Origin of the sequence: Wukongibacter baidiensis (assembly GCF_050888315.1) — a bacterium.
Taxonomy (GTDB): domain Bacteria; phylum Bacillota; class Clostridia; order Peptostreptococcales; family Caminicellaceae; genus Wukongibacter; species Wukongibacter baidiensis.
Window position 1 is genome coordinate 2,479,867 of sequence record NZ_CP138202.1, and the last position, 115,343, is coordinate 2,595,209.

Annotated in this window: 108 protein-coding genes (1 of these 108 running past the window's edge); 26 read left to right on the forward strand and 82 right to left on the reverse strand. The window is 33.8% G+C overall.

The genetic code is table 11. The annotated features are described in order from the left end of the window. Nucleotides 1-218: 218 nt before the first annotated feature. The 3 genes from R9X47_RS11220 to R9X47_RS11230 all read right to left on the reverse strand — a co-directional run bounded on the left by R9X47_RS11220 (nt 219) and on the right by R9X47_RS11230 (nt 3,743). Complete coding sequence (locus R9X47_RS11220; RefSeq protein WP_432666908.1) at nt 219-1,913, reverse strand: glycosyl hydrolase family 18 protein; 1,695 nt, start codon at nt 1,911-1,913, stop codon at nt 219-221. Nucleotides 1,914-2,683: 770 nt separating this feature from the next. Next, a complete protein-coding gene (locus tag R9X47_RS11225; RefSeq protein WP_432666909.1) occupies nt 2,684-3,007 on the reverse strand; it encodes a metal-sensitive transcriptional regulator in 324 nt (107 codons plus the stop codon). Between the two features lie 61 nt (nt 3,008-3,068). Next, a complete protein-coding gene (locus R9X47_RS11230; RefSeq protein ID WP_432666910.1) occupies nt 3,069-3,743 on the reverse strand; it encodes a hypothetical protein in 675 nt (224 codons plus the stop codon). A 328-nt stretch (nt 3,744-4,071) separates the two neighbouring features. On the opposite strand from R9X47_RS11230, the gene R9X47_RS11235 reads away from it, so the two are divergent. Beyond that, the gene (locus tag R9X47_RS11235; protein ID WP_432666911.1) at nt 4,072-5,049 is read left to right on the forward strand and encodes an esterase/lipase family protein; all 978 of its coding nucleotides are present in this window, start codon (nt 4,072-4,074) and stop codon (nt 5,047-5,049) included. Nucleotides 5,050-5,185: 136 nt separating this feature from the next. On the opposite strand, the gene R9X47_RS11240 is transcribed toward R9X47_RS11235, so the two are convergent. The 3 genes from R9X47_RS11240 to R9X47_RS11250 form a co-directional block, all read right to left on the reverse strand. Further along, nucleotides 5,186-6,265 (reverse strand): peptidoglycan-binding domain-containing protein, encoded by a 1,080-nt coding sequence (locus R9X47_RS11240; RefSeq protein ID WP_432666912.1) that lies wholly within the window; start codon nt 6,263-6,265, stop codon nt 5,186-5,188. 255 nt (nt 6,266-6,520) lie between these two features. Further along, a complete protein-coding gene (locus R9X47_RS11245; protein WP_432666913.1) occupies nt 6,521-6,793 on the reverse strand; it encodes a metal-sensing transcriptional repressor in 273 nt (90 codons plus the stop codon). Between the two features lie 21 nt (nt 6,794-6,814). Then, the gene (locus R9X47_RS11250) at nt 6,815-8,194 is read right to left on the reverse strand and encodes an MATE family efflux transporter (protein WP_432666914.1); all 1,380 of its coding nucleotides are present in this window, start codon (nt 8,192-8,194) and stop codon (nt 6,815-6,817) included. 268 nt (nt 8,195-8,462) lie between these two features. On the opposite strand from R9X47_RS11250, the gene R9X47_RS11255 reads away from it, so the two are divergent. Then, nucleotides 8,463-10,373 carry a BMP family ABC transporter substrate-binding protein gene (locus tag R9X47_RS11255; RefSeq protein ID WP_432666915.1) on the forward strand — a complete coding sequence of 637 codons (1,911 nt, stop codon included), beginning with the start codon at nt 8,463-8,465 and terminating at the stop codon, nt 10,371-10,373. A 160-nt stretch (nt 10,374-10,533) separates the two neighbouring features. Here R9X47_RS11255 and R9X47_RS11260 read toward each other — a convergent pair whose 3' ends face one another. From R9X47_RS11260 to asrA, 15 genes are all read right to left on the reverse strand, one after another. Continuing rightward, nucleotides 10,534-11,121, reverse strand: a complete 588-nt coding sequence (locus R9X47_RS11260) for a metallophosphoesterase family protein (RefSeq protein WP_432666916.1) — start codon at nt 11,119-11,121, stop codon at nt 10,534-10,536. Between the two features lie 106 nt (nt 11,122-11,227). Further along, nucleotides 11,228-13,099: a PTS fructose transporter subunit IIABC gene (locus tag R9X47_RS11265; protein ID WP_432666917.1), complete on the reverse strand. Its 1,872-nt coding sequence runs from the start codon at nt 13,097-13,099 to the stop codon at nt 11,228-11,230. A gap of 184 nt (nt 13,100-13,283) precedes the next feature. Continuing rightward, nucleotides 13,284-14,051: a L,D-transpeptidase family protein gene (locus tag R9X47_RS11270; RefSeq protein WP_432666918.1), complete on the reverse strand. Its 768-nt coding sequence runs from the start codon at nt 14,049-14,051 to the stop codon at nt 13,284-13,286. Between the two features lie 282 nt (nt 14,052-14,333). Continuing rightward, the gene (locus R9X47_RS11275; RefSeq protein ID WP_432666919.1) at nt 14,334-14,513 is read right to left on the reverse strand and encodes a hypothetical protein; all 180 of its coding nucleotides are present in this window, start codon (nt 14,511-14,513) and stop codon (nt 14,334-14,336) included. 62 nt (nt 14,514-14,575) lie between these two features. Further along, on the reverse strand, nt 14,576-15,025 hold the full coding sequence (locus tag R9X47_RS11280; RefSeq protein ID WP_432666920.1) for a hypothetical protein: 450 nt from the start codon (nt 15,023-15,025) through the stop codon (nt 14,576-14,578). Nucleotides 15,026-15,574: 549 nt separating this feature from the next. Then, entirely contained in the window at nt 15,575-16,207 is a 633-nt protein-coding gene (locus R9X47_RS11285) for a corrinoid protein (protein ID WP_432666921.1), read from the reverse strand. A 63-nt stretch (nt 16,208-16,270) separates the two neighbouring features. After that, nucleotides 16,271-17,563 (reverse strand): hypothetical protein, encoded by a 1,293-nt coding sequence (locus R9X47_RS11290; RefSeq protein WP_432666922.1) that lies wholly within the window; start codon nt 17,561-17,563, stop codon nt 16,271-16,273. Between the two features lie 89 nt (nt 17,564-17,652). Beyond that, the gene (locus tag R9X47_RS11295) at nt 17,653-18,675 is read right to left on the reverse strand and encodes a LacI family DNA-binding transcriptional regulator (RefSeq protein WP_432666923.1); all 1,023 of its coding nucleotides are present in this window, start codon (nt 18,673-18,675) and stop codon (nt 17,653-17,655) included. A gap of 104 nt (nt 18,676-18,779) precedes the next feature. Further along, a complete protein-coding gene (locus R9X47_RS11300) occupies nt 18,780-19,742 on the reverse strand; it encodes a sugar ABC transporter substrate-binding protein (protein ID WP_432666924.1) in 963 nt (320 codons plus the stop codon). A 409-nt stretch (nt 19,743-20,151) separates the two neighbouring features. Continuing rightward, nucleotides 20,152-21,276, reverse strand: coding sequence for a Ger(x)C family spore germination protein (locus R9X47_RS11305; protein ID WP_432666925.1), 1,125 nt, complete (start codon nt 21,274-21,276; stop codon nt 20,152-20,154). Further along, a complete protein-coding gene (locus tag R9X47_RS11310; protein ID WP_432666926.1) occupies nt 21,273-22,346 on the reverse strand; it encodes a GerAB/ArcD/ProY family transporter in 1,074 nt (357 codons plus the stop codon). Before R9X47_RS11310 ends, R9X47_RS11305 begins: the two co-directional genes overlap by 4 nt. Nucleotides 22,347-22,350: 4 nt before the next feature. Further along, the gene (locus R9X47_RS11315) at nt 22,351-23,814 is read right to left on the reverse strand and encodes a spore germination protein (protein ID WP_432666927.1); all 1,464 of its coding nucleotides are present in this window, start codon (nt 23,812-23,814) and stop codon (nt 22,351-22,353) included. A gap of 215 nt (nt 23,815-24,029) precedes the next feature. Beyond that, on the reverse strand, nt 24,030-25,034 hold the full coding sequence (gene asrC / locus R9X47_RS11320) for a sulfite reductase subunit C (protein ID WP_432666928.1): 1,005 nt from the start codon (nt 25,032-25,034) through the stop codon (nt 24,030-24,032). Between the two features lie 12 nt (nt 25,035-25,046). After that, nucleotides 25,047-25,838, reverse strand: a complete 792-nt coding sequence (gene asrB / locus R9X47_RS11325; RefSeq protein ID WP_432666929.1) for an anaerobic sulfite reductase subunit AsrB — start codon at nt 25,836-25,838, stop codon at nt 25,047-25,049. Further along, on the reverse strand, nt 25,831-26,853 hold the full coding sequence (gene asrA / locus R9X47_RS11330) for an anaerobic sulfite reductase subunit AsrA (protein WP_432666931.1): 1,023 nt from the start codon (nt 26,851-26,853) through the stop codon (nt 25,831-25,833). The genes asrB and asrA overlap by 8 nt, the downstream gene beginning before the upstream one ends. Nucleotides 26,854-27,055: 202 nt before the next feature. Between asrA and R9X47_RS11335 the strand changes: the two genes are divergently transcribed. After that, nucleotides 27,056-27,256, forward strand: a complete 201-nt coding sequence (locus tag R9X47_RS11335; RefSeq protein WP_432666932.1) for a hypothetical protein — start codon at nt 27,056-27,058, stop codon at nt 27,254-27,256. Between the two features lie 362 nt (nt 27,257-27,618). Here R9X47_RS11335 and R9X47_RS11340 read toward each other — a convergent pair whose 3' ends face one another. After that, nucleotides 27,619-28,509, reverse strand: a complete 891-nt coding sequence (locus R9X47_RS11340; protein WP_432666933.1) for an MBL fold metallo-hydrolase — start codon at nt 28,507-28,509, stop codon at nt 27,619-27,621. Between the two features lie 254 nt (nt 28,510-28,763). Between R9X47_RS11340 and R9X47_RS11345 the strand changes: the two genes are divergently transcribed. Next, on the forward strand, nt 28,764-29,867 hold the full coding sequence (locus R9X47_RS11345) for an aminopeptidase (RefSeq protein ID WP_432666934.1): 1,104 nt from the start codon (nt 28,764-28,766) through the stop codon (nt 29,865-29,867). A gap of 283 nt (nt 29,868-30,150) precedes the next feature. On the opposite strand, the gene R9X47_RS11350 is transcribed toward R9X47_RS11345, so the two are convergent. The 6 genes from R9X47_RS11350 to R9X47_RS11375 form a co-directional block, all read right to left on the reverse strand. After that, a complete protein-coding gene (locus tag R9X47_RS11350; protein ID WP_432666935.1) occupies nt 30,151-31,005 on the reverse strand; it encodes an alpha/beta fold hydrolase in 855 nt (284 codons plus the stop codon). 283 nt (nt 31,006-31,288) lie between these two features. Next, a complete protein-coding gene (locus R9X47_RS11355; protein WP_432666936.1) occupies nt 31,289-32,155 on the reverse strand; it encodes a nitroreductase family protein in 867 nt (288 codons plus the stop codon). Nucleotides 32,156-32,266: 111 nt separating this feature from the next. Next, complete coding sequence (locus R9X47_RS11360) at nt 32,267-33,070, reverse strand: EFR1 family ferrodoxin (RefSeq protein WP_432666937.1); 804 nt, start codon at nt 33,068-33,070, stop codon at nt 32,267-32,269. Between the two features lie 23 nt (nt 33,071-33,093). Further along, on the reverse strand, nt 33,094-34,023 hold the full coding sequence (locus R9X47_RS11365) for an alpha/beta fold hydrolase (protein WP_432666938.1): 930 nt from the start codon (nt 34,021-34,023) through the stop codon (nt 33,094-33,096). A gap of 468 nt (nt 34,024-34,491) precedes the next feature. Continuing rightward, entirely contained in the window at nt 34,492-35,334 is an 843-nt protein-coding gene (locus R9X47_RS11370) for an MBL fold metallo-hydrolase (RefSeq protein WP_432666939.1), read from the reverse strand. A 27-nt stretch (nt 35,335-35,361) separates the two neighbouring features. Next, on the reverse strand, nt 35,362-35,814 hold the full coding sequence (locus R9X47_RS11375; RefSeq protein ID WP_432666940.1) for a hypothetical protein: 453 nt from the start codon (nt 35,812-35,814) through the stop codon (nt 35,362-35,364). A gap of 80 nt (nt 35,815-35,894) precedes the next feature. Here R9X47_RS11375 and R9X47_RS11380 point away from each other — a divergent pair, with 80 nt between their 5' ends. Further along, nucleotides 35,895-36,083: a hypothetical protein gene (locus tag R9X47_RS11380; RefSeq protein WP_432666941.1), complete on the forward strand. Its 189-nt coding sequence runs from the start codon at nt 35,895-35,897 to the stop codon at nt 36,081-36,083. A gap of 35 nt (nt 36,084-36,118) precedes the next feature. On the opposite strand, the gene R9X47_RS11385 is transcribed toward R9X47_RS11380, so the two are convergent. From R9X47_RS11385 to R9X47_RS11405, 5 genes are all read right to left on the reverse strand, one after another. Further along, entirely contained in the window at nt 36,119-36,478 is a 360-nt protein-coding gene (locus tag R9X47_RS11385; RefSeq protein ID WP_432666942.1) for a hypothetical protein, read from the reverse strand. Nucleotides 36,479-36,686: 208 nt separating this feature from the next. Continuing rightward, a complete protein-coding gene (locus tag R9X47_RS11390; RefSeq protein WP_432666943.1) occupies nt 36,687-37,502 on the reverse strand; it encodes a GNAT family N-acetyltransferase in 816 nt (271 codons plus the stop codon). A gap of 106 nt (nt 37,503-37,608) precedes the next feature. Next, complete coding sequence (locus R9X47_RS11395) at nt 37,609-38,910, reverse strand: hypothetical protein (protein ID WP_432666944.1); 1,302 nt, start codon at nt 38,908-38,910, stop codon at nt 37,609-37,611. A gap of 37 nt (nt 38,911-38,947) precedes the next feature. Further along, nucleotides 38,948-39,535: a GNAT family N-acetyltransferase gene (locus R9X47_RS11400; RefSeq protein WP_432666945.1), complete on the reverse strand. Its 588-nt coding sequence runs from the start codon at nt 39,533-39,535 to the stop codon at nt 38,948-38,950. 414 nt (nt 39,536-39,949) lie between these two features. Continuing rightward, entirely contained in the window at nt 39,950-41,038 is a 1,089-nt protein-coding gene (locus R9X47_RS11405; protein ID WP_432666946.1) for a GerAB/ArcD/ProY family transporter, read from the reverse strand. A 211-nt stretch (nt 41,039-41,249) separates the two neighbouring features. Between R9X47_RS11405 and R9X47_RS11410 the strand changes: the two genes are divergently transcribed. Both R9X47_RS11410 and R9X47_RS11415 read left to right on the forward strand, forming a co-directional pair. Further along, the gene (locus tag R9X47_RS11410) at nt 41,250-41,846 is read left to right on the forward strand and encodes a hypothetical protein (protein WP_432666947.1); all 597 of its coding nucleotides are present in this window, start codon (nt 41,250-41,252) and stop codon (nt 41,844-41,846) included. 537 nt (nt 41,847-42,383) lie between these two features. Then, nucleotides 42,384-43,763: an alanine/glycine:cation symporter family protein gene (locus R9X47_RS11415; RefSeq protein WP_432666948.1), complete on the forward strand. Its 1,380-nt coding sequence runs from the start codon at nt 42,384-42,386 to the stop codon at nt 43,761-43,763. A gap of 101 nt (nt 43,764-43,864) precedes the next feature. Here R9X47_RS11415 and R9X47_RS11420 read toward each other — a convergent pair whose 3' ends face one another. Beyond that, nucleotides 43,865-44,659: a hypothetical protein gene (locus tag R9X47_RS11420; RefSeq protein WP_432666949.1), complete on the reverse strand. Its 795-nt coding sequence runs from the start codon at nt 44,657-44,659 to the stop codon at nt 43,865-43,867. Nucleotides 44,660-44,943: 284 nt separating this feature from the next. On the opposite strand from R9X47_RS11420, the gene R9X47_RS11425 reads away from it, so the two are divergent. Continuing rightward, the gene (locus R9X47_RS11425; protein WP_432666950.1) at nt 44,944-46,041 is read left to right on the forward strand and encodes a 4Fe-4S binding protein; all 1,098 of its coding nucleotides are present in this window, start codon (nt 44,944-44,946) and stop codon (nt 46,039-46,041) included. 81 nt (nt 46,042-46,122) lie between these two features. On the opposite strand, the gene R9X47_RS11430 is transcribed toward R9X47_RS11425, so the two are convergent. The 3 genes from R9X47_RS11430 to R9X47_RS11440 all read right to left on the reverse strand — a co-directional run bounded on the left by R9X47_RS11430 (nt 46,123) and on the right by R9X47_RS11440 (nt 51,072). Continuing rightward, nucleotides 46,123-48,381 carry a xanthine dehydrogenase family protein molybdopterin-binding subunit gene (locus R9X47_RS11430; RefSeq protein WP_432666951.1) on the reverse strand — a complete coding sequence of 753 codons (2,259 nt, stop codon included), beginning with the start codon at nt 48,379-48,381 and terminating at the stop codon, nt 46,123-46,125. 73 nt (nt 48,382-48,454) lie between these two features. Beyond that, the gene (locus R9X47_RS11435) at nt 48,455-50,026 is read right to left on the reverse strand and encodes an HAL/PAL/TAL family ammonia-lyase (protein ID WP_432666952.1); all 1,572 of its coding nucleotides are present in this window, start codon (nt 50,024-50,026) and stop codon (nt 48,455-48,457) included. Between the two features lie 41 nt (nt 50,027-50,067). Then, nucleotides 50,068-51,072: a proline racemase family protein gene (locus tag R9X47_RS11440; protein ID WP_432666953.1), complete on the reverse strand. Its 1,005-nt coding sequence runs from the start codon at nt 51,070-51,072 to the stop codon at nt 50,068-50,070. Between the two features lie 325 nt (nt 51,073-51,397). Between R9X47_RS11440 and R9X47_RS11445 the strand changes: the two genes are divergently transcribed. Next, nucleotides 51,398-53,104 carry a sigma-54 interaction domain-containing protein gene (locus R9X47_RS11445; RefSeq protein ID WP_432666954.1) on the forward strand — a complete coding sequence of 569 codons (1,707 nt, stop codon included), beginning with the start codon at nt 51,398-51,400 and terminating at the stop codon, nt 53,102-53,104. 181 nt (nt 53,105-53,285) lie between these two features. On the opposite strand, the gene R9X47_RS11450 is transcribed toward R9X47_RS11445, so the two are convergent. Both R9X47_RS11450 and R9X47_RS11455 read right to left on the reverse strand, forming a co-directional pair. After that, nucleotides 53,286-53,780: a prolyl-tRNA synthetase associated domain-containing protein gene (locus tag R9X47_RS11450; protein WP_432666955.1), complete on the reverse strand. Its 495-nt coding sequence runs from the start codon at nt 53,778-53,780 to the stop codon at nt 53,286-53,288. A 306-nt stretch (nt 53,781-54,086) separates the two neighbouring features. Then, nucleotides 54,087-54,542, reverse strand: coding sequence for an SRPBCC domain-containing protein (locus tag R9X47_RS11455; RefSeq protein ID WP_432666956.1), 456 nt, complete (start codon nt 54,540-54,542; stop codon nt 54,087-54,089). Nucleotides 54,543-54,685: 143 nt separating this feature from the next. Here R9X47_RS11455 and R9X47_RS11460 point away from each other — a divergent pair, with 143 nt between their 5' ends. Then, a complete protein-coding gene (locus R9X47_RS11460; protein ID WP_432666957.1) occupies nt 54,686-55,462 on the forward strand; it encodes a DUF6597 domain-containing transcriptional factor in 777 nt (258 codons plus the stop codon). Between the two features lie 69 nt (nt 55,463-55,531). Here the strand turns inward: R9X47_RS11460 and R9X47_RS11465 are convergent, their stop codons facing one another. Beyond that, the gene (locus R9X47_RS11465) at nt 55,532-56,029 is read right to left on the reverse strand and encodes a Csac_0668 family 2Fe-2S cluster-binding (seleno)protein (RefSeq protein ID WP_432666958.1); all 498 of its coding nucleotides are present in this window, start codon (nt 56,027-56,029) and stop codon (nt 55,532-55,534) included. A gap of 272 nt (nt 56,030-56,301) precedes the next feature. Between R9X47_RS11465 and R9X47_RS11470 the strand changes: the two genes are divergently transcribed. Together R9X47_RS11470 and R9X47_RS11475 are read left to right on the forward strand one after the other, a co-directional pair. Beyond that, nucleotides 56,302-56,745: a MarR family winged helix-turn-helix transcriptional regulator gene (locus R9X47_RS11470; protein ID WP_432666959.1), complete on the forward strand. Its 444-nt coding sequence runs from the start codon at nt 56,302-56,304 to the stop codon at nt 56,743-56,745. A 20-nt stretch (nt 56,746-56,765) separates the two neighbouring features. Continuing rightward, a complete protein-coding gene (locus R9X47_RS11475; RefSeq protein ID WP_432666960.1) occupies nt 56,766-57,263 on the forward strand; it encodes an arsinothricin resistance N-acetyltransferase ArsN1 family A in 498 nt (165 codons plus the stop codon). 81 nt (nt 57,264-57,344) lie between these two features. On the opposite strand, the gene R9X47_RS11480 is transcribed toward R9X47_RS11475, so the two are convergent. The 4 genes from R9X47_RS11480 to R9X47_RS11495 form a co-directional block, all read right to left on the reverse strand. Beyond that, the gene (locus R9X47_RS11480; protein WP_432666961.1) at nt 57,345-57,689 is read right to left on the reverse strand and encodes a hypothetical protein; all 345 of its coding nucleotides are present in this window, start codon (nt 57,687-57,689) and stop codon (nt 57,345-57,347) included. After that, entirely contained in the window at nt 57,686-58,957 is a 1,272-nt protein-coding gene (locus R9X47_RS11485) for a DUF1576 domain-containing protein (RefSeq protein ID WP_432666962.1), read from the reverse strand. The genes R9X47_RS11480 and R9X47_RS11485 overlap by 4 nt, the downstream gene beginning before the upstream one ends. Before the next feature lie 439 nt (nt 58,958-59,396). Further along, nucleotides 59,397-59,912 (reverse strand): DUF4489 domain-containing protein, encoded by a 516-nt coding sequence (locus R9X47_RS11490; RefSeq protein WP_432666963.1) that lies wholly within the window; start codon nt 59,910-59,912, stop codon nt 59,397-59,399. 315 nt (nt 59,913-60,227) lie between these two features. Further along, the gene (locus R9X47_RS11495) at nt 60,228-60,740 is read right to left on the reverse strand and encodes a DUF4489 domain-containing protein (RefSeq protein ID WP_432666964.1); all 513 of its coding nucleotides are present in this window, start codon (nt 60,738-60,740) and stop codon (nt 60,228-60,230) included. 307 nt (nt 60,741-61,047) lie between these two features. Between R9X47_RS11495 and R9X47_RS11500 the strand changes: the two genes are divergently transcribed. Both R9X47_RS11500 and R9X47_RS11505 read left to right on the forward strand, forming a co-directional pair. Further along, a complete protein-coding gene (locus tag R9X47_RS11500) occupies nt 61,048-61,608 on the forward strand; it encodes a DUF3841 domain-containing protein (RefSeq protein ID WP_432666965.1) in 561 nt (186 codons plus the stop codon). After that, nucleotides 61,584-62,171, forward strand: a complete 588-nt coding sequence (locus tag R9X47_RS11505) for a DUF3841 domain-containing protein (RefSeq protein ID WP_432666966.1) — start codon at nt 61,584-61,586, stop codon at nt 62,169-62,171. The genes R9X47_RS11500 and R9X47_RS11505 overlap by 25 nt, the downstream gene beginning before the upstream one ends. Nucleotides 62,172-62,450: 279 nt before the next feature. Here the strand turns inward: R9X47_RS11505 and nadR are convergent, their stop codons facing one another. From nadR to R9X47_RS11585, 16 genes are all read right to left on the reverse strand, one after another. Further along, a complete protein-coding gene (nadR, locus tag R9X47_RS11510) occupies nt 62,451-63,485 on the reverse strand; it encodes a multifunctional transcriptional regulator/nicotinamide-nucleotide adenylyltransferase/ribosylnicotinamide kinase NadR (RefSeq protein WP_432666967.1) in 1,035 nt (344 codons plus the stop codon). A gap of 261 nt (nt 63,486-63,746) precedes the next feature. Continuing rightward, entirely contained in the window at nt 63,747-64,157 is a 411-nt protein-coding gene (locus R9X47_RS11515; protein WP_432666968.1) for a DUF2000 family protein, read from the reverse strand. 16 nt (nt 64,158-64,173) lie between these two features. Further along, complete coding sequence (locus R9X47_RS11520; protein WP_432666969.1) at nt 64,174-65,004, reverse strand: AraC family transcriptional regulator; 831 nt, start codon at nt 65,002-65,004, stop codon at nt 64,174-64,176. 259 nt (nt 65,005-65,263) lie between these two features. Then, nucleotides 65,264-66,412 carry an N-acetylglucosamine-6-phosphate deacetylase gene (gene nagA, locus R9X47_RS11525; RefSeq protein ID WP_432666970.1) on the reverse strand — a complete coding sequence of 383 codons (1,149 nt, stop codon included), beginning with the start codon at nt 66,410-66,412 and terminating at the stop codon, nt 65,264-65,266. A 30-nt stretch (nt 66,413-66,442) separates the two neighbouring features. Then, nucleotides 66,443-67,102 carry an HAD family hydrolase gene (locus R9X47_RS11530; RefSeq protein ID WP_432666971.1) on the reverse strand — a complete coding sequence of 220 codons (660 nt, stop codon included), beginning with the start codon at nt 67,100-67,102 and terminating at the stop codon, nt 66,443-66,445. 16 nt (nt 67,103-67,118) lie between these two features. Beyond that, nucleotides 67,119-68,246, reverse strand: a complete 1,128-nt coding sequence (locus R9X47_RS11535) for a Gfo/Idh/MocA family protein (protein ID WP_432666972.1) — start codon at nt 68,244-68,246, stop codon at nt 67,119-67,121. A gap of 24 nt (nt 68,247-68,270) precedes the next feature. Beyond that, entirely contained in the window at nt 68,271-69,005 is a 735-nt protein-coding gene (locus R9X47_RS11540; protein ID WP_432666973.1) for a GntR family transcriptional regulator, read from the reverse strand. Nucleotides 69,006-69,090: 85 nt separating this feature from the next. Then, nucleotides 69,091-69,831 carry a sugar isomerase domain-containing protein gene (locus R9X47_RS11545; RefSeq protein WP_432666974.1) on the reverse strand — a complete coding sequence of 247 codons (741 nt, stop codon included), beginning with the start codon at nt 69,829-69,831 and terminating at the stop codon, nt 69,091-69,093. Nucleotides 69,832-69,861: 30 nt separating this feature from the next. After that, nucleotides 69,862-71,124, reverse strand: coding sequence for a neutral/alkaline non-lysosomal ceramidase N-terminal domain-containing protein (locus R9X47_RS11550; protein ID WP_432666975.1), 1,263 nt, complete (start codon nt 71,122-71,124; stop codon nt 69,862-69,864). Nucleotides 71,125-71,193: 69 nt separating this feature from the next. After that, nucleotides 71,194-71,679 (reverse strand): PTS system mannose/fructose/N-acetylgalactosamine-transporter subunit IIB, encoded by a 486-nt coding sequence (locus R9X47_RS11555; RefSeq protein ID WP_432666976.1) that lies wholly within the window; start codon nt 71,677-71,679, stop codon nt 71,194-71,196. Further along, nucleotides 71,679-72,077, reverse strand: a complete 399-nt coding sequence (locus tag R9X47_RS11560; protein WP_432666977.1) for a PTS sugar transporter subunit IIA — start codon at nt 72,075-72,077, stop codon at nt 71,679-71,681. The genes R9X47_RS11555 and R9X47_RS11560 overlap by 1 nt, the downstream gene beginning before the upstream one ends. A gap of 109 nt (nt 72,078-72,186) precedes the next feature. Continuing rightward, a complete protein-coding gene (locus R9X47_RS11565) occupies nt 72,187-73,014 on the reverse strand; it encodes a PTS system mannose/fructose/sorbose family transporter subunit IID (protein WP_432666978.1) in 828 nt (275 codons plus the stop codon). Continuing rightward, nucleotides 73,007-73,759, reverse strand: coding sequence for a PTS mannose/fructose/sorbose/N-acetylgalactosamine transporter subunit IIC (locus tag R9X47_RS11570; RefSeq protein ID WP_432666979.1), 753 nt, complete (start codon nt 73,757-73,759; stop codon nt 73,007-73,009). The genes R9X47_RS11565 and R9X47_RS11570 overlap by 8 nt, the downstream gene beginning before the upstream one ends. A 398-nt stretch (nt 73,760-74,157) precedes the next feature. Beyond that, nucleotides 74,158-74,772, reverse strand: coding sequence for a class I SAM-dependent methyltransferase (locus R9X47_RS11575; RefSeq protein WP_432666980.1), 615 nt, complete (start codon nt 74,770-74,772; stop codon nt 74,158-74,160). Nucleotides 74,773-74,937: 165 nt separating this feature from the next. Continuing rightward, complete coding sequence (locus tag R9X47_RS11580) at nt 74,938-75,696, reverse strand: hypothetical protein (RefSeq protein ID WP_432666981.1); 759 nt, start codon at nt 75,694-75,696, stop codon at nt 74,938-74,940. A gap of 128 nt (nt 75,697-75,824) precedes the next feature. Beyond that, entirely contained in the window at nt 75,825-76,379 is a 555-nt protein-coding gene (locus R9X47_RS11585; protein WP_432666982.1) for a rubrerythrin family protein, read from the reverse strand. A gap of 178 nt (nt 76,380-76,557) precedes the next feature. On the opposite strand from R9X47_RS11585, the gene R9X47_RS11590 reads away from it, so the two are divergent. The 5 genes from R9X47_RS11590 to R9X47_RS11610 all read left to right on the forward strand — a co-directional run bounded on the left by R9X47_RS11590 (nt 76,558) and on the right by R9X47_RS11610 (nt 80,698). Continuing rightward, nucleotides 76,558-76,914: a PadR family transcriptional regulator gene (locus R9X47_RS11590; protein ID WP_432666983.1), complete on the forward strand. Its 357-nt coding sequence runs from the start codon at nt 76,558-76,560 to the stop codon at nt 76,912-76,914. Nucleotides 76,915-76,956: 42 nt separating this feature from the next. Then, nucleotides 76,957-77,841: a radical SAM protein gene (locus tag R9X47_RS11595; protein ID WP_432666985.1), complete on the forward strand. Its 885-nt coding sequence runs from the start codon at nt 76,957-76,959 to the stop codon at nt 77,839-77,841. Nucleotides 77,842-78,100: 259 nt separating this feature from the next. Continuing rightward, the gene (locus tag R9X47_RS11600) at nt 78,101-78,877 is read left to right on the forward strand and encodes an ABC transporter permease (protein ID WP_432666986.1); all 777 of its coding nucleotides are present in this window, start codon (nt 78,101-78,103) and stop codon (nt 78,875-78,877) included. Nucleotide 78,878: 1 nt separating this feature from the next. Continuing rightward, entirely contained in the window at nt 78,879-79,655 is a 777-nt protein-coding gene (locus R9X47_RS11605; protein WP_432666987.1) for an ABC transporter permease, read from the forward strand. Between the two features lie 83 nt (nt 79,656-79,738). Continuing rightward, a complete protein-coding gene (locus R9X47_RS11610; RefSeq protein WP_432666988.1) occupies nt 79,739-80,698 on the forward strand; it encodes an ABC transporter ATP-binding protein in 960 nt (319 codons plus the stop codon). A gap of 102 nt (nt 80,699-80,800) precedes the next feature. Here the strand turns inward: R9X47_RS11610 and R9X47_RS11615 are convergent, their stop codons facing one another. The 10 genes from R9X47_RS11615 to R9X47_RS11660 form a co-directional block, all read right to left on the reverse strand. Beyond that, nucleotides 80,801-82,198: an ATP-binding protein gene (locus R9X47_RS11615; RefSeq protein ID WP_432666989.1), complete on the reverse strand. Its 1,398-nt coding sequence runs from the start codon at nt 82,196-82,198 to the stop codon at nt 80,801-80,803. Nucleotides 82,199-82,415: 217 nt separating this feature from the next. After that, the gene (locus R9X47_RS11620; protein ID WP_432666990.1) at nt 82,416-83,789 is read right to left on the reverse strand and encodes a methyl-accepting chemotaxis protein; all 1,374 of its coding nucleotides are present in this window, start codon (nt 83,787-83,789) and stop codon (nt 82,416-82,418) included. Nucleotides 83,790-84,140: 351 nt separating this feature from the next. Continuing rightward, nucleotides 84,141-84,692 carry a nitroreductase family protein gene (locus R9X47_RS11625; RefSeq protein ID WP_432666991.1) on the reverse strand — a complete coding sequence of 184 codons (552 nt, stop codon included), beginning with the start codon at nt 84,690-84,692 and terminating at the stop codon, nt 84,141-84,143. Between the two features lie 192 nt (nt 84,693-84,884). Continuing rightward, complete coding sequence (locus tag R9X47_RS11630) at nt 84,885-85,661, reverse strand: class II aldolase/adducin family protein (protein WP_432666992.1); 777 nt, start codon at nt 85,659-85,661, stop codon at nt 84,885-84,887. 24 nt (nt 85,662-85,685) lie between these two features. Further along, nucleotides 85,686-86,471 carry a DeoR/GlpR family DNA-binding transcription regulator gene (locus R9X47_RS11635; RefSeq protein WP_432666993.1) on the reverse strand — a complete coding sequence of 262 codons (786 nt, stop codon included), beginning with the start codon at nt 86,469-86,471 and terminating at the stop codon, nt 85,686-85,688. 70 nt (nt 86,472-86,541) lie between these two features. After that, the gene (gene mtnA, locus R9X47_RS11640; protein ID WP_432666994.1) at nt 86,542-87,588 is read right to left on the reverse strand and encodes an S-methyl-5-thioribose-1-phosphate isomerase; all 1,047 of its coding nucleotides are present in this window, start codon (nt 87,586-87,588) and stop codon (nt 86,542-86,544) included. Then, nucleotides 87,585-88,808 (reverse strand): S-methyl-5-thioribose kinase, encoded by a 1,224-nt coding sequence (gene mtnK, locus R9X47_RS11645; protein WP_432666995.1) that lies wholly within the window; start codon nt 88,806-88,808, stop codon nt 87,585-87,587. The genes mtnA and mtnK overlap by 4 nt, the downstream gene beginning before the upstream one ends. A gap of 29 nt (nt 88,809-88,837) precedes the next feature. Beyond that, entirely contained in the window at nt 88,838-89,833 is a 996-nt protein-coding gene (locus R9X47_RS11650) for an ABC transporter permease (protein ID WP_432666996.1), read from the reverse strand. Beyond that, nucleotides 89,808-91,349 (reverse strand): sugar ABC transporter ATP-binding protein, encoded by a 1,542-nt coding sequence (locus tag R9X47_RS11655; protein WP_432666998.1) that lies wholly within the window; start codon nt 91,347-91,349, stop codon nt 89,808-89,810. The genes R9X47_RS11650 and R9X47_RS11655 overlap by 26 nt, the downstream gene beginning before the upstream one ends. Before the next feature lie 210 nt (nt 91,350-91,559). Next, nucleotides 91,560-92,714: a sugar ABC transporter substrate-binding protein gene (locus R9X47_RS11660; protein ID WP_432666999.1), complete on the reverse strand. Its 1,155-nt coding sequence runs from the start codon at nt 92,712-92,714 to the stop codon at nt 91,560-91,562. A gap of 328 nt (nt 92,715-93,042) precedes the next feature. On the opposite strand from R9X47_RS11660, the gene R9X47_RS11665 reads away from it, so the two are divergent. The 3 genes from R9X47_RS11665 to R9X47_RS11675 all read left to right on the forward strand — a co-directional run bounded on the left by R9X47_RS11665 (nt 93,043) and on the right by R9X47_RS11675 (nt 95,739). Next, nucleotides 93,043-93,549 (forward strand): hypothetical protein, encoded by a 507-nt coding sequence (locus R9X47_RS11665; protein WP_432667001.1) that lies wholly within the window; start codon nt 93,043-93,045, stop codon nt 93,547-93,549. Between the two features lie 130 nt (nt 93,550-93,679). Then, a complete protein-coding gene (locus R9X47_RS11670; protein ID WP_432667002.1) occupies nt 93,680-94,909 on the forward strand; it encodes a Tm-1-like ATP-binding domain-containing protein in 1,230 nt (409 codons plus the stop codon). 2 nt (nt 94,910-94,911) lie between these two features. Further along, on the forward strand, nt 94,912-95,739 hold the full coding sequence (locus tag R9X47_RS11675) for a phosphoenolpyruvate hydrolase family protein (protein ID WP_432667003.1): 828 nt from the start codon (nt 94,912-94,914) through the stop codon (nt 95,737-95,739). A 129-nt stretch (nt 95,740-95,868) separates the two neighbouring features. Here the strand turns inward: R9X47_RS11675 and R9X47_RS11680 are convergent, their stop codons facing one another. The 5 genes from R9X47_RS11680 to R9X47_RS11700 all read right to left on the reverse strand — a co-directional run bounded on the left by R9X47_RS11680 (nt 95,869) and on the right by R9X47_RS11700 (nt 102,124). Further along, nucleotides 95,869-96,999 (reverse strand): iron-containing alcohol dehydrogenase family protein, encoded by a 1,131-nt coding sequence (locus R9X47_RS11680; protein ID WP_432667004.1) that lies wholly within the window; start codon nt 96,997-96,999, stop codon nt 95,869-95,871. A gap of 327 nt (nt 97,000-97,326) precedes the next feature. Continuing rightward, the gene (locus tag R9X47_RS11685) at nt 97,327-98,331 is read right to left on the reverse strand and encodes a phosphotransferase enzyme family protein (protein WP_432667005.1); all 1,005 of its coding nucleotides are present in this window, start codon (nt 98,329-98,331) and stop codon (nt 97,327-97,329) included. Between the two features lie 184 nt (nt 98,332-98,515). Then, nucleotides 98,516-99,829: an aromatic amino acid lyase gene (locus tag R9X47_RS11690; RefSeq protein ID WP_432667006.1), complete on the reverse strand. Its 1,314-nt coding sequence runs from the start codon at nt 99,827-99,829 to the stop codon at nt 98,516-98,518. Between the two features lie 15 nt (nt 99,830-99,844). Beyond that, a complete protein-coding gene (locus R9X47_RS11695; protein WP_432667008.1) occupies nt 99,845-101,311 on the reverse strand; it encodes an aromatic amino acid ammonia-lyase in 1,467 nt (488 codons plus the stop codon). A 27-nt stretch (nt 101,312-101,338) separates the two neighbouring features. Continuing rightward, nucleotides 101,339-102,124 (reverse strand): aspartate/glutamate racemase family protein, encoded by a 786-nt coding sequence (locus R9X47_RS11700; protein WP_432667009.1) that lies wholly within the window; start codon nt 102,122-102,124, stop codon nt 101,339-101,341. 411 nt (nt 102,125-102,535) lie between these two features. On the opposite strand from R9X47_RS11700, the gene R9X47_RS11705 reads away from it, so the two are divergent. Further along, nucleotides 102,536-104,251: a sigma-54 interaction domain-containing protein gene (locus R9X47_RS11705; RefSeq protein ID WP_432667011.1), complete on the forward strand. Its 1,716-nt coding sequence runs from the start codon at nt 102,536-102,538 to the stop codon at nt 104,249-104,251. A gap of 107 nt (nt 104,252-104,358) precedes the next feature. Here R9X47_RS11705 and R9X47_RS11710 read toward each other — a convergent pair whose 3' ends face one another. From R9X47_RS11710 to R9X47_RS11720, 3 genes are all read right to left on the reverse strand, one after another. After that, entirely contained in the window at nt 104,359-105,990 is a 1,632-nt protein-coding gene (locus tag R9X47_RS11710; RefSeq protein ID WP_432667012.1) for a YegS/Rv2252/BmrU family lipid kinase, read from the reverse strand. Nucleotides 105,991-106,012: 22 nt separating this feature from the next. Then, nucleotides 106,013-107,002 carry an MBL fold metallo-hydrolase gene (locus R9X47_RS11715; RefSeq protein ID WP_432667623.1) on the reverse strand — a complete coding sequence of 330 codons (990 nt, stop codon included), beginning with the start codon at nt 107,000-107,002 and terminating at the stop codon, nt 106,013-106,015. Between the two features lie 104 nt (nt 107,003-107,106). Continuing rightward, the gene (locus R9X47_RS11720) at nt 107,107-107,889 is read right to left on the reverse strand and encodes a nitroreductase family protein (RefSeq protein WP_432667013.1); all 783 of its coding nucleotides are present in this window, start codon (nt 107,887-107,889) and stop codon (nt 107,107-107,109) included. A gap of 577 nt (nt 107,890-108,466) precedes the next feature. On the opposite strand from R9X47_RS11720, the gene R9X47_RS11725 reads away from it, so the two are divergent. Continuing rightward, complete coding sequence (locus tag R9X47_RS11725; RefSeq protein ID WP_432667014.1) at nt 108,467-108,829, forward strand: hypothetical protein; 363 nt, start codon at nt 108,467-108,469, stop codon at nt 108,827-108,829. 310 nt (nt 108,830-109,139) lie between these two features. On the opposite strand, the gene R9X47_RS11730 is transcribed toward R9X47_RS11725, so the two are convergent. After that, complete coding sequence (locus R9X47_RS11730) at nt 109,140-110,276, reverse strand: acyl-CoA dehydrogenase family protein (protein WP_432667016.1); 1,137 nt, start codon at nt 110,274-110,276, stop codon at nt 109,140-109,142. Between the two features lie 461 nt (nt 110,277-110,737). Here R9X47_RS11730 and R9X47_RS11735 point away from each other — a divergent pair, with 461 nt between their 5' ends. Continuing rightward, nucleotides 110,738-111,667: a helix-turn-helix transcriptional regulator gene (locus R9X47_RS11735; RefSeq protein ID WP_432667017.1), complete on the forward strand. Its 930-nt coding sequence runs from the start codon at nt 110,738-110,740 to the stop codon at nt 111,665-111,667. 91 nt (nt 111,668-111,758) lie between these two features. Next, nucleotides 111,759-112,703 carry an alpha/beta fold hydrolase gene (locus tag R9X47_RS11740; RefSeq protein WP_432667018.1) on the forward strand — a complete coding sequence of 315 codons (945 nt, stop codon included), beginning with the start codon at nt 111,759-111,761 and terminating at the stop codon, nt 112,701-112,703. A gap of 232 nt (nt 112,704-112,935) precedes the next feature. Here R9X47_RS11740 and R9X47_RS11745 read toward each other — a convergent pair whose 3' ends face one another. The 3 genes in view from R9X47_RS11745 to R9X47_RS11755 are tightly spaced (at most 13 nt apart) and all read right to left on the reverse strand, a layout consistent with a single transcriptional unit that may run on beyond the window. Further along, nucleotides 112,936-113,754, reverse strand: a complete 819-nt coding sequence (locus tag R9X47_RS11745; protein WP_432667019.1) for a pentapeptide repeat-containing protein — start codon at nt 113,752-113,754, stop codon at nt 112,936-112,938. A 13-nt stretch (nt 113,755-113,767) separates the two neighbouring features. Next, entirely contained in the window at nt 113,768-115,126 is a 1,359-nt protein-coding gene (locus tag R9X47_RS11750) for a vWA domain-containing protein (protein ID WP_432667021.1), read from the reverse strand. A gap of 13 nt (nt 115,127-115,139) precedes the next feature. Further along, nucleotides 115,140-115,343 carry the 3' portion of an AAA family ATPase gene (locus R9X47_RS11755; protein WP_432667022.1) on the reverse strand. 966 nt of this gene lie beyond the right edge of the window, so 204 of the gene's 1,170 nt are visible here — the last part of the coding sequence; its start codon lies beyond the right edge, outside the window; it ends in the stop codon at nt 115,140-115,142.

The following is a 115,343-nucleotide window of genomic DNA, read 5'->3' on the forward strand; positions in this document are numbered from 1 at the left end:
AAGTCATACTCATACAGTACGTCGAGAATTTGATGGATGTCTTAGAATTAAAAGGACGCAGCAGAATTTTAAATTTTCTATGACTAATCCGGGATTACAGTCCTTTTTCATATTTTATATTATTTTCATACTATTTTAAAGGGTTTTTTAGCTGTGGATTTCATAATCCAAAAGAACCCTTATCCACAATGTTTGCAGAAAGAGTTCTCTTACAGTTCCTATTTCTCATTTATACTGTTGTTTATTGTGTTCCATATTTCCTCGGTCTCAAAACCTCTTCTCCAGGCGGCTACTCCTGCAAGATTGAATTTTTTTACTAAGTCGGTCTTTAGCTTTATAGATTTTGCATCTTCATACCATATTTTCTTAACCTTGTTATTTTCCACATATGATATATAATATTGTCCTGCTTTTTCATCCCATACCTTAGTTATATCGTCTCTTTGAAGTATTTTTTCAGCTGTTCTCATAGATATTGCCTTTGATTTTACAGTTACCTTATCAGGATCTGTCTTTGAAGGGGTTTCTGTCCAAATCCTAGTGTAGAAAGGCACCCCAAGCAAAAGCTTTTCTGCTGGAACCTCTTCCAATATTCTCTCAATACCTCTTTCAACCCATCCAATAGAAGCAACTGAACCACTTTTAGGACTCGAAGCCCAATGTTCATCATAGGTCATAACAGCCATATAGTCTACTACTTCACCTAGAGCCTTTCTATCTAAAAATTTTGACCAATTATCACTCCCACCTATTACAGTTACATCAATAGACACAACTAATCCATTTTCATGGAAGATTGGAGCCAGCTCCCTTACAAACAGCACAAGTAGTTCCTTATTTTTTAAGTATACATTCTCAAAATCTATATTTATTCCATCCATATTATTTTCTTTTATAAGCCTTAATAAATCATTTATAGTTTTCTCCCTTGCCACGGAATTGTTTAAAAATTTGTCCGTCAGTTTAGGATCAAAGGAGTTTGTAAATAATGCCCATACCTTATAGCCTCTTTCTTTCGCCCAATTAATATAGCTCTTGCTAACATTGCTTCTTATGTTACCTGAGGGACTTGAAAGTTCTATCCATGTGGGAGATATTACATTCAATCCATCCATTTCTTTTATCTTTTTAGTATCTGGGTTTCTTGAATATACAGCTTCCCAAGTAAGTAATATCTTCTCTTTCTCAGGCTCCCAAATAGAACTACTTATTTCTTTTTCAATCCCTTCAACTACTTTGAAATTTTTAACTCTACTTTTCTTGATAAAGGCCTCTGAACCATAATTGGTGAAAACTCTTACCCATCCATTGTCTTCTCCAACTACTTTTATATTATCGCCTCTGTCTAGTACCCCTACGACTTCTGACCACATACTCTTATCTTTTTTCAATACAACCTTACTATAGACTGCGTCACCTACTATTTCACTATCATATAGGCTTCTGATAATTATCCTATCATTTTCTTCTAAGGCTACGATTTCAATATTTAAATAGTCTTTAATTTGAGTGATAGGTATCAGTGGTTTACCTTCGTTTATAATCATTGGCTTAATATAATCTACTTCATTACTATTTACCTTAACCTTTGAAGTTTTTCCATAAAATCTTATAACCTCATCAAGAGTGGTTATTATAGCAATCTTATCCTCTGGATCGAAATATGCCTTTGTATTAAGCTTCTCCGATAGTATGTCTAGGGAAATATAGATCGTATTTTCTTCATCAATAATAAAAGCATTGTCTTCAATACTGTATTCAATAAATGAATTTGGTTTTTTTAGTATTAACCTTTGGCCTACATTCACACTTAAAACAGGTTCAGTAGATAGCTCTGATGTATATACAATAAACATGAATGTAATTAAACTGATTATTATAAATACTATTATAGATCTGTTATTCTTTTTCAAATATTATCCCCCTTATTCTAGAACTTAAATACTATACACTATGCCAACAAAAGCCTAAATATATCTCCTCTTTTATTTTAATACCAAAGGGAACCTTCCATCAATATTAAAATTTTTCCAAAATTCGACATAAGAAAGGCTACCCTAAAATATCAGAGTAGCCTTCTATCCAATAAACCTAAAATATTTTGGTGGAATCACCTCTTAATTGATTTCATATATATGTAACTCTTTTAAAACCACAAGCTTTTTTCAAATAATATCCTCTTAGTTCTTGTCTTACAGTTCCTTAAACTTTAAGCCTTTGGCGGAATCATCTCCTTATCTGTTCTGTCTACACAATTCCTTAAACTTTTAAGTCTTTGGTGGAATCATCTCCTTATTCGTTCTGTCTGCACAATTCCTTAAACTTTTAAGTCTTTGGTGGAATCATCTCCTTATTCGTTCTGTCTGCACAATTCCTTAAACTTTAAGCCTTTGGTGGAATCATCTCCTTATTCGTTCTGTCTGCACAATTCCTTAAACTTTAAGCCTTTGGTGGAATCATCTCCTTATTCGTTCTGTCTGTACAATTCCTTTAACTTTTAAGCCTTTGGTGGAATCATCTCCTTATTTCTTCTGTCTGTACAATTCCTTTAACTTAAGTTTTTGGTGGAACCATCTCCTTTGTAAGTTATATTATATATATACCGTCCAAATTTTTTTATAAACATTTTTTTTACTTTTTTTAAAAAAAATATTTTTCTGACAATTATTTAATTTTTTCAAGCTTATTTGGTAAATCGGAGTACAAAATCAACCAATTCATCGTAATCCATGTCATCAAGCGTATCCTTTAAATTCGTAAATTGACTACACTTGGTGCACTCGTCGCTTTGATTATTTATGCTCTGTTCAATGGAGTTCGATAACAACTGCTTAATCTTGTCTTCAACAACAATTCCACATGCTTTTTTCATAGCAGCTTGAATTGCCATCATCTGAACTAGTATATCAGCTTCGTTCTTACCCTCTTCAATCATCTTGGTAACACCGCTAACGTGTCCATTAATTCTTTTAAGTCTGTTGATTAACTTCTTTTTCTCTGATATCATTCCTTCACCTCTTTATATACTTTCCCGCCACCCCCTTGTCCCTTATGCTATGTATAAATTTCTAACAAGATAGACAGGCCTTAATACACATTCCGCACCGTTTACCGCCTAATACGGTCTTTTGATAGTAACTGCATCGTTGTTTTTCAATAGTATAACCAATTTCAGGGGAGAACTCACCTTCCCACTTGCCTAGTGCCTTTGCTGGACATACGGAAATACATTTTCTACAATAGTCACAGGGATTATCAGATAGTAATTCGTCATATACATCAAAGGATGCTTCAGTTATGACAGTAGCTAATCTAACCGATGATTTATACTTTGGGGTTACCAGCAGTTCATTAAGTCCAAATTTTCCTAACCCACAGGCAACAGCAGCATGTTTATGGGAAATATCTGCTTTTATAGTAACAGCATTTGCTAAATCAGGTGTAAAACCTATGCTCTCGTATCCTTTGTCTTCTAGGTAGCGAGTAACCTGTTGTGCTAAACGATATAGATGGGTATTTCCATAAGTAAATTCTACCATATATTCATCTCTAGTTTTAGGTAATCTCCTTATAGCTCCATTATTTAATTTAAAGGCTAGAGAAATTACACTTTTACAACTTTCAAGATAGTCATGGGGTCTATGCCTTTGCGGTGCCAACTCAAATCTCGATTCTGGCGCAATTCCTACAAGATCAGCTCCAATAGATTTAGCAAATTCCTTCAAATCTGTACTTTTTAACATCCATTTCCCTCTCTCTCTAATATGCCCCTAGGGGCATTTTATTTATATATCATTATATATTAAAGTTTATATAAAATCCATACTAATTAATAGTTATTTTCCTTAGTATTTACAACATTGTTATGTTCATTGCAATAGATCCAAATCCTAGACCATGCAATTATCCCCCCAAGGGTATATTGGTCTTGCAAATTTATTTGATAAATTTTCAGAAAATCATTTTATACAAGCGACTTTATTATATCTACTGCATAGTATGGAATAGATGATATACAACGTTATTTTTTAATAGTAAATAGTTTTTATCTATTACAGAAGGAGGTTATTGATGTTGTTTGATAATCACTACTCATATATAGAAAACGATGTTCCAGTTATCTTCATACCTGGTTTATTTGGGTCCATGAGTAACGAGATCATACCGGGAACTGGGAATTGGAGTTTCGGTATGGCAAAGCTTGTCTATGACCCATTCATAGAAATACTGCTTAAAATGGGATATAGACTAAACAATGATTTGTTTATATCCTTTTACGATTGGAGAAAAAGCTGTGAATATTCAGCTAGAAAATATCTTTTAGAAACAATAGATCGTGTAAAAGAGAAAACGAGATCAGACAAGGTTAATCTTATATGTCATAGTATGGGTGGTCTTGTTGCTAGGGCCTATATTCAAAGTGACTTTTATGATTATGATGTTGATAAGATGGTTATCATCGCTACCCCAAACGCAGGATCACCTACGAGCTATAGCTACTGGGAGGGCGGAGAACTCCCTGCCAGCCAAAGTCTAGGGTTAAATTTTGTTAGGCTCTATATGGATGAATACATGTGGATATCTGGAGAGATTTATGGAGATAACAAGATGGAAGATATCCATGCTAATTTTGAAGCTCTATATGATATACTTCCTTCTTCTCAATATGGTGATTATTTGTTTTACAAGGAATTCGATGGAGCCATGGCCTTCGAACCATATAGTAGCATGGAATGTAAAAATGAATTTTTAGATGAGTTAAATAAGAATATGAATATAATAGAGAAAAGAGATGTAAATGTTACAATTATAGCTGGAATCGGAGAAAAGACTATGAACTTTTTACATGTAGTACCTTCGGAATCTGAGGATATGTGGGCCGATGGAAGAGTTGTAGGCTTTACTCAATCTATAGACGGCGATGGTAATGCTATGGTAAACAGTGTTTTTTCTCTAAAAGGAGAGAAATATATTTTACAAGGAAGCCATGTAGACATACTTTATAAGTGTGAAGATATATTGAAGAAGGTATTGTTATCAGAAGGATAATGTTAATAATAAAAATTCGAAGACATCATATCCCCTTGTTTTGATCAGGTTTTTCTCCAAAATGATTATAAAATCAAAGGATGTAGTTATATAAATACCTACACCCTTTTTTTATTCTCCTAAATCAATTATTTTTCTATTTCCCCGCAGCCTTCTTCACTGCCGCTTGATGCTTCGGATCTTGCTTATTATTTTTATGTAACAAACTGTTTTTGAAATGTAAGCAAATTACACCTTCCATAGCGTTACCCTTTACAGTATCAAAGTTATAGCCCTTTCCAAAGCCTCCACTTCTATTACTAATATACTTACCTTCTGGATACTTTTCTCTACCTGCATGGGGCATTGCATTCATTGATCCTGCAATAGTTCTATTACCTACTTTTACTAACACAGGTCTCCTTTCCCAGCTAAATTCGCCACCCCATATCTTCTTTATTATTTCCGTATCTTTAGATGAAGCTGCCTCAACATCTGCGTGATTAGTTCCATATGTTACTTTGATCTTGAACTTTGATCCTGTTTCAACATCTTGCACTTCTACAACCGCTCCTACTTTTATAAGCTTATTCTTTACTTGTTTCCACCAGTCCAAGTACTCTCCAAATGCACCTCTTCTTGTACCTCTACTGACAGCTTCTGTCACAGTAAAGTCAATGAGTCCTAGACTTTTCATTTTATTTAAAGTACCTATCCCTACAACACCATCGGGATTAATTTCATATTTCTTTTGAAATGCCTTAACAGCATTCTCTGTAATAGGACCAAAATATGTAGTAAATTCCTTTTCCTCATATACACCATCAATACTCAAGGCTCTCTGAATTTTTTCTACATTCTCATGATGCATCCCTTTTTTGTATTGACCTCCATCAAAGTTAATAACTATGCTTGTCCCATTATTTGCAGCAAACAGCCCAAGCTCTTCCATTTTTTCTACTGTCTTTTCACCGATTACTCCGTCGGATGGCAAGTCATATTTTTTCTGAAAGCTGATAACAGCAGCTTCAGTTATGTCACCAAAATATGTAGTAAATTCTTCATGGGTATATACTCCATCTTTCTTTAGGGCCTGTTGAATTATTTTTACATCTTCATTTTCCATGCCTTTTTTATATACATTGTTATCTATATTATTAGTTTGACCAAATACAACTCCGTTTGATATCAAGGCTAAGGACAGTCCTAATGTAAGAGCCCACTTTTTATAGATCATTTTATTTCCCCTTTTCATAATTCTTTTAGCGAACTTATTAACAGGTATATCTTTTCGACATAAAATATCCCCCTTGCAGGGATATTTATATTATACATATTTATCTATATCAATTCAATAAATCCAGAAGATAAGTTAAGTAGTAAAATATGGTAAGAATATTTCTTGGGTTTTGTCTGGTTTCTTTTCAAGAAAAAAAGTAAGAAGAAAATCTTCCTACTCTTTTTAATTATATTTCTATTTATAAGACTTTTTCTATTTCACAAACTTATTTATTGCATCATGAAGCTTTTCTATGGCGTCTTTATCATTGTTTTCAACGGCTTCAAGAACACAGTGATTAACATGGTCTTCAAGAATCAACTTACCCACATTATTGAGGGCTGACTTTACGGCTGCTATTTGTATTAAAATCTCAGTACACTCTTTTCCTTCTTCGCACATTCTTTTCACCGCATTGGCATGACCAACTATCCTTGCCATCCTATTAATGATCTGTTTTCTTTGTGGGTGGTTATGTTCAGACATATAAAAAACTCCTTTACAAATCTATGTTTCAATTTTTATTTCCTTCCATTTACCCTTCATAAATCTACTCATCAGTATTATTCCCCTGATAAATATATCAAAGGCATAAGCAATCCATACTCCTACCAATCCCATATTTAACACTATACCTAGGAAGTATACTCCTAAAACCCTAACGCCCCATATACCAATCAATGTAGAATACATAGGGAATTTTGTATCTCCAGCCCCCTGTAGAGCTGAGGTTATTACAAAGGTTATACATAGGAATGGCTGAAACAATGCTATAATCCTTAAAACCTTTACAACTAAGATAGATACTTCTACATCCTTTGTAAAAATACCTGCTAAAGCTGGAGCAAATATATAGAAAATACCACCTACAACTACCATAAAGATAGTAGATAAGAAGTTTGATATCAATCCATAGCTTTTAGCTTCCTCTGGCTTTTCAGCCCCTAGGTTTTGCCCCACCAATGTAGATGCAGCTATTGCAAATCCAACTCCCGGTAAATAAGAGAAGCTCTCTATAGTACCTGCTATGCTGTGAGCAGCATAGGCCTCTGTTCCGATCTTTATTATCATACCGCTATATACTAGTTGTCCAGTTCTCATTATAAGCTTCTCAATGGCAGCAGGTAATCCAATCTTTGTTATAGATTTTATTGCCTTTTTATCTATTTTCCACTTATCCTTTATTTTAACCGATACCTTAGATTTTTTATCATTAAGTTTTATAAGTAATATAACCACTCCAACAATTCGAGATATTGTAGTTGCTAGCGCTGCTCCAATTATTCCAAAACCACTAAAATTAAATACACCAAATATCAATACATAATCCAGTACAGCATTTATTGCATTCGCGGCTAAACCTACCTTCATAGGTGTTTTTGTATCTCCACTTCCGCGCAAGGAACTTGATAGAACCATCATCACACATAGAAATACCGATGGAACTGCTACTATTAAAAAGTATGGAAGTGCATATTCTATAACCCTCTCTTCTGCCCCAAGAAGTAGAAACAACCTTCTAGAGAACAGTAGGTTTATAATTCCAGAGATTAATCCTATCCCCAGGGATAATATTATTGACTGTTTGACTGAATGATTTGCCGATTCAGTATCTCCTGCTCCAATGTTTCTAGCTACTATTGCCGTTGTGCCTACTCCGATGGCAATAAAGAAAGCAATATATATGTTCATAATTAAGTTTGTTATTCCCACACCTGCTATAGCTTCCGTTCCGAGTCTACTGACAAAATAAGCGTCTACTACTCCAATAAGCACCTGCAGCATATTTTCTACCATTGCTGGTAGTGCCAATGCTAGGACTATCTTAATTTTATTGTTATCAACCCAGAACGGCTTTGATATAGTACTTACTTTTTCTGATTCCATGTCTTCACCCCCGATATGAACATCCCCCACAGGGGGATATTTATATTATACTCCCGTTTTATCTATATTGCAATCAAAAAAAGAGTAGGACAACCCAGAAATTGGATTATTCTACTCTTCAAATCTTATTTTCTTCTCAAATGTAAACTATTCTTCACTTAATAGAAAGCACATATTTTTTTTGATATAATATATTAACTGTAGAGAGCTCTTAGAAAAGCTCAATTTATATATCTAAATACTCAAATACATTTTGGAGAGGAGTATTATGAATAATCCAATAGCTATCGATCATTATAATAAGGCCTTAAAGCGTGGGAAAAAGGACTATTCCAATAGCCTCCACAAAGGAGACGTATCTTTATTGCCTTCCTTAGAGGGTCTTCTCAAAAAAACCGATATAATATCAACAATCAATTTGGGCGTTCTTGAGATACCTTTAAGAAAGGTTAAGGGAACCTACACACATTCTAGAAGCACTTCCTTTTCTAGAAATTTCATGCCCCTTGACAATAATAATAAAGAGTTCAGAGATAAATGGATTGCTTTATGTGATGCTCATTTGAACGAGGGTTTAAGAGATCCCGTGAAGGTTTACGAGTTTATGAACTTTTTTTATGTTATTGAAGGCAACAAAAGAATAAGCATTTTAAAATACTTCGATGCACATTCATATCAAGCTGAAGTCATTCGTTTACTGCCTAAAAAGGATAAGTCTGATATAAACAATTTAATTTATTATGAGTTTCTTAAATTTAATAAAGAAACAAATTTATATAATATTTGGTTTTCACAATTAAAGGGCTTTAAGGTACTACTGACTCTTTTAAAGGATTATAACCCTAATCTTATTATGTCCAATAATAAATATGAGCATTTCGAAACCTATGTATACAATACCTTTAGGAATATATATTATGAGCTAGGAGGAAATAAGCTTCCAATTACTACGGGAGATGCATTTATAGAATACGCATGTATTTATGGGATTCCAGATAAACTAGATAGTCAAAAGCTGAAACAACAGCTAAAGCAGGTTATTAAGGAACTCGACGGTATGCTCAAAAATGTTAAGCCGGATATTCAAACTTCACCAACTCAGACAAATCAAAGAAATGTATTGTCTACTATAACAAACAGAATCATTCCACAGAAAAAGTTAAAGGTAGGATTTATATATAGCCGTGACCAAGACTCCTCCGGTTGGACCTATTCCCATGAGCTGGGAAGAAAATACATTGAAGAGATTTTTGATGGTCAGATTCAAACGTCCTATATAGATAATGTACCTGAGGATGCCTCTGCCTATGATAGTATTAAAATCCTAGCTGAGCAAGGTTATGATGTAATATTTACTACCAGTGAAATCTATGCAAATGCTACACTTAGGTGTGCTTTAGAATATCCAAATATCAGATTTTTTAATTGCTCTGAGAACCGCCCATACATGCATCTATCTAACTATTTTGGAAGAACCTACGAACCTAGATTTTTGATCGGCTTAATAGCCGGTTCACTTACAAAGTCTAATATTATTGGTTACACTGCTACCCATCCAACACCCGAGGTAATAAGCTGTATTAACGCCTTTGCCCTTGGATGTAAAATGGTTAACCCCTATTCAAAGGTAAAAGTTGCATGGACACATGAATGGAATAACCCTGAGAAAACAACATTAATAAGCGAAAAGCTTGTTGATGCAAGTGCAGATATCGTATCGAATAAGAACTTAATTGTACCAAGGGGTGTAACAAAAAAGTATGGTACTTATTCAATGTTATGCACAATAGATCCGGAAACAAAGCTTCCTTCAAAATATCTTGCGGCACCAATATGGAAATGGGGTATCTTCTATGAAAAGATATTGAATAGTATAATTAACGATAGCCTTAAAACTATTGTTGATATTTTCAATGGCAGTTCTAAGCTTATTAATTTCTGGTGGGGTATGGATACTGGAGTCCTTGATATATATTATTCTAAAAAATTCATTCCATTGGAAACTCAAAAGCTTATAGAGATCATGAAAAAGACGATTATCAGCAAGGAGTTTCATCCCTTTGCAGGTCCAGTATATGATAACAAAGGGCATGAGCGAATAAAAGAAGAATTAACTCCTACAAGCGATATGATATTTAATATGGATTGGTTTGTTGATAATGTTGAAGTTATTGAGTAAGTACAAAGACATCAGGCAACCCTTTATTGTTTAAAGTTTCATATTTCAAATTACACTTTAAGTGATTTTTTAACACAAGAAAGGGGCTATCTCATAAAGGTCTCTTATGAGTTCAGCCCCGGGGTGTTTCAGGATGAATGAATTTCTGAGACACCCATTTTTAGTATTCCAATATATAATACCCATATCCATTTATGATAGTAGTTCCATTGTGTTTTATAACTCTTTCCTGTCTGCCATAACTCAAATGCTGATGTCCGTGAAAATGGTATTTGGGTGAAAATTTTTCCAATAGTTTCCGAAATGAATTAAAGCCTTGATGACAGTAATCATCACCATCTCCCAATCCTAGTGCTGGCGCATGAGAGACTAATATATCGAAACCCTTGTTAAAATATATCTGTGGTCTAAGCTTTAAGATTCTTAAGTTCATTTTCCTTTCAGTATGTTGAAATATCCCATCACTATATCTTATACTACCACCTAGTCCTAGAATTCTTATGCCTTTATATTTAACAATTTTACCATCTATGCAATCACAACCCTCGGGTGGCCTTTCTAAATATATATCATCGTGATTCCCATGAACATAATAAAGCGGAGCCCTTATCATTGTCACTAAAAAAGACAAGTACTGAGGCTTCATGTCACCACATGAGATTATCAGATCAATATCTTCAAATTTGTCTGGTTGGAAGTAATCCCAAATGAACTTTGATTCTGCGTCGGATACAAGTAAAATTTTCATTTTATTGGCCTTCCTTATTCCTTCGTTTTATAATCATAACTTATATTTTATGATTATACCACATTTATCAACATCTAACAGCAAACTACTAGCAGTTAACCAACGGCTAACCACTAGTAGTTTTTTTAAGAAGTCCTAGTATAGATGCAGTTATAAATGAACCTGTTAATATAGCAGTTACATACAGTAGAGGATTACCTTCAACTATTGGTATTATGAAGATACCTCCAAGTGGCGTAGGCATACCTATATCAAATACCATTGTCAGTGCTCCAGCTATGGCTGATCCAATAATTATAGAGGGTATTACCCTTTTTGGGTCCTTCGCCGCAAATGGTATAGCTCCCTCTGTAATGAAGGATGCTCCCATGATATAACAAGACCTTCCAGCCTTTCTCTCACCTTCTGTAAACCTATTTCTAAACAAGGTTGTTGCCATAGCAATCCCTAGGGTAGGGACCATTCCTCCTGCCATTACTGCTGCATGGGGTCCTAGGTTACCGGCTTCAATCATTGCTATCCCAAATGTAAAGGCTGTTTTATTTATAGGTCCGCCCATATCTACAGCCATCATTCCACCTAATACCAGCCCTAATATAATTTTGTGTATGGTTTCCATGGCACTTAACCAAGTTTGTAGGCTTAAGTTCAATCGTCCTATAGGTTCTACAATAACGAACAGCATTATTCCCGTTGTTATAAAAACCCCCAGCACAGGATAAATTAGAGAGGGTTTCATTGCCTCAAGGGATGATGGAAGCTTCGAAAATAGTCTCTTGATCAGCAGAATAATATATCCTCCTAAGAAACCGGCAACTAGACCTCCTAGAAATCCGGCTCCACTATTTGCCGCAATAAGCCCTCCAACAGCAGCTGGGGCAAAGCCTGGTCTATCTGCGATACTCATACCTATAAATCCGGCTAGTATTGGTACCATAAGAGTAAAAGCACTGACTCCGCTCTTCTCTATTAGAAACTTAATGAATTGTTGTAGCGATGGATTATCTAAAACAAATCCGTTCTTCTCTAAAATAAGTGCGATTGATATTAGTACCCCTCCACTTACTGCAAAGGGCATAGTATTCGAGACACCACTCATGAGATGCTTGTATAGTCCTAGGCTTTTTCTGTTATCTATACCTGTCTTGTTATACCCTCTTTCAGTATGATTATATACCGATGCCTCTCCACTCACTGCTCTATTTATCAGCTTTTCAGCTTCCTTTATTCCAAGGGCTACTGGCACCTGAATTACTTTTTTCCCATCAAATCTAGCCATCTCAATTTGCTTGTCGGCAGCTACTATTATGACAGAAGCCTTTTTTATGTCTTCCTCTGTCAGCCTATTTTTAATTCCAGCAGACCCATTGGTTTCTACCTTTATCTCTACACCCATTTCCTTCCCCTTCTCTTCAAGAGCATCGGCTGCCATATAGGTATGGGCTATGCCCGTTGGACAGGCTGTTACAGCTAGCACCATGTTACTCAAAGCATTTGCTTTGTTTCTTTGTTTTTCTAGGATAAGTTCTTCCTCTACCTCTAGTAGATTCAGTAATTCATCTTTACTTTCTAAAGTCATGAGTCTTTTTCTTATATCTTCTTTTCTAAGAATCCTCGATAGTCTCGATAATGTTTCTAAATGGTCATCATTGTCCCCTTCTTTAGAAGCTATCATAAAGAAGATATGGGCTGGTTGTCCATCTAGTGAATTATAGTCTATTCCTTCTTTAGAGTAACCGAAGACCAATGCCGGAGTGTTAACTACGGATGTCCTAGCATGGGGTATGGCTATTCCTTTACCTATTCCCGTAGTAGATTGTCCTTCCCTTTCTAGGATAGCCTTTCTAAATTCCTCTCTACTATTTAGTTTTCCCTTGCTATTCAATTTATCTACTAATTCTTCTATTACTTCCAATTTTGTGGAAGCCTTTAATTTAAGGATTATTAAATCTCTATCTAGTAATTCAATTATCTTCATGCTATCCCCCTCATGCTTCCCTTTGCCTTTTTTAAAAGACCTTGCAAAATAGCTGAGCTAATACTATTTTGCAAGGTCTTTTTTTAATTTTATCAACTTTATATCTCCATAATACTAATTCAATTTTAACACAGAACTGGATAGTTTTGTTTGGTAGATTTTCATAATTAGAAATACTTTGTACTTACTCAAATAATTCAATTCCCAGAGCTTTATAAAATTGATAATCTAAATCATGGGTCATCGTTAACCCTTTATCCTTTCTAAATTTTATTACATAACTCTTCATCCCATCCCCATATATCCCATCTACGTATAGGGGATAATATCCTTGAAGCTTCATTCTTTTTTGAATCTCATAAACGTCAGAGCCCCTATCACCGGGCGAAAGAATTCTAAAACCATTGCCAAAGGGTCCAAAGGTTCCACCCCAAATGGTCACCGGAGTACCGTGCTTTACAATCTTATATAGTTCTTCAACATCGTTATTTCTCATGCGAATGCATCCATGGGAGGATGCCCAGCCTATTGAGTGAGGCTTATTAGTACCATGAATCCCGTATTTGCCCCAGGGAACATTCAGCCCCATCCACCTAGTCCCAAATCCCTTTCCCCATTTTCCCTTACTTATAACTCGCCAGTTTCCTATTGGCGAGGGTGTGCTTTCTTTTCCACTGGCTATTGCATATCTCTTTATTACTTGATTACCATCTTGATCAAAAACTTCAAGGCTTTTTGAATTTATATTTATAAATATAGCTAGGTTTGTGTAGTTAGGATTCTCCTTCATTTTCTTTTCTTCCCATAGGCTATATTCTTTTATCTCTCTATTTTTAAATGCCTTTGTAAGATAATCTGTAAGCTCCATATCTTTAAAGATTAACTTTCCCACTCCCATCAGGATGGTTATAAACATAACACATATGATTATCCATAAAAACGACCTCTTCAATCTAAGTCCCCCCTACATTTCTATGTATATGTAGGGAAGGTATAATCATATGACAGTGGGACAATAACTATGATTGATTATTTTGTTGCTTATTTTCCGAATCACTAATTTACTATCCTAATCATATCTTTTAGTTAATTAGTAAAGCTCTTGACTCCTCACTCACCTTTCTTAGTAAAGTATGCTATAATTAATATACTTTTAACTAGGAGGTGTTTTTTATACATATGCTCTCACTTGTACTTTTAGGTTTTTTAGGATTATTAATAATAGGTTTAATATTTATCTTTTTAAACAAAGATTAGCCTTTCTATTACCATAGACAACAATTAGTCTATGGCATTTTCTTATTATTAAGTCAAGTAACATTGGCAATGACTTAACACCTGTTTTCTCACTTCTCTGTTTGATATTAATTATTACTTTTTCATCAGTTTCGAATCGCCCCATCAGTATATACAAAAAGAGCCCTCAGGCTCTCTTCATTATAGTATGTATTAGATATTTGATATTTAAAGAAACTCTTAATGCGAGTAGTTAGGCATTAAAACCACTTTATAAGGTTCAGTAGTTTGAGTACCAGAAATATGCTCTACATGTATGTAGTAATATTCACCTGCTCTAACATCAAGATCCCTAATTCTATCCATTTCACCGGTTAACACAGCTATCTCATTTCCATTTTTATCATGCAAGAAAACATCAATGTCTACATCGTCCTGCTGCATTAATAAAACATCTAATTCACCGGAATAATTAGCTCTCACTCTAAACCAATCATCATTATCATCTTGGCTAACTACTCCACATAGATATGCATATTCATTTTCGTCAACATAGGCCTTGTTAGCAGTACTCATAGTATTATTTGATTCATAATCAAAATAAACATCTACTGCAGCAAAAGCTACAATCCCCTGTGAGAATATCATCCCTGCTACACAAAGACCAGCTAAAAATTTTTTTAATTTCATTTTTACAACCTCCTTAGTTATTTTTAATAAATTCCCAATACCCATTTATTATCTTATCATACATTAATTGTAATATTTGTCGAAATCAGACATAAATTCTTAAAATTTTATTAACTTTATTAGTTAACTTAAAAAATACAAGATTAAACTCGCTTTAGACTTTTTAATTATAAAGTTTAAAACGATCCTAATCTTATAATAGAAAGCTATTTTTTTGTATTTTCCAGATGTAGATAGAAGCGCTACTGCATCTATTACCTTTATAATTCATCCTCAACACTACTGCCATGTATGATACATAACTAAAAAATCATTAATGGAATTGCACTTTGAATAGAAGTTTCCTTCATATGAAAACTTAAGCATTTCAAAACATATGTTTTATTTTAAAACACATTCTATATTATTAGTAATAAAAAAAAGTGTTTCAATGGAAAACATCGAAACACTATAATAAGTCGGGGGACTTATTATCTTAAATAACTCTTATATATATTATGATAGAGAAAAGATTTAAGTTTATCATTTATTTAGACTTATAATACTTTTTTAGGCTATTAATATCTCCTTGGCAGTTTCTGCTGCAGTAGATGCATCAGCTGTATATATATTGGCTCCTATTTGCTTTGCAAATTTATCATTTACTGGGGCCCCGCCAACCATAACTACATATTTATCTCTAATACACCTTTTTTCAAGTTCGTTTATAACAGTTCTCATGTAAGCCATAGTAGTTGTCAAAAGGGCTGACATACAGATTATATCCGCTTGTACTTCTTCGGCTTTTTTAATAAATTGTTCAGCAGAGGCATTAGTGCCAATATCATATATCTCAAGTCCGGCTCCTTTCATCATCATTGCAACAAGGTTTTTACCTATATCGTGTAAATCACCCTGCACAGTTCCAATAACAACTTTCCCTAATGCTTTATTTCCTGCTTTAATTAATGAAGGTTCTAGAACATTCATTCCTGCGTTCATTGCTCTAGCTGCAATTAAAACTTCCGGAACAAAAATTTCATTATCCTTAAACTTTTTACCTATTACTTCCATGGCTGAAAGTAAGCCTTCCTCTAATATTGTTTTAGCTTCAACACCTTCCCCTAGTGCTTTTTTTACTAATTCCTGAACTTTTATAGCTGCACCTTTTTGTAGAGCTGTACAAATTTGATTTAATTCCAAGATAAGTTCACCCTCTAACTTATAATAACTTGTAATTTTAAATTAACTAAATTTATATAATTTTTATACCCTTCCTATCTCTTCTCTGGCGATTTGTACCCATCTAGTCAAGTTGTCAGGATTATTACCCAAGGTATGATTATCTTTCATGATTATTTCAACACAGTTGTTTTTTGTTTTATTAAGTGCATCTCTAATTTCATTTCTTACTATATCCTCATTAAGTTTACTCAAAGCAAGTGGAGATGGAGAAGGCTTTAGTGAGTAAATATATTCTCCTTTTAATTTTTCTGACATAATTTCTTTGTTAGCCCAGGGCGATACAGATACTCTTCTTAAATTCGATACTGTTTTTACAATATCAAATCTTTGATCCATAGGCTCACAGCAACCATAGCATGACAGGGCAAATCTTTCCATCATCTTCTTCTGATAGGGAAAGATAAATTCTTCAAACATATCAGGAGCAACTCCTACTGTTATCTGACTTTCAGCAAGCCCCCACATATTACGGGTACATACATTTCCATTAAAGTCCTTACCTGGTAGCTCATCTGAAAACCCTACTCCACCAGAGCCAACATAGGTACTATCATTATTTAGGCTAAATAGATTATTCTTTTCTAAAAAATCTAATTTTTCTAAGGTTCCTTTCATTAACAATTCCATAAGTTCATGGACTTTTTCAGGATAATCATAGAAATCAAACATCAATTTCTCCATGCCCCTAAGGAATGCAAATTCATCAGTAAGTCCAACGGACCAAAACCATATGGTCCTTAGCCTCACATCCAGTATTTCATCAAAAACTTCATGTGCTATATCTAGCACTTTATCTGTAGTTTCATAGTCAATATTTATCTGTGGCTTTACAATAGTATTTATCTTGTCATAATCCTCTAGCAGTGTGTCAATGTGATATGCTCCACCATCGTCTCTATATGAGTCTCCACCTATACTAGAATCACCTACGCCCCAGGATCTTTTCTCATATACATGTGGTACGTCAAAATAATGCTCTACTACATAGTCATCATTCATTTCATTTCCCCAGAAAATCTGTTTTCTAAGATGATATTCCCAATGTCTAGCAATACTATTTTGACATTTTATGTCTTCTTCTCTTATTATCTCATTCCAACCATTTTCAGGATCACATAATATTAATGGCCTCGTTCTTTTTAGCTTGTTATGGTTTGTCCATAGTCTTTTTCTTTCTTCCATTATGGGTCTACTAGCTATTTCCGTTACTTCCTTTGCAAGTTCTTTTAAAATTTGCTTATCTTTATCACTAAAATTTATATCAGTATAATCTGCTTTTGTAAAATCAACTCTAATATTTGATTGTTTAAACATATTGATTCCTCCAGTATAAAGATATTCCAAACAACGTGCCCGAGCTCTTAAAAATCCAAAATAGAAACTAAAGAAAATTATTTAGATTTCTATATATTTTCTTTAGTTTTTATTTCAAGTTTTACATAAATGTTTTCATTTGATGGTTCCTGATGTTTTAGGAAATAATTAAACAGCACCTTAATTGGTAAATAACCTTGCATAAAAGGATCTTGAGTTATTGTAAAGTCTATAGTTCTGTCTTTAATAAGATCTACTGTTTCTGGAATCATATCAAAGCATATAAATTTTATATCTTTTCTGTTTAATTCCTTTATTGCCTTACCAACCCCACCTACACCTGTACCTGTAATATAAATTGCATTTAAGCTTGGCTGCCTCTTTATGAGGTCAAGGGTTTTTTTATAAGAACATTTATTGCCATCAATATTTTCGATTATATCAGTTACTTTTATTTGAGAATATTCTGCTTCAATCACTTCTTTAAAGCCTATTATTCTTTCTTGCAACGCTTTAATTTTTGTAAGCCCTGTAAGAATCGCTACTTCTCCACCACTTGGCAATAACTTTCCTAAGAGATCTCCAGCAACTCTTCCGCTCTTCTTTAGATTTTGTCCTATGAAACAAAGTTTTTCTATATCAGGTATATTAGTATTAGAGACAACTATTTTAATGCCTTTGCTAGAAAGTCTATTTAGTTCTGTTTTTATTACCTCTTCACAAAGTGGTGATATGACAAGGGCAAATATATTATGTTCATCCAATTCCTTTATGCACCTTAATTGTTCTTGAACATTAATAGAATTCATAAAGCGAGTTTCTACTGTTATCCCAAAGTCTTTAAATTCATTAAAGCCCTTTTGAACTCCTTCGTATACCTCATGAAAAAAAGGATCCTCTTTATCTAAAATAATAACACCAATTTTCAAAGGATTTTTCTGATAAGCCAATGCTTTACCAGCTAGGTTTGGCTTATACCCCATCTCTTCTGCCATTCTTTTTACCTTATCTCTCACGGCCTGACTTACTCCAGGTCTATTATTTAAGACTTTATCAACCGTACCTCTTGAAACATTCGCCGCTTGTGCTATTGCTTTAATTGTTACTCTCATTTCTATCTCCCCACGTACTCAAACTCAATACAACTTCATAATACCTCATTACTATTTGTATTGCAATAGTGAGTTTTTAAAACCTAAGCCAAGCAGCAAATATATTATTTTTTATATTGTGCAATATTTTCTGGTGTTACTAATCTATAGGGGATCATAGTTTCTTTTTCTACTGATTCGCCTTTAGCAGCTTTATATGCCACTTCAACTCCTCCACGACCTTGTCCTACTGCATCCTGGAAGACAGTAACTGCCAGATCTCCTGCTTCCATTGCTGCTAATGCATCAGGTGTAGCATCAATGCCTCCAACTAAAACGTCTTCTCTGCCTGCATCTTTAAGAGCCTGTATAGCACCTAATGCCATATCGTCATTATTTGCAGCAATGGCTTTTAACTCATCACCAAATTTGTTTAACCAGTCTTCGGTTTTCGTCATTCCTTCATTTCTTTGCCATAAACCAGTTTGCTTATCTACTATTTCAATATCTGGATACTTAGAGACTATTTCTTCAACACCTTCCGTTCTATTTATAGCAGCCTCATTATCTAATTTGCCCATTAATACTGCAATTTTACCTTTACCTTCTAAGGCTTCCGCTAAGAATTCCATCTGTAGTCTACCAGAAACTATTGATTCTGAACCTACGAAATACGTTCCTTCTGGTAATTCAGCAGGATTTCTATTAACATATACTAACTTGATACCTGCTTCTGTTGCAGTTCTAGTTAGTGGATCAGTTGCACTTGTATCAACTGGATTAACTATAATAGCATCTTTTTGTTGAACAACAAAGTTTTCTACTTGGTCCATTTGTTTTGCCATATCTTCTTTTGCATCAACAAATTCTATATCTATATCACCGTTCTTTTCAGCAAACTCTTTCATCCCATCCATCATATATGTTAAAAAAGTGTCGTCAAAATTTGCTATTGATACACCAATCTTCACTTTACTGTCTGTTTCAGTGTTATCTGCTTGCTTAGTACTTTGACCTCCACAACCTGCCAATACTAGTAAAGTTAGTGAAATTAAAATTGCTAATGTTTTCTTAATAAAATTATCCATTTAATTACCCCCTTGTAATTTCTAATATTCATTACATTAAATAAACTTTTTGAATTTTGTATGCACCTCCTTGCTCAATAAACTCCGTGTTAAAACATCAAATTTTCAGTTATGTAACCAATTTCCGTGCACGGGCTCTTGTTTAATAAAAAAAAATTTCATCTTGCTCTCTAAATCAATGGACTCATTTTTATATTTAACGTGCTCGAGCTCTTAGATTGATTATATACATAATTTTCTAAAAAATCAATATTTTTTTGATTTTTTTCTTTTTGCTTTATAAGTAATCAATAATAGATTTAATTTCCTTTATGTAGAAGCAAGCTGTTATTTTCAACCTTTCATCTTCCTCATCCTCAACACCGAAAAACTAATAGTTACTGTTAAGGTGTTGATATCTCTATTACCTTTATAATTCATCCTCAACACTACTGCCATGTATTTTTCCTGTTGATTTTATTTTCACCTTCACATGTACCTGAATATCAGCATTTGAAAAGTGTTCCTGACTATCATATCCGCTATCTCTTCCATACTTTGCAATAGCATATTTACCAAGATCCAAACAATCTACACCATACTCTTCTTGAACTTTTTTAACTACCTTATTTAAATCTTTTTGTAGTTTTTCTTCAAACAATTTTTCTACTTTTGAAAGCTGTTCTTTAGTAAACTCCTTATCATTTAGTGTATCAATTCTCAAATCGGCTAGTATAGTTACTAAAATATCATATTTTAGCTTATCACCCTTATTTGAAACCTTAACTTTAACCTTATTTTCACCCTCTAAATCTAAATATTCTAGTGGTTCGTCCGATTGGATAGATAGGTAGCCTTTGCCATCTGAATCTCTTAAAATGTTTATTAGTTTGGCTTCTTTCATAGGGATTCTTCTAATCATCTTATCATCCTTAAATACAGCTGTGCCGGTTAGTTGAGGTCTCTCATTAATTATTTCGATATATGGCAGATATACTTCTCTTCCCTGTTGATGATACATGACTAAAAAATCATTAATAGAATTGCACTTTGAATAGAAGTTTCCTTCATATGAAAACTTAAGCATTTCAAATAATTGCTCTGAAATAGTATCAGTCTCAGCTTTAAGTGAGAATAGATCTTCAGATTTACCCTTACAAATTGCAATGGCAGCATTAATATTGACCTCTGGTGTTCTAAGTAGGTCCTCAATAATATCTTTAGTTCCAAATTCAGCTCTTTCCTCACTAATAATGAAGACTATCTCTGTTCCAAAGGTAAAAGTTTTGCTTTGTTTACTTCTACGATTTTCAACGATTAAAGATATACTGGCTCCTTCACCGGCCAACATAACTGAACCAGTTTCATCTTTTTTCTTAATTAATAGAAACTCAGCTGGATCAACTAGCTTTATCTCATCACCTTTTTCTATATCGTATCCAAAGCCAGTTGCTATACTCAGTTCTTCTATTGGATGTTTACCGTGACAGCCAGGTAGAAATATTGCAGTATATATAATAATCATCACAACTATTATATTTTTAAAAGGCTTCATTTATTTTCACCTCTAAATTTCACTAAAACTAATATTGTTGTAATTAGTCCCCATGTAAAGGAGAAGATTACAAATACAGGTATTACCTTACTTAAAAAAATTTCTTTATTCTGCTCAGGTATGATAAGAAAAGCATAAATCAAAGCTATAGGTAAAAATACAAAATTAGCTTTTTCATAATCTATTTTTACAAGCTTAGATAAAAGCAAGCTAGTTATAAAGCTTTCTGTTAATAAGGTTCTTAAAATTATTACACTCCATATGAATAGAAATACTGCTGTAAGGTTAGATATTATTGGAATAGGTATTGCTTGTACAATATATGCTAGTGGATATTTAAGCTTTGAAGTTAATTCCCAGCCTAGAAAATATATTGTTATAAAAGCAATCAATGTATATATACCTACTGTTATCGTCGATGCAACCATGCCTGCTTTTGTTGTATTTTTTTTGTTAGAAATACTACTAATAATAAAATAGCTTATTTCACAGCCTGCAAAGGAAAATGAGCTTGCTGTAGTGGCTTTTATTATTTCATTGTATGATGAAAAAACCGGTTGAATATTGACAATCGATCCCTTTGTTATAAAAAAGAAAGGGATAAATATTAGTGGAAGAGTTAAATAGAAATAAAATTCGCATAATCTCCCCACCATGTAAATTCCGCCCATAGATATTAAAGGGATTAACACTAAAATCGGTAATATAATGTATATAGGATATAAGAAGCTTGTAATTGTTTCCCTTAAAACATTAGTAAATCCTGCTAAAATAGCAGCAAAGGATGTTAAAAAATAAAGAAAGAAGATAATTGTAAATATATAGGATAATGTTTTACCATAGATTTTATTATTGATTTCCCAAAAATTTGCATGATTTGTTTTATTATCTATTATAGAAGCTGTTAAAACTATAAAAACTGGATATAGTCCACCTATAAGTGTTGATATCCAGCCCTGTTGGTGAGCTATTCTACAAACATCAGATGGTAGAGATAAAATTCCTATTCCTATCATAGAAGCTATAACTATAAACATATACTGATTTTGAGTTATCTTATCTTTTCTCATTTTTCTATTTTCTACTATCCTCCTTATTAAAGCTTTTAGGAATTCTATTTATCTCTTTTAATGGATATCTTACTAAACTATCTTTTATATCCTTATACCTCATTGGTGCAAAGGGCGAGAAGTAAGGTATTCCTAAACTCTCTAGGTTCATCAGATAAGCAGTTATTGAAAATAATCCTATGACAACTCCTAAAAAACCAAGTATCTGGGCAAGTATTAGTACATAGAACCGTAAAAGTCTAATGGAGAGAGTCATTTCATAGTTAGGTATAAGAAATGTAGCAATTACTGTTACAGCCACTACTATTAAAGTTGTTGGACTTACAATCCCTGCTTGTATAGCAGCTTCTCCAAGTATAATACCACCAACTATACCTAATGTTTGACCTACAATTGAAGGAAGACGCAGACCTCCCTCTCTTAAAAATTCTATTATCATTTCCATTAAAAGAATTTCAAAAAAAGGTGGAAGGGGAATACCTCTTCTGGACATAATAATGATTTTGATTAAATCTAAGGGGATAAGTTCAGAATTATAATTTAAAAGTACTAGATATATCGGAGATATTGTGACTACTATAATCATCGCTATAAATCTCAACATTCTATCAAAATTCGCTAAAATGATTCTATTAGAATAATCTTCAAATCCTTGAAAAAACTCTGTAAAAACAACAGGTAGTATTGCGGCATAAGAGCATCCGTTTATGAATATAGCCGCTTTTCCCTGAAGAATATCTGATACAACTTTATCAGGCTTTTCTGTAGTTTTAGATTGTGGAAAAACGCTAAAAGAATGTTTTTCTATAAACTGCATCAAAGAACCTGTATCTGGTATATAAGAGGTTTTTATAGTTTGCAGTTTACTTTTTAGCTTATTTAAAACATTAACATCAATAGCATCCTTCATATATATAAGGGCTGCTTCACAATTATTCTCTTCTCCGAATACATATTTTTCAATTCTAAGATTATTGTTTTTAAGTTTCTCTTGTATTAAACCAATGTTAGAAGATAATATCTCTACAAAGGCACTTTTTTCTCCCCTTATGGTTTCCTCAATTTTCGCATCAGCACTTTTTTTAAAGTTGCTTCCCGAAGTATTACAAATTATAGCGGTGTCTTCATTTTCTATCAATATTATGCTTTTGCCAGCTTTTAAAGCCTCAGATATAAGATTTACATCGGATGAAATTTGGGTATCGCTTATAGTTATATACCTTTGTGATATATAGGGCACTGGCAATGATAGAGTATTTATATCGCAATCTATTTTAAATAAAAGAGGATATATTATACGATCTTCAATATCCTCTTTTTTAGAGATTCCACCTATGTAGAGAATAATACACTTTACATTACCTTTAAGTATTAATTCCCTAGTTTTAAAATTAAAATTTGCTGGTGCATTTGAAGAAATCAAATTTATATTCTTATCTAAATCTTTAGTTAAAGCTATAATATCCATCTTATAACCTCTCAAGTTTTTCAATACACTAATTCGCTATTAGTTTTAGCTTTAACTTGAAATATATACTTATTTTGTCACATCGCTATCAAGCATGTATAGGCAATCTCATGTCTTCTATTTTATTTTTCAGTAAACAAAAATAGAAGAGCATTTTGCTTATGCATACTCTTCTATTATTGATAAGTAGTTTTATTTTTTCTATTCTAATTTATTTAATTATATCCTCTTGAAAACATTGTGTTTCTCTCATACATATAACCACCAAAATCCATATATCTGGCTACCTTCACCTTTGTGTCTAGAGTAATGTCTCTAAGTACTTCTTCTCTAAATACACCATATCCTGTTCTATCAACTATATAACCAACATGTTCTTTAGGTAATGTCCTATCAATATATTTCTCAATATAATGTTCATAAGCATTATTGATTACCTTAATTATGGTTTCTTCATCAACCCATTCTAAAAAGGCTCTTGCTATCCTAGGGTTTTTCTTCCCCGTTCTTCCCATTATAACTAATCTATAGTATTTTTCTCTACTTCTAGTTAAGGCTCCTGTAGGACACTTTAGTATACATTCACCACATCCAATGCATCTGTCAGCGTCCCTTTTAACACTGTAATTTTCAAAATTCAAAGCGTTAGTAACTCTTTTCTTGCAATTTTTAATACATGCTCCACAGCTTATGCATCTTTCCTGGACATATTGAGGTTCTGTCATGCCTATAATTCCAAAGTCTTGCATATGTGCCTTAATACAATCATTAGGACACCCCGTTACGGCTATTTTCACATGATAATCATTAGGGTATATTTCCTTTTCAATTCTCTTTGCTAAGTCTGTCGTATCAAAGTTAGCAAATTGACATACTCTATTTCCAATACAGGCTGATACATTCCTAGTTCCAGCCGCACAGTATCCACTTTCCAAGTCTGACATATCAACACCTATGGCAAGTTCTAGCCCTTCTAAAATTGGTACAATCTTCTTATTCACTTCAGGTATTTTATCAAAATCTATGTCGGGAACTTCAAACCCTTGTCTAGCTGTAATATGAACTGTTCCATTCCCATATTCTTCTGCAATATTTTTAATAATATCAAAATGTTTTACTTCTAAATGTCCACCTGGAACTCTTATTCTTAAGGCAGTTTTTCCCCTAGTTTTTGTTATTCTATATGCATTCTTTTTAACTTGTTTAGTATTGATAGACATACTATCACCCCATTAGTCTATTAAGTTCTTAGCCTTTGTATAATTAAATACCGGTCCTTCTAAGCATACATATGTATCATCAATTTTACAGTGACCACACTTTCCTATACCGCAACTCATCTTTCTTTCAAAGGACACCCATATCTTATTTTCTGGCACTTCTCTATTCATAAGTTCAATATTAGAAAATTTCATCATCATTGGTGGTCCTACTACTATTGCTTCTATTTTGTCTTTATCTAAAATTTCTAATTTTTTTATATACTCTGTAACTAGTCCTGTGTTCCCTTTCCAATCTTCATTACCCTTATCTACCGTTAAAGTTACATCTATTTTACCTTTCCACCTTTCAAGATCATCCTTAAATAGAATATCTTTAGGGGATTTAAATCCTACAATCAATTTAAAGCTTTTAAGTTCATGAATATTATCATAAAAATAATTAATAATACTTCTCACTGGAGCAAGTCCTGTTCCACCTGCAACTATTATTAAATTCTTTCCCACATAATTATCTAGCGAAAATCCATTTCCATAGGGTCCCCTTGCATATAGATAATCTCCTATGGCCAAATCAAATACTTCGCCTGTTAGTTTTCCAACCTTTCTTATGGTTAAATCTATATATCCATCCCCAAAATCACTTATGGATATGGGAGCTTCCCCAATACCAGCTAATGATACTTCTAAAAACTGCCCGTTTTGAGGTTTCATGTCACTTTTAAACCTGTACGTATAATCTATGTCTGTTTCTTTAACTATATCTATTATCGGAAGTCTAAAGGATACATATGGGTTATTCATTTTTAGAGCCTCCTTCTACTATGTCATATAATTTGTTTATACACTTTGACAAGGAAATATATTGTGGACAAACATCATCACATCTTCCGCAGCCTACAGTCATGTTGCATCCAAATCTTTTATGAAAATCACTTACCTTATGTAGGGTTTTAAATCTCATTCTTGCTCCATTTTTTTGTCTGAAACTGTGACCGCCTGCCATATCAGTGAATCCATCCACATGGCATCCTGTCCATGCTCTTCTTCTTTCCCCAACCTTTTTATTACTATCGTAGAATACATCCTGCATTGTAAAGCAACTACATGTAATACATGATGTATTACATCTTCCACAAGCAATACACCTTTCGTCGTATTCTTTCCAAACTTCATGTTCAAATATATCGACAGTTAGTTTTTCTGGATCTGGCACATTAACTTCAATTTTGTTTTTCTCTACAAAATCTGGTTTAAAATCAACCTCTGCACCTATATTACTAAAAACTTCTTCTAAATCTGTATCTTTAATATCTAAATATATTTCACCCTCTTTTACCCTCATACCTACTGAATAGTTATCTGTTTTATTTGCCTTCATTGCAACACAGAAACATGTGTCAAATCCTTCCGCACACTCAATCATAAAAAACTTCACTTTATCCCTAAGCTTCTTATAATATATATCTTCATAAGTACCATTGTGAAGAAAAATAGTATCAAGTCTTTCTATTCCATTTATATCACATGGTCTTAGAAGGATGATTATACCTTTATCATCAACCTTTGGTTCTTTAACCTCATCATCTCCAAAATAAAATAAAGTTTGTCTAATCGGAAAAACAATCTCCTTAGGAGAATAATAGGATTTCAAATCAAAAACCACATCTTCAATTTTATTAATTTCACCATATCCTACTACATCTGTTCCTGAAAACCGTCCCTTTCCATTCATATTAATCGGAGCATAAACTTTATAGTTACTAGATAATTCATTTAAGGCATTATTAAATTCTTTACAATCCATTTTTAAACCCATCTTATCTCTCCTATAACAATAAATGATCATTGACATACTGGATTTTAATACCATTTTATTATGCCCATAATTTTACTTATTATATGCAGGATGTTAATTGGCATTTCTTACATAAGTAAGGTAAATACAATTAATTGTGTATTAAATACTACGTACAGACCTCCTGTTAGGTGAATAGTATAAAGCAGGAGGAGGTAAAGTAATGGGCGATCAAGTTGTTAGTATTAAAGCAAAAGAAGATCAATTAGATTTAGGTGATGGTCTTATATTAAAAACATTAACTGGTTTTATAAATATCAGAAAGGAACTTGAGGTTGACGGCCGCAAAATTTCAATATCAAGCGTTCTGCCCTTTGTCTCAACAAACGTTACTAAGGACTCATCTAAGCAATCAGATGATTAATATACTGTGCTTTGGCTACTAACTACTTAAGTAGCCATTTTTCACGTCTTAAGGTATATATTTGATTAATGAAATTGTATAATTCTAACTTGGCACAGTTGCATATGCGAATATCATCCTTAATTTGGTTATTTAAAATAGAGCATACTTTGGTAGTATAGCTCTAGGGCATTTAAGACTATATGTAGTAGTAAGGTTTTGAGGATTGTAATTATGCAATTTGCTCAATTAAATAAAAAATTCCTACTAACGAAGGAAATACTTATAGTATCTTATCTTCATCAGTAGAAATTACTGATACCCTATAGGTATCATTAAAAGTCTGAATCTACTTCATTATTACTAATCAGCAATTCCTATATTCATTTTACATATTTAAGGAATCCATCCTCCATAATTAACTTAATCATTCCTATATCAGTTAAGTATTCAACATAGGATCTTAACATTTTTTCTGTTACGAAATATTTGTATCTGCTTTTTACACTAATACCCCATTTTTCTATAACAGTCTTCATAATTTCTTCCATTGTCATAGCGACATCTATGACATCATACACTTTCGCTGCTCTATTTTTATAGAAATCTATATTATCAGCTATAAGTTTTGTAATATCATCATACATGCCTTTGTGAGCCACTACATATTTACTGCATTTTAAATCATAAAGCTTTTCTTTACTTTTTAAGTCTTCTCTGAGTATAAAAGCATAGGGTAGTTTTGATCCCTTCATAACTCCATAGCTTATAAGAGCATCTCCTACATATCCTACATCATCGGGTGTGATTATACATATATGAGCAGGGCTATGACCTGGTGTATGAAGAATTTTAAATTCTATACTACACACATTTATGCTATCTTGGTTTTCCCAAATCATAATATCGGCTTCGCAAACCATATGTCCAAAATGCTCTGTTACATATGATAATGTCTGGCTACTGTAATAAACCTTGAGATTAGCCGGAGAACTGCAAATAAGCGCCTCATAGGCTGGCATAGCAATAATACAGTTATATTTCTTCTTAAAATATGCAATATTTCCGATATGATCTATATGAGCATGACTACATACTACACCAACTACCTTGAAGTTGTTTTTTTCCAGAAGCTCATTTATTCCTTCTCTCTCTCCTCCTGCCCATCCTGAGTCCAACATGATAATTTCTTCTTCATTAATTTTATAAAAAGGGATATATGTCATTCCAGTATCAATACAAAATGTATTTCCCTTTACTTTCCTTATTTCCATATACTTCCTCCATTTTTCTAACTTCTATTAGATTATTAATAACACAAATTTCCCAAATAAAGTTATGGAGAAAGACAAACAATGTTTCTAATCACGTAGTTTCTTCCATTTATCTTTGTGGATTTTTTATGCTATTTATGATAATAATTAAGATTATATCATACCACTATAAATGTTCTAAAAATGCAATGCTAAATAAAAAGCTATGGTATTATATAACTATGACAAAACATATGCATCTAAAGGAGGCACCTATGGATTCGAGAATACAAAATTTAGCTAATACGATTGTTAATTATTCGTGTAATATACAATCAGGAGCTACTGTAACAATAGATGTTATTGGTGACAGCCCTAGGCCATTAGTAAAAGCTCTAATTAAAGAAATATATAAAGTAGGAGCAATTCCACACGTTATAGAAAAAGATGTCAGTATTATCAGAGAGCAACTTATTGGGCTAACAGAAGAAACTGCAAAAAACTGGGCAAAACATGCTTTAAATAGACTTAAAGATACTGATGTTTATATAATGATTAAATCTCTTAATAATCAATCAGAATTAAGTGATGTGCCTCAAGATAAGATGATTTTGTATGGTGAACATTATACAAAAATAGTAAATGAATATATTCTCAATCACACTAGATGGATTTCTTTGAGATATCCGAATAATGCAATGGCACAACTAGCCAATATGAGCCTTGAATCATTTGAAAACTATTACTTTACTGTTTGCAATCAAGATTATTCTAAGTTATCAAATGCAATGGACTATCTAGTGAAGTTAATGGATGAAACTGATAATGTACGAATATGTGGTAATGGAACAGATGTATCCTTTTCTATAAAAGATATTCCTGTACATAAATGTGCTGGCTTAATTAACTTACCAGATGGAGAAGTTTATACTGCTCCTGTACGTGACTCTATAAATGGAGTAGTGCAATTCAACATTCCATCAATTTATCAGGGAACTTATTATGAACAAGTTAAATTAGAATTTAAAGATGGAAAGATTATCAAAGCCACATCTAATAATATAGAGCAAATGAACTCAATATTAAATACAGATGAAGGCTCAAGATATATTGGAGAATTTGCTCTAGGTGTAAATCCTTATATTGTGAAACCAATGAAAGATATCTTATTTGACGAAAAAATTGGTGGTAGCTTCCACTTAACACCAGGGTTTGCATATGAAAATGCTTTCAATGGAAATCGTTCAGCTATTCACTGGGACTTGGTTTGTATTCAAACTGAAGAATATGGAGGCGGGGAAATATATTTTGATAATGTACTAATTCGTAAAAATGGTTTATTTATACCTAGTGAATTGCATGCTTTAAATATGAAGTAATAATAGTTGTTCTTTTCTTATTACTATTCTTTAGTCTAACTATAGTATTCCAAATAAGCATATAATAACATTAAACTATCTAAATCGTTCAAGACTCGCTTTAGATAGTTTAATGCTGTCTTTTTAATAACTACAAAAGAAGGATATACACCTCATACCAGTTTGGCTGATATATAGTCCAGAAGTAATTAGAAAATCTCTACAGCTGGCTAGTACTAAATATGCCTTAAACGCAAATTAGAAATTAACCATTACAAATAACTGGTAGAAACCCAGTTATTTATTATAGTACTTTAAATACATCATCCATTTTGCTATAAACTAGGAAATGGCCTTCATCTGGATAGAAATGAGTTATAGCACTAGGTAATTTTTCAGACATGTATTTACACTGATTCCCTATACTTCTGTCTTTTCCACCCCAAAAAACATGAACTTCTTTTTGAATGTCATCTAAAGGTATTTTCCAGTTGGCTGTATTTATAATGTCATAAGACATTGTGTTGTGCTTAATAGTAGATTTTTGTCTACATCCATCAGCATAAGCTTCAGCAAGTTTTAGATAAAAGTCGTCTTTTTCTAGAGCTTCTAAATCAGGACCCGTTAACTTTTTCTTACCAAGCATTATAAAATTCACTGGATTTTTTTGAATCATTCTAATTATAAAGTGATTCTGAAAAAATATAATTCGTGGTCTTTTTTGAGCAGTCTTATATAGTTGTTTATTTGCATTCATATCTCCTATAGATTCCTCTACGAACGGACCAACGCTACTAATCAATGCAATATTTTTTAATTTATGAGGTATCTTTTGAGCGCAAATCAAAGTGTAAGGACCGCCGCCTGATACACCTGCAATGGAAACCTCATCAATATCAAGTTGATCTAAGAGTTCTAGAATATCAAGTGGAAAATTTTCAAGAGCTCCATTAAAATTAAAATCTGAATGACCATAACCAGGTCTATCCATAGCTATAATTCTAAATAGATCATTATGAAGCACTCCAGGTACATCTTTCCACATTAATTTTGAAAATGGTGTTCCATGTACTAATAATAGTGGCCTTCCATTTGGATTACCATACTCTTTATATGCCATTTTTCTTCCATCTTTTAATTTAATAACATTATAATCCATAAATTCCTCCCCATATAATAAAGCCATAGTATAAAGGCTATGTTGATTGATTTAATTTTGATTTAAAAGTACAGCCATAGAAATAACAACTGACAGTCCAAACCATAAACTACGTTTCTGCAGAGCTACTCCCAAAGCAGTAAATGAAATTGGTATAAAAAGTGTTAGCAAAATTTTAACTCTTCCCCACTCTCCACTTAAATATATTACTCTATTTATAACTGTATTTTTCTGGTTCTTTATGCTTCTCCATTAATATTTTTCTTATCCATAATTTAAAGCCCTATTTAGACTCACAACTAATAATATACTCCGTATTTTCACTAAGAGGTGGTATCCTAGGATCTTCAATTCTCCAATTGCATTTTATAGCTAGCTCTTTACATGCAAGCTCAAAATGACACATAGCTATACCAATATCTATTCTTTGCATATCAAAACCTATTTTATTTCCACCATAATTAGGTGTGCGTTCAAGATAAAAGTGACAAACGTCTTTATTATCTGAAAGCACAATCCTCCAAGGCTGCTTATTAGAAGCAGATGGCCCTAATCTCACCATTTCAATAGGAGTTTTAAACTTGTCAGCATCCTCCTCCATTAGCTTTTTTTCGAAGCTAGCGTTATAAAAAAGATCATCCCAAGACTTCTTATTATCAGCCTTTATCATCATACGAAGAGTCTTATCAAATAACCTTTTTTTATCTTTTGTATAACCTATTGGTGTTATACAAGGTATTATTTCGTCATCCTTTAAATCTATCTGTTTCTCGAAGGAATTTCTATTAAAGCTTCCACCAAGCCAACATGTGCCTATATTTAATTCTGTCAAGAAAAGGATAAGCTTTTCAAATACATATCCAAATTCAACAAGTGTCTCATTGCTATTTTCCACCATTCCAACTATATATGCCTTTGGATTCTTTATAAACCCATATGTCCCAAGCTTAATACCCTTATCAGACATATTTTTACTCACTTGTACAACTTCAAACTTCATTCTTCTTCCCAAGGGACCTAATAAATTCTCTTCAATACTTAAATACTGATTTATCTTTTCATAATCATCCTTTGTAATAGGTTTATTATCATAGGTTCTAATTGACTTTCTTTTTTTTATGGTCTCAATTATTGATTTTTCAAAATACATTATAACCCCCCTCATCTTTTTAAACCCCTAAGTATATGCTCCATTTTTTTCACAACTGACTCCTTTGCCATATCCTCTCCGCATTCATTCTAATACTATATGATGTGCACATCAGTATTTATTAGGACCTTTGTACTGCCTATATGGTTTATCTTTCCTTGGATTCATAATTCTTATTGCATATGTTGGACAATTATTAATGCATCTTAAACAAACGGTACAGTTGCCATGTGTTTCTACTGCATCACCATTCCCTGGCAGAGCTAAATTCTTAGTAGGACATAGCCTCACGCATTTCCCACACTTTATGCATGCATCCTTATTAATTTTGATGTCATACTTGTGCATCATCCCTTTATTAGATTTCCTTTGAAAACTACCTACGATTGTATTCAATATATCTGAGCCTTCTAGCTTCTTAATTCCTTGTTCAATATTTTCTACAATACGATTTAGCTTAGCATCTGCTTTCACTTTTATTTTACGAATTTTGTCCTCAGAAGGTATCTGAAATCCTGGTATTGGAGTGTCAAAATTACATGCCATATGGACGTTATATCCCCAAGCAAGTTCTAGATTCATCTTATCACAGTACTTTTTTACCATCAGAGCACCATCTCCACTGTAAATAGCTACTGATGTTATACAAAATGAATGCTTCCTTTTACTCATTTTGAACTTAGAAAGCTCCTCAATATATTTTTCGAATATCTCCGGCATATCTGAACCATATATAGGATAAAAAAATCCTATAAGATCTGCTTCTTCAAATAATTTCACCACTTCACTAACAGTATAATCTTCAATCGAAATCATTTTAGCATGATGTTTCTTTGCAGTTAATTTTTCTTGAAACTGTTTGGCAACCCACTTTGTGTTTCCAGTTCCACTAAAATATATACCTACGATTTTCATATTTTCCTCATTTCTAAATAAATTTATATATGTTCATCAATGAATCCTGATACTCTTTCCCTAATCTGGTCAAAGTGTTTTAGTTTAAGGTGTCCTCCACTAGGTAGTGAGAGTAAGACTGCTCCAGGAATTTTATTGGCAACATTTTCTGCATGGTCAAAGGGAACGTTTGTGTCATTAATAGCATGAATTACAAGTGTAGGAACTGTTATTTTTTCTAAATGATAATTGCTTTTCCATATATCAGCATCAGCCCACTCATACACATCTTGAAATAATCCTTTTTTTCTAAGTGAAATGGGGTGCATGCTCTTAAATAATTTTTCTAAGTATTGTTTTTCATAATCAGATAATCCTTTTTGAATTTCTTTTGTCACGCCAATCTTCTCTAAAGCTAAAGATCTGAAATAGCTTGTCACTATCCAATAAATAAAATCATTTTTATATATTGAAAGTGGTCTTTTAGGTAAATACATACTTACACCAGATGTACTTACTAGTGTAGAACACTTTTGGGGATACTTCTGAGCAAATTGGATAGCAGATGGAGCCCCACCAGATGTTCCAATAATCGCTACACGAGGTATATCTAACGCTTCTAGAAGATGTGCATAGGCATCAGCTTGGGTTACTGCTGAACTATCTGTAGCAAGAGGTGTTCTTAGATGTCCAAATCTTGATACACTTATAATTTTATACTTTCTATGTAAATGAGAATAAGCAGTAATCATTCCTTGGTCGAATCCCCCTGCACCTCCATGACTGATCAAGACAGGGTATCCGTCTCCGATAATTTTATATTCAATTTGTCCTGATTTTGTTTGAATTAATTTGCTTTCTCCTTTCAATTCTCTTAGAGATATTCTGATTTCTTTCTTATACCGTAAAAATAATCTAAAAAATATAATTGCTACAATTAGAATTAGCGTTAAAAATATGTAAAACTCATTCATCTCTTATTCTCCTTTCATATCATTTAATGGGTTCTAATACTATTTAATATTAAGTTCTAGTTGATTAATACCATCTTGTGGCGTTTCGAAATGATGGACAACACTTTGGAAGTAATCAAGTCGATTACTAATTGATTATAATCGTGGATGGCATTAGTTTAAACAAAACAATTCCTTTTTATAACAAATGCAGCCTTTACAACTATTTTAGGATGGAATTATCATGAAGAAATATGTATGGAATATCTCTTTGAGATAAAATGTATAAAGCCGTGCAGATATATATTTATTTATATGGAATAGATTAGGATTTAAACCGAAAACAAATCTCCTCTCTGGTAATAATCCAAACAATAATTAGAACCGGAAAAGGAGATTTTTTATTGGTACTTTTCAAAAGGACACCTTGAAAATGCTATCTAGTTTTTCAGTTATGTCTTCAATACTTAGATACTTTTAATTCCTCAGCTAAATATCAATCACCATTCCATCATATGCAAATTGAACATTATCATATTTGTCTTCAAGCTTAGTATAATCATCATAGGATTTACCCCAATCTTCTTCTAAATGTGTCACTATAACTCTTTTTATATTGAATTTTTTCTTTAAATCCATTACTTCTTCCATGCTAAATAAATCTTCTCGTAAAGGGTTATCTTCACTTAATATATAGCCATCTTTCAATGTCTCTCCCACAAAGGTATTCCCAATTATTAATACATCTGCATCCGTAAATATATCTTCATTTGGAAATGGTTTTACATCGCAAGGTGCATAAATCAGCTTCTTGTCTTTACTCTCAAATACAAAAATTGTTGACCTCTCTATTTTAATGAAAGAAATCTCAACTTCATCTATTTTTTGATACTTTTCGGCTTGACGTCTTCTAATTAAATTTCGTGAATTCTCGTAATAGTCCAAGAAGCTTCCATAAATTGATTTAATTGCATTCAGATCCTCCATGACATGTGGCATTGCCACCACATCTATGGGATTGCTGCACTCTCTTCCTTCTGAGACATCAAACCAGTTCAATCTCAAATGTTCAAATACTCTAAAACCCAATGTATGATCTGGATCTAAGTGGCTAAACAAAACTGTATCTATTTTCTGTATGCTGCTATTATTTATTGCGTGCACAATATCTTCTGGAGTATCTATTAATAAATTTATATCATGCAAAAATATAGAGCATCCATATCTTGAATATGGTCTTCCCTTTTCTCTTGCTTCTTGGCAAATCTCACAATTACATAAGGGCTTTGGAAGTGCTACGCAGCCACCACTCCCTATTATTTCAAACTTCATATTAGGTCCTCCTAAAATAGTAACAACTTATTTCTTATCTTTCACTTTAACTATTGAGCCATTCATAGGATTGACTATAAAGGTCTCTCTTTCTTTATTTCTTGTTGTTATAAAGTAATAATAATTATCAAATTCAAGTGGAGTAATACCTTTATCAGAGCTAACTCTTATTCTTTTCACTGGTTCATCGACAATTGTATTGTCAGGATACTCATTTATAATTAAATTTTTAGCCTCATTATAGGTATAGTATGGCAATGCTATGTAGAACAATAGAATAAATAATATATTTACTAGTACTAACTTTGAAATATAACGTTTCTTATTTTCATTCTGTTTAATAAAATTAGACTGTAATATTATTACTGTATATAGTGCAATTATTACCGGTCTGTATACCCCTCCATATACACCATATATAATACTTATCATTATTATATATAAAATAATACCAATTCCGTATTTATAGAAATATTTCATATTTATTCTCCCTGTTGTTCTTACTTTTAGGCCATGATATTATATACTGTATTAACTACTAAAAATCGGAGTGATATAATATGAGGCCATTACTTTTAGCATTTTTGTTCTCTCTTTTATTCTTTTTTCTATCTCTGGCATTTGCTTTTAATGAAACTATGATGCTTCTTCTAATAGGAGTAAGTGTAATTATGTGTGCAGGATGGATTGTTTCAACTATTAATATTTACTGTAACAAAAATCAAAATTCCAACGAAAAGGATGGGTAATTGTAAACGATAAGTATAGCCATTGAAAGTTCTAGCTATTCATCCTTATCTGAAAGCTGAAACACTGCTCCTTCTTTTGCCAAACTCCCAATATGTGTCCCACTTTCAAAAACTAATTTTTCTCCATCAATCTTAAACTTGTATTCTTCACTATCATTCACTCTTAATATTAATTCACCATCTTGAATACTATAGCTACCTCTTGGACGATAGCTAGTTACAATATGCCTATTAAACTCAAATTGGTTATTTTCCTTCAAGATAACCCATGCCAAGCCATTTTCCACCTCAACATACTTACCCACCTTCAGTTCATTGGCATTTTTCTTATTTGAACAACCAAAAGAAAGAATGAGAGATGTAATCATAATCATCATTAATAATCTTTTTTTCATGTTATCCTCCCTTAGGAATGTAATAGATTTTTCGTAATTTATATATATTAACTATGCAAATTTTATAAAATTCCTCTATATATTATTTGGGCTATTTTGTTGATTGCATAAAATTATAATTTTCAAAGCAATTTATGATAGTGCTTTGCTTAAATGCTCATGGCATTTCAGTTCATAAGCAGGAATTTTAAAATGATAACATGGATAATTAAATACTAAATCGATAGCATATATATTCCTTTGATTTAACAAATCCTAACTTTTCTGCTAGTGCTCTTGATGAAAGATTTTTTTCCATGCAATCCCACCATGGCAGTTTCCCTTCCGCCAATACATCTGATATACATCTAAGGGCTAAATTATATCCAACTCCTTGTTTCCGATATTCTTCGTCTGTTTCTATTCCTATTGTTTTAATATTTGATGTAATAAAGGCACTATAACAAACTCCAATTATTTTCTTTCTATGGGCAGCATAGTAACAGTTTCCTTTATCACCTAATTGGTCTACACTACCCCAAAACTCATTTAAGACATTTTCATAATACTTCCAGTTAGTGTATTTGTGATGATTAGCCTCTTTATGGCTTAATGAATATATACTATACTTAAATTCATTTGCCTCTTCTTTTATCTTAATGCTATTATCCCAACGATATATAAACTGTTTCCAACTTCTTAAATCATTATCACCAAAAATACTCTCTATAGTATTCTCCCAACTCTGAGTCGTTCCGGACACTTCAAAATATTCTATATCCATATCTTTTAGAAACCTAGCTATGTAGGCATTCATAAACCTATTAATTTTCTGTAAAAATAACTTGCTTTCATTATCCCCAACGAAATAGAATCCTCTCATCCCTTGATTCCATACTAATGCTGTTTTCGGCTTATCAATATCATCAACAAAAATCACACCTGGATTATTGCCTTCTATTATTGATATAACTTCTGGGTATTTAATACCTTCATTGAGTAGATTAGAAATTTTATAATAATCGCTTTGCAGTATTTTTTCCATTCCCAAGACCCCTTTTCTATGGAAAATTTCATAATAAAAAATTTACTTAATATATATTCATATATTATTCTGGCTAAGATCAGATATCTAATTTTTTTAAAAAGAACTATTCTTTAACCCTTTTATAAATGCCAGAATACTTCACATGCATACCTGCCCATGGCGATATCCCATGTTTATCGCCAATTTCTTCGATTTCAATTGTTTCATTATCTAATATACGAAAAATTAACTTATAATCTTTATATTCTTCATAAGTATAATCTTCAACTTCTTTATCGTCGGCTAACTTGTAAACTGCCTGTTTTTTTATCGGGCTAAAAATTGCTCTGCCTCCAATACCTCCATCGTGATAAATATCATACTCTTTCCCATCATAATCTGTATAACTGCTTATCCAACAAGCATCGAGGGAGTATTTAAATCCAGTTTCATCATAGGTTTCAATATATAAGTCTCCCTTTGACCCTTTTAATTCATTCCCACCTTTATGCCATTTACCATTCCATATAGAGTGCACTTTATTCTGTGCGCCTTTTAATTCTTTCCCTATATTTTGATTAATATGGTCTATTATGTCTTGAATTGTATGTATATTGACATTTTCATTAATTTCTCCCGTTAGCTTTTTATTAGTTATAAAATTTTTATTCTCCTCTTGAAAGTATACATCACAAATCGAGAATGGAACCTCTCCATCTACTCCATTTAAATAATCAGATATTATTATTATTTCTTTGTCATTGTCATTATCTAAATCTTTGAAGGCTACTGCCTTCACTTTATCAAATATCCACCCCATCTGGTCACCATAATGCTTCGGTAAATAGGATACAATATTATTTTTATGGTCAATCAAATAAAACCTAGATGTATTTTTGCCATTCATTTCAACGACACAGGATGTAAATTTCACTTCGCCCCAATTATTAAAATTTGTCCAGAAGGACTGTGATTCGTCAATTTTAATACCTTGGTTTTGTAAATCATCTAAATTAGATAGCATATAACGTTCTAAAGTATTGTTAAAATCTAATTCTTCAAAGCTAAACAAACGCTCTGTATTTACATCAACAAATAGTGGTAATACAGAATTGTTTTCAAATACGACTTCAACATAGTAATATTTTGTTCCATTAATTACTACATCGTTTTTAGAAAAAGCATCCACACTAACCCCGTCTATTCCTACTAATATCTTATTTACCAATTCACTTGCTCTGTTATTACTACCATCAATTACCCTATCATCTTCATTTGATTTATCTTCAGCTTCTACTTTATTTTTGCTCTCTTCTTCAATAACATCTTTCAATACAGTTGATTCTGTTGAGTCTTTTATCATTGAACAAGAAGCAGTAAATAAAATTAATATTGTTATGAATATAAAAATCTTTATTATTCTCATGTGATCCCCCTGACCAACCTATATATTGCTGTATTCCTTATTTGCTAGTTGCAATACTTTTCTCTTTTAGTTCAAACTCTTCTTTGGTTATACCAAATAAAATTTCATCATGATATTTTCCATTACTGTAAATCATTTGACGTCGCCTACCTTCGTTAACACAGCCTAACTTCTTCATCATTTTGGCTGACGCTATATTGCCTTCAAGAACATGACCATAATACTTGTTAAGTCTACGTTCAAAAAAAGCATAACGTAGTACAATCCTCATTGCTGATGTACCATAGCCTTTCCCACGATGGTCACGATCTATCTGCATTCCAATGCTAAATGTCCCGTTTTTTTCATCAATAGAATTTAGATTTATTGCTCCAACATTTTCACCATCATTGTTTTCAATTGTGAACATTAATCTCCCCTTACCAGGTGTAAAGTCTATAAAGTTCTCAACAAACCCTCTTGCCTCTTTCTCAGTTGGAGGTAATTCAACTTCACAGTTAAGAAGACGACGTGCTGATGTGTCAAAACGATTATAGTAATATGCTTCCCAGTCATTATCTTGTATGGACCGTAAACGAACAAGTTCATCTTGCCAAAAATAATTTTCATAATTAATATCTCTCATCAATGCCCCTCCTATTTATCTTCATATATTCACTACATCTTCAAAAGTTATCTTACATTCTAAGTATAGTTTATACCCCTTGGAAAAAATATGCCTAAAATAAATAATGTTAGTTTTTTACATACCTTAACAAAATCTAATGAAAAACTAAATCAATAGTTTGGAACTGTTGATACTTTGATTTAATTGATTTTTTTAATGATCCCAAAGCCTTTTCAGCTACATCTGAGCCTATCGGAAACATTAATCATGCAAATTTTATAAAATTCCTCTAACTATTATTGGTAATATTTAGCTAATTATATTAAAGCATAATTTCTTACAAAAGAAAATCCCTATGACTTATCAATCTTCATAGGAATATCTAGTCAAACCATTATTAATATGTCATGTATCAGAATTGTTGATATTTCATTACACTTTATTTAATCGTTTCTTTTTGAACTCAGCGGTAATCCATATAATAATTGGTATAATCACATGAAATGGAAAAACATAATATATCCATACTTCATTACTCCATTCAAAGTAATACATTATACTATCAAATGATAAATAGGACTGATTGATTACTAGCAGAGAGATAGGAAATACTATAAATCGATAATCTGGACATTTAAATATCTTTTCAATTCCTTTGCAGATAGCTATTAAATATATACTTATTTTTACAAAGCCTCCTAAAATGAATAGAATGGCTGGAATTACCTCCATCCTGTTTAGAACCCTAGAAAAACCTAATCTCGTAGCTAAAGCATAGGTAGGAAAATTTAATCTTGTTATTTCATTTACTCCTAGAACTAAAACGTTAGTTAAGGACGTTATAAACAAGACCATTCCTCCTATCAACAAACCTAAACTATAGACTTTATAGTAATCTTTTTTTCTTCTAAAGCTAGAGAAAATCATAGTTAATGGAAGAACCTGAGCAAATGGAAACGAAAAACTTCCAAAGGCTCCCTTAAAAATTGGTTTTATAGCATTATAAAACACAGGACGAATATTATTTATATCCATCCTAGAACTTAATAGCAATGCAATAATAAGTATAAGAGCGATAGGTAATATAAAAAAAAGTTGTGCCCATCTACCTAAAGTCTCAATTCCTTCTTTTGCTCCCCAAATACATAGAATACCAAGGCATATCATTGGTATAATTAAAGGAGTATTATACAAAGAAACCGTACTAATAAAGTTACCATAATTTCTTAAAATAGCAGCTCCAGTATCTATAAGAAACAAAACATATATTACTTCTATTCCCTTTCCAATAAATTTTCCAAAACAAATTTCAATAACATCATACAAGTTTTTATCGGGAAATATATAATGAATTCTAGCGTATATAAGAATTACAGGAAATGCCATAAATATTGATAAAAGAACAGCCAACCATACATCTCTTTTAGCTTCGAGTCCCATTACGTATATTGAAGAAGAACCTATTATAAACGTAACTATAAGCGCTATACCTTGTTTATTAGAAACAACTTCTTTTTTCACTACTTTACTCCTTCTAATTACTGTAGATTTTAAATAGATTATTATTTTAATATTTAAATTAAATAGTTTATCATTTATTTTACTCAAACTAATTACAATTTATTAGTAGACTTTTGTTAAACTATTCTAATTAAAATAGTTAATTCTTCTACTTTTTTTGCCGAAAAGATATATAACAGAAATTTTATTTATAAATGGGGGATAATCAAGTATGTTTAATTTTTTAAAGAAGTTTAAAAAAGAAAAGGAAGTTGATCCAGAGGTTCTAAGACTTTCAAATCATATTGATACAATTATTACTCAGAATGATATTTATAGGCTCATTGAAGAAGCAAAACGAAATAATTGCACATACTTAGAGTTTGCATTATTTCTAAAAAAAGATGTATCCGATAAGCCAGCTTATACTTACTCTAAGCTGCAAACTACACATCTCGAAAGACACAAAATGTTTTTGAATTATGGCGATGATACGGATGATTCTAATATCACTGACCAAGAAACCTACTTATGCGCGTATACAACTATTAATGTATCGCCTAAAATATTTGAACAACGTTCGGAATGGCCTTCTCAAACTAATTTGTGGAAATCAATTTCCAAGATAATTAATGAAAGATATAAAAATACAGATCTCTTCTTAGAAATGGACTGGGATCTCGATGATGAGTTTGATAATATTGATTATTTATCTAAAGCTTTGGAAATAAAAGATTTGAGATCGACTTTTAACTGTCGTAACAACGGATTATTTTACATTCCTTGTGTATCTATAATTCTTGAAGCTAATGAAAACAATCAATGGTAACAAGAAGTAAAAAAGTCTTTTATAAAGATTCTCAAGGTTGACTTTTTTGAAATACATTACGGAAATTATATTTGTCCACAATTTCAAGAGGTTTATAATTTCCTATGTATTATAAAAAAGTTAACTGTACACATCAGAAACTTTCTCTATAAGACATAGAGCACGATTATAAATTGCAACTTTCATAGTAATTTATAATCATGCTCTTTTTAAATTCTCCTTCCAACACCTATGTCCCTTATTTGTTTTCTGTCATTATTAATCACAACATATATTTCACAAGCAAACATTGATATTTAAATAACAAAATATTAATGATTTGTAACATGTATTTGCTACTTATAAGTTCCCCCCATAGCAATCCACAAGCAAATATCAGGTTTTCACCGACACAACATTGAATTCAAAATAATAAAAACAAGAAATTCGTTAAAATATATTGATAAAAAAATAACAACGTGTTATTATTATCTAGTGTTAATATTTAGCAATTAAATATTAACGCAGAAATATAAAAATCGACTGGAGGGTATAGACATGGAAAAAGTTTTAGCACTATTCAAAGCAATTGATTCATTTGTATGGGGTCCACCATTATTGATTTTATTAGTGGGCACAGGAATATTTTTAACAGTTAGACTAGGATTACTTCAAGTTATAAGATTACCTCTAGCAATCAAATATTTATTTTCGAAGGATGAAGACAGTACTGGAGAAGGTGATGTATCAAGTTTTGCAGCTTTGTGTACTGCTTTGGCGGCTACAATTGGGACAGGAAATATAGTTGGAGTGGCAACGGCTATCAAGCTTGGAGGTCCCGGAGCTTTATTCTGGATGTGGCTTGCGGCATTCTTTGGCATGGCTACTAAATATGCAGAAGGATTATTAGCAGTTAAGTATAGGGTTATAGATGAGAATGGTGAAATGTCAGGTGGACCGATGTATTATATCGAAAAGGGTCTAGGTAATATATGGCTGGCAAAGGCCTTTGCTATATTTGGTATAGGCGTTGCATACTTTGGAATAGGAACATTTCCGCAGGTAAATGCAATTACAAATGCAGCAAAAATCACCTTAAATATCCCTGTTATGGTTAGCTCGATTATCTTAACAATATTAGTAGCATTGGTTACACTTAGAGGAATAAAAAGTATCTCTAGAGTAGCTGAGCTGGCAGTTCCTTTTATGGCTGGTTTCTATATACTAGGATCTTTAATGATACTTTTATATAATGTAAATGTGCTTCCTCAGGCCATTTCTTTAGTTATCAAAAGTGCCTTCACACCAACTGCTGCATCAGGAGGATTTCTTGGTGCAAGTGTTATGTTAGCAATTAGAAGCGGTGTTTCAAGGGGAGTATTTTCTAATGAATCTGGACTTGGAAGTGCACCGATAGCTGCTGCAGCTGCTAGAACAAAGTCTTGTGTAAGACAAGGCTTAGTTTCAATGACTGGTACTTTTTTCGATACAATAATAGTTTGTACAATGACAGGATTAGTTCTTATATTAACTGGTACATGGAATTCAAGCTTAGAAGGTGCCGCTATGACAAATGCAGCCTTTAATTCAGGGTTACCAATACCTTATGTAGGGCAGCTTATCGTTACAATTGGCCTTATGTTCTTTGCCTTTACAACTATTTTAGGATGGAACTATTATGGTGAAAGATGCACAGAGTATCTATTTGGAGTAAAGGGTATAAAACCTTATAGATATATATTTATTGGAATTGTAGCTTTAGGAGCTTTCAATCTTAAATTAGATCTTATATGGATTGTAGCTGATATAGTAAATGGATTAATGGCTATTCCAAACCTTATCGCCATTATTGGATTGAGTGGCATCATAGTATATGAAACTAGAGAGTACTTTGACGAACTTAAGAGCGGAAGAAAACACAATAAAAAAACTGCCTAATATCTAATACGGCAGTGTAGTAAGGGGATGCGTCACAAGAAATCTTTATGACACATCCCCTATTATTAAGATCGTTTATCGTAGAAAAATCTAACTAAGACTTAGGGCTTCCATAATTCCCCTGTTTTTTTATTCTTATATTTTATTTTCACGTTAGGTAATTTTTCAAACACTTCAATATTGTTAACTTCGCTTTGAAATACTTCTATTTCCTCTAAGGATTTTAAATTCTCAATCTTATGGATATCATCTATTGTTGCATTTGAAATTTCTAATTTTTTAAGGTTTATTAGATTCTCTATTCCATCCAAACTGTCTATATTATCATGATTCAGTTTTAATTCCTCAATTGAATCTAAATCTTTGATAATCGATAAATCCTTTAAGTCTACGTTCTGTAATTCTAAAACTCTAAGCTCAGGGAATTGATCGCCCTTAAAATGCATGTTAGATGTATAGTTAATTACATGTATATCTAGTTCCGTTAATGCGGGAAATTCTTCTACTTCTAAAAATTTATCTAAATCTACGTGAAAAATATCAAGACTGTCTAGCTTTGTGAGAGAAGCTAACATCTCAAAATTCTTTATTTTTTTAGCATTGTAGATATATAAACTTGATAAATTACTTAAGTTTTCTATTCCTTCTAAGCTCATCACATCTTCACTGCGTTTTACAAATAAAATTGTTACCTCCTCCAGATTTGATTTCGTTATTTTTCCTTTATATCCCTTTTCTTTGAGCTTTCGTTTAATATTTTTTTCAAGTACTTTATCCTTTATTAATCTATTTTTTGCTTCATGGAAATTAAAAAATAACACTAATGGAATTATTATGGCTATTAATAGGAAAATTAATTTTTGCTTATTGTATCCTCCCTTGCTTTTCTGACTCATTAGATGCCTCCCCCTCATGATGATGTAATCTTTCTTATGATGCAACATATTAATTATACTCCTTATTATATATAGTGCAAAGATATATAAAGATATATATGGTAATTATGTAATTTGCTCATGTGATTAAATATTAATAAAATTTATAATCTTATAATAATCCCTAATGTACATAACAATGTTTAATACACACCAAGTTATTATACCCTTTTGTCGAATAATGCTGTATCATAAAATATAGGATATTGATAATATTCTAACAAACATTAAGTAGGGGGAGTAAAATGTCTAAAAACAAAGTGAATGTCACAAAATTTCTTAGTCTAATTGCACTTCTATGGATTGCATCTGGACATTTCTATCCTATAAAGGTTCCTATAGGGGGAAAAATAGTGGCAATTAATGCCTTTTCTGAATTTTATATGATACCGATATTTGGTATTTGGAGAATTCGTCAAGAAAAAGATAAGTTTCAAAAAAAGCGTTTAAAATGGATGCTGGCTTTATTTGGAATCTACTGGATTGCACTTCCTGTTCTCTTTAGAAAAATTCCGGTAGTTGATGGCTCTACTACATCCTTAACAAGTGCATATCATACCATAGGCTCTATTGCATTCTTTTTATTTTTCATAGCTGTTCTTCTATTTGGAAAAAGAGCCGATTGCGGTTGGAACTGTACCTGCGTTTTTACTAGAGAAACTGTTGGCTTTGCCTTTAGAGATAAAACAAAGAAAGGTAAGTTTTGGTGGCAGCTTCGTCATTTAAAATGGATTATGCTTATTTTGGTATGGTCATTTCTAGTTTATCTAATTATAAATCCGCAGAATGCTAACGCTACTTTTAAAAAGCCTTTATATAAGTTTATTCTCGATATTTATTATGGGACAATCCTACTTATTCCATTAATAGGCCATAGAAATATCTGTCGTTATGCCTGTCCTTGGTCAGCTACTTGGGCTGTACTTAATAAGGTTGGTCCATATAAAATTGTAGCTGATGCTAGTAAATGTATAGACTGTGGTATTTGCGAAAGAGAATGTGATATGGGAATCCCTATACAAAGCATGATACATGAAACGGGTATGATTGATACGGGAGAATGTATGGGATGTGAGCGATGTGTGCGTAAATGTCCTAAAAATGTTTTAACAATTGTAGATTTTAGAGATAAAGTACCTGGTTTCAATATGAGCTATCATCAAAGAGGTATTAGAGTAATATTAGGATTAACCCTAGCTGTTATTCCTTTTGCTTTAAAAAATGCAATTGGATTATCTATAGGAATCGTTGCCTTGTATTTATTTTTATCCGGATTATTTGGACATTCTCTTTTTCCTTATGTCTTTAAGAAAAAGAATTCGTACAAGAAAAAATCAGCATAATAAGTTCAAGTTAAAAAGCATTACAGGGGCTGTCTCATGAAGTAATCTTATGAGTACAATCCCTGTAATATTTCTTGCATTTTAATGATTTTTTAATGCTTCTATTATCTTCTCCGGTGTAAGTGGTAGATCAGACAGATTTGTACCTAAAGCATTATTAACTGCATTGACAACAGCAGCAGCTACAGGAACCGTTGCAATTTCTCCTACACTTTTTGCTCCAAAGGGACCATCATCTCCGCCATCTTCTACCAATAGAACCTTAACATCGGGCATATCTGGTGCATTAATTACATGATATTTTGCGAAACTGTCGTTGATTACTTTTCCATTGTCATCTATTTTAATTTCCTCACATAGTGCATATCCTATACCCAATTGTACTGCTCCCTGAACTTGCCCCTCAACCATTCCACGGTTTATAGCCTTTCCTATATCCTGCACTGCCAGATAATCAGTTACCCTTGCTAATCCCGTTAGTGTATCTACTTCGACCTCTGCAAAATGAGCTCCATAGACTCCTGGATTTGATTTAGATCTATGGGTTTCGGTGGCAATAATATCAGTCTCATGCTTAAATTTAGTAGTAGTTGCAATCTCTCGATAGCTTAACTTACTCTTTTCCTTACCTCTTATCCGCACTTCTCCATTTCCTATCTCTAAATGCTCTTTAGGCCTTTGAAAAATCATCTCTGCTCCTAATAATATCTTTTCTTTTACACTTTCAGCTACCTTTTTGGCACATGCACCGGCTACATACGTTACTCTGCTACCATAGGAACCAAAATCATATGGGGTAGAGTCTGTATCTCCTTCTGAAACGGATATCAAATCCGGAGCTATATCTAAAACTTCTGCAACTATTAGCTTCATAGATGTTACTGTTCCACATCCTACATCGTGTAAACAAGAAATCAAGTTGAAACTACCATCTTCATTCATTTTTAAAGTCATCGAAGTGAAATCAGGAAAGCCGCCGCCATACATACCATTTTTATGGGCTCCGCAGGCTACTCCAATGCCTCTTATATATCGCCTGTTAGTCTTCTTAGCATCTCCCCTGTTCTTCCAATCGAAATGCTCTGCTCCCTTTTCAAGACATTCTATTGCCCTACAGTTTCCAAGTGAAAGATTCGTACTGGTATCGACATCATAGGGATGTACTAGATTTCTTAACCTCAATTCTACAGGATCAATTTTTAACTTCCTTGCAACTTGATCCATATGAATTTCCATAGGAGTGATCATTTCTGGTGACCCCCATCCCCTCATACCTCCTGCCACCGGGGTATTTGTATATACTGCTTTAATTTTATGTTTGTAACGTGATATTCTATACAGTCTAGGTATCTTTTTTAACATTGCATGGATTTGATCGAGGGAGCTGCCAGCATAGGCTCCTGCATCAAGAGTATTATCTACATGACACTCAAGTAACTGCCCGTTTTCACTAAAGCTTGTTCTTATTTTGGTTTCATTAGCAGGTCTTGTCATCGTAGCTATTATACTTTCTTTTCTATCGAATTGTAGTTTTACAGCGCGCTTTGTTTCTTTAGCCATAAATGCTACAAGGGGTTCTAAAATAAATTCTTGTTTAGCTCCAAAGGAGCCACCCATAGGTGGTTTTATTACTCGTACATTATTATATTTTAATTCAAGTAAGTCAGCTACAACAGTTCTAACACCATAGACGCCTTGAGTTGGTGTCCAGATAGTAAGCTTTCCCGTATTATCGAAATCTGCTATATATGCGTGGGTCTCCATGGCAACGTGATGCATCTTTTGTGTTTTAATATAACTCTTAACTTCAATCTTTTCTTCTTCAAACTCCTCATTACTATTTCCAACCTCTAAGTCACACTCACCGACTAAATTACCCCTAGTATGAATATTTGCAGCATCTTCTTTTAAGCTTTCCTTAGTGTTTATCATAATAGGTAATTCTTCATATTCAACCTCTATTAGGTCAATTGCTTTATTTGCAATTTCCAAACTCTCTGCTACAACCGCCGCTACACGATCTCCTACAAATCTGACTTTATCCGTAAGTATAAGTTCGTCTTCGGGGCAGCATCCTTGTTTTGATATAGTCCTATAACGATTGAATGGCTTCCCCGGTGAGTTTAGATGAGTGAATACTTTTACAACACCATCCAGCTCTTCTGCTCTACTTGTATCGATTTTTTTTACTATACCATGGGCAATTGGGCTAAAGAGCAGTTTAGCATGTAGCATATTTGCTCGTTTCATGTCGCCTGCATATATTACCTCGCCTCTAACCTTTTTGTCTGCATCATGTATGGGAAAGCTCTTACCTATATATTTAAATTTATCAACCATTATCCTCACATCCTTGTTTAATCCGGGTTTAATATCCAAAACAACCGATTATAAAAACCTATTCTCTACATGGCTAAAAATCAAGTTCTCCAATCATATCCTTAACTACTTTTAATATCTTTCCTTCACGAACAAGCTCATATATATACTCCATATCAGGATGAAAATGTCTATCCTCGTCTACGGGTTCTACTTTTTCCCTTATTAGATCATATACTGCCTGTGTAACTGTTGAAGATTTAAGAGGTTTTAGGAAATCTAATGCTTGAGCCGCCACCATAAGTTCTATAGCTATTATATATTGAAGTTTCCTTGCTACTTCATATGCTTTTTTAGATGCAAAGTATGCCAAGCTCACTGGATCTTCTTGATTAGCACAGGTTGATATACTATCTATTGTAGAAGGGTGGGATAATACTTTAATCTCTCCTACTAGGCCTGCTGCCGTATATTGAGGTATCATATATCCATTATTCAATCCAGGATTTTTCACTAGAAATGCCGGAAAGTCATTAAGATGTCTATTCACCATTCTGTCAATCCTTCTTTCCGACAATTTTGCAAGTGTAGCCATGGCGATACAAGCACAATCGGCGTGGGAACCTACGTATGATCCATCAAAGTTTCCACCCATCAGACCTACTCCATCATCGCCTTCAGGATATATTATTGGATTATCACTAACAGAATTCATCTCATCGTATATAGATCTTAAACCTTCACGGAGAATCCTCTTTGCTGCTCCGTGCATTTGTGGAGTACATCTTAATACATAGGCATCTTGAACCTTACTATCTATATATTTTTCCGATATTTCACTATCTTTTAATATCTTTAAAATATTTTCTGCAGTCCTTTTCTGTTCAATATGTTTCTTCATACTGTGAAGTCTTTTATCACAGGCTTTAACTGTGGCCTTTAGGGCTTCATATGTAAGGGCTCCAGTAATATCGATGGCTTTAGCTGCATTTACAGCATCATAGATAGCTAGTATCGATAGTCCTGTTGCCGACGTTGTTCCATTTAATAGGCTAAGACCCTCCTTACACTTTAAGCTTATAGCTTCTAGTCCAGCTCTTCTAAGGGCTTCATCTCCGCTAACTAATTCATCTTGGTACCAAGCTTTACCTTCCCCCATTAATACCAGTGTTATCTGACCTTCTACTCCCAAGTACCCTACCGATCCTTCACCTGGCGCATAGGGTGTAACACCATTATTAAGTAAGTTTCTAATCAATTCTATTGTCTCTAGGGATATACCCGAATAGCCTTTGCCTGTATTAAGGAGCATCATTAATTGTATAGCTCTTACAAGTTCTTTTTCCAATGGTCTTCCAACAGAGCAAGCATGGGAACGAACAATATTTTTTTGAAGTGTTTCTGCATCCTCTGGTGATATCACATATCTTACATTTTCTCCAAAGCCTGTTGTAACCCCATATATTCTTCTATTCTCTTCTAAAAATTTTTCTACTAGTTTTCTAGACTTAATAACTCTTTCACAGTATTCGTTGGAAAATTCCAAAGGTGCGCCATATCTTGCAACGGCAACAAATTCTTCAATTGTAATTTCACTTTTCCCCAGTATAACCTTTTCAATATTCTTAGGGTCATTTGTTAATATCGTGCTTTCATTAAATATCATCTAATCCACTCTCCTAGCTCTCTTTATTTGTTTTATATTCATTAAACTAAGAATCCATATTTCAATGGGTCCTTTTCATCTATGACAAAGTTATTGAATCCCGTTATAAATGTTTCACCGGTAAGCCTTGGAATGACAGCGACTAAATCACCAACCTTTTCTTCCTTAATGAGCTCACCTTTAAAAATCGTACCTATTGCGCTTTCATGAACAAATTCCTCATTTAGTTTGAGCTTACCCTTGGCATATAGTCTGGCCATTCTAGCACATGTTCCCGTACCACATGGCGATCGATCTGCTTGTGTGTCTCCAAATACAACAAAATTTTTATAGTTCTCATTAGGTTTTTCAGGTGTTTTACAAAACATTAAATCATTCAAGAATGTAATTTCTTTTTTGGATGGATGCTCTACCTTTATGGACTCATTAGCAGATTTAAGAATTATCATTCCTAATTCAGCCATAGTTCTCATATTTTCTGGAGCTATTTCTAGTCCTAATGGTTCAACATCTACGAATATAAAGAAATTGCCTCCATAACCTATATCAACAGAAATTTCTCCTAGGCCTGGAACTGTAATTTCAACATCTGTCCTATAAAGAAATGATGGAATATTTTCAAAGCTTACACTTGTAGCTTCACCATCCTCTACTGTAACGTAGGCCTTAATCAGTCCAGATGGTGTATCCATTACTACTGTTGTAACAGGTTCTTTTTTTATTACCATCCCCGTTTCTACCATTGCTTTTCCAACTGCTAGGGCACCAGCACCGCACATTGGAGCATATCCCCTAGTATCGATGTAAAACAGTCCAATATGAGCCTCTTTTGTTGTAGGTTCAGTTAAAACAGCTCCCACCATTTCTCGGTGGCCTCTAGGTTCACACATCGTAGCACTTCTCAGATAGTCATAATTTTTTTCCATATACTCCATCTTTTCAAACATGTTATCTCCATGCAGAGTAGGAATTCCACCGGTAATGATTCTAATTGGCTCTCCTGCAGCATGTGTATCAATTATGTTGATTGAATTTGCTAAATTCATACCTTTCCCCTCCTAACTCCTTTAATCATTCCCATGCTATATAAAAGCAATCTTCATACCAAGTTTTTTAATTTGCTCATTCCAAGGCTTAAAACTATTGGAAATACTAATATTTTTATACTATATGTTTCATAGAGATCTTTGAGCCTCTAGATTTTAATTAAGCTAACCTCCTTTGCTTATGTGTTTCTTCCTTTAAATATGCAAAAAAATTTTTCACTAGTCATCGAGGAATCAATTGTATATAGTAAAATGAAAAGTGAAAAAAATCTTTTCACGAAAAAAAAATTTTCACTTTTATAAGCTAAAGCCGGAGGTGTTTTATTTGTCATTTCCTATAGAGTTAATGGACATGCTCTTTGATAATATGAAGCAAGGAATCATTGTCCTGAATGAAAATTTCAAGGTACTATTTTTGAATAGGTTTGTAGATCACGTCCTAGATGTAAAGGTTTATGATGATTTGAATGACACTGCTCCTCAGTTTAATCCTGATTCAAACTCACAAAAGATATCCTATGGTGATAGAATTCTTAATATAGAGTGGAAAAAAGAAACACTGAAGCAAAGCAAAGTATACTTAGGATTTATATCTGACATTACAGATCATGAGCATGAAAAGATCAGGCTATCTTCTCTAGAGGCAATAGTTGATAACATTAGTGAAGGTATAGTTTGTGCTGATACGGATGGTAAAATATTTATCTATAATAAGGCCAGTGAAAATTTAGAAGGACTTTCTCGGAAGGATGTTCTTGGCAGGAAAAATACTGATGTTTACCGCATAACTGATGAAACAAGTGAATTTGTTAAGGTTTTGCAGACTGGAAAACCGCTATTAGGGGTTTATGGTAACTTCCTGACACATAAGGGCAATTATGTTGATATTAGCTGTGACTATTTTCCGATATTTCACAATAAAGGAATTGTTGGCGTTTATGCCTTAACTAGAAGTACAGCAAAAATGCAGGAATTGTTAAATAGGACTATAGAAATACAAGAACAGCTTAAGAGTAATATCACTAAGATTTTGAATCCTAATTGCAAATATAATTTTAAGGATATTATTGGAACTAATAAATTATTTAAACAGGCAGTTGAGGAAGCAAAAAAGGCAGCCAAAAGCGATAGTAGTGTATTGGTTGTAGGAGAGACCGGAACAGGAAAGGAACTCTTTGTCCAAAGTATTCATGAAGAAAGTTTTCGAAGAAATGAACCTTTTGTACCTATAAATTGTGCTGCTATACCTAATGCTTTATTGGAAAGCCTTTTGTTTGGTACTGTAAAGGGGGCGTTTACTGGTGCAGTAGATAGTCCAGGGCTTTTCCAACAGGCTGCAAAGGGTACTCTTTTTCTAGATGAACTGAACTCTATGAGTTTAAACCTTCAAGCAAAGTTGCTGCGAGTATTAGAAGAAAAAAAGCTACGTAAAATCGGAGGAAAGGTTGAAATCCCTATTAACTGTCGTATCATTAGCGCGACTAATCAAGACCCCTTGGAGTGCATTAAACAGAATACACTAAGAAAAGATCTATTTTATCGCCTCGCCACTATTACTGTTGCTATTCCCACATTAAGGAATAGAAAAGAAGATATAGAACCTTTAATAAATCATTTCATAAAAAAATATAATCAAAAATACAATACTTATGTAACTTCAATTTCACCTAATCTGATTGAAACTTTTATAAAATATGATTGGCCTGGGAACGTTAGAGAGCTAGAACATTTAATTGAAAGTGCTATAGTTATGGCAGAAAATGAAAAAATAATAAGCCTCGAGCATCTTCCATCATACTTTTATAAGCAATTTCTCAATGCTAAAAATCCGTTTCCTGCTTCACTATACCAAAAATCAGGTTCACTCTCTGAGGTTCTTCAATATGCTGAAGAGCAAACCATTCTACAGGCTCTATCGGCTTATAGTGGTAACGTCACCAAGGCTGCTGACTCTCTAGGTATAGCTAGGCAAAACCTACATTATCGAATACGTAAATTAGGTATAAATACTGATAGTTTGAAAAAGAGATAGGATTTATTAGATTTTATTGGGATATCCTCATAAGGGAGTCTTATGAGTACAGCCCCGGGGGTGTTTCAGAATGAATGAAGTTCAAGGTTTTGAAATTTCAGCGGTTTGGCTAGTACTAATGTACGTGCCAAGTCGATGAAATTTCAAATAACGCAGAAATTCACCATTCTGAGACCCTCCCTTAAATATCAACATAGGAAACTTCATTACCAGAACATTTTAGAAATTTCTCAAAATCCTTATAGGTTATAGTAAGAGTTACCGTATTTATATTTGGGTGAAAGCTAATATTTTCTGATTTAGCTAGGTCTCTATCTATTAGTACCTCTACGTTTTTTTCATGATTATTCACTAATCCAAAGGGGCTTACTGAGCCGGGCTCAAGTCCTAAATATTTATATAATCTTTCCTTTGAAGCAAAGCTCAGGCTTGTGCTACCTATTTGCTTTGATAACTCTTTTAAGTCCACTTTTTTTTCATCTTCTAGAACAACAAGATAGTTTTTGTTTCCCCTTCTATTTCTAATAAAAAGGTTTTTACACCCTTGTCCAGTTACATGCTTAGCTAATTTTTTAGCTTCTTCAACGGTATAGACTGGAGGATGTTCATGTTTTTCATATTCTATTTCTAACTTTTCTAAGACATCATAGACTTTTTGTTCAGTTTCTATAGACATTCGAATCCACTTCCTTTGCTTAGATTGTAATTAATCGGTTTATATTATATTTTTACCATTATGCTTTATCTTATATAATGATCTATCTGATGATTTTATCAAATTATATATATAGCTAATGATAAATACCTTGACTTGAGATATATACATTCTATATTTATATCCGGATTCCTTTTTTACTTTTTATTTAATAGGGGAAATTTTTTAAGAGGTGATAAGACGTCGTTAGAGTTTTGAAAAGAAAATAAAGAAAAAATCCTATAAGAATATAGGATTATATGGCTAGTCAAAAACTGCATATTAGTCTCACTCATGTAGACCAATATTAAGTGGTTCTCCCGTTTCTGCTAGTGTCTTAATATTTGAAAGCATAAGCCACCAGTTCTGCTTTGTATTTTCATATGATGGATCTTTTTCATCCCACTCATCATGGGTAACTGTTAATTTTATAAAATCGCCTAAATCCTCAAGTTCATAGGTAATGGTGGAAGTAAATTTCTCCACCCCTTCTCTGTATACCGCTCCAACGCTTGAGGTATGAGATAGCTTCTTATTAATTATAGTCTCCTTTATCAGCCCTTGGATATGGAGTGTATTCTCACCATCTCTCCCTGGACCTATATACTCAATAGGCTCTCCCTTTTTAAAGGTTGATTTCACCTTTGCTCCGTAAAATATCTTTGAACTACCTTCTGGAGTCGTTAAGATTGACCATATACTATCTAGGGTCGACGCAATATAAAAGTGGTATTCTAATTTCATGTTTGTCCCCTCCTCTACTATTGATATCTCCATTATATCGATATACAATGGAGGTGTATTGTAGAAACGCGACAGCATAAAAATTGTTGTTACTACAATAATAAGTTAAGATAGATTATTATCTAGGAAGGCAGGGGAACTTTATGAAGCCAAAGTACTTGAATGCTATATTGAAAATAAATGAATTAAATAAGAATACAAGCTTCAATGTATTTACTCCTAGTGATGATTTAAGATCTATCATTGATTTATTTTGGTCTGTAAAGTGGAACCTTCCAAATGGTACTGAGTTCAAACAACAGATAATACCCAATCCCCATATTAATATAGTTAACTATGGTGACGGTACTTTTGTTGAGGGAGTTGTTAAAAAGCTATTTGAATACAATCTACGGGGAAATGGTGAAATCCTAGGTATTAAATTTAGGATAGGTACATTTAATAATTTTACAAATGAGAAGATGAGTACTTTTACCAATAGAAAAATTGGAATAGGAAAAGTACTTAATTCTAAACCTTGGAGTAAGTTAAACAATATTAATAATACTCAGTCAAAGATCGAGCATATTGAAGATATTCTTAGAGGCTACCCGCGTCAAGTAGATGATAAAAGAATTCTGGCCGAAGAAATCGTTAATTTTATTCGTGTAAACAATTACGTTTCATCGGTTGGAATAGTCGCAGACAACTTCGCTATAAGTGTTAGAAGTATACAAAGAATCTTTGATAAATATTTAGGAGTAAATCCTAAATGGGTTATTAGAATGTTTAGGTTACAAGAACTAAAAAAGGAAATCGAATCAAACAATCATCTTGATTGGGCTGATCTTGCTGCAAAGCTAGAATATTCAGATCAATCCCATATGATCAATGACTTTAAATCTATTTTAAATATTACACCAGAAGAATATAATAAGTAAAAACTCAAGGGCATGGAACCCTCTCGTTTTGGTCAGATTTTTCTTCGAAAAATGACCTCAATGAAGCACTTACTCAGTACCTCCTAACATCTCATTTATCCCCTTGTTAATAGCTTCCTGTATAACTTTTTCACAGCACTTTCCCGAGGGGTTCTTTATTTCACACTGGCCGTTTTTCATAGCTCCAGTTAGCCTAATTATATCCTTCATATTTCTAGCACCTTTATTTATAACTGCATCAATTATTTGGTTTTCTGTTACTTCATTACAATAACATAGATATTTAGGGTCTGCATCTTTTTTAAACCCTACTGGTACCTTAATTTCATTTTTCATAATAATTGTGTTTTCATTCTCTGAAAAATATACAACATCACAGTTGGGGTTTTTACATAAAAAATAATCAGCCTCTTCTATTTCCTTTTCTTTTTTCTCGTTTATTAAATTCTTAACTGTTATATATTTTATTTCAGTACCTAAACTACCACAACTGAAACAGGCTGTATTCCCTTCTATACTAGAAGTATTTAAGTCATTATTTCAACAGGATTTATTAATTATTTTCATGCTTCATACCTCCTAAAGAATTTACTATAGGGATTCAAGTAGAGACTTTAATTTATACTATTTGAAACCTATATAGATAAACAACATTAATATTTAAAATAAATTTCAAAGAAAATAATGAATGCTTTTATATTTTTTAGTTGAAATTTATTAAACCTTAAAGTTATTTATCTTTATTAATTTTAGTTTATCATTAAATTTAGTATACATAGTTGTATTTTTTAGTTGTTAAATACAACTGTTTGATGTTACAATAATTATGAGGTGATATTTTGATTAGATATACAAATGTTAATACATTAAGAGAACTTATAAGAATTCTAGTAAGAAATCTAGGTATTTTAGAGAAGGATGGTGCATCCTGTTGTGGAATTACTATAGCTCAGTGCCATGCCCTTGTAGAAATCGGTAGGGCTTGTAAAATAACACTTAACGATTTAGCTTCTATATTAACCCTCGACAAAAGTACAACGAGTAGAACTATAAATAATCTTGTAAACCAAGGTCTTGTTGAAAGAGAGACCGATGAAAGTGACAGAAGATACGTAAAAATACAATTAACGGAACAGGGAAATGAAGTATTTGTCACCATAGAAAAAAATATGGACCAATATTATTCAAATATTTTCAAATCTTTACCTAAAGATAAGGAGAGCCAAGTGTTAGAGAGTTTAAATCTCCTTCTTGATGCTATCAATAAAAATAAATGTTCTTAAAATGAGGGGGGTGGATTTTAATGAGTTATTCAACAAGATTGGCTACAATTGAAGATATACCTTCAATAACAACTATCTACAACCAGGGGATCGAAGATAGAATTGCTACCCTAGAAACTAGACTCCGCACTACAGAAGATATGAATCAGTGGTTGATAAATAGAAGTGAAAAACATAAAGTAATAGTTATCACCGATGAATTGAGTACTGTTTTAGGTTGGGCATCTCTAAACGCTTTCAATTCTAGATGCTCCTATAGTGGAGTAGTTGATATTTCTATCTATATTAAAAGAAGTATGAGAGGCAAGGGTTTAGGTAAGATACTTCTTAATAATCTAGTTGAGGTTGCAAAAGAGCAAGGATTTCATAAGCTCGTCCTGAGTACATTTGACTCCAATCAATTGGGCCAAAGACTTTATGCTTCTGTAGAGTTCAGAAAAGTAGGTACCTACATAAAACAGGGAATTTTAGATAACAAATGGATTGATATAACAATTATGGAAAAATTGCTTTTATAAAACTTAAGGTAGGATTGATCACATCCTACCTAATTTTATTAATAATTTAATTACATCTAGATATAATCTTTATATGCTTAATTACTTATTCCTATACAATACTACTTCTATGGTATCTTCGCTAATGTCAATCTCAGCTTTATCGGTCATCATTCCCACTAAGGTAAGCTCAGTGTCAACGTCGCAGTCACCCGCTAATTCCCAATAGTACTCTTCCATTTCTTCTTGTTTATCACATTTTAAGTATTTTACTAGCTTTTCTATTTTTTCATTGTCCTTAATAGTGTAATTACAATTTAAAGAAATTTTGTAGTGATCACTTTTTTCCTGTAATTTAATATTAATATCCGTTGCACCCATAGTAAAAAAGTAGGTAATTAGTTCATCCACTATCTTTGATATTCTTTTTTTGTTATGCTTCATCATATTTCATCCTTTCTAAAGGCTTCAATTATAGGGACTAAAATAGCAGCAACTATACCAGCCGCAAACCCATTATTGTATAGATTCAACCCACCATGTAAGACTCCGACATTAAGGACTACCGATGAATGTATGAAGGCTGCAATTACTCCGTACTGCCATCCAAATTCACCTGCTATTGGTGCTAATGCTGTTCCGAACAAAGCTGCTAGTAATATAGCTGGATCATTAATACTCCATATTTTTGTTAGTGCTCCTAGAAATACGCCTAGAAATATAGGAAGTATGTTCTTAGGATGTTTCCCGAATCCTCCAAATCCTGCAACAGTCAGTATTCCTCCAATTGTTGGTCCATTTAGATCTCCTCTTACAAGTAATATATAGCTTGTTGCTATTATACCATTAATTCCAACATTAATTAAAGTCGGTGGAAAACCTTCTAATATAACAAAATCGGCTACAAGTCTTCCAGGATACTTCATTATATTCCTGAAATCCTTAAATGATCTATCATTTAAACAAAAACCAACGCAAATCATAGCTAAAAATATTGTGTACAGATATATGCTTAGTATTTTATTATTCCCCGTTGTCCAAATAAATCTCGGGTTTGGTAAGAAACCATAGGATTTAAAAATTGATACAAATACAGTTCCTATCATCCCGCAGGCAAAACCAATATTGTATAGGTTAAAACCTTGATGTACTCTTAGCAAATAGGAAGATAAAGGTGGAAGTATAAATCCAATGCTTAATCCTACTAAAATTCCTAATGACACCCTAATTACAACTGGAGCCGTTGTACTGAACATTATTTCCGTTACAAATGGTGCAATTGCAGTTCCAAATAGCGCTATATATATATATTTCGAAAACTTTTCCTTTTGAACTCTTGAATATAAGTATACACCTATTACTATGAACCATACATTAAAAAGATTCTTCCCAAAGAATGCAAATCCTGCAATTAAAAATAAAGATGCGATCGTTGCCCCATTAAAATTAATTCTTAACCTATAAAGTATATAGATAAATATTAATGTCAGCAATCCTGAATTCACAAAGGCAGCTCCCATACCACCAAGACCTATGTAGTCGGTTATTAATGTATCGGGTTCTTTTAGTATTGTATATACCCCTTGAAATATTTCCTTTGGCGTGTCCACAAGAAAACCAAATATTACTAGCGAAAGAGCAAATAAAGTTACAATCGTATATCTAATATTATTAGCTTTTTTCTTTTGCAGGTCAACCTCTTTAATTGACTTCATTAACAGTTCCCCTCTCATTTTATAGATTTTATAAATAATTCTTATTTAAAGACCCTAATTATATAGAGAGCTATAATTTCTACTATAAATAGGTTTTTGTTTTGTCACATCTCAATATACCATTGCAATTTTTATGCCAACACAAATTTAACATTTGTATCCATTGCTCTTACTTAGTTTTATCCTTTTGGCTCTAATTCAATATGGTAAAATTATTATAAAGTCTCAGTTTCTAGTATCAATGTGTTTCATTCTAGATCACTTTTAAAAATTTAGTTTGTCCATAGGTGTTTCATTTCAAAACATGTGTTTCATTTTAAAACACCTTATATGTTAGCAAAGGAAAAAGCTATCAAGATTTTACTAGCCTATCTTGATAGCTCTATGATTTTTTCTCCAATGATCTCTAAATGGTCTATCCCTACATTTAGAGCTTATACTATTGAGCTATTGCACTAATAAAAGCGGCACCATCTGGATTGACCGTTGCAGTTGCAATACCAGTAAAATCATTAGCTGGATTTGCCGTTACTTCAAGGAAGTATTCGCGAGGGTCGCCATCTGGGCATTCCTGAGTATCACAGAAAGAGAAATTGAATGCTTCACGAATAATTGTTGTTAGATCAGCAGTCATAAATTTCTTTCTATATTCCCATGTTTTTAAAACCGATGGATCTGCCGTTCCGCACTTTCTGTTTAGTTTAAAAGTTAGTGCAATATCTATATCATCTGCATCAACATCACTCTCGAAAAGTATAATAGTTGAAAAATCAATCTTAACCTGAGTATTCAATGAACTGGTATCTATAAAAACTCGAGCTAAGATAAATGTTTGCTCTTGGTCTACAGCAACATTAAAATCTGCTACTTCTACTGATCTTCCACATTCCAATATTATTCTTTTTTTATCCTTACCGTCGCATCCACAATTATTTTTTACAACGTAACCTGTCATTTAGTTAGTTCCTCCTTATCATTCTAGCTTCAATACCTCTTATGATTTAACTAGTTAATTCTTAAACCCTACATAAAGAAGTACCTTCTGGGTCACTACATACTATGCTATAATTTTCAAAGTGTACTAGTTATTGGATCTATTTTTACTCATTCTAAATATCTTTATTAAACCTATTTAACCTCTATAGATTACTTACACAACAAAAAAAGCTATCAAGATTTTATAATAACCTATCTTGATAGCTCTATAATTTATTCTCCAACAATTTCCAATACGAATTATCCGTATCTATTTATCTTCTAAGCTATTAGATTATTGGGCTAATGCGCTAATAAAAGCAGCACCATCTGGATTCACAGTTGCAGTTACAATACCAACAAAATCATTAGCTGGATTTGCCGTTACTTCAAGGAAGTATTCACGCGGGTCGCCATCTGGGCATTCCTGGTCATCACAGAAAGAGAAGTTGAATGCTTCACGAATAATTGTTGTTAGATCAGCAGTCATAAATTTCTTTCTATAATCCCATGTTTTTAAAACCGATGCACCTGCCGTTCCGCACCTTCTGTTTAGTTTGAAAGTTAGCGAAATATCGATATCACCTGCATCAACATCACTCTCGAAAAGTATCATAGTTGAAAAGTCAATCTTAACCTGGGTATTCAATGAACTGGTATCAATAAAAACACGAGCTAAAGTAAATGTTTGTTGTAGGTCTATAATGTTAAAATCTGCTACTTCTACTGATCTTCCACATTCCAATATTGTTCTTCTAGAATCGCTTCCGCTACATCCGCAGCTGTTGTTTACAATAAAACCTGCCATTTAATTAATTCCCCCTTATCATTCCAAATTCTATATTTTATAGAATTTAAATAATTAACTTCCATACATTAAGTTAGGAAATGCTTTTTCCGTCACTACATTACTACATAATATGCCAGACTTCTTAAAGTGTGCTAGTTACTAGGTGCATTTTATATCAACAAAAGGAGTATTCTAGAATAATACTCTTTTATAATTTTCGAAAGATTATTAAGCAACTTGGTTGAAGTTGGTAAAATTTTATCATAAAATATAATCAAGATTAGTATTTAATCACTTATTGATATTGAAGGAGGACGGAAAAATCATGTGTGAAAAGATAAGGATATGGACAAGGCAGGATGAAGGCATTTTAAATGTTTTAAAGGAACACGGTAGATATATTGTTAAAGAGGAATATATTACAAATAAAATGGAGAATTGTTCTGATGTTTTTCTAGATGTATATAAGTGGTACACGAAAAAGGCTCAAGAAATTGTCCCTAAGCCCCATGATGTTAAGTACCCTATTTGGGTGTCAATAAGTGCAAATTATATGCTTCAGCCCGTTGAAGGAAGTGTTGTACTAGAGCTGCTAATCGATAGGGATATGGTTATAACAATGGATGTGGAGAAATGGGGTAGAATCGTAAATTACTGGTACGTTCCTATAAGCAGAGAAGATGAAACCGAGCATGATAAACTCCTAAAAAAATATGGATTATCCGATGATTCCAGTGCATACATGAGTAATTTCTATCCCCAAATAAAAAGAAAAATCATTAAAAGCTGGGATAGATTATTCGACAATTCCTATGATTTATCCGATGTAATGCAAGGTACTATATGGGAGGTTAAAGAAGAATGGATTCAAAAGATAATAAGGTAACCCTATATACTACACAAAATCCTATAGTTATAGACACATTAGAAGAAAAGGGCGTTTATCATGTGAAGAAAGAGTTTATTGAGATGAAATATAGAGAAGTATCCCATATCTTTTTGCAATGCTACGATTGGTTTGTTAGTAAGGCAAAAAATATAGTTGCTAAACCTGAAGGAGCTGAGTATCCTATATGGACATATATTGATGCTAAGTATTCCGGATATTTTGAAGATAGCTATTTGCTTGAATTGGAAGTTCCCATAGAAGATATTATTTTCTTTAAAATGGAAGATTGGAATAGAATTTTAAATTTAAGATATTTACCAAAGAATAGTCAAGATGGATTGAAGTACGATAATAAACTGAAATCCTATAATATTCAAGATGAAACGGAAATCTTTATGAATCCCTATTATCCTCAACTAAAATCAGAGGTTAGAAAAAGTTGGGATAATTTGTTTAAACATAACGAGATAGTAAAATCGAATAGGGTGTTTGAAGGGGCAATTCAAGGTAGTTTGTGGGAGATAAAAAAGTCTTGGCTTGTTGATGTTAAAAAGGGGTAAGATCAATTCTTCCCGAAGTGTTTTGTGCTCGAGTTTGGAAAATATGACACAGGGACAGAGCCCCGGACACGCTGAGAAGATCGCATGTCAGATGGGTCAGTCCCCGAGTCACATTTTCGACTTTTATAGCAATATATGCTTTTTATTGCACTATCTTTTTTTAATAGCAAATAATAATAGCCGCTAGGAACCTTAGGTCAAGTCTATTAGATTTAGAGACTCAAAAATAATTACTCTGAAAACCTAGTAACAAGGAACTAGCAGCTAGTAGTTAATTGGTTATACGTTTAACATTTTATCTATTATTTCAATTGCTTTATTCAGTCTTTCGTTATAATCACCGCTGATTTCTATGATTTTATCGCCGAATCCTCTTTCTATGTACATATCCTTGAGTTTATTGTGAAGCTGCCATCTTCGGTCATCACCGGAAAGCCACCTTAATCCATCATCTACCCATTTAACGTCAGGAGCAAACATTAGCACAATATCATATCTATCTGGATCTATTAATGAGTCTATCTTTTCGCTTTTCTCATGAAGAAACATTTCACAATAGTATTGAGTTACTGTAGCGTCTGTGTCTATGAATACGATCTTATTGGCTGTTCTAATGGATTTATCCTCTTCTTCCATATGAAGCTGTACTATTTTTTCAAAGTCTTCCAAGGTATATACGTCTTCATTGCCTCCAAGATATCTTTCTGAGTAATATCTTCCCACTTCTTCTACCCACGAGGTATGGAATATTTTTGCCAGATATTTAGTTACTGTAGTTTTTCCACAGCTTTCTGTTCCAGTAATCAGTACCTTCTTTGCAAAGTGAGGCCTTACACTTCCTAAAATATAATCCCAATGCTTTAGAGCATTATCTCTTATGGCTGTTCCACTTATTGGATATCTTTCACGCTTATAATCAAATAACTCATAGGCTACACCTGGAAGGTTTATTCCTAATGGTTCTTGATATTTGGGTTCACCTCCAAATACCACATCAAATTTTTCAGGTACGGTCTCTATTAATAACTCGGCCCAGGCATCCCATCCCCTAGGTTGTTCTGGAATGCCTGTTTCATCTAACATTACAACCTGAATATGATCAAAGTTTTGTAGTTCAATAGACAACCATTTTGCTCTTGTCTTCAAATCCATGACCTTTATACCCGATTGTTCACATAGCCTTTTTGTCACATTAGCATTATCCGACACTACAACATAGAGCTTTTCACATCTGGTGGATGCATTGATAATAGCATTTAACTGACCTCTATGAGGAGGTAGAAATTTGCCTGGAAACACTCCTATTTTATACATAAACGTCACCTCTCCGATTGTTAAAAATATATCTATAAAATATTATAATTTCAATAAATAAAATCACTTTACTAACAGTTTATTAATAATATTCTTTGTTTTCAACAAATAATTATGATGGAACAATTTTTATTTTATTTAATAATACCACCTATAGGTCGATAAAAAAAGAGCACCTTCCTTAAAACAAGGAAAATACTCTATTCTTTATTTGCTTCATCATTGATTATTTTTTTCAATTAAAATATCTATCTTCTTGAACTAGGGGTGAAGCTTTAATCCTTTTAAAGCACGATCAACCTGATTTTTCTTACCCATAAGGGCAAAACCAACAATATCTAAACCATCTGTTTGAACTTTTTTAACGGCTGCTCGGTTATCTATATCATTGTAGGTTTCAAACAGCTCTCTTGTGTAAATGGTCATAGGAATTTCCCTTTTCATTGCCTTGAAAAATACATCTTTAATCTGTGATTCATCCGCTGAAAAAATGAGAATAGGTTGTTTAGACATTGGTAAATACACCCTATCAGATCCATCTTCGTATGGTTCTCCTATTATGTCCTGTGTCCCACCTATGCCACTCATTAAGAAGGCTGTTACATTGAGTTTTTTCCACGTTTCTAGATTTTCAAGCAATACAACTGCAATCTTGGTATCGAACTTCATCATTTATTCCCTCCATCATCTATGTGTAAAAGCAGTTCTTAAACCTATATGGTGTTATTCCATATACCTCCTTAAACCTTCGATTCAAATGTCCTTGATCACAAAATCCGTATTTTTCAGCGGAATATAAAATATCTTCTCCATCTTCAATGGCTTTACGAACAGCTTCTATTCTACATTCTATTGTATATTGATAAGGTGTTCTTCCTGTGTGTTTTTTAAACATTCTAATAAAATGATATTTAGATACATTTACATTTTGAGCAACTTCATCAATAGAAATTTTTCTATTCAAATTACTTGCTATAAATTCCTTAGCTTCTCGAACAACCTTTCCATCGGTCTTCACAGAGTTCGAATCGATCTCAAGGCAATTATTTTCAGCTATTAACTGGGTAATGATATTTAAAAACTGTTCTTCCCCTAGGAGATTATCTAATCGATTCCTTTTTACAAGATTCATGAATATCATAAGCTGATTGGAAAGATTCTTGTTGAAGAGAACAGTATTTTTAAATCTAAAATCATAGGATTTATATCCTGAAACTTCCTTATATACCTCTTTGAAAATCCCTTTAGGAATATATAGCATGTTATATGTGTAACCATACTTAGTTTCTGAATATCCATCATGCAGCTCTTCTGGATTAATGAGCATTATTCCACCGGCTGGCACTTTATGATATTGACCATTACAATAAAAGCTTTGATATCCACTTTCAGTAACCCCAATTGCAAAATCCTCATGGGCATGCCTCTTGTACTTAAAATCGCAAATCGAAGCATTTAACAAGGTTATATTAGGCATATATTCAGATTTATAGTAGGAAAAGGTATCTTTTACTTTCATTTTAATCACCTATATATAAACGGCATGAAAACTCTCAGAGTAAGTAACAATTTCTATTTTGAATTCACAATATTTTCAAGCTTCTTACCTATGCCTTAATTATATCAAAGCAAAATAATATTGTATTGGATAAAATTGCTCTATTTTTTTCTTAGTATTAATCAACATCAAAACTAAGGAGTCAAAAGTAGATAATTCCTTTTGACTCCTTATGTTACATTACTATGTCTTCTCGGCATTGATGAAATTGCAAGGAAACTCACAGCTTTGTTTGCTCCAACTTGTTTTCTCCTTCAAGATAAACCTTTTCAACTCTAAAGTCTCTATTCAGTAGAACAATATCCGACTGTAGCCCCTCTTTTAAGTGCCCTATTTTATCATCTATTTTCAGTAGACGAGCAGGATTTATGGTGGCCATGTTAACAACTTCATTAATAGGTAGTCCAGTGGCACTAAGCATATTTCTTATGGCCCTATCTATCGTTAAGACACTTCCAGCCAAGGCTCCACTTTCTAAACGTGCTTCTCCATTTCTAACTATCACTTTCTGGCCTCCTAGTGAATATACATCCTCACTTAGGCCTCCTGCTTGCATAGAATCAGTGATTAAGATTATATCCTTATTATCCTTTGCCCTTGTAATAATCTTTAGTATCGCTGGATTGAGATGAACATTGTCAACTATTATTTCACAGGTCATTTCAGTCGAAAGTACAGCCCCTACTACTCCTGGTTTTCTATGATGTAAGCCAGTCATGGCATTAAACAGATGAGTAGCGTGGCTAAGTCCCCACTCCCTTGCTCTTTCTACTTCTTCATAGGTTGCACCGGAATGACCTACAGAAGTAACTATTCCCTTTTCCTTGATTTTCTTTATAAAATCCTCTGCTCCGGAAATCTCTGGTGCAACGGTGACAATCTTAATAATGTCTAGATAATCTTCAATCAACTGAATATCAGGTTCTAATATATATTCCTCCATTTGAGCACCCTTATATTTAGGATTGATGAAGGGACCTTCCAGGTTAACTCCTAGAACTTTGGCTCCATCAAACTTTTCTTCTTTAATACTGACTACATTTTCTAGTGCCCTCTTAATTATCTTATATTCCATAGTCATTGTTGTTGGCAGAAAACTAGTTACACCGGTTTTAACTACATTCTTGCTCATGGTATTTATTGCTTCATAACTGCCCTCCATCGTATCGTGGCCATAGAAGCCATGGATATGGATATCAATAAAACCCGGTGTAACATACCCGCCCATGCCATCGATAACTTCAATGTCCTTATATTTACTTAAATCACTTGAATGCAAAATTTCTTGAATTTTTTCATCAAAGACTATTGTTCCATTTAAAATGACTCTATCGGTTAAAACTATGTTTACATTTCTAATTGCTTTCATTATTTTCTTCCCTTCTCTCGATAACCAACACTACATTTCTATTATCTTTTTATAATCTATCTGAGAAAAGCAGTCGATAACCCTATCTGCTCTTGATAAGTCTTGATCTCCAGAATTAGGATTTTTAAACCCTATGCATTTCATACCAGCCGCTTTAGCTGCTATAACACCATTTCTCGAGTCTTCTATTACAACACATTCTATAGGATTTACGCCTAGCTCCTTAGCAGCCTCTAAAAATATGTCTGGACATGGCTTACTATTTTTAATATCTTCTCCCGATATTCTTATAGCGAAGTATTCCTCTAGTTCAAATAAATTGATTACTGTTTCAATGCTTCTTCTTACTGCCGATGATGCTAGGGCCAATTTAATATTATTTATATATAACTCATTAACAAATTCCTTCACTCCACTTATGGGCTTTATATCCTCAGAGGCTAATAGATGTTTTATATATCTATCTACCTCTAACCTTACTATTTCTTTCGCCAAAATATCTTCCCCCAGGTTATGCTTTATCTTTATTTCATTCCACATACCCATACTTGTTTTTCCCACATAGGAGTTGTGTTCTTCTTCACTTACTTCTATATCTAGTCTTTCAAAAATACTTTTTTCAACTTGCTTATGAATTGGTTCACTATCAATTATTACTCCATCCATATCAAATATTATAGCCTTTATCATTTTTAAAACCTCTCCCTTAATAGTCTATATTGACTGGCAATCCATTCTCTTTAGATGACCTATAGGCACAATCTACTACTACTTGAGTCTTATATCCTTCCACAAAATCCGGGGCAAATGATAGCTTATTATTTGTCATTACTGTCTTTAAGAAACATCCTAAGCTCGCCGCATGGATATCAACCATCCAACCTTGAGAAAGCTTAGGGGTAGGAAATATTTTTAATAGTTCATTAATCTCTTCATGGTCTATTAACTGATCAATACCATCTATTTCCTTTGATCTATTATCAATAACCCTTGGGAAATATGTATTATCTGGATCTATATAGATAGAAGCCTTCTCACCATATATCTCTATTCTAGTTCCTTCATTGCCAACGGCAACTCTAGAAGCCTCGATAGTCCCTTTTGCGCCATTCTTCAATTTGACCATAAGCAGTGCCCAATCATCTACATCAACGTCTCTAAGTTCACCACTATCTGTAGATCTTTGAGTAACTATTGTATCAGTCCAAGCCTGTACCGTTTCAATTTCTCCCAACAGAAAGTGAACTAAGTCTATCATATGGCTTCCTAAATCAGCTAGGGCTCCTCCTCCACTTTTTGCCCTATTAAGTCGCCATGTCAATTTTTTCTGTGGATTAAGATAGCTTGAATGATAAAGTTCTCCACGAATAGCATAAATCTTCCCCAATATGTTACTTTTAATTATCGCCCTCGCTCGCATAACTGCCGGTAAAAATCTTAGAACAAAACCCATCTGATTATGAACATAATTTTCTTCTAACTTATCCATGATTTCTATAGCTTGGTCCTTGTTTAGTGCTAATGGCTTCTCACAGTAAACATGCTTCTTTGCTTCAATGACTGCCATTATCTGCTCTTTATGCAGGTAATTTGGAGTACATATATCGATCACATCTAAATCTGGGATTTTAACTAAATCCTCCATGGTGCCAACAACATTTTCAAATCCAATTCCATGGGCCCATTTACGATTTTCCTTTATGTGAGTAGTTAGTAGGCCTGTCAAATTGATATCAGCACCTAGCTGAAGTCCCATCAATGGTATGTTTCTTAATCCCATTAAATGTACCCTGGCTATTCCCCCCATTCCTGCTAAAGAATAGTTAATTTTCACGCAATACACCTCCCTTTTCACTCTCTATCTATCAAGCCTTATTTCATATTTGTAGATATCTCCTCTATAGATTGCCTTTGTATACTCAATAATCCTGTCGTTTTCTAGATAGGTTTTTCTTCTGAAAAGCAGACATAGCGCTTTCTCCTTTTGATTTAGCAAATCGCTCTCATATTCATCGGACATTATTGGTTCTATCGTTTGTTTAGCGTATTTTAATCTAAATCCGTATTTTTCTTCAAGCAAATTATATAATGAATTATTTTCTACATGATCTCTTTTCATATCTGGGCATAGCTCATGGGGTATGGATGCAACCTCTATGCAAAATGGTTCTTCATCGACATACCTCAACCTTTTTATCTCAATTACCTTATCGTCTTTGCCTAACATTTCTAAATGCTTCTTATTTTCCTTTGTAACTTTTTTGATTTTAAATGATAGAAGTTGTGTTTTTGTAATCAGTCCCTTTTCTTTCATTTCCTCAGTAAATCCTCTAAGATTTGATATTTTTTGATTGATCTTAGGTTTTGCAACAAAGGTTCCTCTACCCTGTTCTCTAAAGACTACCCCTTCATTTACCAAGGACATAACAGCCTTCCTAGCTGTCATTCTACTTATTTCATGGGCTTCACATAATTCTCGTTCTGGGGGTATTGGATCACCGGGCTTTAATTCTTCATTCTCGATCATTTCGAGTAATATTTCCTTTAATTGATAATATAATGGTAACGGACTTTCTTTAGTAACCTTTCTCAATTCAATTCCTCCCAAATCAGTGTCTAAATTGGTATAATGTGTATACCAATTTAGACACTGCATCTATTATAGATATGGGTACCTATTATATTCTCCCCTCATATTTTTTGAGAAGCTTATCGTTATGTTCATCTGCATTATCAACATTGTAACTGATTAAAATTGGGGGAGTTTCACCCTTCTCTAAGTATCCCTTTACTATCTCCGCCGTTAGAGCTTGCGCTATAAAGGCTCCAGTTATTGATGATATGGAACAAGCCTTTATTTTCATATCTGCAACCGGCATTAGAGCATCTCCAACAGGTCCACAATTATCAATAACCACATCTCCAAGCTCATAAAGTTTTTTGCCACTTGGATGTCTTGAATCTATACTTCTTGTATGCTCCATGGAGGTTACTACTATCAGCGGCATAGCTTTTTCCTTTACTATAGATGCAAATTCTACAATTGAACCATTTCGTCCTGAGTTTGATACTATAATAAAGGCGTCATTTTTTTGAATATTGTAAAGCTCCCACAGCTTACGAGCATTATTAGGGTTTCTTTCAAAGCTTGGGTCCTTTAGGTCAACGCTTGGGATTATTCCCTTTAATGCTAGATCATCAAGTACAATTTTATTCATAGGTACTAGACCACCGGCTCTATTAACTAACTCCATGGCAAAACACTTTGAATGCCCTGTTCCAAATATGTGCACCACACCATTATTTAACATTCTCTCGGTTAACATCTTAGCTGCTTTCTCTATATTTTCCACCTGTGTAGCCTTGAGCTTCTCTATACTTTTCTCAGCTTCTTTAAAAAAATTTCTTGAATCAATCATATTAACTACCTCCCCTATTGTTATACTAGACTATAACTCCTCTATGAGTTTAAGTACCATATTAGCTAGTTCTTCCCCTGAACCGCACTTGAAGCGACATGATAGTGACTCGTATCCCCCTTGTAAATATGAATCTTTATCAGGTAGATATCCGATAACGCCATTGGAATATCCCATAATCATAGTGATAGGAAATGGAGATTCTTTCATGATTTGCTTGCCAAGTTTTGAAAATAATTCTGCTGGCTGTGTTACTATACATCCCTGCCCCAATCCAATGGCTGTTATAATTCCTTCATATTCTAAGGCATCTTTGTACTCTTTTAGCATTTTCAAAATTTCATATCCCTGTAGTGCAGTTTTCATCACTCTTATTTCATTATGCTGGGAATTACTGCTCTCTATATCTTGTAATTTGTTTTTACATTCCTCTATCTCTTTATCTAGTTGTTCCTTAGGAGGTATTTCTCTTTTACTTAGTTTAAAGTGTTTCTCAATCAATGAGATGTTAGTTTGTTTTTCATATTGGATTTTTTCTATTGCCTTGATAACCTCAGCCGCTAAAATTCTACCTATCCTATCTTTTTCATCAATGCTTTGATTTCTTCTCGTAAATCTAGTACTTATATCTCCACAGGCTCCATTACTAAAGGCAAACAATACATCATTTCCATAAATTCTTTTTAGCGATTTTATGGCGGCCCCTGGGAAATCAGCAGAGATCATTAAGTTTTCACATGATAGCACAGTGGGGTGACAATTGTAGTTAAATAGAACGGCTATAGGCTTATTGTTCAGATCTGCAAAGCTAATGACGGTTATATAGGTTTCGCTTTTTTCATTTTGGTCCCTTCTATTTGCTCCTATATCATAAACTTCACTTTGATACCATCCAAGTTTACACTCCCTGGTGCTATTAGAAGCCTGTAACACCAAGCCCGGTATTACTTTTAAAAGCCACTCCTCATAGGTAGAATCATATCCTCCAAATAGGGGGTAGTTATAGGTTAAGGGACCTGAATGTGTATGGCTTGAGGAAATGATAATATGGCTTCTTTTAATACCCGTTAATTCATTCACCTTGTCCCTTATAATATCCACCTGTGCCTTGGTAACATATAATAAATCTAAAAATATCAGAGCAATCTTTTTTTCATTATCATCTTCTAGGACAATGGCCTTCGCATAAAGTGTATCGTTGACACCTTGAGCAGGTCCTTTTCTCTCTGCATAGCCTGCCATATAAATAGGTATCTGTGGAGTTATGTTATGTCTAGAAAAGCCTATTCTCATTTCTAATCCCTCCACTACTTAGAGAATTAAATATTAGGATAGGCCATAGACCCATCCCAACTATAGAGTTTAAAATCCCTTAGACGTAATAACTTTAATAAATCCTTTTGGTGAATTAGAGGGCATCATCTGAGTTATTAAATTAAATCCTAGAGCCTCTATTTTTCTATATATATCAGCATCTTCTGGTGTTACAGCAATGGACTTAGTAACCATTTTATATTTAGTTCCAGGTATTGGCGCTTGGTTTCCTACGTTAACTTCCTGGGGCTTTAGACCAGCTTCTAATAGTGCAAGGGCATCACTAGGAAACTTTGCTAATATCATGATCTTTTCTTTTGCTGTGCTCGAATTAACATAATCAACTGCATCCTGTATTGAAAGAACCAGGGTTTTTACTCCTCTAGCTGCAAGGGGAAGCATTTGCTTTTGAATAGGGTCCTTCGAAACCTCATCATTTACCACCATTAACAAGTCCGCACCTACTGCTCCAACCCAGCTCGTAGTAACCTGTCCATGAATCAATCTGTTATCTATTCTCATATGTACTATCATTAGTTTAACCCCCTAAAAATTTCTCTGATATCTATAATCCCTTCTTTACCAGCTTCAATAATGTTTTGAATCAACTCATCGGTCATACTGTACCTCATACCAATAAGCTCTAATAAAATTGATAAGTTCATGCCTGTAATCACTGGGATACCTTCCTTTGCCACATAGGCTGCGGCATTACTTGGAGATCCACCCATCAAATCTACTAATACAATTACCCCTTCATCCCCTGTAACCTTTTCTACAGACTCTTTTATACTTTCTTTTAGTTTCATTGGGTCATCATTTGGTTCTAAGGCTAATGCAATTATATTCTCCTGAGGCCCCATAATCATCTCAGCAGAATTCAACATTTCCTTCGCAAGTCTTCCATGGCTTGCCAATACTATTCCTATCAATATTTCTCCCCCTTTTCGTTAAACCAAGAGCATTTTAAACGGTCTCCTTTTATAAGGAGTGGATTGTTATAAAAGGAGACCGGGTATATTTAGTAAACAATATTTAGATCTATAGGATTCCTAATATGTTAGTAACAAAAGCTAATCCTAGTAGTACAAGGAGTACCTTAACCGGTGACATCTTTCTTTTTATCAGCCAATAGGAAAGACCAACAATAAGGATTGGAATCAGGTATGGGAAAAGTTTATCTAAGATTCCTTGAAGCTCTACAACCTTTTCTACGGCTTCTCCATTAATGGTAACGGTTTTTGCATATTTCAGTGGAGTTTTTACTCTGCTGAGAATACTCGGTATAAATCCACCTATTACGATAAGTCCCGCAATCGAAGCTATTTCAGTAACCTTATTAAGGATTCCATCACCCATTACATCACTAATTAAAGCTGTACTTCGGTTGTAACCAAACCAGAATAAAGGTACTTTAACTGCCATCCATAGGATTCCAGAGAAGAATATTAACCAAGGTCCCAATGAACTTCCACTCATTGCTAATGACGCAGCAATAACTGCAATTATTGGTCTATAGAGAATCGCCATCAGGGTATCTCCAATACCAGCAAGCGGACCCATTAATCCTACCTTAATACTACTAGCTGCATTACCTGCTTTATCTTCCTCTAGTGCAATGGCTGCACCTAAGATAAGTGGTGAAAATACGGGGTTTGTATTATAGAAATGTAGATGTCTTTTCATTGCTTCCTTCAATTCATCGCCCTTTGCGTATATCTTTTGAAGTACAGGAAGTATTGCCCATAGAAATCCTAATGCCTGCATTCTTTCATAGTTCCAAGACCATTGCAGAGTGATGGCATCCCTCCACAAGCATTTCTTTAAGGTAGCCTTATCTATTTTAGTTTTTGATTGTTCATTAGCCATTAGTTACACCTCCCTTTAGGTTTGTATAAACAATAGCTATTGCGATCCCTGCTAAGGCTATACCCATAATAGGCATGTTCACGTATCCAAGTAGGATATATCCTATTAATAAGAATGGCCAGTATTTTTTAAGATCCATTTGAGAAAGTAATAATGCAAATCCTAATGCTGGAAGCATTTTACCTGCCAATGACATACTTCCCATAAACCACTCAGGCATCCAATCTATAACCTTCTGTACTGGACCTGCACCTAACCATACTGCTAAAAACACTGGTAATCCTCGGCTTAACCCCCAAGGTAATTGTCCTAATAAGTGCATTTTTGTTACTCCCTTAATATTACCTTCTTCTACATGTTTATCAGCAGCATGAATAAAGCCAGTTGTTGATGCACGTGCTAATATATCTAATTGAGTCATTAAAATTGATGTTGGTATGGCAACGGCCAATCCTACTTCAAGAGAATTAGTACCTGCTCCTGCCAAAGCACCGATTGCTGTACCTATTATTGCGCCTGTATTAAAGTCAGGCATAGTAGCTCCACCATAAGTCCACATACCAAGAGACATTAAAGTCAAGGTTGCTCCAATCTGCAATCCTAGATTAAAGTCTCCCACAACCATTCCTGTAATTGCACCACTAATCAGTGCTTCCGCCCACCACAATCCTGTCAATGTTCCAATTATAGAGATATATGCCCATATTCCGAGTACAATAGGTATGAAGATTCCGTATCCATCCATGGGTCTCCCCCCTTTATTTTATTAAATTCCATAAATTCACTATTATACTTGTTTACTTATCAACCTCCAATCTATTTATTTTAGCCTCTTTCACCTCCCTTATATCTTGTTAGATCTCTGTTATAATAAATGTATGTTGTTATAATAATGTATATACCAATTTTGTTATTTTGTACGGCCTTCATTTCATCTTCATAAAAAAAGGGACTGTCTCAAGTTTTCTCATGAGCACAGCCCCGGGGTGTTTCAGAATGAGTGGAGTTCAAGGTTTTGAAATCTAGGCGGTTTGGCTAGTACTAACGTACGTGCCAAGTCGGTGCACATTTCAAATAACGCAGAAATTCGCCATTCTGAGACATCCCCTTTTGACTTTTTTTAATTTTGATCATTCACAATGACTATTTTTGAAGCAATATAATTCTATACATACCTCTAAGCATACTTTCTCTCTCTTCTGTTATTTTCAAATTAGTATCTTTCATTATCTCTGAAAATCTTCTATTTATATCGGTTCCAAGGCTAGTCGTTATTTTATTTAAAATTTCTCTGAAAACCCCAACCTTCTTATCCGCTTCTAAAAATTTATCGAAGATAACTATCTTGCCATCCGGTTTTAATACTCTTTCAGCTTCTCTTAAGCATTTACTAGCATCTGGAATTACCGCTAAAATCAGATTCAGAACTATTGCATCGAAGGATTCATTGGTAAAATCTAAATTTTGTCCATCCATATTTATTATTTCAAGATTATTTATTCCTAGATTTTCTCCCTTATTCCTAGTAATCTCAAGCATTTCATCGGTTATATCAATTCCTGTAACCTTCACATCTTTAGGCAAAAATTTTAAATCTTCCCCTGTTCCAATTCCAATTAAAAGCACTCTATCATTTTCTTGGAGCCTTAAAAGGTTTATTGCCTTTTCTCTCTGTTTATTTATTATTTTACTTCCGAAAAATATATCGTAAAGCTTAGACCACTTACTAAATATTTTTATGTTTTTTTCATTGTTCATATCTATTCCACCATCCTTTTAGATATTCAAGCATCTTTCACACATATGAACAACCGCTCATATGTAATGTTATATACTATTCTATACCCAATTTTTTCTGGTATCAATATGTTTCACTATTTCTATTTTTAAAAATTTTTCATCCCTACCATAGATTGATATATGTTAATGATTTGATTCTTCAAACTTAGCTAAAAATTGTAACCTTAAGTCACTAAAATTCTCTTTGAAGAATCTAATTCTATGGCCATTAAGTCCAGAAGGATGGGGAAATCCCTTAATTATTTTTTCATAGATATTTTTATCTTTCGCATAAATATTGCACAAAAACTTTTCAACTGCTTTTCCCAGTGGTAAAATCAATTTCACCTTGGATAAACTATTAATCTCATTCTTAATTGATTTTGAAGCTATGTTAAATAGAAAATCATTCTTTAATAGGCTCGGAACGTTACCATTATAGTTCTTTCCACTAATAAAAACTGGATATCTAATTAATGATGTGGTATGTAAATACTTATACTCATCATCAAATAGTTTATCAGCCGAACTAATCCCAAGCATCTTATGAAGCTCAAGGCTACTGAGCATATTGATTAAGTTATTCCGTGTAGTTCCAAATAACCGAGTTTTTAATTTAACCCTCCTTGAAATCTCATCGTCAGAAATGCTTACACTCAATAATTTCTTGGTAAGTCTAATTGATCTCTCCATCTGCCTCCACCCAGGGCATATACCTACAATTAGTATCTCTGCCTTTTCATTGATCATTTCATTATGAGAAGAATAGTAGATAGCAATTTCATCTCTATTTGTAATTAAAAACCTTTCATTCAACAAATCATTCTTTTCATATTTCTCTTTATCCACTAGCTCCTTTATATTTGCTTTAAATATATCAAGTAACTTGAATGTATTTCTCATAATCACCCTCATTTTAACCTGTATTTTGAATAAAAAAATAACTGTTACACTAATATTTTTAGTCAACAGTTATTTTTTAAACATCTCTCTTTATTTATAGCACTCTCAAATTTAAAGATATGGCTATTCTAAAACTCCTTGTACATTTCTTTTTTCGCTCCACAAACTGGACATTTATCTGGTAGATCATCTACAATTGTGTGACCGCATACTGGACAGACATACACTGCATTTAAATCCATGTCTTTTCCTTCTTTAGCTAGATCTTGAGCGTCCTTGAATAATTTAGCATGGATTTTTTCTGCCTCTAGAGCATAGTGAAAGGCCTTTTGTGCTCCCTTTTCTTCTTGAAACTTAGCTGTTTCAAGATATACGGGATACATTTGTTCTACTTCGTGCAGTTCTCCATCGATAGCCCCCTGTAGATTCTCTGCAGTTTTTCCAACTCCAAAGACGGCGCCAGCAGGAACAGTAAAGTCTCCTTTTTGTTCTCCCAATACCCTAAAATGATTATCTGCATGGGCCCATTCAGCATAGGCAATAGCTCTAAAAAGTTTTCCTATATTCGGCATACCCTCTTTATCTGCAACGTCTCCCCAAATTAAGTACCTCATATGAGCCATGCTCTCTCCACCGTATGCAGATCTTAAAAAATCTGCAGTCATAGCATTTTGAACTGACATGTCTATCTCCTCCTTTTATATGAAGTTTTCACTTTCTCAATTATTTCCATTAGTTCTACATCCTATTCACAAGCTAAGTAATTTATGAGATCTTTCATATAATCTCTGTATTGACATATATATGTTTTTTATACTATTATGTTGTTAACATATATATGTTTATTAAGGAGTGGACATTATGAAAAAGCTCAAACAGATTCATCATGCACCTGCTTTTGTCCTTCTTTTTCTGGCAGAGGGACCTTCCTATGGATTAGATCTACAAAAGAAGATGACCGAATTAATTCCAGATAGCAAGATAGACTGTGCCGCAATATATAGATCTTTAAAATCATTGGAGAGCGATGAATTAGTTAGACCAGAGTGGGATACCTCCGATTCAGGGCCTGCTAAAAAATATTATTATATTACGGAAAAGGGCCTTAACAAACTATCTGAGTTTAAGAAAGATATCGAGGCCAAGATTGCTAATCTAAATCTTTTTCTCAATAGGTTCCAAGAGTTAAATTCCGAAGAGATTAATCCTCATAAATAGCAGTATTTTAAGTTAAATACCCATATAACTGTACAGATTGGAGTGATTATTATTAGATATGAAGGTGTAGTTTATCGCCCCCCAAGTGAATTTGACAGTATAATTATTCAAGCAACCTTGGGATGCCCCCATAACAAGTGTAACTTTTGCAACATGTATAAGGGTCGCAAATTTAGAATAAGAACTGTAAAGGAGATTAAAGAGGATTTACTTCTAGCAAAGCAGTATTATGGAAATGCCCTTAATAAGATATTCTTTAGTGATGGAAATACTATACTAATGAAGACAAAGGATTTACTAGAGATATTGAATTATGCCAATGAGCTGTTTCCGGATTTAGAGAGGATTACTATGTATGGTTCATCACAGTACATCAATTTAAAATCCTTAGATGAACTCAAAGCTCTAAATAGGGCTGGATTAACTAGGCTCCACTCAGGAATGGAATCTGGAGATGACGAGGTCTTAAAGTTTATTAATAAAGGGGTAAATTCTAAGGAAGCAATTAAAGCCGGAAAACTGATCAAAGAGGCCGGTATTACCCTTAGTTTATACTATATCGTCGGTGTCGGAGGGCTTAAATTATCAAATCAACATGCAATTAGCAGCGCTAAAGTACTTAATGAAATCAATCCAGATTTTATTAGATTTAGAACCTTTATGCCCCTTAAAAATACACCTATGTATGAGATGTATAAAGAAAACAAATTTCACCTTCTCAGCCCACACGAAGCACTAAAAGAAACTAAACTATTGGTTGAAAATTTAGAAGGTATTAGTAGTACTTTAGTAAGTGATCATATGTCTAATCATTGGGATGTTAGTGGAAGGCTACCCGAAGATAAGGATCACATGTTAAGCGAAATAGATTATGCTTTAAGCTTAGATATATCAAACTTCCGCAGTCCAGAAAATGGAAGCCTTTAAAAATCATATATAATTTTAAAAGAAAAACCTGTTTAGCCCAGATTATTCATGCAAAGTTTTGAATTTTTCATGAGGAATCTGGGTTTAATCTATTGTTTTTCTTTTTTATCCAGTAAATACATAAAAAACAAATCTTTTCTAAATAAATATTGAACAAAATATTTCAATATGATATACTGATTATCCGCTCACTATTGGGACTTTATCTACCCCAATACTAATTGCATTTCAAAAAATCTATCAAAACTCATTTCTGGGGGTGATCGATATTTTTAGAGGATTAAATCTTGCAAAGAAATCCTTTGAAAGAGATCGTGTCTACTTACTAAATCATTTTGTTAATAATATCGGCAGCATCGTTTTCGGTTATATTAACGTTAGGATTTGGCTAGCAGTATTAGGAAATTCTCGCGAGGGCATGGAGGCAGTAACTTATTTAATGGTCAATCAAGCAGGACTTTGGCTTGTGATGTTTATTCCCTATGGATGCTACATACCTAAAAAAGTCTATGATGGATCAATTGCCTATGAAATGTTACGACCCTACGGTCTGTTATACGGTAGTTTTTTTGAATTCTCAGGTCACATTTTTTATAACTTTCTATTTAGATCAATACCAATTTTCCTTTTTAGTGTCTTTGCAATGGGAGTGTCTCTTCCCGATATTAATCAGATTTTACCATATTCCATTTCATTATTTAACGGAATATTAATTTCATTTTTAATAAACTATTTCATCGGGCTTTGGAGCATTAAGTTCATATCTATAAACGGTGTTCAGATGCTCTATTATTTTGCTAGTACAATATTTAGTGGTGCCTTTATCCACTTGAAATATTATCCTAAGGCCTTTAGATCTATTGTCATGGGTCTCCCCTTTGCCTACACTTCATATGTGCCAACAGCAGTTTATCAAGGACAATATAATTTAATAAAGGCCTGTGTAAATCAATGGATATGGATAATAGTTCTTTTTACTATTGCACATACCCTTACAACTAGATTAACAAAAAAGATGGCTATTCAAGGAGGATAATATGGGACTCTTCTTAACACTATTTAAAGCTTCTTTTAAAAGTGAAGCACAGTATAAGTTTGACTTCTTTGTTAATGTCCTTGGAAATTTTTTAGGTCTATTTGGAGATTTTTTAATCACAGCCTTTATACTGATGCGCTTCAAGAATATCAACGGTTGGCAACTTCATGAGGTTGCTCTAATATATGCAATTGTAGAATTTGGTTTTGGAATGTACAGATTTATCGGTGATGGCTTCAATAATTTTGAACAATTAATCCTTTCAGGAAAATTTGATACACTACTTATTAGACCGGCTTCAGCCCTTATTCAAGTAATGCTTCAAAAGATTGACTTTAAACGACTTGGTATGGTAGTACAGGCTGTAGCTGTAGGAGTCTGGGGCATCCAAAGGTGTAGTTTTGTAAGCAGCAATTTTTACTTTTACCTACCAGTTTTGCTGATGGCTTCGGTAATAATCAATATGGAAGTAAGTATTATTCTTGCAGCAACAGCTTTCTGGACTGGAAAAAATGAAGATATAATCATACTAGGACACTATTCTACTCGTTCGGCAGCAAGGTATCCTGCAACAATCTACCATAATATCTTCAGCCATATTTTAACTTTTGTTATTCCTTTTTTTTCGGTAAGTTATTATCCTCTTTTATACTACACCGGGAAATCCCATAACTTCTTTTATTTGTTTGCTCCTTTTTTAGGTATAGTAGCCATGACCCCCATATCATTTATAGTATGGAGTTTAGGCATTAAAAGATATTCTAGTACAGGAACTTAGGCACAAGATGGTTATCTGTATCATTCCTTTTAATATCTAGAAACAAGCAAAGCCTAATTGTCTGAAAGGAGAGATCTATATAGATGGATTTTATTACTGTCAAGGGACTTAAGAAGGAGTACACTGTTTATGAGAAAAAGGGCCTTCTTAGGAGAACTAGAAAGAAAATTCAAGCCTTGAATGGCATTAATTTTAGTGTAGAAAAAGGGGAGTTTTTAGGTTATATAGGTCCTAATGGAGCCGGTAAATCTACAACGATAAAAATACTTACTGGTATCATGACTCCAAGTGACGGAACAGTTAAAGTCGATAGATATATACCGTACAAAGATAGAAAAAGATATGTTCAAAATATTGGTGTAGTATTTGGTCAGAAAACTCAAATGTGGTGGGATCTACCTGTAATAGATACATATGAGCTTTTAAAGGGTATTTACAAGGTTGATAATAAAAAATACAAAAAACAGCTAGAATATCTTGTGGAGAAATTGTTCCTTGAGGACATTCTTAGGCATCCAGTTAGGCAGCTTAGTCTTGGGCAGAGAATGAGGGCAGAGCTCGGTGCATGTATGATTCATAATCCCGACATTCTCTTTCTCGATGAACCAACCATAGGTTTAGATGTTGTGTCTAAGCATAAGGTCTTGGACTTTCTCGAGGAGATTAACCAGGAGGGCAAAACCATTTTTCTAACGACGCATGATATGAAGGATATAGAAAAATTATGCAATGAAATGTTGGTGCTTAATCACGGAGACATAGTCTATAAGGGTAAGGTAAAAGAACTGAAAACAATAGCTGATCTCCCTACCAAAATTATAGCCCAGCTTCATCATACCGACGACAATATACTCTTAAATCGAATATTATCTCAGTATAGGGGGATTTATGACTCTGAAAAATCTCAATTAATATTCGACTCGATGGATAAAAAGCAAACATCAGAAATTGCAAAGATCCTCTTCAATAATTTTGATATAGAAGATTTTAAGATTCAAGAACCTAGTATAGAGGAAATAATAAAAATGATTTATACTAGTTAGAGTTTAAAGAAAAGGGTTATAAAATTTCACGCAGAAATTTTATAGCCCTTTTAAAGAATACAAATCAATACATACAATAGTCTTTTAACATCTACCATCCCACTATGAATATATATCAGAAAACTCTATATGTATCCTTTCAACCTTTGTTTCAACTGTTGTTGCTACCTCATCTTCTGTTCCTGTATTTTGACCTACTTGAAAAACAGGCAATTCTATTGTAAATTCGCTTCCTAGTCCATATTCGCTTTCAGCGGTAATTGTACCTCCATGGGCTTCTACAATTGCCTTCACTAGTGATAGTCCTATACCACTTCCTTCTTTTCTTCTCCTAAGCGATGAATCAACCTGCTCAAACCTATCAAATATTTTATCTATCTTGCTTTTAGGTATTCCAATACCCGTATCCTTTACTTTAATACTAATCCTATCACTCTTATCATATATGTTTACACTTATGCTTCCACCTGATCTTGCAAATTTGGTTGCGTTAGAGAGTAGATTGAGTATTACTCTTTCTAATCCATCTACATCACAGGCCATGATCTTTTCTTCTATTTCTGTATCAAATATTAGGTTGATTTTATGACTTTTTAGATACTCAGCAACAGATAGTGTAACATTCTCTACCACTTCTACTATGTTATAATTCTTTAGGTTCATATTCATGAAACCAGAATCTAATTTTGTGATGTCTATTAGATTATTAATCAACCTAAGTAGGCGATAGCAGTTTTGCTTCATCATTTTCACATGTTTTTTTAATATTTTACATGACTCTTCTGTAGCCATTTCATTTCTTTCCTCGAAAAGCTGTACTATCGCAAGAATAATATTGAGTGGAGTTCTAAACTCATGGGATACGGTTGAAAAAAACTGGGTTTTCAGTTTATCATATTCCTTTAATTCCACTAACTTCTGCTCGCTTTGCTTAAAATTCTTTTCCAGTTTCTCCATATCTTTTTTCAATGAGATATCCTCAATAATAATAACTACATGCTTTCTTTCTTCAATTATGATTCTAATCATATTAACTCTAAGCCATGCTTCACTAACCTCTCCATCCATAAGCACGTTAGCCTTTGTCTCCAGACCGAATATTGGCTCACCTGTATCTAGAACATTCTCAACAGAATTTTTAAGAGGGCAGTCAACACAGATGGGGCCATCTCCGCATCCATTGCCACTTTCCGAGCACCTTAGTGCAACTCCACCTTTTTGTCCTAGAATTTCTTCAGGTTCTTTTAGTGCACTGTCGATCAAGGCTTTATTCATCTCTGTTATCTTTCTATCTTCATCCACAATCATGATGCCAGCAGGAATAGTGTGAAGGATCTCTTCTAGCATATTAATTCTATTCATTTGCCAACTAATTTTCTTATTATTCTGCAGCTCTTTTTCTCTATATCTGCACACTTCCCCCTCTAATTCTTTAATACATTTTTCAGCCTTATTAAGCCTACACATCAATTCTTCTCTAGTAAGATTTCCCGTTTTCATAAAGGCATTACCCCTTAATTTTATTATTAATTCACCCCTAAGAAAATTTATGCAGTTTTTCGATATATATTATTTTCTACATTTTCTAGCATTTTCCTTTACGATTTCCCATATTATTATTTTTTTATATAACAAAAAGTGCCTTAGAGAAATAATTCTTTTTGACTCTTTTTCTGATTTTATACTATGATACTCTCTATTAAGATCTATTTGAGTTCTAAATATTTCTCTTTAAATTATTTAAGGCTCCAACTACTATCTTAGAACATCTATCCATTTCCATTAGGGCTCCCTCAGCTTTTTCTATATCATTCTTCCCATATTCAATTGTTGCCTCCTTTGCTAATTCATGTAGACGAATATGTGCTTCTTCCAGCTCAATAAACTCTCTCTCTTTCTTGAAGTCTAAGCTTGCGTCTCCATAATACCATTTGCCTAATCGACATTGATGATGGGTTCCTATACTGTTTATGTCTATTTCATCGTATCCAAGAATCATGTTATACACTCGCCATTTCCATATCAAATGGTCTGTTATACATACATCTAATAAATCTTGATCCTGTAAACATAACTCCTTTGTAATCATGCTCAGCCTTAAACTATTTACCTTCTTGCTGATGTCAAAAATAGTACTTCCTGTTCTATCACATTCATTTAAGAGGCTCTCGGTAAGTTCATTTAAGCTATTGATTTCTCTAGTAATTTCCTCAGTTACAGCAGTCTGCTCTTCAACATTGGCTGAAATTTGAACCACATTATCATTTACTTCTTTAACTCTTCCAACTATTGTATTTATAGAGCTTAATGCATCATCAACTAGATTTTTTCCAGTATTAAGCTTTGCTGAGGTCTCACTTGCCTTTTCTAGAGACTTTTTCATATCAACCTTTAATTCATTAATGTTTTCTTGTATATCCTTAACTGACTCTTTAGTATGTTCAGCAAGCTTCCTTACTTCATCGGCAACAACCGTAAATCCTTTGCCCTGCTCCCCTGCCCTTGCAGCCTCTATTGCCGCATTGAGAGCCAGAAGGTTAGTCTGTTCAGCTATCCCCTTCACTATATCCACGATACCATTAATCTTCTCCGTTCTATCCATTACATATTTTATTTGCTTATTTATATCATCAATATCTTCAAAGGATTCATTTACAAAGGAGAAGGCTCTATTAATATTCTCTCCGCCTTCTATTGCTACTTTTTCTGTATCATTTGTCGTATCAGCAGCATTTTCAATAAAGTTTGCTACATCATCTATAGAAGCTGCCATCTCTTGACTACTTGCTGCGATATTATGGTATGTACTTGATTGAACTCTTACATCATTTATCATATCCTTAACAAATTCCATTTCAGTAATATACTTTAATAATCCATTTACATTCCTTACTATGACTTTCTTTTCCTCACATAATACATCTAGCATATTATTCCATAAAAAAGCTAGGTCTTCACATCCTATCTCCTTCTCGTCAAAATAGTAGACCTCACCATTTATTACACTATTTATCGCACCTTTTAATTTCTCTTTACACCCATTGAATTCATCTACTTCTTCTAAAACCTTGTTCTTCTTTTTAAATAACATGTTTGTTTCCTCCCTTAATAGTCAGTAAATATTAACGTAAATGCTGCTAGTTGTATAAATACGCAACTTTTATGCCATTAAATACTAAGTAATAATTTTTAACATATATTGTCCATTTCCAATGTTAACAGCGACAACATTGATACAAAAACACCATACGTGTACTATATCGTTTTTGTAATTTTTACATTTTTCGTCATTTAATGAGTATTTTTTACAAGTCTGTAATATTTGCTCCAGTAAGAAATCCACCTTAATTTTAACTCCTTTACATGTAAAAAAACCGCATGTGATCAATATCTATTTCTCACATACGATTTATATAAAAGATTCAATTTATTTGGTTTTAAACTATGAATAGTTTTCAGTATAAGCCTTTCCCCACTTATTTAGAAACACATATTCTCTTACATCTTTTTTAGGTTGATGCTCAGGGTTGTGGGCAGTTTTTCCAATTGGAGTCATAGCAACTACTCTTTGATCATTTGGTATGGACAATGCTTGTCTTACTTTATTCTCATCAACAGCACCAATCCAGCATGTTCCATATCCTTCATTCGTTACGGCAAGTATAAAGTGTTCCATAGCTATAGCGCTATCTACCAAGTAGTACTCTTTATTCTCTACTACTCCTGACTTAGATGGATCAGCCACAATTACTGCAACCATTGGTGCTTGCTTAACTGATTCCGAAGCCTTGTTGGTATCATTCATTATCGCCTGAGCCAACATATCCTTTTCTCTTGGATCATCAACTAATATAAATTTATATGATGTATTGTTTTTCCATGACGGAGACATCATGGCTGAGTTTATTGCCCTTGACAAACTGCTCTTATCAATAGGTGTGCTTTGAAATTCTCTTACACTAGTTCTATTTTCAATCACATCGTAAAATTGCATGCATTCACCTTCCTTCTACATTATTATTTGCATTAAAGTGATTAATATTACCTCAGAAATTATTAGAAAAAGTAAATAATTTAAAACTCTCCTAGGTATATATCTTTATACATAGGAGAGTCTTATATAGAAAATATGAGGGAAAATTTTTTTGCATATCTTCAAAGCTTCTCTCACCCTTTTTAAGAAAAGCTATATATCCGTCAATTTCTTAAGAACTGCATCGGTAACCCTTTGAACCAATAAATCCTCTTGGGAACTTTGCTGAGCATCCAAACTATTTTGAACATCATTACATTTTGCCGGTACCCCTCCGGTTGTAATGCCTTGTTTTTGCCTTATTTGCAATAGACTGCTTATGTCATTGCATGACAATTCCTTAGCATTACCTAGCATAGTGGTTATAAATAATATTTTTGCATAGTACTCTAAAGTCTCCATTCTAAAGTATGCCTGCATTAAATCCGTACCCCATGTAACGGCACCATGATTTGCTAATAGAACACAATTGTAGTCCATAACAAACTCAGCTATTGATTCCGATACATCATTTGTGCCAGGAGTTGCATATTCAGCAACTGGCACACTACCTAGATTAACAATAGCTTCAGGCAGTAAAGCCTTATCTAGAGGCGTTCTAGCTATGGCAAAGGCTGTGGCGTAGGGCGAATGAGAATGGGTTACCGCCTTTATCTCTGGATTTTCTTGGTATACCCTCAAGTGCATCTTTATTTCAGATGATGGCTTCGTGTTTCCACGAATCACATTTCCATCTAGGTCAATATTACAAAGCATTTCAGGAGTCATAAAACCCTTACTAACCCCAGTAGGAGTAGTTATTATTTCATTATCATTTATTTTTACACTTATGTTTCCATCATTTGCAGCAACGAAGCCATTCATATACATTCTTCTACCGATATCACATACATCTCTTTTAATTTGATCTTCACTAAGGCCTTTATTCATCCTATCACCTCCTGACTTATCTTATCAGTCATTATATTCGTCATCGCTTAACTCTTCATCAAATATTTTGATTCCTCTTTCGTCCATAGAACTGTGCCATTCATCGCCTAATTTTTTATCGGTAATTATAGCGTTTACCTCTTCAAAATCCGCAAAATGTATAAATGCTATTCTATCAAACTTAGAGAAATCCGCCACTAGATTAACCTCGCATCCCTGATTTAAAAATACCCTTCTCATTTCCGCAACATGCTCATTTGAATCCATGATTCCCTTTTCCAAATTCAAAGCTCTACATGAAACGAATACCTTATCAGCAAAATATTTTCCAGCAAATAGTTCTGCATTTCTTCCGTAAAAAGCTAAGGTTTTTGCATCAAAGCTGCCGCCTATCATTATTAGTTTAATATTGCTAGCCTCTTCTAAGGCATTGGCTATTTGTAACGAGTTGGTTATAACTGTGATGTTTTTATCAATAACTTTTTTTGCAATATATAGACAGGTAGTTGATGAATCTAATATTATGGAGTCACCATTTTCTATTAATCCACTACAGATATTTGCTATTTTTTCTTTTGATTCACTATATATATTTTTTCTTAGGTTTATATCTACATCATTTTGAACTCCATCTACTATGTATGCTCCTCCATATACTCTGTTAAGTACACCGTCTTTTTCTAATTGAGCTAGATCACGTCGTATAGTTTCTTCCGATACATTAAATTCTTTACTTAATTCAGTTACAGTCACACTTTTCTTCTCTTTTATTATGTTTGTAATCTTCTTTTTTCTTGTTATAGGTAGCACCCGATCACCTTTCCTTTACACAGTCGAAATTATTTTTTTTACTAGTAGTATGATAACTGAATTTTTTTAGTTATTCAAATATTTTTGCAAGATTCTCAGCAAAAGGTGGTTTTACTATGCCTTTTTCCGTTATTATTGCCGTTATATATTTATGATCAGTTACGTCAAATGCAGGATTATAGAATTTTACCTCAGTTGGTGCAGTCTGTCTTCCAAATCCATTGTAAATCTCCTTACTGCCTCTCTGTTCAATCTCGATATCATCTCCAGTTTTAGTGTTCATATCAATAGTTGAAGTTGGTCCCAAAACATAGAAAGGAATGTTATATTCCTTAGCTAGTATAGCCACTCCCGATGTTCCGATCTTATTGGCAGTATCTCCATTAGCTGCTACTCTATCGCATCCAACTAATATTGCATCTATTCTTCCTTCCTTCATTACTATGGATGCCATATTGTCGCATATAACCGTTACGTCTATTCCAACTTCGTTAAGCTCCCAAGCCGTTAGTCTAGAGCCCTGTAACAATGGCCTAGTTTCATCGGCATAAACTTTAAAATTATACCCTTTTTCATGACCTAGATACATTGGCCCTAGGGCTGTTCCATAGCCTGATGTAGCTATCCCCCCTGCATTGCAGTGAGTTAACAAGCCCATTTCCGGTTTAAGAAGGCTTAGACCATATTCTGAAATCGCCTTGCACATGTCTTGATCTTGCTTTAAGATCTCTTCACTTTCTTCAAGCAGGCATTCCTTTATTTCCTCGATGCTTCTTTCCTTTTCCTTAAGTAATCTGCTTTCCATCCTATCTAAAGCCCAGAATAGGTTAACTGCTGTAGGCCTTGAAGATGCTAAATACTCTTTAGCCTCCATAAATTCCTTATAAAAATCCTCGAATTTCTCTGCCTTTGAATCCTTAACCCCAAGATATATCCCAAATCCAGCAGCAACACCTATGGCAGGAGCTCCTCTAACACGTAATTTTTTTATAGCTTCCCAAGTGTCCTCTAGCTTACTAACTTCTATAAACTTCTTTTCAACCGGTAATAGGGTTTGATCAAGTAAAATCATGGCATCCTTTGCTTCATTTAGTTTAGCTGGAACAATTATATTCATGCTGTTACCTCCTGTTTGTAGTAATGATTTACTATATCAATAAAATCCTGTCCTGTCTTGATTTCTTTTCTATTCATAATAAACTCCTTAGCCATAAATACATTTATTTTCTTGGCCTCGGCCTTTTTCTCTATCTTTGGAATGTCATCTAGGTCCTTAACATGGGCAAGACCAACGGTTCTTCTAATCATTTCACAGCCTGTAACTCCTGCTGTATCAATTATTATATTGTCTAGATACCACTCCTTAAATCCTGGTAACTTTGCCATTTCATCGGTAACAACCTCATCGAATAGTTTTAAGAATTTCTCTTTAAATACATCTATTACTTCTCTAGTAGTGTCTAATAAATACTCCTTATGGTCTTCTCGTTTTTCTTCATCTTCTATTATCGAATCTGTAGATATATAATTCATCACCAGGTTAGCTACCAAGGCTCCTACATCGTAGGCTATAGGACCATAGAATGCAAACTCAGGATCGATAACCTTTGTACTATCTTCCTTTACAAAAATACTTCCCGTATGCAAATCTCCATGAAGTAGTGCCTGGGCATTTGTCATAAAGTCAAACTTAAGCTTAGCCACTTCTAGTTTGAACTCGTTATCATTCCATACATTATCTTCCATAAATTCAATCATAAAATCATCTATGTTGTTTCTCTCTGCATCATAGAATGGTTCTGTATAAACTAAGGCCTCAGTAATATCACATAGCTCTGGATTTATAAACTGCTTTACCAGCTCCTTCTTCTTTTGGTGGTCCATTACTACATCGGATGTTAATAACAGTGTTTTTACCATGAAATCCGTTATTTGATCAATAAATCTTGGGTATTGATTAAGCTCTAAAAGGCCTGTTCTCATAATTACATGGTCTGATAAATCCTCCATTAGGGTTGCATACATAACAGGATCAAACTTATATATCTTTGGAACTAGTCCATCAGTCAATTCATATTCTATTTCCAGAATATTATTTTCAATCTCCGCTCTATTAATATTTAACGGCCAATCCTCTCCTACACAGCGAACATAGGGTAGGGATTGCTTTACTATAATACTTTTGCTATTCTTTCTATCAACAATCCTAAATACTAAGTTTAGATTACCATCGCCGATTTCATTACATTGTATATCAGCATCTTCTGCAAAATAATTTAGCTCCCTTTGGATATAATCAAATATTGTACTTGTATCCAAAACATAATATTCTGACATGCAATTGTCCCCCTTTTCTATTAATAGGATTACTGTTTCTTCTTGTAATAAGTTATTGCAAGTGCAAATGCTAAAACTGTACCCTTTACTATATCCTGAGCATAGTATGGGAAGTTCAGCATAGTTAATCCATTTAAAAGAATTCCAATCAATATTGCACCACAAAAGGTACCGACTACGTTTGCTTTTCCTGCTCCCATTATTGAGAAACCTATGTATGCTGAAGCAACTGAATCCATAAGATATGCTGCTCCGGCATCAACCTCTCCAGAACCCAATCTTGCTGCTAAAACGATACCTCCAAGGGCCGCAAATGCCCCTGATAATATGTATGCAATTGTCCTATACTTATTTACTAAAATTCCCGATAATCTAGCAGCTTCTCTATTTCCACCTGTAACATGTAAGAAGCGTCCGTATTTTGTATGGTTTAAGAATATGTGGATTATACAGATTGCGACGAACATTATGATAACTGGTACCGGAATGCCTAGAATATATCCTTGCCCTAAATATAGGAAATTCTCTTTCATTAAGCCTTCGGCGATTCCACCATTGTCAGGCAATGGCATATAGTTATAGATTGCTGTACCCTTTGTATATGTGGTTAGTGCTCCTTTAATAACAAACATCATAGATAGTGTGGCTAGCATATCAGGTATACCAATCTTTACGATTAGAAATGCGTTTATTAGTCCAATAAGTATACCTACTAAAATCGGAAATATAATTGCAGGCACCATACCATAGTTATGTATAACCATAAGCTTTGCTGCTATAACTGCTGCTAAACCAGCAGTTGACCCAACAGACAAGTCAAATCCATCTACCGTCAATGATATAGTTACACCAATAGCTATCAAAGTAACTATAGAAATAGATCTTAATATATCCGACATATTTGTATATGTCCAAAAGTGTGGAAGTGATAAGGAGAAGAACACCGTAACAAAAACGATTACCAAAAGTGTTCCATAGCGATACAAATAATCAAATAGATCAATTTTTTTGCTTTGCGCTTTCACTTTCTTGCCCCCCTGTTGAGTAATATAGTATTTCCTCCTGATTCGTATCCTTTGTAATTAATTCCTTGGCTATCTTACCGTCATACATTACATATATTCTGTCGGAGATTCCCATTATTTCTCCAAGTTCACAGGATGCATAGATAATCCCTTTCCCTTTCTTAGCCAATTCGCTGATAAGTATAAATATATCTGATTTTGCTCCTACGTCGACTCCCTTTGTAGGTTCGTCAAAGATGTAGACATCGGAATCAGAGATTAACCACTTTCCTATAGCTACTTTTTGTTGATTACCTCCGCTAAGGTGAGCAACCTTCTGTTTTTCACTAGGAGTTTTTATTCCCAAATCTTTAATTACTTGGTTTGTTCTATTGTTAATCTTTATATTGTTTATAAATGAGTAGTTACAGAAGTTCTTTAAAGTTCCAAGGGTTATATTACAGGCTACCGATTCCTTAACCAATATGCCCTCTTTTCTTCTTTCTTCAGGTACTAGACAAATACCTGAGTCCACAGCATGCTTTGGGGTTTTTAGAGAAACTTCTTTATTATTTACAAGTACACTTCCCTTTTCTATTACACTGGCTCCAAATAGCAGCTTAGATAGCTCCGTTTTACCAGCTCCTACTAATCCAGCTATTCCTACAATCTCTCCTGCCCTAACATGCATATTTACATCATCTATATGTACATCTCCTTTACCCGACAAATCCTTTACTTCAAATATCTTATCCCCAATTTCTGCTTCGATCTTAGGATATGTTTCATCCATTTTTCGTCCAAGCATTTTTTCAATTACACTATCTATAGTCATATCAGACACTTTATAGGTGCCAACCAATTCTCCATCCTTTAAAACCGTTATATCTTCACAAACCCTAAACAATTCATTTAAACGGTGAGATATAAAGATTATTCCAACACCTTCTTTTTTCAAATCATTAATAATATTGAATAATTGTTCTGTTTCACTTAAGCTCAGTGGTGCCGTAGGTTCATCAAGTATTATGAACTTAACATCATGGGCTATAGCTCTTCCGATAAGAACCAGTTGTTTTTCCGATAAACTTAGCTCACTTACTATTCTGTCTACATTCAGTTCTAATTTGAGTCTTTTAAGTACTTCCTTTGCTTTACTTTTTATATCCTTCCAATTTATAAATGCTTTTTTATACTCGTTTACTGTATAGTCAAGCATTATATTCTCAGCAACGGTCAAGTGAGGAATTAATGCAGTGTCTACCTCCTGATGAACTATTTCGATCCCCTGTTTTCTAGAGTCTACTGGTTTATTAATACTTATTTCCTCATCATCTATTAAGATTTTTCCTTCAAAGTCTCCACCATATGCACCTGCAAGGACCTTCATAAGCGTACTTTTCCCTGCTCCATTTGCACCTATTAGTGCATGGGTCGTACCTGATCTCATAGAGAAATTTACATCCTTTAGTGCCCTAACACCGGGAAAGCTTTTTGAAATATTCTTCATCTCTAGCAAATTGTTATATTGACTCAAGGGCATACCCCTCCCTTAATAGAAAATATATATCTAGGGTGTCTCAGAATGATGAATTTCTGCGTTATTTGAAATTTCATCGACTTGGCACGTACACAAGTACTAGCCAAACCGCTGAAATTTCAAAACCTTGAACTTCATTCATTCTGAAACACCCTGGGGCTGAACATATGAGATAATTTTATGAAGCAGCCCCATAATAATTCCAAATTATTTACTTGCTTTTATTGCCTTCATCCAGTCAGTAAGGAACTCATCACTTGAACCCCAACCATCATAGATATTTGGTAGCTCATTTACAGTAACTCTTTTATCCTTAGGTAGATCTTCTAGTTTAACAAGAACTGGCTGTAATGAATAGTATCTAGGAATACGTTCTCCGGCTAGAGCCTTTAATGCTAGTCTTACTTGAACCTGTCCAATAACAGCTGGGTCAACCGCAGCAGCAGCTTTCCACACACCGCTTTTGTCCTGCATCATTGCCAAGTCCTGGTCTGACATATCTATACCATAAAGCTTAATTTCATCTCTTTTCTTTTGAGTGATGGCATTGAAACAACCCTTTGCATATTCATCCCATACTGCAAATACTGCATCTATATCGCCTTTTTGCGGATTTGCTGTAAGCACTGCTTCCATTCTTTGTTGAGCTTCTGCCATTGCATTTGAAGGGCTAGCCTGGAAACGCGCAACTTCCTTAACTCTTGGGTAAGTTTGTAGTACTGCTTTATATATACGGTCACGTTTATCCGTAGGTGCTACTCCATAAAGGTATGAATACACAATATTTCCTTCACCATCGATATCTTGAACTAATTTTTCAAGTGCTAATAAGGCTAACATTAAATCATTTTGATCAAGACTGATTAGTAAACCATCTGCTAACTCACTGTCGATATCAAAGTCTATATCGAATGCTATAACAGGAATTCCAGCCTTAAGGGCTTCTTCAACTGCTGATTTTAATCCATCAGGCTTACCATGGGATATTAATATTGCGTCTACACCCTCTTCAACAGCTGCATTAATACCATCAGCCATTTTTACGATATCATGATTTGCATCTACAACGTTTACTGTCATTCCGAGTTCTTCTGCTTCCTTCTTAACGGCGTTGATATGGGTAACCATATGTGTGCCTGTTCCCCACTCTTTAACTAGTGCAATCTTAAAACTTTTCCCATTTACACTTTCTGGTATTGCCGCACTAGAAGTTGTTTTGTCAGATTTTTCTTCACTAGCTTGTTCACTTGATTGCTCTGTAGCTTCAGTATTGCTTGTGCTAGGTTCTGCTGGCTTAGAACATCCCACAAAAACAGTCAAACACATTACAAAAACCAAAAACAAACTTAAAAATCTTTTCATTGTTACTCCTCCTTTAATTTAAATTCTTAAAAATAATATTACTTTAGGCTTTTACAAGCCTAGTGAGCATCAAAACAATGTTCTTCAGTAATATAAAGGGTTTTAGATTTTTTATCATTTCATTCTTTCTTTTCTACATTCTTCAACACCATTCTACTTTTGATTATTTGTTAAGTTTTTCCATGATTCAATTTTAACACTTTTCTGAATTTTGTCAATGAATTTTTGTGGTTTATTGACCATTTGTGTGACTTTGTTATTTTTTTGTTTTGCATTCAGCTGTTTTCTAGTATAATATGGATATAATAAAGCTCGAAAGGAGACCTATATGGAAGGTCATAATAAAAAAACACTGATATTTATCGTGGTATTAATTGCTGGAATCATTCTATTTGGCCATATATACAACAATTTCTATACTCCCAAACAAGAACTGACCAATATCTCTGAAATGTATTTAGATTATACCTTTGGCTACAATGATATTTCTAAGGAACTCTTCGAATATATCAAGCCAAATTCCGATGTCCATGAAATAGTTCTTGGTATTTACTATGTATTTATCAAGAGCGGTTCTGTAAAATCAACAATATCCCACACAAATATAGTGAATTTGGAAATAGATGGTGATAAAGCTTTAATGGATCTTTCATTTAGACAGACATTTACCAAGACCGATGATCAGCTAATGATGGATTATATAAATAAGGGTACTGACTTTTATATAGATAGAAATCTACAATTGGAGTTCGTACATGAAAATGATAAGTGGATGTTTGTTAATGAAAAAGAGTTAAAGGTAGAGTTTTCAGATAGTTACGAACTTGTAAAATAGAGCAGCCCATAGGAATCATCCCTCTATTTTTATACAGTGTTTTTTAAAGTATTAATCAAAATTTTTATAGTAATTATCCCCCTTTACTTAGCATAATTATGAAGTAAGACAAGCCAAAGGGGGATTTTTTATGGGTAAAGTGATCGTGATTCTAGGAACTCTGGATACTAAGGGCAAAGAGTTTAAGTTTATCAAGGATATAATTGAAGCCCAGGGTTTAGAAACCATTGTGATTGACAGTGGAGTTAAGGGAAAACCTTACTTTAAACCGGATGTTTCAAGTGAGGAAGTCGCTCTTGCAGGCGGTGAGAACTTGCAAGATTTAGTTGAGAAAAATAATAGAGGTCATGCTATCAACGTTATGATGAAGGGAGCAGCTAAAATTGTCGGTGCTCTATATGCTCAGGGAGAGTTAGATGGAATAATTAGTCTTGGTGGCTCGGCCGGTACTACTATAGGTACATATGCTATGCAGACTTTACCAGTTGGGGTTCCGAAGGTTATGGTGTCAACCCTTGCCTCAGGAGATACGAGACCCTATGTTGATGTAAAGGACATAACCATGATGTATTCAGTTGTCGATATATCAGGTATCAACAGCCTATCATCCAAAATACTTTCAAATGCTGCCCATGCAATTTCAGGTATGTCTAAGGGGCACACACCTAAACCAAAGGATGAAAAACCACTTATCGGTGCTACAATGTTTGGTGTTACCACCCCTTGTGTAACAACGGCAAGGGAATATTTAGAGGAGCATGGATATGAGGTCTTAGTTTTTCATGCCACCGGAACAGGTGGGAAAGCCATGGAAAGCTTAATTGAATCTGGCTTTATAAAGGGAGTCCTTGATATTACGACTACTGAATGGTGCGATGAATTAGTTGGTGGTGTACTATCGGCTGGCCCAAATAGGCTTGAAGCCGCTGCCAGAGCCGGAATACCTCAAGTAGTTTCTACTGGTGCACTAGACATGGTAAACTTTGGTCCGATTGATACGGTCCCAGAGAAATTTAAGGGGAGAAATATCTATAAGCATAATGCCACAGTCACCCTAATGCGTACAACTTCAAAAGAATGCCAAGACCTTGGACGGATTATTTCTGAAAAGTTAAACCAATCCCAGGGTAAGACTGCTCTCTTCTTGCCTCTTAAGGGGGTCTCCCTTATAGATGTAAAGGGTCAGCCCTTCTATGGTCCAAAGGAGGATAGAACTTTATTTACAGAACTTAAGAATAGAATCGATAAGCAAAAGATCGAGTTAGTTGAGATGGATACGGATATCAATAGTGAAGAGTTTGCCATTGCTATGGCTAAAAAGCTTATTGAGTTTATGAAAGACAATCCAGAGGAGGTGTAAATATGGCTTTATCAAGATCTGAAATCAGAAAAAGATTAGATAACCAAATAAAAAATGGAAAGCCAGTAATCGGTGCCGGGGCCGGTACCGGTATTTCTGCTAAATCAGCAGAGGCCGGAGGCGTTGATCTAATAATCATATATAACTCTGGAAGATATAGGATGGCAGGCAGGGGTTCCTTAGCAGGGCTTTTACCCTATGGTGATGCAAATCAGATAGTAGTAGATATGGCCAGAGAGGTTTTAACCGTCGTTAAGGATACTCCTGTACTTGCTGGGGTTTGTGGAACAGACCCCTTTAGAAATATGGACGTCTTCTTAAGGAATATCAAGAATTTAGGCTTTTCAGGTGTTCAAAACTTCCCTACGGTTGGTTTAATAGATGGAAAGTTTAGAATGAACCTCGAAGAGACTGGCATGGGCTACGATCTAGAGGTAGAAATGGTCAGAAAAGCCCATGAGTTAGATCTATTTACAACCCCCTATGTATTTGATACCGATGATGCAATTAAAATGGCAAAGGCCGGAGCCGATGTTCTAGTTGCCCACATGGGACTCACTACCAAGGGAAGCATTGGTGCACAAACTGCTTTGACTCTAGATGATTGTGTGAAGGTAATTCAAGATATACATGATGCTGGTAAGTCAGTTAATCCAGACATCCTAGTTATTTGCCATGGCGGGCCAGTTGCAGAACCAGAGGATGCAAGATATGTACTTGAAAGAACTAAAGGAGTTGTTGGATTCTTTGGTGCTTCTAGTATAGAAAGACTTCCTACTGAAATTGCTATTAAGAATCAAGTACTTGATTTTAAGAATATTAGATTTTAATTTTATAGGGATAGGATCTTATTACTAAAAGTAGATATAAGAAGAACCTTCTTTGTTTTGTTATATGAGTATACTACTCTTAAATCAAAGAAGGTTCTTTTATTTTCTATTATTTTTTACAAATAAAGTTTAATATGCCTTATCTAGTAATCCTACAACAGCCTGGTGTATTACGGCTTTTGGATTCATAGCTAAGCTCGGTTCTTGAAGAACTGCCTCAGCAATAAAATCAAAGTCCGACTTCTTAATTCCAATTTCACTTAGTCTAGGTATTTCAATTTTATTGTTAATCTCAAGTATTTTTTCACTAACCTTTTCTGGAGTACTCATTTCACGTGTAAGTCCTAAAATCTCTCCAATATTTCTAATTTTTTCTTCACAATGATCGCCATTATATTCAATTACATATGGTAACATTATTGCATTTGCAATTCCATGGGCTATATTAAAATGTGCACCTAATGGATGTGCAATAGCATGTACTAACCCTAATACCGCAGAGTTAAAGGCAATTCCTGCCATGGTACTTCCAATCATCATTTCCTTTCTTGCTTCTTTATCTTCACCATTTTTAACTGCTGCCTCTATATTGTTTAAAATCAACACCATTGCACCCAATGCATTGACATCGGTAAATGGTGTTGCCAGGGTAGAAACATATGCTTCTATTGCATGTGTAAGAGCATCCATGCCTGTTGAAGCAGTTATACTTGCAGGTAGTTCATACGTTAGTGAGTAATCTAGAATTGCAAGATCAGCCGAAATATTCTTTCCACCAATTACTACTTTTTTCTTTCTAGTAGTATCGGTAATAATAGTAAAACCTGTTACTTCACTTGCTGTTCCTGAAGTTGTTGGAATTGCAATTAATGGGAATGTCCTATTTTTAACGGAATTTGGTACTTCATAGTCCATGATTTCCCCGCCATTCGAAAGTACAACATTGATAGCCTTTGCTGAGTCTATTGCACTCCCTCCACCGACTGCAATTATACACTCAATATTTTTATCTCTATATTCTTTTACACATTCAGAGATTAGTATATCTGTAGGGTTAGGCATTACTTTATCAAAAATTGAAATTTTATAGTCAAGTCCTTTTATCTCATCAAAAACTTTATCAACAATACCTACTTTTCTAACTCCGCCATCACATACTATCAAAATATTTTTTACTTTAAATTGTTCTAATAGTCCTTTTAATTCTGTAATTGAATTTTCTCCAAAAATGATATTACTTGGTATACTAAAATTATCCATATTAACTTACATCCCCTTCATTCGGCTTTAGGTTCTCCCATGTTAACATGTGCCTTTTTTCTTTTTTTGAGTGCAATTTATTACTTTTGCAAGAATGATACCAATTTATTAAAATCAATTTTCCACTATATCACCCTAAAATAAGTACGGTTAACATCAAAAAAGGGTTAAAAGGTGCATGTCGTGGCACCTTTCAACCCTTTTCTTAATAATTTTAAACTTTTAGATTATAAAGCTATAATGCGGTCTAAACCTTTTCTTCCTGTTTATAACTATATATCCTATCCTTAATAATTAACATATTACCAATTAAAATACACGTACAGACTATTTTTTCAGTCTATCCCTTAGCAAATCCTTTCTTAGTTTTGCTAAGTATCCTTCATGCCGTTCTCTCAATTTTTTACGCCACGACGTGTCATTGGTAGCATCGGTATTTTTATATGCATAAAAAATGTGTGCATATTGTAGAAGTCGATGGAATTCATACATTATAGGTAGCCAGACCAACCACTCTTCATCAAAGCTATGATTAGATCTATACCCTTCTATAAAGGCTTTAAAGTTTTCATTCTCAACGTCTATATTGTGTCCTTCATCAAATATATCACGTAATGCATAGGCTATATCAGCAACAAACCAGTGATATGAACAATCATCAAAGTCAATTGTATATATTTCGCTATCCTTCCATATCATATTGTCTAGCTCCATATCGAAATGAATTAATCCATAGGATGTTTGATTCTTTGGTATCTCACTTAATTGCTGTCTTATGCCTTCACATGCAGTTCTAAATTCCTCGTCATCTTCAGACACTAGATTGACAGCATCATTAAGTAATGTTTGCCAATCCTTTCTACGTCCATCATAGGGATAACAACTAGAGATCCTATGAATTCTACCCATAGATTCTCCCCACAGTTTAAAATGGTCGATACTCAATTGTTTGTAGTCCAGTTGCTTTCCCTCTATTTCTTTAAACATAACAGCATTCAGCATCCTATTATCAATTTTAAGTGTCTCCATGTAATTACCATTCAGTGATAAAACAGGATTAATAGCCTTCATTCCTTTTGACTTGATGAAATTTAAATAATCTAATTCAGCCTTCACTTCCTCTGCACTCTTTATTTTTTCTTCATTAAAACGTAGGAAATATCTATTATCGTCAAATTCAACTAATAAAATAAAATTAGCACTAGCTCTGAATGGTTTTATTATGGCCTTTTTATTCGTCCATCTAGATACCAGCGTTTCAAATACTTCAATATTTCCTTTTTCAGCCTCTATAAATAAGGATTGCATCAATTCCATATCCATTAATAACATTTATACACCTCACTCTAAATTTTTAAAATCACCTCACTATCACCTTTAATATTTAATCTATGTCCTCGCCTCATGGCCATCATCCCCTTTCATATAAATATTATCTAAATTCAATGTACAATTTGTACAACTATATTGTACCATAATATTCCATAATCATGAATGGGTTTACTTTATATATAACCTATATGATACTGTTACTAATATATTTCTCAGTTTCCTTTATCATTTCAGTCATCGTACTATTTTTATTAAACACGCCTATCTTATTCTTGATTTGAGATAACATTTTCGATGTTATTTGATCAACATCATAAGAATCCTTTAGAAAAACTGAACATAATTCATAGGATATAAGGGTTTTAAATAGATTAACAGCCTTCATGGCCTTTCTAGCTGCACCATAACTAAATTCTACATGATCTTCCTGATTCCCCTTAGTTGGTATTGAATCGGCACTGGCTGGCATACACAGGGTCCTTAGCTTTGTTAATATCGATAATGACATATTCTTTAATCCCATTACTGACGGATTATCACACTCTGCTAAGCTTATGTTTTCATATATTATATTTGACATATCTGCTATAAGTATATTTAGTAAGTCTAGACCGTATCCCACCTGAGTATTACTGCAGTTACACCCCATGACTGGTTCATAGTTTCCTTTTTCTGTTTCAAAAAGAAGTGGATTATCACAGCTTATATTATTTTCAAGGTTTATAATATTTGAAACAAATTTTAGTGAATTATTTATTGCTATGGATACCTTCTCTCTTGAATAGCAGGAGTCATCTTTATTAGGATCTATATTAGCTTCAATTTCTTCATGGATTCTAACTAATTTTTCAAGCATACTGTAGGTAAAGACAGCCAATGATTGTGTCATAGTTGAACCATTCATTTGAGCTAAAACTTCCTTACACTCTAATTCGAAGACCGGTTCTAACCCTACTTCTGCAAAGATAGTCTGTGCTTTATCCCTTCTATCTTTATAAAACACCTCTGCCTCCTCCAAACCCGCTACAATCATCGCACTTTGTGCAAGGGGTCCTAAGTCACTTAGACCTGTAGAACCTAACTCTAAAATTACAGGAGAAATGCCTGCATTAAAAATGTCTAACATCCTCTGTATCAACGCAGGTCTTACTGCGGAGTAACCTCGGCATAGCAAATTCGCCCTTATAAGAAGAGCTGCTCTAGTTATATCTCCATCTATGGGTTCTCCCATACCAACAGCATGAGGATACGGGATTGTTTTATTCCACTTTAAATGTTCTTCCGGTGATAATGCTGTATCCTTTAAATTCCCAAGCCCTGTATTCACTCCATAAACTACGGGAGCATCCTTCTCCATCCATTTGTCTATTTGGTTCCTACTGTTTTTACACCTTTCTATGGCTTCCTCAGACATGAAAACTGTCCCAAGTTCTCCCTTTGTGGCTAAAATAATATCTTCTATTGTCAAGTTATAACCGTCTATATAATATTTCTTCATATTGTCTACTCCCCCTTACTTCAATCTTCCAATAGCTTTTTCAACCGCATCTAAAACCACAGCTTCAGCCACGAGTCTATCCGCCTCCACCATATCTGGCACAGCAAATCTATTGATCCTTGTCATTTCTACGTACTTTCTAAATTCATCTATAGCAGCGGTTGTACCCTTCCCAAACTTAAAATCCTTTAATTTATCCTTGGCTAAATCCATTGCCTGAGCTGTCATAAGCATTTCAATTGCCAATACCTTCGTTAAAAGTGGCATTGCTTCTAAGGTCTTTTGAGCTGAAGAATAAGTGGTACAATTATAACCATCATTTCTTCCATCTATTATTGAACTTGAAGTACTTGGTAGAGCTAAAAGCTTTAATTCTGCCAATACGGCAGTGGCTGCAGCTTGAATGACAGGAAATCCATGATTAAACCCTGGATTTTCTCCAACTAAATTCATTGGAAGTCCATAGGACAAGTTTGAATCATTCAATCTAAAGCTACGTCTCTCACTTATATTGCCTAGATCAGCTAATGCAATGGTCATAAGATCAAGGGAGTATCCGATAAGAGGATTTATTCTGTATGAAATATCGTTTATCTCACTTTTTAAGTTCTCTTCTAGCCACTGAATAGTATCCCGTACTCCTCCATGGGTTTGTGGGGTTGCCCTATAGCTTATTGCATCCTGACATCTAGCTCCTTTATCTCCACCAAAGGTGATCCTTGCCTCTTCTGTGGTAAACTCACTGTTTTCTAGTAATCTTCTAGTATTTTCAGCAGATATAATTTGATTCGCGAAAGGTCTTGCCAGTTCATGCAATCTTTTGTCAAAAGCTCCAGTTTCCCCTCTTATCCCTTCTAGATTCATCGCTATACATATATCAGCAGTTTTTGCTAACTTCTTGGCCTCCCTTAGAGCTTGTATTGACAATGCCACTGATACGCAGCAAAGCTTTGTTATAAAGGCAACTTCTTTTAAATTAAACTCTAGTTTCTCTAGGTTTAGCTCCTTAAGAAGTTCGTCTGTATTATGATATTCTCCATTATAGAAGGAGGTTGTACCCTTTTCACCTGAAAGAATTAAAGCCAATTCACTCATTGCAGACAATTCGTTATTGTTCACCTCATGTATGCACGGATATATTCCATAATTTATAAAATCTAAAATTCTACTAATAAAATCTTTTCTCAAATTATTTGCCTGTTTAATACTTGAATTAAGCAAAAGAATTAAACTTATCTTTCCTACTTCCTTTGGTAAAGTCTTACCATAGCTCACAGCGTATGTTCTTGGTATATCTAAGGGATTGATTTGTTTCTCCCTTATTCCACGAGACAGTAAATTTGATTCTTCAATATGAAATAGTCCTGTATCTGATGATAACTGGGCTTCATTTGTCACTTCAATTTTATAGTTCTTTCCTTCTAAAACCGAAAACAATACATCTAACTCTAGGTTTGTTCCATCTAAATATAGAGTATCCATATTTCATTCTCCTTTCATTTCTTAAAATTATATATGTCCATAATATTCTCTATGGGCTACTACTGAGTAAGCGTAATCCAATAATGTTCCCCAACTAAATATAGGTAAGTCTACCTCCCGCTGAATTGCTCGTGCAAATGGCTGAAATCCTGTACATTCAAGTAATATTGCCCCAACCTGAGGATTCGTTTTACAAAAATCCTTACTGATTTTAACCATATCCTTTTGTGCTTCATCGAAATAGCACTGAGGCACTTCTGAGCGCTTTTCTGGATTCCAAAGCAAATCGAACTGTGGACACTCATATTCATCCTGAACACCTACAATTACCAAGTTACTATCAGGATCAATTCCAACATTTTTCAAATGCGCATCGGTTAAAAACTTTTTATGGGCACACATAATTCCCACGGATTTATTAGGACCTATTAATTGTTGTGCAAAGGGAACCTGAAGTAAACTAGACATAAATACTGGTACATCTACATATCCTGCAATATCCTGCTGAAAGTATGAAAAATATCCACATTCAGCTGCAATAGCACGGCATCCCATACGCTCCAATTTTTTAGCAGCACGTTTAATAGGTTCAAGACACGGGCTTTTATCCTCTGCCCAAAGAAGAGTATAGTTATCTACTCCTTCTGCTATCTCATATTGGATCGGGTATGGAAAAGCACTTGGATTACGTACATCCCCCGGAAATGCTGGATATATGTCATCAAGCAGCATAATTCCTAACCCCATTCCTGAAGCTATACTGTTTTTCCTTGCTCTTATGTGATTAATTCCTAGGTCACGATTTTGATACATATCAATTCCTCCTACAATAATTTTTTTGAGCACCCTTACAGAATATGTGCGACACCAAGTATATAATGAGTCACCACAACGATTACAAACTTAGCTGAATTTCATGAAATATATATACACAAAATTCATGCCAAGTTACGAGTATGGCTTAAGCCTTTATTTTTACACATTTTTCAAATAGTTTACCGACTCTAATTCCTCTGCGTGCATATTTTTTTTGCATATTTTAATATATAATCTAAGAAGATATGTGCATATTTTCTTAGCACTGCAAATATTTTTTTCTATAAAAAATGAAGGATATTTTTTACAGCTTGGAGAATACTTATTAAACCAAAATTATTCACAGAAAATTTAAAAATCTTCTACGGATAATCTAGGTTAAAACTATTTATCGGGAGGAAGAGATAATTGCTTTCACTTTTTAAAGAAGTATTGAATAATGCTAATGAAGGAATTATTATCTTAGATACCAGCTATGAGATAATTTATATGAATGAGCTTGTTAATGTCTTATTTTCTAATGAGTTGACTAGCTTTAAGGACATAGCAATTTGCCTTAATCTTAATACTAATCCACAGAGTTTAAAGGAAGAAGAGGAAGTAAAATATAGAGATAAAGTTTTAAAGCTTAAATTGAAGTCCTGCGTAATAGAACGAGAAAGTTATTTTATAGTCTATATTGAAGATTGTACTGATCTGCATCGTGCACTAGGAGAAAATTACTGTTTCTCTACGGTACTCAATTCTATAAATGAAGGTGTTCTGTTATCGGATACTAATGGAGTAATTTGGTTTTACAATAAGCAAATGCAAAACTTTGAAGGGTTGAACCCTCAAAAGATCCTTGGAAAACATATAACTGAAGTCTATGATGTAAAACCAGAAAACAGTGAACATCTTACTGTACTTAAGAATCAGAGTCCCATCATGGACAGGTATCAGAAATATCATACAATACACGGAAAGGAGATCCACCTTACTGCAAGCACCTATCCACTTTTAAGAAATGGTGAGATTATATCAACCTACTCTATCAGTAGAAATTTGACTACTATAAAAGAGCTTTTAGAGCAGATGAAACGACTTCAAATGGATCATTCTCCCCTTTTAAAAAATACTCTAATAGACAATCCCCAGAATAATACACGATTTACTTTAGATAATATCATCGGTAAGAGCCCTGAAATAAGAAATGCTCTAAAAAAAGCTAAAATAGCTTCTAAAATATTGTCCCCTATACTTATATGCGGAGAAACCGGAACAGGCAAAGAACTCTTTGTCCAAGGCATCCATAATCAAAATCCTATAACAAAGCACCACCCTTTTATTGCAATAAATTGTGCAGCAATTCCAGAATCACTATTGGAAAGCCTTCTTTTTGGAGCCGTAAAGGGCTCATTTACTGGCTCTACTAATTCAACAGGACTCTTCGAACAGGCGGGACAAGGAACATTATTTTTAGATGAAATAAATTCAATGCCTTTAAATCTACAGGCTAAACTCCTTCGTGTACTCCAAGAAAAGAAATATAGAAAACTAGGCGGAAAAGAAGAACTGCCAGTGGAGTGTCGAATTATGAGTTCGACAAATATAGATCCTCTAGAATGCATAAATAAGTCAATTTTGAGAAAGGATTTATATTTTAGATTAGCTGTAATTTCTCTAGAAATACCTCCACTTAGGAAAAGACCTGAAGACATTCCTATGCTTATAGAATACTTTATTAAGGACTTTGCTATGAAATATGGTAAGCCTATCATCTCTGTATCAAGCGATTTAAAAGTAATGCTTAGTAATTATAATTGGCCTGGAAACGTCAGAGAATTGGAACATGTTATAGAGTCTGCAATGACTATGGTTGATTGTGAAGATACTCTGATGCTAAAGCACTTGCCTGAAAATTTGATATCTATATTTGGAGCACAGAAAGTCTCATATCAAAAACCTAGTATTGATAATCTTTCAGTAGCCCTTGAACAAGCAGAAAGAACAACAATTTTAAATGCCTTAGATGCTTTTGATTGGAATGTTTCTCGATCTGCTAGAGAGCTTGGCATTGCACGACAAAACCTTCAATATCGTATAAGAAAGCTTAAACTAGAAAGACCTCGAAAAAATGCATAAATAAACTAAAGACAAAAGGCTGACTCACAAGTATATCTCATGAGATCAGCCCTATTATTTTCAAAACTTTGTCCTTTTTAGACATCTCTGTTTCGACAAGATTTATCTTATAACATGTCTTTTACGAAAATTTTAGTACAATACTCTAGCTTTCTTTCATAGTCAAGTTCCACAAAATCTGTCGGTTTAACCTCTTCAGACTTTTTATCAAAGTAGTCTAACCCTCCGAGCTTTAGCATTGTATAGACAAATTGAGAGCAGAACATTATGTTGCTTTTATGGGAATATGGTAAGAAGAGTCCTAAAATATTGTAAGAGCTTCCTTGATCGTTTATCTTTTTAATCTCTTCTAATATCTTTTTCTTCTGTTCTCCACTTGCTTTTACTCTATAAACTATAATATTTGCGTCGGGCTTTTTATTAAAAAACTCTATCATCTCTTGGTTCAGCCCTGGGGAGTAAATATTTTCTCCCCCATTATAGCTTATAATGGTCTTTAAGTCTTCATCAAATGATATTGATGCATGGGCATATTCTTTTTTCGTTACCTTACCAATTAACTTACCTGCTGCACTTCCTGTGCTAGAAAGAACTATATATACATATCCGTTATCTAGGGTTTTTTCGGCAGTTTCAAAATATTCTTCGTTTAGAGATTTTTTATTAACATAGCTAAAGGTGTTGTGTCTAGGTAAATCTGTAATAAGATTCTTTAAATCCTTTGCAGTATTTCTTGTATTACCTATTTCCGATAGAGGTCTTTTAAGTTCCTTTATAACTCCCTTTGAAATCTGCTCACAGGCACTTTTTACATCATAAAAGCTAAATGCTCTGTCAGGTGAAAAACCATCTTCATTATTACCTCTAGTATTTATTTTCAATTTCCGAGGAACAACTTTGATGTTTAGTGGAAAACTACTACCCTTTTCCCCATCCAAATCTGTTCCTACCTGTCTATCGCAATCAATAACTAGTTCATCGGTTTGAAAATAGATAACATGGTTACTATTAAAGTGTTCTCCATTAACAACCTTAAGCATTAATGGTACCAATTCAAAGGATGGACATTTTTTAAATATAAATACATCTAATAAACCATCACTCAAAGAAGAAAGAGGAGCTATTTTCTTAAAACCGCCAGCGGATTTTCCATTCATAATAAGCATAAAATAAATTTCATCTTCAAACTCAATGTCTTTAGCAGTAACCTTTACATTTATCGGTTTAAGATTAGGGAGCTCTTCTATTCCTTTTAAGTAGTAAGCTAGGACACCTAGATTATTCTTAAATTTCGTATCGGTTTTTTGGCTAATATCAATTAGAAAGCCTAGGCTCGCTACATTGATAAAATACTTATCATTGGCAAGACCTATATCACAGTAGGTATAGTTATCCCTCAAAAGTATCTCAGTCATTTCCTCAATAGTTTTAGGTAAGTTGAAATACTGTGCATAGTCATTGGCAGTTCCAACAGGGAATATTCCAATAGGTAAATTAATATCGTGCTTTATAAGCCTATTAACGATCCTATTTATCGTTCCGTCTCCACCAGCAATCAATATCTTTGTGTATTCACTTTCATCAAGGTTTGAAAGTATATTGTCTAAAGTATCGTTATTACTTATTCTATAGGGTATTATCTGAAAACCCTTCTCTTGAAATTTTTCAATTATATAATCCAAGTAATTCTTGAAGATTCCACTTCCTGATATAGGATTGTAAATTAGTAATACTTTCATGTGAGTCCTCCCCCATAATAGTCTAGCGCTTATATTTTTCAATATTTAACCCGTAATATAACATCCCGTTTTCCTCAGTTTTCTCAGCCTCTCCAATGCAAACTAAATGCTCTAAGTGAGACATGGCTTCTCCCGATGCAAACCATTTTTGAGGATTCGGGAATTCTTCCCACACGTTACATCTAAGACTCCAATGCATTTTTGAAGCTATATCTCTAACTGTCATTTTCCCATTCTTAATAATTTCTTTAATTTCATTAAGACGTTCCTCATGATGCTCAAAAAGTTCATCTATTCGCTTCTTATGGTCCTTCACTATATTTCTATGAGCTGAAAAAAGATAGTCGATATCGTACTCATAAACCCTTCTCAGGCTATCAAAATAAACGAATAATATATCCTGCTCAAATCCCCAAAATGCTATATTTGGAGTAATCTTGTCCAAGATATGATCTCCACCAAAGAATATCTTATGTTTTCTATCATATAGTCCAATATGCCCAGGGGTATGACCAGGAATATCTTTTACTTCAAAGGAGTAATCTCCAACATTTATTACATCCCCCTCTACAAGACCTACGAACTCTATTTTATCCTTTGGACAATATTTGTACCCTGGATGATCGTCAAAGGCTATATTGTCCTTTGCAAGATCAAACATTACAGCATATTCTTTAAACCTTTGCCAATACTCATCTACCGACATATCATTGATCATTTTGCCATCTATCTTACCTACATATACATTTACACCATCCTTACTTAATTCTGCAGCAAGGCCTGAGTGATCTGAGTGTAGGTGGGTAATGAGCAAATCTGTCTTATTAAGATCAATGTTAAGCTCGTTTATCCCCTCCATAAAAGCATCTTTGCATTCCTTCCTATTAAAACCCGTATCAATAATCAGGTTTCTATCCTCCGATAATATAAAATAGCTGTGAATCGCCTTCAAAGGATTGCCCGGTAATGGAATTTCGTGTCTATATATATTTGGATAAACCTCTATTGCCATTTTATCACCTTCATCATTCGTCTTTAGTTTCATTCTTAGTTTCTTTTATTTGGATTAATTTGTCAAGTTTAGCTGAGATAATTCATATGAGCCAATGGATTTTTCTACCTTTTTCTTTTCCCCATCCACTGCTCAATAATAACCCCTATAGACCTCTCCATTTCCTCAAAAAACTCAGACCCAAATTTCCTTGAGTAGAGCATCTGTCCAAAATTTGTTGCTCCATGTACATTTTGAGGAGTAACTCTTTTTTCACGCTCTTTATACATTTCTTTGAATTCATCGTCAGTTAAATGTCTATATTCTTCATCAAATACAATATACTCTTTATCAAATCTTGGAGTTATTATTCTCTTTGCTCCCTCCGGATAATATCCTAAGCAAAGCATGCCTATTGGGAATACTCTATCCGGTAGATTCAGTAACTCCCTATGAACTTCATAATTTTCCATGATATCTCCAATATAGCAGGAGCCTACACCTAATGATTCAGCTGCCACGACAGCGTTTTGTGCTGCTATAAGGGCATCGCTTACTGCTAAAAATAGGCTTGCAAAACCCGGTTCCCTGTACTCCATATTCTTTTCTTGGCAAAATTCCTTTACCTCACTATATGTAAAGTAGTCACATATTCTTTCCATATCTGCTAAGAATATCAATGATACCGGTGCCTTTGCTATAAACGGTTGATTATCGCAGGTTTCGCTCAATCTTTTCCTTTTCTCTTCATCCTTTATTACCAGTATAGAGTACATCATCATATTCCCTGCCGTTGGTGCCCTCATTGCCCCTTCTAGTATTAAATCTAAATCCGCTTCACTAATGGGTCTTTCATCATATTTTCTTAATGACATTCTGTTTTTTAGTAAGTCCAACGTTTTATTCATATTATCACCCCTCAACTTATATTATAAGACAATTTTGAGCAAAATAGAAAATATTCAATAAAGTTATCAAGGTTAACTTTTTTGAAATCCATAAAGGAAATTATATCTATTCAAAGCTTTGAAATCATAATCCCTTGCTATTTTTCATACAATATTATACAAGTCGGCTTATTGTTTCCTCTAATGTTCTCAGTTGACTTATATATATAAATTTACTACTATATAATTAAGATACTTTAGACAATTCCATACTTCTAACTTGGTACAATTGCATAATAAATGAGGTATGGCTCTGGAGAATTTAAGACTATATATAATAGTAAGTTTTTTAGGATTGTAATTATGCAATTTGCTCACTTATCAAAAATACATCCAAACCCTATCTTTCAAAATTAATCTAACATCGGCAACCTGATTCAGATCAATGTTCTTTCTGTTTTTCATAACAACAATATTCACTAGCATAGGTCATTAAAAAAAATAGAGAAATAAAAAAATAAAGAAAAAGCTGTTCTACACAGCAAAGAAGTGTTTTATTAAATTTATGCATATAGAGATAGTTTAAGGGGGAAGTATTTTGAAAAAGTTTAATCTATTAAATCTGGAGAAATATATTAAAGATAACCATTTGTTAGATGAAGAAAGAACTGATAAATTTATGACTATGCTGAAGTATTCAGGCAAAGAGATGTTGATCTACCCTGGATATGTCATGAAGGAACTGGATACAACCTCGGACATTGTTTATAAGATGTTAAGATTTTTGAAGGACGAAGGCCTGATTAAAGAGAAATATGAGGTTAAGTGTAGGATGTGCAGCACCTATCAGGACACCATATATGAATCCTTCGAAGAAATACCTCGTGATTTAGAATGTATACGCTGCAGCAATAAGGTAGATAAGGATGAAGAATATCTAGTTATCTATAAAATTTATTAGGTACACAGATAATATACAAATGTATTAAACCAATAGAAATTTAACTATGTTGAAGAATATTGTTGTTTGAATACTAAAAATGCTAGAATCTAATAAATCTAGCATTTCTTTATTTGGGCCATTTCTTGAAGAGAAATCTGACCAAAATGAAAGGATTCGATGTCCCTAGATCTTTGTCTATCTTATATAATTTTATCCTTAAACTCTTTTATAAAAATATTAACTACCTTAGTAGCATCACCCACTATTCCATAATCACAAACATTCAAGATTGTTTGATACATACAAATATATTCAAGGTCAAAACCTCCTATCTTAGGGCTTTACTTCCGATTAACATTCTTAGGACTTCAGAAGTCCCCTCTCCGATTTCTAAAACCTTTGCATCCCTCATTAATCTTTCCATAGGATATTCTCTACTATATCCATAGGCACCAAATACCTGTATGGCATCCTTCGTGGTCTTCATAGCAACCTCCGATGCCATTAATTTAGCCATAGCTGAATCCAATGTAAATTTTTCATGATTCTTTTTCTTGTAAGCCGCTTTATAAACTAATGCCCTTGATGCTTCTATACCCGTTACCATATCTGCGATTTTAAATTGTATAGCCTGCAATTGTGAGATTGTCCTCCCAAATGCCTTTCTTTCCCTAGCATATTTTATAGCTTCTTCCATGGCATGCTGTGCTATCCCAACTCCTATGGCTCCTATGCCGATTCTCCCACTATCAAGGCTTATCATAGCGATTTTAAATCCCATTCCTTCTTCACCCAAGAGGTTCTCTTTTGGAATTTTACAATTATCAAAAATTAATTCACCTGTATCAGATCCCCTTATACCCATCTTGTCCTCTTTGTTCCCTAGCATAAATCCTGAAAAATCCTTCTCTATTATAAAACAACTGATTCCCCTTGTTCCTAAACTAGGGTTCGTCAGTGCAGCCACCACAAATACATCTGCAACATGGGCATTTGTAATCCACGCCTTTTGACCATTTAATATATATTCACTACCTTCTAAGACTGCCTTCGACTGAATACCACCAACATCTGAACCAGCTGAAGGTTCAGTTAATGCAAAGGCTCCAAGTTTATTTCCTGATACCAAATCTGGTAAATATTTTTTCTTTTGTTCTTCAGTTCCGAAGGTAAGTATTGCTGTTGCACAAAGCATATGGGTATCCAAGGTGATCGCTGTACTAGCACTCCCTCTAGCCATCTCTTCTAATACAATGGCTTCACATATTTCATCTCCACCTGCTCCTCCGTATTCTTCAGGAAATGATATTCCAAATAGCTCTGCATCTTTCATCTTTTTTATGATTTCCCAGGGGAATTCTCCTGTCCTGTCCATCTCTTCATCATATGGTGCTATTTCTTTTTCTGTAAATTCTCTAATAAGCTTTTTGATCATCTCTTGCTCAATAGTTAAGTCATAGTTCATGAAACCCACCCCACCTTTTATTGAAAAACACTAGCACGATTTCAATTTACTTATTTTAGATTCATTTGACATTTATTTTCTAAATCCTTCATACTTATGCATCTTTTCCTAATAAATAAAAACGCTGAGACATCGAACCTCTCCATTTTAGTAAAACCTCTCCGGGAAATCACTTCAACAAAAAACAATCCTTTGGTTTTGCTTACAAAAAAAGTCGGCATATATGATAAACTGGAACAGTAAGACACAAAAATCTTTATGAAATTTCTTTGTTTGTAAAAGAAAAGTAATTGACGCGAAATTTAAGGTATAAAAAAGATAGTAGCAAGATAATAAATAATATTATACATATTACATGGTATCAAAACGTTCAGCGATCATAAGCATGATATGTTAAAAAATGTTTTGACAAAAATAACTTATACTCTAGAATATGCCAAACATATATTAAGGAGATGAATATGAAAATAGACCGTATGCTGACAATCATTGTTATGTTACTTAATAGAAGTCGAATATCGGCAAAAGAACTTGCGGAAAAGTTTGAAGTTTCAGTTCGAACGGTTTACAGAGACATTGAAGCTATTAACATGGCTGGTATTCCAATTATATCTTACCCTGGGAATAATGGCGGTTTTGGTATTATGGAGAATTATAAATTAAACCATCAGTTGCTGACACTAAGCAATTTGTGTTCCATACTTTCAGCACTTAAAGGTGTTAACTCAACTCTTGAGGATGTTGAGCTTGAATCATCCATAGAAAAACTGCGAAATCTTATTCCACAGGATAAAACACATCATTTCGACCTCCATATGGAACAAATCATAATTGGTGTGCAGCCTTGGGGGTTCACCGCAAAGCAGAAACAGCTGATCAAAAGCATCCGGAACGCTATCACTCAATCGCAATTGATCACAATTACATATAGAAACTATGCGAACGAAACAAGTACAAGGCAGATAGAACCGATGTCATTAATCTTTAAAGGTTATACATGGTACTTGTTTGGCTATTGTCACTTAAAAACAGATTTCAGGGTGTTCAGGATTTCACGCATTATTGACTTACAGGTTGAAGATGTACTATTCAAGCGTAGGGAAAAGTCATATCAAGAAATTGAAGAGGCATCAAAGAAGCAGGTCTCTTTGACCAACATTACATTAAAATTCGTACCCCAGGTGAGGAGCCGAGTTGAAGATATTTTTGACAAAGAAAATATTGAAATTCTGAACACAGGTGAACTGATTGTGACTGCACAATTTCCAGAGAAGGAATGGTATTTCGCATTGATATTCAGTTTTGGCGAACACGTAGAAGTGCTAGGTCCTGAAAGGGTACGCCGAGCTGTTGCATCTAGAATAAAATCGATGCATGAAAAATATCAATAAAATTATTTTTTCAAACCTGACATACTGGTGTCACACCACTATGCTATACTAACTGTAACAATTTTTTAGTACAGTTATTATAGGAGGTAATATGATGATTAATAAAACTGATTTTCCCAAGCCTACCCTTATTTCAGTCAACGGTGTGGAACTCGAAGTCTTTGAAGCAGGCCGACAAAATGTAGGAAAACCTATTGTACTCTGTCATGGTTGGCCAGAACATGCCTTTTCTTGGCGCTATCAGGTGCCCGCCCTTGTCGAAGCAGGCTACCATGTCATCGTCCCAAACCAACGGGGTTATGGCAACTCATCCAGCCCAACTGAAGTAACCGATTATGACATTGAACACTTGTCGGGTGATCTCATCGCACTTCTCGATCACTACGGATACGAGGATGCTATCTTTGTCGGTCATGATTGGGGTGCAAATGTCGTTTGGGGACTGACCTTATTGCATCCAAACCGTGTAAATAAAGTGATAAACCTGAGTTTGCCTTACCAAGATCGAGGAGAAAAACCCTGGGTCGAGTTTATAGAAGATATACTTGGTGCTGACAACTATTTTGTCCACTTCAATCGAAAGCCAGGCGTCGCAGACGCTGTATTCGAAGAAAATACATCCCAGTTTCTTCGCAACTTGTACCGAAAGAATGAGCCATTTAGAGAGCCTCAGCCGGGTATGGCGTTGATCAATCTCGCTAGAGAAGAAACACCATTCGGTGAACCCATAATGAGTGACAGCGAACTGGCCGTTTTTGTCTCTGCCTTCGAATCATCAGGGTTCACAGGGAGTATAAATTGGTACAGAAACCTTGATCGCAACTGGCATTTATTGGCAGACGTAAACCCTATCATCCAACAGCCCACACTCATGATTTATGGCGACCGGGATGGGATCCCGAAGTCTGAAAAACTAACAGAGTTCGTACCCAATGTTGAAGTGGTAAATCTAGATTGCGGTCATTGGATCCAGCAAGAAAAGCCAGTAGAAACAAACCAAGTGATTTTAAAATGGTTGGAACAATGGGAGATGTAATTTTCTTCAACAGCCAAAAAAGAAGAAACTCGATTAAGAAGGCTTGGAATATTGATCGCTTCATCTGAAGAAGGGCTAAAAATTCCAACCTTGCGAAAAAATAATAAAAATATTACGGAATAAGGAAAGATAAATAACAAAGGAATTGTTAAAAGGATTTTGGGTATTATTTTTTATTTACAATAAAGTAAAGGGAGCTGTCTCATAGGCTTCTCGTGAGACACCCCCTTTATTAGCCAGTCTTGTACCTCTTTAATATTAATGCAACTGGCAGTATGCAGTCATTAAAGTATGCATATTCAACACCCTTAGCTTTATGAATGTTAGTTAATCGAATATTACATCCAATAAACTCGCAAAAGCTTATATTAACCTCCTTAAACTCCCAACTATTAAGATCCTGATTCTCTATTCTACAGTTTACTAGAGATTTTCCTAACACTTCCTTAGGATCTAGTGAAGAAATATTTGAGTCCTTAAAATTGCAACCTGATACATTTACATTTCTAAAATTCCATCCTGATAAATTCTGATTTTCAAAATTGCATTCATATAAATTTTTATTCCATACTTCTTGAGGATTTAAAGAGGATATATTTGAGTTTTTAAAGTTACATCTAACAATATTAACTCCAGAAAAATCCCAGTTGGATAGATCTTGTCCTTCAAAATTACATCCCCATAGGTTCTTATAATATACCTTTTGTGGATCTAAATTCAGTTTATCTATATTCCTAAAATCACATCCCCAGACAACAACATCTTTGAAATTCCAGTTAGACAGATGTTGACCTTCCAGATTACATCCTTCTAAGTTTTTATCGTATATTTTTTGAGGATTTAAGGAGGAAATATCAACTCCTCTAAAATCACATTGTCTTAGGTCAAAGCCTTCGAGATCTAATAATTTAATATCCAATACAACTTTTTTGTTCTTCTCATTACTTTTAACAAAATCATCCTTAAAAGTATCTATCAGCTTAAGATTACTGAAGTCACAGCTTTCATATCGGGTCCAATATTTTTCTTTCAAGATATCTTTATAATCCATATACCTCTCTCCCCTATATATCTATTTCAATGGCTTTACCCCAATCACACGGTTTTTGTCCATCGGGGACAAGGGTCCATAATGTTGGAATTTTCGAATTGATCGGCGCCTGACCATCTCCATCGGTTAAATATATGATTCCATCGGGCCTCAGCTTCTTTTCCTGTATATATCTCCATACTGGTCTAAAATCCGTAGCACCACGACCTTTAAATTCAGGCTTCAATTCTCTCTTTAGATCATAAGACCTTTGAATTACAGCATCACATTCAACTATATGTACCTTTGTCTGTTCCTTTCTTATTTTTATTATCTCCGCCGCAAAGGCATTAAGTTCTTCCTCTCCTACTGATGCAGATGTATCTATTGCAACAACTAGATTTGGTATCCTTTGATATTTAAAACTTGGTAAACAAATATCTTTACTTACATAGCGGTCTTTAAATCCAATGTTATTCAAATCATATAATCTTCTATTTGTTTTTCGAAATGTGCTATACCTGTTATAGCTCACATGCTTAGCTACAAACATCCTCAATATATATTTCCAGTTAGTCTTACTTTCCATCAATTTATCTACAAAGGCTTTCGCTTCATTTGGAACTTCACATTTGGATTTGTTTATTGTATCCTCTATCGCTTCCTTTATTATGGCTTCCACAATATCATCAGGTATTCCATCTGAGTCCTTCCAGGTTGGATGAATATTATTGGCACTACGACATTCTCCTTTTATTTGAGAGCGCTTTTGAGGGTCAGTATCATTTTCTCCACTATTCTCATTCTGATTTTCCTGCTGATTACACTCATTTTGCTGTGGATATGTATGAGAAAAACTGTTTTTAGAATTTACCTCTTGTTGATTTGTGTATTCTTTCTTAATCAAGTTATAATATTCTTCCGAGAAAAGCCTTGGAGGTAGCTTTATATAATTCCCATCGGGTCCCTCAACCCTATCAAATGTATATCCTCCTAACTCCCTTTCTTTAAATTCTTCTTTTATTTCACATGATTTAGTATTCTTCTTTATTTCTTTCAAGTTTACTTTTTGCTTTATGGGTATACCTAATATATGTTGATTTACAGTAATATCACAGGATATATTCCACAGAGAGTCTTCTCTTTCACCCTGCCTTGTTATATGTAATGCTAATAGATGTAATATTTCATGCTTTAAAATCTTAGCTCTATTTTCTATGGTAAGCTGGTTGAATACAAATGGATTTATATATAGAAGTATTTGTCCTTTTCGAACACCTACTCCAGCAAGCTCCACTCTATCATCAACAATCTTTTTGATCCTACTTAGCAAATGAGCATAGAAGGGATAATCTTCAATAAGATATATTATTGCATCTTCAACAAATTTCATATTAACATCTCCACTATATGATAACCTTTTTAGTTAAATCTTGATTTCGTATTCTCTCCATCATTCTCGTTATCTCTTTTATAAGCTCATCATGGGAATTTAGAAGGATATTAATATGATCAAACTCAATTAAGGATAATAGAATAGTGACTCTTAAGTCCCTTGGTATATCACTCCAAAATCTATAGAAATTTTCTACGCTGAACTCATTATTTTC

Bases quoted from the DNA above. Each gene is read 5' to 3' on its own strand.
- R9X47_RS11225 (WP_432666909.1), bottom strand. From the start codon at position 3,007: ATGATATCAGAGAAAAAGAAGTTAATCAACAGACTTAAAAGAATTAAT.
- R9X47_RS11230 (WP_432666910.1), bottom strand. From the start codon at position 3,743: ATGTTAAAAAGTACAGATTTGAAGGAATTTGCTAAATCTATTGGAGCT.
- R9X47_RS11235 (WP_432666911.1), top strand. From the start codon at position 4,072: ATGTTGTTTGATAATCACTACTCATATATAGAAAACGATGTTCCAGTT.
- R9X47_RS11240 (WP_432666912.1), bottom strand. From the start codon at position 6,265: ATGATCTATAAAAAGTGGGCTCTTACATTAGGACTGTCCTTAGCCTTG.
- R9X47_RS11245 (WP_432666913.1), bottom strand. From the start codon at position 6,793: ATGTCTGAACATAACCACCCACAAAGAAAACAGATCATTAATAGGATG.
- R9X47_RS11250 (WP_432666914.1), bottom strand. From the start codon at position 8,194: ATGGAATCAGAAAAAGTAAGTACTATATCAAAGCCGTTCTGGGTTGAT.
- R9X47_RS11255 (WP_432666915.1), top strand. From the start codon at position 8,463: ATGAATAATCCAATAGCTATCGATCATTATAATAAGGCCTTAAAGCGT.
- R9X47_RS11260 (WP_432666916.1), bottom strand. From the start codon at position 11,121: ATGAAAATTTTACTTGTATCCGACGCAGAATCAAAGTTCATTTGGGAT.
- R9X47_RS11265 (WP_432666917.1), bottom strand. From the start codon at position 13,099: ATGAAGATAATTGAATTACTAGATAGAGATTTAATAATCCTTAAATTA.
- R9X47_RS11280 (WP_432666920.1), bottom strand. From the start codon at position 15,025: ATGAAATTAAAAAAATTTTTAGCTGGTCTTTGTGTAGCAGGGATGATA.
- R9X47_RS11290 (WP_432666922.1), bottom strand. From the start codon at position 17,563: ATGTTTAAACAATCAAATATTAGAGTTGATTTTACAAAAGCAGATTAT.
- R9X47_RS11295 (WP_432666923.1), bottom strand. From the start codon at position 18,675: ATGAGAGTAACAATTAAAGCAATAGCACAAGCGGCGAATGTTTCAAGA.
- R9X47_RS11300 (WP_432666924.1), bottom strand. From the start codon at position 19,742: ATGGATAATTTTATTAAGAAAACATTAGCAATTTTAATTTCACTAACT.
- R9X47_RS11305 (WP_432666925.1), bottom strand. From the start codon at position 21,276: ATGAAGCCTTTTAAAAATATAATAGTTGTGATGATTATTATATATACT.
- R9X47_RS11310 (WP_432666926.1), bottom strand. From the start codon at position 22,346: ATGAGAAAAGATAAGATAACTCAAAATCAGTATATGTTTATAGTTATA.
- R9X47_RS11315 (WP_432666927.1), bottom strand. From the start codon at position 23,814: ATGGATATTATAGCTTTAACTAAAGATTTAGATAAGAATATAAATTTG.
- asrC (WP_432666928.1), bottom strand. From the start codon at position 25,034: ATGTCTATCAATACTAAACAAGTTAAAAAGAATGCATATAGAATAACA.
- asrB (WP_432666929.1), bottom strand. From the start codon at position 25,838: ATGAATAACCCATATGTATCCTTTAGACTTCCGATAATAGATATAGTT.
- asrA (WP_432666931.1), bottom strand. From the start codon at position 26,853: ATGGGTTTAAAAATGGATTGTAAAGAATTTAATAATGCCTTAAATGAA.
- R9X47_RS11335 (WP_432666932.1), top strand. From the start codon at position 27,056: ATGGGCGATCAAGTTGTTAGTATTAAAGCAAAAGAAGATCAATTAGAT.
- R9X47_RS11340 (WP_432666933.1), bottom strand. From the start codon at position 28,509: ATGGAAATAAGGAAAGTAAAGGGAAATACATTTTGTATTGATACTGGA.
- R9X47_RS11345 (WP_432666934.1), top strand. From the start codon at position 28,764: ATGGATTCGAGAATACAAAATTTAGCTAATACGATTGTTAATTATTCG.
- R9X47_RS11350 (WP_432666935.1), bottom strand. From the start codon at position 31,005: ATGGATTATAATGTTATTAAATTAAAAGATGGAAGAAAAATGGCATAT.
- R9X47_RS11355 (WP_432666936.1), bottom strand. From the start codon at position 32,155: ATGTATTTTGAAAAATCAATAATTGAGACCATAAAAAAAAGAAAGTCA.
- R9X47_RS11360 (WP_432666937.1), bottom strand. From the start codon at position 33,070: ATGAAAATCGTAGGTATATATTTTAGTGGAACTGGAAACACAAAGTGG.
- R9X47_RS11365 (WP_432666938.1), bottom strand. From the start codon at position 34,023: ATGAATGAGTTTTACATATTTTTAACGCTAATTCTAATTGTAGCAATT.
- R9X47_RS11370 (WP_432666939.1), bottom strand. From the start codon at position 35,334: ATGAAGTTTGAAATAATAGGGAGTGGTGGCTGCGTAGCACTTCCAAAG.
- R9X47_RS11375 (WP_432666940.1), bottom strand. From the start codon at position 35,814: ATGAAATATTTCTATAAATACGGAATTGGTATTATTTTATATATAATA.
- R9X47_RS11380 (WP_432666941.1), top strand. From the start codon at position 35,895: ATGAGGCCATTACTTTTAGCATTTTTGTTCTCTCTTTTATTCTTTTTT.
- R9X47_RS11385 (WP_432666942.1), bottom strand. From the start codon at position 36,478: ATGAAAAAAAGATTATTAATGATGATTATGATTACATCTCTCATTCTT.
- R9X47_RS11390 (WP_432666943.1), bottom strand. From the start codon at position 37,502: ATGGAAAAAATACTGCAAAGCGATTATTATAAAATTTCTAATCTACTC.
- R9X47_RS11395 (WP_432666944.1), bottom strand. From the start codon at position 38,910: ATGAGAATAATAAAGATTTTTATATTCATAACAATATTAATTTTATTT.
- R9X47_RS11400 (WP_432666945.1), bottom strand. From the start codon at position 39,535: ATGAGAGATATTAATTATGAAAATTATTTTTGGCAAGATGAACTTGTT.
- R9X47_RS11410 (WP_432666947.1), top strand. From the start codon at position 41,250: ATGTTTAATTTTTTAAAGAAGTTTAAAAAAGAAAAGGAAGTTGATCCA.
- R9X47_RS11415 (WP_432666948.1), top strand. From the start codon at position 42,384: ATGGAAAAAGTTTTAGCACTATTCAAAGCAATTGATTCATTTGTATGG.
- R9X47_RS11420 (WP_432666949.1), bottom strand. From the start codon at position 44,659: ATGAGTCAGAAAAGCAAGGGAGGATACAATAAGCAAAAATTAATTTTC.
- R9X47_RS11425 (WP_432666950.1), top strand. From the start codon at position 44,944: ATGTCTAAAAACAAAGTGAATGTCACAAAATTTCTTAGTCTAATTGCA.
- R9X47_RS11430 (WP_432666951.1), bottom strand. From the start codon at position 48,381: ATGGTTGATAAATTTAAATATATAGGTAAGAGCTTTCCCATACATGAT.
- R9X47_RS11435 (WP_432666952.1), bottom strand. From the start codon at position 50,026: ATGATATTTAATGAAAGCACGATATTAACAAATGACCCTAAGAATATT.
- R9X47_RS11440 (WP_432666953.1), bottom strand. From the start codon at position 51,072: ATGAATTTAGCAAATTCAATCAACATAATTGATACACATGCTGCAGGA.
- R9X47_RS11450 (WP_432666955.1), bottom strand. From the start codon at position 53,780: ATGTCTATAGAAACTGAACAAAAAGTCTATGATGTCTTAGAAAAGTTA.
- R9X47_RS11455 (WP_432666956.1), bottom strand. From the start codon at position 54,542: ATGAAATTAGAATACCACTTTTATATTGCGTCGACCCTAGATAGTATA.
- R9X47_RS11460 (WP_432666957.1), top strand. From the start codon at position 54,686: ATGAAGCCAAAGTACTTGAATGCTATATTGAAAATAAATGAATTAAAT.
- R9X47_RS11475 (WP_432666960.1), top strand. From the start codon at position 56,766: ATGAGTTATTCAACAAGATTGGCTACAATTGAAGATATACCTTCAATA.
- R9X47_RS11480 (WP_432666961.1), bottom strand. From the start codon at position 57,689: ATGATGAAGCATAACAAAAAAAGAATATCAAAGATAGTGGATGAACTA.
- R9X47_RS11485 (WP_432666962.1), bottom strand. From the start codon at position 58,957: ATGAAGTCAATTAAAGAGGTTGACCTGCAAAAGAAAAAAGCTAATAAT.
- R9X47_RS11490 (WP_432666963.1), bottom strand. From the start codon at position 59,912: ATGACAGGTTACGTTGTAAAAAATAATTGTGGATGCGACGGTAAGGAT.
- R9X47_RS11495 (WP_432666964.1), bottom strand. From the start codon at position 60,740: ATGGCAGGTTTTATTGTAAACAACAGCTGCGGATGTAGCGGAAGCGAT.
- R9X47_RS11500 (WP_432666965.1), top strand. From the start codon at position 61,048: ATGTGTGAAAAGATAAGGATATGGACAAGGCAGGATGAAGGCATTTTA.
- R9X47_RS11505 (WP_432666966.1), top strand. From the start codon at position 61,584: ATGGATTCAAAAGATAATAAGGTAACCCTATATACTACACAAAATCCT.
- nadR (WP_432666967.1), bottom strand. From the start codon at position 63,485: ATGTATAAAATAGGAGTGTTTCCAGGCAAATTTCTACCTCCTCATAGA.
- R9X47_RS11515 (WP_432666968.1), bottom strand. From the start codon at position 64,157: ATGATGAAGTTCGATACCAAGATTGCAGTTGTATTGCTTGAAAATCTA.
- R9X47_RS11520 (WP_432666969.1), bottom strand. From the start codon at position 65,004: ATGAAAGTAAAAGATACCTTTTCCTACTATAAATCTGAATATATGCCT.
- nagA (WP_432666970.1), bottom strand. From the start codon at position 66,412: ATGAAAGCAATTAGAAATGTAAACATAGTTTTAACCGATAGAGTCATT.
- R9X47_RS11530 (WP_432666971.1), bottom strand. From the start codon at position 67,102: ATGATAAAGGCTATAATATTTGATATGGATGGAGTAATAATTGATAGT.
- R9X47_RS11545 (WP_432666974.1), bottom strand. From the start codon at position 69,831: ATGATTGATTCAAGAAATTTTTTTAAAGAAGCTGAGAAAAGTATAGAG.
- R9X47_RS11550 (WP_432666975.1), bottom strand. From the start codon at position 71,124: ATGAGAATAGGCTTTTCTAGACATAACATAACTCCACAGATACCTATT.
- R9X47_RS11555 (WP_432666976.1), bottom strand. From the start codon at position 71,679: ATGATAGTACATATGAGAATAGATAACAGATTGATTCATGGACAGGTT.
- R9X47_RS11565 (WP_432666978.1), bottom strand. From the start codon at position 73,014: ATGGCTAATGAACAATCAAAAACTAAAATAGATAAGGCTACCTTAAAG.
- R9X47_RS11570 (WP_432666979.1), bottom strand. From the start codon at position 73,759: ATGGATGGATACGGAATCTTCATACCTATTGTACTCGGAATATGGGCA.
- R9X47_RS11575 (WP_432666980.1), bottom strand. From the start codon at position 74,772: ATGAACAATGAAAAAAACATAAAAATATTTAGTAAGTGGTCTAAGCTT.
- R9X47_RS11580 (WP_432666981.1), bottom strand. From the start codon at position 75,696: ATGAGAAATACATTCAAGTTACTTGATATATTTAAAGCAAATATAAAG.
- R9X47_RS11585 (WP_432666982.1), bottom strand. From the start codon at position 76,379: ATGTCAGTTCAAAATGCTATGACTGCAGATTTTTTAAGATCTGCATAC.
- R9X47_RS11590 (WP_432666983.1), top strand. From the start codon at position 76,558: ATGAAAAAGCTCAAACAGATTCATCATGCACCTGCTTTTGTCCTTCTT.
- R9X47_RS11605 (WP_432666987.1), top strand. From the start codon at position 78,879: ATGGGACTCTTCTTAACACTATTTAAAGCTTCTTTTAAAAGTGAAGCA.
- R9X47_RS11610 (WP_432666988.1), top strand. From the start codon at position 79,739: ATGGATTTTATTACTGTCAAGGGACTTAAGAAGGAGTACACTGTTTAT.
- R9X47_RS11615 (WP_432666989.1), bottom strand. From the start codon at position 82,198: ATGAAAACGGGAAATCTTACTAGAGAAGAATTGATGTGTAGGCTTAAT.
- R9X47_RS11620 (WP_432666990.1), bottom strand. From the start codon at position 83,789: ATGTTATTTAAAAAGAAGAACAAGGTTTTAGAAGAAGTAGATGAATTC.
- R9X47_RS11625 (WP_432666991.1), bottom strand. From the start codon at position 84,692: ATGCAATTTTACGATGTGATTGAAAATAGAACTAGTGTAAGAGAATTT.
- R9X47_RS11630 (WP_432666992.1), bottom strand. From the start codon at position 85,661: ATGAATAAAGGCCTTAGTGAAGATCAAATTAAAAGAGATGTATGTGAT.
- mtnA (WP_432666994.1), bottom strand. From the start codon at position 87,588: ATGAATATAATTGTTCCAGCTAAACTAAATGAAGCAAAGGATGCCATG.
- mtnK (WP_432666995.1), bottom strand. From the start codon at position 88,808: ATGTCAGAATATTATGTTTTGGATACAAGTACAATATTTGATTATATC.
- R9X47_RS11660 (WP_432666999.1), bottom strand. From the start codon at position 92,714: ATGAAAAGATTTTTAAGTTTGTTTTTGGTTTTTGTAATGTGTTTGACT.
- R9X47_RS11665 (WP_432667001.1), top strand. From the start codon at position 93,043: ATGGAAGGTCATAATAAAAAAACACTGATATTTATCGTGGTATTAATT.
- R9X47_RS11670 (WP_432667002.1), top strand. From the start codon at position 93,680: ATGGGTAAAGTGATCGTGATTCTAGGAACTCTGGATACTAAGGGCAAA.
- R9X47_RS11675 (WP_432667003.1), top strand. From the start codon at position 94,912: ATGGCTTTATCAAGATCTGAAATCAGAAAAAGATTAGATAACCAAATA.
- R9X47_RS11680 (WP_432667004.1), bottom strand. From the start codon at position 96,999: ATGGATAATTTTAGTATACCAAGTAATATCATTTTTGGAGAAAATTCA.
- R9X47_RS11685 (WP_432667005.1), bottom strand. From the start codon at position 98,331: ATGTTATTAATGGATATGGAATTGATGCAATCCTTATTTATAGAGGCT.
- R9X47_RS11690 (WP_432667006.1), bottom strand. From the start codon at position 99,829: ATGAAGAAATATTATATAGACGGTTATAACTTGACAATAGAAGATATT.
- R9X47_RS11695 (WP_432667008.1), bottom strand. From the start codon at position 101,311: ATGGATACTCTATATTTAGATGGAACAAACCTAGAGTTAGATGTATTG.
- R9X47_RS11700 (WP_432667009.1), bottom strand. From the start codon at position 102,124: ATGTATCAAAATCGTGACCTAGGAATTAATCACATAAGAGCAAGGAAA.
- R9X47_RS11710 (WP_432667012.1), bottom strand. From the start codon at position 105,990: ATGAAAGTATTACTAATTTACAATCCTATATCAGGAAGTGGAATCTTC.
- R9X47_RS11715 (WP_432667623.1), bottom strand. From the start codon at position 107,002: ATGGCAATAGAGGTTTATCCAAATATATATAGACACGAAATTCCATTA.
- R9X47_RS11720 (WP_432667013.1), bottom strand. From the start codon at position 107,889: ATGAATAAAACGTTGGACTTACTAAAAAACAGAATGTCATTAAGAAAA.
- R9X47_RS11730 (WP_432667016.1), bottom strand. From the start codon at position 110,276: ATGAACTATGACTTAACTATTGAGCAAGAGATGATCAAAAAGCTTATT.
- R9X47_RS11735 (WP_432667017.1), top strand. From the start codon at position 110,738: ATGAAAATAGACCGTATGCTGACAATCATTGTTATGTTACTTAATAGA.
- R9X47_RS11740 (WP_432667018.1), top strand. From the start codon at position 111,759: ATGATGATTAATAAAACTGATTTTCCCAAGCCTACCCTTATTTCAGTC.
- R9X47_RS11745 (WP_432667019.1), bottom strand. From the start codon at position 113,754: ATGGATTATAAAGATATCTTGAAAGAAAAATATTGGACCCGATATGAA.
- R9X47_RS11750 (WP_432667021.1), bottom strand. From the start codon at position 115,126: ATGAAATTTGTTGAAGATGCAATAATATATCTTATTGAAGATTATCCC.